This is a genomic window from Pantoea sp. DY-5 (genome assembly GCF_019795955.1).
Taxonomy (GTDB): domain Bacteria; phylum Pseudomonadota; class Gammaproteobacteria; order Enterobacterales; family Enterobacteriaceae; genus Pantoea; species Pantoea leporis.
The window spans coordinates 173,015-288,357 of sequence record NZ_JAIMIE010000003.1 but is presented as its reverse complement, the minus strand read 5'-3'; the positions used below and the strand labels follow the sequence as shown (position 1 = coordinate 288,357).

Sequence of the window (115,343 nt, the reverse complement as noted above, 5' to 3'; positions counted from 1 at the left end):
CCGGGCGATTTACTGTTGGTGACGCTTGATATGCCGGTGCAATCCTGCGTGGTCATGGCAACGCCAGAGAAACCGAATCTTGGTGTGGGCATCACCATTAACGAAACGCGTCTGATGCGTTATCTGGAACACTTTCCGCACCATCAACTCGGCAGCACGGCGGTGAGCGAGCGCGGTATCGCCGTGCATAAAGTCGCGCCACCGTTGGTGGATGCGGTGATGCGTTTAGTCGAGTTGCTGGATCACCCGCAGGACATAGCCGCGCTGGCACCGTTGATTGAGCAGGAGATTTTCTATCGTTTGCTGACTGGACCCGAAGGGCCGCGCATTCTCAACATGGCGTTGACGGAACGGCCAGGCAACAAAGTGGCGCGCGCCGCGCGTTGGCTACGCGAAAACTTTCATCAGCCGTTGAAAATGGATTTTCTGGCGAGCAGCGTAGGGATGAGTATTTCGTCGCTGCATCATCACTTTAAAGCGGTAACGGCGATGACGCCGATGCAGTATCAAAAGCAGCTGCGGCTCAACGAGGCGCGGCGTTTGATGTTGATTGAGAAGCTGGATGCCGGCACGGCGGGTTATCGGGTGGGTTATCAAAGTGCTTCGCAGTTCAGTCGCGAATACAGCCGTTTTCACGGTCAGTCACCGGCGCGAGACGTGCGAACCATTGCGGTGGGCCCAGAGTGGTTAAACCCACCGCAATGAGGTTTACAGCGTGCGCGCTGCTTCCATTGCCAGCGCGAAGGAGCGCAGACGCGCCTGCGAATCGTAAATCTGGCCGTTAACCATAATCTCGTCCGCCTGGGTTTCACGCATCAGCGCGGCGAGGCCGCTGCGGACTTTATCGCTATCGCCGACAATCGACATGCTGAGTGCCTGTTGCACGCCATATTGCTCGGACGGCGACCACAGATTATCCATGTTCTCCACCGGCGCAGGTAGCGGACCCGGTTTGCCGCGACGCAGGTTAATAAACTGCTGCTGCATCGAGGTGAACAGGAAGCGGGCGTCACGTTCGCTATCGGCTGCGACGACGTTGACGCACACCATCGCATACGGCTTCGCCAGACGCGCGGAAGGTTTGAATTTCTCACGATAGAGATGCAGCGCCTGGAACAGCAGATCCGGCGCGAAATGCGAGGCAAATGCAAACGGCAAACCCAGCTGAGCGGCCAGTTGCGCGCTGTACAGGCTGGAACCGAGCAGCCACACCGGAATTTTCAATCCTAAACCTGGAACCGGTTGTACTGGCGGATGTTCTCCCTCTTCGGCGTCAAACCAGCGAATCAGTTCAGAGACATCTTCTGGAAAACTATCTGCCTGGCCGCTGGAAAGATGACGACGCAACGCCAGCATGGTGCGTTGGTCGGAACCCGGCGCGCGGCCCAGTCCCAAATCGATGCGCCCAGGATAGAGTGACTCGAGGGTACCAAACTGTTCGGCGATCACCAGCGGCGCGTGATTGGGCAGCATAATGCCGCCTGAACCGAGGCGCAGCGTTTCGGTATTAGCCGCTAAATAGCCAATCAGCACTGACGTCGCGGCGCTGGCAATCCCCGTCATATTATGGTGTTCCGCCAGCCAGTAGCGGTGAAAGCCCAGTGCTTCGGATTGACGGGCCAGTGCCAGCGAATTATGGAACGCGTCGCGTGCAGTGGAACCTTGTGGAATAGGGGCCAGATCCAACACGGACAGGCGAACAGTTTTTTTCTCAGACATGGGCACTCCAAATAGGGATGGCGCAGGTGTTTAGTCGGACCTGCGCTTGTGAGTATTACTCATCGTTACCTATATTAAAACTGCTAATAACAGCAGGAATATAGCCGGAATGTGCCTTTACCTGCCGCCTTCCAGTGCCATTCCCGCCAGGCGACGCCAATAACCATTACAATCACTGCCGCGCGCCATCATTAGCGGTGCCTGACCGGCTTCGTTGGCGCGGAAGCGATCCACTTCGGCGAGCGTACTTTCGCCCTGGGGCGACAAACGCACAATGTCGATCCAGTTATGCATGCCGCTCAGGTCATTGCCGAGGTTGTAGCAATAGCCGCTCATGGTCTGAATGCCGTTGAGCACAAACACCTGCTGGCCTTCCTGCGAGAGCACGCGGCGGCCGGTTGGGTAATTGATGCAGCAGGTTTGGCAATCATCTTTGCCACGATTCTCGGCGCGTGCGGTAAAGCAGCGTGCTGACAGCGCCAGCGGCAGATGACCATAGCCAAGCACTTCCACCTCAAATTGTTCGCGCACACCCGCCGCATCGCACTGTTGCAGCAACTGAATCAGCCAGTCGCGGGACATCTCCACCGGAATGCACCAGCGCGTCATGCCTTCTTTCAGCAACAGTTGCAGCGTCTGCGCGTTATACACATTCAGCGTTGGGCCGGCGACAAACGGCAATTTGCGCTCCGCCGCCATATTCACGGTGCCGATATCATTGGCCTCCAGCAGGAACTCTCCGTTCTCGACATAGCGGCGCAGCTCTTTGACTTCCGATGGCGACTGCAGCAGTGCCAACGTACTCAGCACCACTTGCTTGCCCTGCTGCGCTAGCATGCGCGCGATGTCCATCCATTGATGGAACGAGGTGGCGCGTCTTTTACTGCAGACGGCTTCGCCGAGATAAATGATCTCCGCGCTGCTCTCGGCGGCGCGTTGATAAAAGGTTTCCAGCGTTGCAGTTGGCCAGTACCACAGCACCGGCCCGATGGCGTATTTCATGCGATCTCCTTATTGCCAGTCACGGTGATAAGCACCGAGCGTGGTTTGGCTGCCTTCTGATAACTCGCCCAGCGCCTGCATCCAAGGTTCCTGCACGGCATACTGTCCCGGCGATGCCATGCAGCGATCAATGGCCTGACGCCACACTTTCGCTACCTGCGCCACATAGGCCGGGCTGCGCTGGCGTCCTTCAATTTTCACCGAGGCAATGTTGACGCGCAGCAGTTCAGGCAGCAGCGACAAGGTGTTCAGGCTGGTGGGCTCCTCCAGTACGTGATAGAGCTGGTTATCCACTTCATAACGGCCTTTGCACAATGTGGGATAGCCAGCGCTCTCGTCGGGCGCGTAACGGTCAATCAGCACCTCATTCAGGCGCGATTCCATGCCTTTTGGCGTCTGCTGCCAGCGGACAAATTTCGCCGGCGAGCAGGCTCCCGCGCTATTAGGCGACTCGCCGGTCAGCCAGGAAGAGAGGTAGCAGCGGCCTTCAGCCATAATGCACAGGCTACCGAAGGCGAACACTTCAAGCGGTACCGGCGTTTCACGCGCCAGCTGTTTGACCTGATGCATCGACAGCACGCGAGGCAGCACCACGCGGCTGAGTTGAAAATGACGATGGTAAAAATGGATGGCCTGCAGATTGGTGGCGGAGGCCTGTACCGAAAGATGACGCTCAACCTGCGGATAATGTTTTGCCGCGTACTCCAGCGTGGCAATATCGGCCAGAATCAACGCATCCGCGCCGTTCTGAGCGGCAACATCAATCGCGCTTTGCCAGCGATTGATGCCATCAGGATGGGCGAAGGTGTTGATTGCCACATGCAGTTTGCGCCGATGCTGATGCAGATAGCGTGCGGCTTCAGCCAGTTTCTTATCGGTAAAATTGAGGCCAGCAAAGTGGCGGGCATTGGTATCGTCTTTCAGGCCGACATACACCGCGTCAGCACCATGCTCCACCGCCGATTTCAGCGCAGGCAAATTCCCCGCCGGACACAGCAGTTCCATACATTTTCCTCCCCGGATTCTGAAGCCGAAGAGTGTAAATAACTGACCCGACAGCAATGTTGATTTAAGGCAGTGAAAGCGGCATTGATGATCGGGAGTGAAGGTTTTTCGTCCAGCCAGGCGGCGATTTCCTTGATCTCAGTGGAGGCGAAGCCGGTCAGATGTGGCAAAATAGATGAAACTTTCTGAAGGGAATGACGATGATGTTTGCGCGCTTACGCGGTCTGATTGTTGAAAAAGGGCCAGAATTCCTTGCTTTACCTGTTTCCATTACCCCTTTCCCGCTAAAAAAAGCTATTCTGCAACAACTCCTAAACTGGCAATTTCGTCATGCTTTGTCTGAAGGTGAGTTAGACTTTCTGGAAGGGCGTTATCTGGGGATTGAGGTTGCCGATGTGAATCTGCGCTGGATCACCACCCTGCAAGCAGGGCGCCTGACCGTTTCGCGCGACACCGAGGCTGATGTCTGGTTTCGCGGTGAAGCCAACGATCTGTTGCTGGTGGCAGCACGCAAAGCGGATCCCGATATGTTGTTCTTTCAACGCCGTCTGGTGATTGAAGGTGACACTGAGCTGGGACTTGAGGTGAAAAACCTGATGGATGCCATTGAACTGGATGCCATGCCCACGCCATTACGCACGGGATTGCAGCAGCTCGCTGCTTTTATTGAGGCAGGAATGAAACAGGACGCGAAGGCCGCTGAGGCGCGCGCGGGGATCTCATGTTGATTCGTACTGAAATTGGCGTTGATGCAGCAGGCATCGATAGCCTGTTAAAGCGCAGTTTTGCTACCGCTGCCGAAGCGGAACTGATACAGCAACTGCGCGAAGATGGCTTGCTGACTCTCGGTGTAGTTGCCACAGATGATGAAGGTCAGGTGCTGGGTTATGCCGCTTTCAGTCCGGTGACCCTGCAGGGAGAAGACCGCAACTGGGTCGCTTTGGCGCCGCTCGCAGTGGATGAATCGGTGCGCAAACAGGGCCTTGCTAAACGGCTGGTGTATGAAGGGTTGGATTCACTGAATGAGTTCAGCTACAGCGCCGTGGTGGTGCTGGGCGATCCTGAGTTCTACAATCCACTCGGCTTTGAACCGGCGGCACGTCATGGTTTGCACTGTCGCTGGTTAGGCAGTGAAGCGGCCTTTCAGGTCTACAAACTGGCCGACGATGCGTTTGTCGGTGCAGAAGGGCTGATCGAATTCGCGCTGCCGTTTAACCGTTTCGACTAAACCAGGCCACTAAACAGGGCGGCTGCTGTGCAACCAGCAGCAGCTTTTGCGCGCGGCTCAGCTGCTTCACCTGATATTCCAGGCGTGACGCCGCCGCCCGATCGCCCGCATCGCAGTGAAACACCAGCGTCAGCGGGCCCTTGCCACGTAGCGAACGCGCGCCGCGTCCCTGCTGATGCTGTTGCAGCCGACGATTAACATCGGTGGTGATGCCGATATATAGCATCCCTGCGGCGGTTTGTAGCAGATAAAGCTGCCAGCCTTGTTCCATCATACTTATCCCGAAAATTAGCTGGCAGGCAGTGTAGCGCGCTTCAGGCTGCATCGCTATTCGCCGCACGGAGTCCAATTTTGTCCGACCATGCTCATCTGATTCGCTACTTAAAAAAACAGCACGTGCTGTCGTTATCTGCCAGCCATGGCGACGATCTGTGGTGTGCCAACTGCTTTTATGTATTTGATGCCGCGAACATGGCGTTCTGGCTGATGACTGAACCGGACACGCGCCATGGCGCATTAATCCAGTCAAATCCGCGCGTGGCGGGCACGGTGAATGGCCAGCCCAAAAGTGTGCTGCTGATTAAAGGCGTGCAGTATCGCGGCGTGATTCAGCTGCTAAGCGGAGACAGGGAAGTTATTGCGCGTCACGCCTATCAGAAGCGTTTTCCAGTGGCAAAGAAGGTCACCGCACCATTGTGGGAAATCGTGCTCGACGAAGTGAAGATGACCGACAATGCGCTGGGCTTTGGCAAAAAGATTATCTGGACCCGGCCTTAGGGCCGCCATTCACGGCGACCCCAATGCAGGAAAAACTATCAGGCCGCGTTCAAAATCCGCAGCGATTCGCGATTAAACGCGGGCAGGTCTTCAGGCGTGCGGCTGGTAACTAACTTGTCATCATCCACCACCACTTCTTTATCGTAAAAATCCGCACCGGCATTACGCAGATCGATGGCGATGGCTTTTACGCTGGTCATTTTGCGGCCGCGCACGCCGTTCGCGCTTATCAGCAGTTGCGGGCCATGGCAAATGGCAAACACCGGCTTGCCGCTGGCGACAAACTCCCTGGTGAAGTTGACGAAGCGATCGTCACCGCGCAGGGCATCGGGAGAGTGTCCGCCGGGCAGCAGCAGCGCATCAAACTCGGCTGCATTCACATCATCAATAGCCTTGTCGATGTTGACCTCAGCTTTACCCTGTTTCCCTTTAACGATGTTGCCGGCCTTAAACTCGATGGTAACCACTTCATGGCCCGCCTGAGTGTAAGCCTCCGCCGGTGAGGTAAACTCTGAGTCTTCAAATTCATCGGTAATCAGTACCGCTATTTTCTTGCTCATCTTTTTTCCTCCTTGTTGATCACGAACCTTATGTTCGTTGCACTTCTAACCCAACAAGCCTGGTAGCCATGTCGCAAAAAGCAAGCCAGCCGGCAATTCTTCCGGGAGGTAAATTTCCGCGCCGGATCAAGTTTAGGCGATTTCCACATGGCGCAATGAAATGACCTGAATGACACTAAGGCCTTTCCGCCGCGTATCCTAATGCGGCATCGTTATTCAGTTGAATACGGAATTCCGTGATGACCCAACTCCCTTCTCATGCCCCGGCGACACGCTTCGCCTGGTGGAAACCGCTGCTGTTCCTCGCCGTGGTAGTAATCGGCCTGTGGTATGTCAAATGGCAGCCTTATTACGGCAAAGCCTTTACTGCTGCCGAAACGCATTCCATCGGTAAATCGATTCTGGCCAATGCGGCGGACTCACCGTGGCGCGCGGCGCTTGATTACGCCATGGTCTATTTCCTCGCCGTGTGGAAAGCGGCCGTGCTCGGGGTGATCCTCGGATCGTTGGTGCAGGTGCTGATTCCGCGCGCCTGGCTGCTGCGTCTGATGGGCAGCTCACGCTTTGGCTCGACGCTGATGGGCACTGGATTAGGTTTGCCGGGCATGATGTGCAGCTGCTGTGCGGCGCCGGTAACCGCTGGCTTACGTCAGTCACAGGTTTCCAGCGGTGCGGCGATGGCGTTCTGGCTGGCGAATCCGCTGCTCAATCCTGCCACGCTGATTTTTATGGGCTTTGTGCTCGGCTGGCATTTTGCGGCGATTCGGCTGGTAGCGGGTTTGCTGATGGTGTTAGGCATCGCGTGGTTGGTGCAGCGCAGCGTGCCGGATCAGGCCGTTACCGCCCCCGTTATCCCGGCCCGCGATGAGCAGCCGTTTCTGTCACGCTGGCTGCGGGTGATGTGGCGACTGTTCTGCAACACCATTCCGCTGTATATCGTCGCGGTATTGTTGCTCGGCGCCGCGCGCGTGTGGCTGTTCCCGCACGCGGATGGCGCGGTGGGTAATACGCTGTTTTGGGTGATGTTGATGGCAATCGCCGGCTGCCTGTTTGTGATTCCTACCGCCGCGGAAATCCCGATTGTGCAGACCATGATGTTGGCGGGCATGGGCATTGCGCCCGCGCTGGCGTTATTAGTCACGCTGCCCGCCGTGAGTGTGCCGTCGTTATTGATGCTGCATCGCGCCTTTCCCGCACGGGCGCTGTGGATCGCGCTGATCGGCGTGGCAGGCAGCGGCATGCTGCTCGGCGTGCTCGCTTTGTGGCTGGCGTAACCACCAAATCTTCTGATTGCGGCTGCCACGCCACAGCAGCCGCGCATCTTTCTCCGCTTCGATAAAGCGTCCATCAATCAGCACATCAATTTCCTCCACCACTTCGCGCTGCGCCGCACTGAGTTCTGCCATTTCATATCCGGTCCACAGCCAGATATCCTTATCCGGACACTCACGCCGCACGCGTTTCACCAGACGACGTATATGCGGCACGTTGTGCGGATGCAGCGGATCGCCGCCGCTCAGCGACAAGCCCTGACGCGCAATGCGCCGATCGTTAAGATCGGCGATCAGCTGCTCTTCCATCTCCAGCGTAAACGGCACGCCGGAATCCAGCCGCCACGTGCTTTTGTTGTAGCAGCCACGACATTGATGTTCGCAGCCCGCGACAAACAGCGTGCAGCGCGTGCCGGGCCCGTTAACGATATCAACCGGATAATAGCCGTGGATGCGCATTATCCCAGTTTTCCTGTCTCCAGATGTTTAACGCGCCGCTGTACTTCTTGCTGCTTACCGGCGTTAAACGGACGCGCATCCGGGCTGCCGAGATAGCCGCACACGCGGCGCGTCACCGACACGCGCGCCGGATCGTGATTACCACAGCATGGGCAGGTAAACCCTTTGCTGGTGCAGCTGAACTCGCCGCTAAAGCCGCATTCGTAGCACTCATCAATCGGCGTATTGGTGCCGTAATAGGGCACGCGGTGATAGCTGTAATCCCAGACATCTTCGAGCGCCTTGAGGTTGTGCTGGATGTTGGGATATTCGCCGTAACAGATGAATCCGCCGTTAGCGATGGCGGGATAGGGCGCTTCAAAGTCGATCTTGTCGTACGGATTGACCTTCTTCTCCACGTCGAGATGGAAGCTATTGGTGTAATACCCTTTGTCGGTAACGCCGGCCACCACGCCAAATTCGGCGGCATCGAGGCGACAGAAGCGGTCGCACAGATTCTCGCTCGGCGTGCTGTACAAGCTGAAGCCGTAGCCGGTTTCCGCTTTCCACGCATCCACCGCGCGGCGCAGGTGCGTGACAATCGCCACGCCTTTTTCCCGCAGGTAATCGGCGTCATACGGATGCACTTGGTTGCCGCTCAGCGCATTCAGCGTTTCATGCAAGCCGATGTAGCCAAGGGAAATTGAGGCGCGGCCGTTGCGGAAAATGGCGCCCACTTCGTCATCCGCTTTCAGGCGCACGCCGCAGGCACCTTCCATATAGAGAATCGGCGCTACGCGCGCTTTGGTTTTTTCCAACCGGGCTATACGCGTCATTAAGGCACGTTTCGCCAGCGCCAGACGTTCATCGAGCAAGCGCCAGAACTGCGCTTCATCGCCTTTGGCTTGCAGCGCGATACGTGGCAGATTGAGGCTAATGACGCCAATATTGTTGCGGCCTTCGTGAATCTGCTCGCCGTTCTCCTCGTAGACGCCAAGGAAGCTACGGCAGCCCATCGGCGTTTTAAACGAGCCGGTCACTTCCACCACTTTTTCGTAGTTGAGGATATCCGGATACATGCGCTTGCTGGCGCACTCTAACGCCAGCTGCTTGATATCGTAATTAACATCGCCAGGCCGACGATTCACGCCTTCGCGGATAGCAAACACCAGTTTCGGGAATACCGCGGTTTTGTGATTTTTGCCCAATCCGGCAATGCGGTTGCGCAGAATGGATTGCTGGATCAGGCGCGCGGCCCAGTCGGTGCCGAGGCCAAAGCCAAAGGTGACAAACGGCGTCTGGCCGTTGGCGGTGTGCAGCGTATTCACTTCATATTCCAGCGACTGAAACGCGTCGTAGCACTCTTTCTCGGTGCGAACGCGCGCATAGGCTTCGGCATCCGGAATCTGCCATTCCAGCGCCACCGCGCGGTGTTTTTCCAGACTGAGCGTAACGAAAGGTGCCAGCACTTCATCAATGCGATTGATGGTGGTGCCGCCGTAAATGTGGCTGGCGACCTGCGCGATGATCTGTGCGGTCACCGCCGTGGCGGTGGCGATTGATTTGGGCGGCTCGATCTCGGCGTTGCCCATCTTAAAACCGTGGGTCAGCATGCCGTGCAGATCGATTAGCATGCAGTTAAACATCGGGAAGAACGGAGAATAGTCGAGATCGTGATAGTGGATGTCACCACGTTCATGCGCCAGCACCACATCGCGTGGCAAGAGTTGCTGCTGAGCGTAATGTTTGGCGACGATGCCGGCCAGCAGATCGCGCTGGGTGGGGATCACTTTGCTGTCTTTATTGGCATTTTCATTGAGCAGCGCGGCGTTGGTTTGCTCCACTAAGCCGCGGATGGCGTGATGCAGCTTACCGCGCTGCTCGCGTGCTAAATCGCGGTCATGGCGATATTCGATGTAGGCGCGCGCCAGCTGCGGCCAGCGTCCGCTCATCAGCGTCTCTTCCACCGCACACTGAATGTCGCGGATATCCACTTCGGTCTTGTCAGCCAGCTGTTGACTGACCTGCGCCGCCACTTGCGCGCACCACGCCGTATCATCGATTTGCGCTGCAGCGGCTGCCGCGTTGACTGCCGCCTCGATCCGCTGCGCATCAAACGGCACTCTGCAGCCGTCACGCTTAATCACCACCGTCGCCATTTCTTCTCCATGAAACTATATGTAGATAATTTTAAGGAGTGTAATCGCTATATATGGTGTTTACGCGCTAATTAATCGCTTCCGCTTTGACCTACAGCAAAGAAGCCACAACCAGGATTGAAAGCCGCGCAATGGTTAATCTGGCTAAAATACAAAAGTATTAACTCGCCTAGATTTCGGTTTGCGGCCACTTGCTTTGCAATGCGAAACAGGTTTAATGGGCCTTTTGCCCATTTTGGTCCGTTGTTTCATTTACAAGGATGCCCAGATGCCATTGCAAAGAACTCTGCTTGCCTGTTGTTTATCCATGACTTTTTCCGCCTTCGCCGCACCGGCTGGAGATTTACCGCTGATGCCGTGGCCACAAAGCGTTGTGCAGCCAAGCGGCGGCGGGGCGTATGCGTTAACACCGCAACTCAGGTTACATATCTCGGGCGATCATCTGGAAGGTGCTGAATCGCGCTGGCGCGCGCGCATTGCGCGGCAAACCGGCTGGCCGCTGCTGCCGGCCAGCGTATCCAGCGATCATCCCAGCATTCAGGTACAAATCGCGCAGGCGGTTGATCCGCTTCCCCAACCAGACAGCGACGAAAGTTATCATCTGCTGGTTAACAGCGATGGCGTCTTGCTGAAAGCCAACACGCGCTTCGGCGCGATGCGCGGCATGGAAACTGTGCTGCAGCTGATTGAAAACACCGAAAACGGCACCGAAATTCCCTACGTCACCATTGACGACAAACCGCGCTTTCCGTGGCGCGGAGTGCTGATCGATTCGGCGCGCCACTTCCTGCCAATTGAAACCGTGAAACGACAAATCGACGGCATCGCCGCCGCGCGTATGAACGTGTTTCACTGGCACTTAACCGACGATCAAGGTTGGCGATTTGCCTCCAGCCACTATCCGCAGCTGCAGGAGAAAGCCAGCGACGGCTTGTACTACACGCAACAGCAGATGCGCGATGTGGTGCGCTACGCCACGCAGCGCGGCGTACGCGTGGTACCGGAAATCGATCTGCCCGGTCATGCGTCGGCGATAGCAGTAGCGATGCCGGAGTTAATGAGCGCGCCGGGACCGTATCAGATGGAGCGCGGCTGGGGCGTGTTTAAGCCGCTGCTCGATCCCAGCAACGAAGCGGTATTCCGCTTTATCGACACCTTAATGGGCGAAGTGACGGCGATCTTCCCCGATCCCTACATCCACATCGGCGGTGATGAGGTTGATCCAACCCAGTGGAATGATTCCACACGCATTCAGCAGTTTATGCGCGACCACGGTTTAAAGGATACGCATGCGCTGCAAGCCTGGTTTAATCAGCGCGTTGAGAAAATCCTCGAAGCGCATCAGCGCCGCATGATCGGCTGGGATGAGGTTTACCATCCTGATCTGCCTAAAAGCATTCTGATTCAATCGTGGCAAGGACAGGATGCGTTGGGCACGGTGGCGAAAAACGACTTCCGCGGCATCCTCTCCACCGGTTTCTATCTCGATCAGCCGCAAACCGCCGCTTACCACTATCGCAATGAACCCTGGCCGCAGGGGCTCAACGGCGCGGATCAGGTGCAGGCTGGTGAGCAGGCGCAGAGCTGGCAATTCACCATGCCGCGTTTGAAAGGCAGCGCGCTGAAAGGCAGCTTTACCCTGATAGAAGGGAAAAACGGCTGGAGCGGCTTTATCGATTTCAGCGGCAAAGCGCGTCGCATGGTCAGTGATATTCGCTGGCTGTCGCCCACACAGCTGACGTTCAGCGTCGATACGTGGATGGGGCCATTCCAGCCGATGGTGACGCTAACGCAAGACAAGCTGACCGGTTATATGCTGGTGGGCAACGTGCGCTATCCCGCAGAAGGCAGCAAGTTGCCGCAGGTGCCAGCCGGCATTGCGCCATCGCTGCCGACGCCGCAACAGATGCAGAACAACCTGATTGGCGGCGAAGCGGCGCTGTGGGCGGAGAATGTTAACAGCCGGGTGATCGACACGCGCCTGTGGCCGCGCGCTTTTGTGGTGGCGGAGCGGTTATGGTCGGCAAAGGATGTCACCGACAGCGATAACATGTATCAGCGCCTGAGCGCGGTGGATCGCTGGGGCACTATTTCTGTCGGCTTGCAGCAGCATCAGCAGGCTGAAGTGCAGATGATGCGACTGGCGAACAGCAGTGACATCACGCCGCTGCGCATATTGGCCGAAGTGCTGGAGCCAGCGCAATACTACACGCGCCAGCATCTGAAATTTCAGGCGGGACATTACGACTATTTTGAACCGCTCAATCGTTTGGCGGATGTGTTGCCGGCCGAGAGCAATGCGGTGCGTGTGCTGGATAAGCAGGTGGATCGCTTGATCGCCAATCGCGCCGATCATGCGGCGGCGCATGCCATCCGTCAGCAATTGCAGCGCTGGCAGAACAATAGCGATGCGGTGATGCCGCTGATTTTGGGCAGCTATCAGCTCAAGCCGCTGCAGCAGCAGGTGCAGCAAGTGGCGGAACTGAGCCGGATGGGGCTGGATTTGGTCAATGCGCTGGAGCGTAATCAGGCGTATGGCGCAGGTGAGGTGGCGCAGATGCATTCACAACTGGATGCGGCAGCGCAGGTGCAGGATGAAACCGTGCTGGCGCTGGTGCGGCCGCTGGAGAAGTTGTTGCGATCGTTTAAATAAATATTGTGCTGGCTGTCCCCCATCCCGGCCTTCCCCCGCAAGCGGGGGAAGGAGATGCTGCCACATGCAGCTTCAATACTGACATGTGGCAGCATCTTCCTCCCCCATTTATGGGGGAGGACCGAGGAGGGGGACAGCCAGCACCAACCAAATCAACGACGTACCGCAATCGCCTCAATTTCAATCTTCACATCTTTCGGCAGACGCGCCACTTCCACGCAAGAACGCGCTGGGAAGCTGGCGTTGTGCTCGGTGAAGAACGCTTCATAGGTTGCGTTCACCGTGGCGAAGTCATTTAAATCCTTCACAAACACGGTAGTTTTCACGATATCGCCCACTTTCAGGCCGGCGGCTTCGACAATCGCCTTCACGTTTTCCAGTGATTGACGTGCCTGCGCGGAGACATCGTCGGCCACGGCGCCGGTGGCGGGATCAACCGGGATCTGGCCTGAAGTGATGATCATGCTGCCGAGATCCACGCCCTGCACGTAAGGGCCAATCGCTGCGGGTGCGTTTGAAGTACTGATTTCGCGAGACATTGTTTCTCCTTGAAAGTGCGCGGCCGACCGATGTCCGCCGCGAAATGAATCGTCCCATTATAGGGACGACGCGGGCGATTACCAGTGACCGAGCACCACGTGGCGCGCGAACTCTTTCTCGCAATATTTGCACTTCAGATGCACATCATCTTCACGCTTTTTCACCGCAAAACTGGTGAACACCGGCTCGTTACGGCTGATACAGTTGCTGTTCGGGCAGGTCAGCACGCGGTCAATACGATCCGGCAAGGTGGGGGCGATCTTCGCCACCACTTCGTATTCGTCAATGCGGTTTACCGTGGCGAGCGGCGCATACACCGCCAACTGATTGATCTGATCGTCGGTCAGGAAGGTATTTTCGATCTTGATCAGATCTTTACGGCCCATCTCGCCCGACGGCAAGTTGAGGCCGATGGTGATGCGCTGATCGGTTTCGGTCAGACGAAACAGCGAAAGTAACTTAAAGCCGACCTGCGCCGGGATATGGTCAATCACCGTGCCGCGTTTGATGGCTTCAACCTGCAATTTATTATCGTGAGTCATCGCTTTCTCCTTACAGTGCCAGTTCGCGATTCAGTACCAGCGCCAGCAGCGCCTGGCGAGCGAAGATGCCATTTCCAGCCTGCTGAAAATACCAGGCGTGCGGCGTGCTATCCACGTCGGTGGTGATCTCGTCGATACGCGGCAGCGGATGCAGCACTTTCATGTTGTCGCGCGCACCGGCTAAATCAGCGGCACGCAGAATGAACTGTGCTTTAACGTTGGCGTATTCCGACGGATCGAGGCGCTCTTTCTGCACGCGCGTCATATACAGAATATCGAGTTGTGGCATCACTTCTTCGATGGTGTCGTGGCGTGACCAGGCAATGTTCTGCTCATCCAGCATATCGGTGATGTACGCAGGCATCGCCAGCGCATCCGGCGCGATAAAGAAGAAGCGGTTGCCATCAAACTTCGCCAGCGCCTGCGTCAGTGAATGCACGGTGCGGCCATATTTCAGGTCGCCGACCATTGCCACATTCAGGTTATCCAGGCGATTTTGCGTTTCGCGGATGGTGAAGAGATCGAGCAGCGTTTGCGTTGGATGCTGGTTAGCGCCATCACCGGCGTTGAGGATTGGAATGCCGCCGGAGAATTCCGTCGCCAGACGCGCGGCGCCTTCCTGCGGATGACGCATCACGATGGCATCAACGTAAGTCCCAATCACCGAAATGGTATCGGCGAGGGTTTCGCCTTTCTTGCCGAGCGAGGTGTTGCTACCGTCGGCGAAGCCCACCACTGACGCGCCGAGACGATGCATCGCGGTTTCAAACGACAAACGCGTGCGCGTTGAAGCCTCAAAGAAGCAGCTGGCGATCACATTGTGTTTCAGCAGCTCCGGCTGGGGATTGGCTTTCAGCTGGGCGGCGGTATGCAGCACCAGCTCCAGCTCGTCGCGGTTGAGATCGTTGATGGAAATAATGTGCTTGCGATATAGCGGGTTGGCCATAGCGTTCTCCTCTGCGCTGCCGGATTGCGGACAAAAAAAAGCCCCTGCTTAAGGGGCTTTTTTTACGATCGATTGATGACGGAAAGAAACAGATGCGCCGCCCGCTGTCAGGCGTCGTTGAGCGTCAAATTGTGCGCTGCGCTGTTGCATGTTTCCTCCGGCAAATTGGGCCGCATTATACGCATTCACTGATTTGCATCAAGCAAATATCGCGCGCGAGGTAAACGTTTGCGGCGCCACCAATCATAGCTTGCCGAGCGTCGCGACCATCACCGCTTTAATGGTGTGCATGCGGTTTTCAGCCTGATCGAACACGATGCTGTGCGCAGATTCAAACACCTCATTACTCACTTCCATGCCATCGTGCAAACCGTGCTGCTCGGCCATTTGACGGCCCAGCGTGGTTTTGTCGTCATGGAAGGCCGGTAAGCAGTGCAGGAACTTCACCTGCGGATTGCCGGTCAGCGCCAGCATCGCGCTATTAACCTGATAAGGACGCAGCAGGGCGATGCGATCTTCCCACACCGATTTGGCTTCGCCCATCGACACCCACACATCCGTGTAGATGAAGTCGGCACCTTGCACCCCTTCAGCGATATCTTCGGTCAGGGTGATTTTGCCACCGGTTTGCTGTGCGGCCACGCGGCATTGCTCCACCAGTTCCGCTTCCGGCCAGCAGCCTTTGGGTGCCACCAGACGCAGATCCAGACCGACCAGCGCAGCGGCTTCCAGCATGCTGTTGCCCATGTTGTTGCGCGCATCGCCGACGTAAACCAGCGTCATTTCATCCAGCGATTTACCCGGTAAATGTTCCTGCATTGTCAGCAGATCGGCCAGCAGTTGCGTGGGATGGAATTCGGTGGTCAGGCCGTTCCACACCGGCACGCCAGCGAATTCCGCTAAGGTTTCCACCAGTTCCTGGCCGTAGCCGCGATACTGAATACCGTCATACATGCGTCCCAGCACGCGCGCGGTGTCCTTCATTGACTCTTTATGGCCAATTTGGCTGCCGCTTGGGCCGAGATAGGTGACGTTAGCGCCCTGATCGTAAGCGGCAACTTCGAAAGAGCATCGGGTACGAGTCGAGTCTTTTTCGAAGATGAGCGCGATGTTTTTGCCTTTCAGGTACTGCGTTTCGCTGGCATTTTTCTTTGCGTGTTTTAATTCACCTGCCAGACTCAGCAGAGAATCGATTTCGGCTGGGGTGAAATCCAGCAATCTCAGGAAATGTCTTTGATGTAGCTGACTCATACAGCGCTCCGGATGCCTACATTAAATGAATTAAAATTCAATTTAACCGTATGAATATGCATTTTCAACCCCGACGTTAAGAAACTTGTTGTTTTGTGTAGTGGCGCGCGAGGCAGTGTGGGAAAATAATTGAATTCAGCCGAATATTTGAGGACACACCCATGGCATATGAAGCATTGCTGGAAGAACAGCGCGAAGAGACGCGACTGATCATTGAAGAGTTGCTGGAAGACGGCAGCGATCCAGATGCGCTTTACACTATTGAGCATCATCTCTCCTGCAACAACTTCGACTCGCTGGAGAAGGTCGCGGTTGATGCCTTCAAGCTGGGCTACGAAGTGAGCGAGCCAGAAGAGCTGGAGCTGGAAGACGGCACCACCGTAATGTGTGTGGATATCCTGAGCGAAGGCGCGTTGAAGCCAGAGCTGATTGATGCGCAGGTTGAGCAGCTGGTGAATCTGGCAGGCAGCTACAACGTCGATTACGACGGGTGGGGCACCTACTTTGAAGATCCTGATGCCGAAGATGAAGATGACGATGGCGAGTTCATCGACGACGAAGAAGACAACGGTGTGCGTCACTAAGCATTAATGGGCGGCACTCGCCGCCCTGAACACGTTTCCCCGTAAGACAAAAGACTGCCCATGAATTACGCTCCGCTATTAGAACCGATCTATCAATTCCTGCATTGCCGCACGCCACAAGCGTGGATTGATGAAGCGCGCAAGCCGGAAAATCTGACGTTGCTGCTCACCGATCACATGGTTTGTGAATTGAAAGCCGCGCAAACCGCGGTGTTCATCATCCGTAAATACGTGGCGGATAAGCCAAGTGGTGATGCCATTCTGGCGTGGCTCAAGCCGTATGAAGATTTTATCTACCGCGACGAGCAGGACGGTAACTTTATCAATGCCCACAAGAATCTGACCAAAAGCATTATCGTGCGCAACGAGCTGCCGTGGGCCGATGATTTGGTGGAGATGATGGTGCTGCTGGTGAAAGAGGAGCTGCACCACTTCTATCAGGTGTGGGAAATCATGCAGTCGCGCGGTTTGCCGTATCGCAAAATCACTGCCAGCCGCTATGCCAAAGGTTTGATTCGCGAGATTCGCACATACGAGCCGGAAGCGCTGGTGGATAAGCTAATTTGCGGGGCGTACATCGAAGCGCGATCCTGCGAACGTTTCGCCAGCCTGGCGCCGTATCTGGATGAGCAACTGGAGAAGTTCTATATTTCGCTGCTGCGCTCGGAAGCGCGTCACTATCAGGATTACCTGAAGCTGGCGCAGCAGATTTCGCCGAAGGAGATTGCGCCGCGCGTGCAGGTGTTTGGCGAGGCAGAAGCGCGCTTAATCAGCGAGCCGGATGGCGAACTGCGGTTTCATAGTGGGGTGCCGGCGGTTTAGGTTTGTGCCCGCTGTCCCCCATCCCGGCCTTCCCCCGCTAGCGGGGGAAGGAGATGCTGCCACATGCAGCTTCAACGCTGACATGTGGCAGCATCTTCCTCCCCCATTTATGGGGGAGGACCGAGGAGGGGGACAGCGAGCACACACAGCGAGCAAATCACAACAGCTTCAGCATCCGCACTTCACAATCCACATGCCCGGTACAACCCATCGCGCTATCAATCAGCTCAAATCCCAACGACTCATACAACTTAATCGCACGCGTCAAACTGCCGGTGGTTTCCAGATAGCAGCGCTGAAAACCCTGCTGACGGGCGAATTCCATGGCGCGCAGCGCCAGATCGCGCGCCAGACCTAAGCCGCGCACCTGCGGCAGGAAATACATTTTCTGCAGCTCGCAGATATCCGGCGCGCTGCAGGCCAGCGGTGCAACGCCGCCGCCGCCCACCACCACACCGTCATGTTCCACAATCCAGTAAGCGCTGTTGACTTCGCTGTAGAGTTCGAACAGGCGATCGAGATGGGGATCGGACACGGTGTAGCCTTTATCCGCCGTCAGGCCAAATTCAGCTGATACGTCACGGATCACCTGCGCGATCAGCGGGTTATCGGCGGCTGAAATGGGGCGCACCTTTAAATTGATGGGAGCGTCGGTGGTCATCATTATCTTCCGGTATAAAAAAGCCGGGCAGTGCCCGGCTTCGATTAAGCAGTTGGACTGAAGCGCTTACAATGCCGCAATCACGCCCTGCTGTTCAAACAGTTTTGCTTTTGATTGCTCAAGCTCAGCCACGCGCTCACGCTCTTTGGCGACAACCGCTTCCGGCGCACGTGAGACAAAGCCTTCATTGGCCAGCTTGGTCTGGATCTTCTCGATTTCGACATCAAGTTTCACCAGCTCTTTCGCCAGACGCTCCAGCTCGGCTTCTTTGTTGATCAGATCCGCCATCGGGATCAGCAACTCAGCGCCTTCAACAATCTTGGTGACCGAAACCGGGCCTTTCTCGCCTGCAGGCAGAATGGTCAGGCTTTCCAGACGCGCCAGACGCGACAGGAAGGTGCGGTTCTCTTCGACGCGACGCTGCGCGGCGGCAGAGCAGTCACGCAGCAGCACGTCGAGCGGCTTGCTTGGTGCGATGTTCATCTCAGCACGGATATTACGTACCGCGACGATCGCCTGCTTCATCCACTCGATATCGGCTTGCGCTTCGGCATCCTCTTTCGCCGCGTCATACTGCGGGAACGGCTGCAGCATGATGGTATCGTGATCGATGTTTTTCAGGCCTTTCACACGCTGCCAGATGGTTTCGGTGATGTAAGGAATGATCGGATGCGCCAGACGCAGCAGCGCTTCCAGCACGGTGACCAGCGTATTACGCGTACCGCGCAGTTCCGCTTCGCTACCGCTGGTCATCACCGGCTTGGTCAACTCCAGATACCAGTCACAGAACTGGTTCCAGGTGAAGTCGTACAGAATGTTGGCCGCGATATCAAAGCGATAGTTATCCAGCGCTTCACGGTAGGCTTTTACGCTGCGGTTGAATTCGCTCAGAATCCAGCGATCCGCCAGCGACAGCTTCATTTCGCCGCCGTTTTGTCCGCAATCCTGCTCTTCGGTATTCATCAGCACGAAGCGGCTGGCGTTCCACAACTTGTTGCAGAAGTTGCGGTAGCCTTCGAGGCGCTTCATATCCCAGTTGATGTCACGACCGGTAGAAGCCAGCGCGGCAAGGGTGAAGCGCAGCGCATCGGTACCTGAAGGCACGATGCCGTCCGGGAACTGCTTTTCGGTACGTTTGCGGATCTTCTCAGCCAGCTGCGGCTGCATCATGTTGCCGGTACGTTTCTCCAGCAGATCTTCCAGCGAAATGCCGTCAATCATATCCAGCGGATCGATGACGTTACCTTTCGACTTGGACATCTTCTGGCCTTCTTCATCGCGGATCAAACCGGTCATATAAACGGTTTTGAACGGCACCTGCGGCTTGCCGTTTTCATCTTTGATAAAGTGCATGGTCAGCATGATCATGCGCGCAATCCAGAAGAAGATGATGTCGAAGCCGCTCACCAGCACGCTGGTTGGATGGAAGGTACGCAGCGCTTCGGTGTTCTCCGGCCAGCCCAGCGTCGAGAAGGTCCACAGACCGGACGAGAACCAGGTATCCAGCACGTCGTCGTCCTGGCGCAGCGCCACATCGGCGGCCAGATTGTTTTCCTGACGCACCTCGTCTTCGGTGCGGCCAACATAGACGTTGCCGTCGTTGTCGTACCACGCCGGAATGCGGTGTCCCCACCACAGCTGACGTGAAATACACCAATCCTGAATGTCACGCATCCATGAGAAGTACATGTTTTCGTACTGCTTCGGTACGAACTGGATGTCGCCGTTTTCTACCGCTTCAACCGCGACTTTCGCCAGCGGTGCGGTGCGCACATACCATTGGTCGGTCAGCATTGGCTCGATCACCACGCCGCCGCGATCGCCGTAAGGCACGGTGAGGTCGTGCGGTTTGATCTCTTCCAGCAGGCCAATCTCATCAATGGCGGCAACCATCGCTTTACGCGCGGCGAAACGCTCCATTTTCTGGAACTGTGCCGGGATGTCGTCTGCGCACGCGTCGCTGACTTCGCCATTGGTGTCGAACACTTCCGCGCGCTCGCGGATGTCGCCATCAAAGGTCAGAATGTTGATCATCGGCAGCTTATGACGACGACCCACTTCGTAGTCGTTGAAGTCATGCGCAGGCGTGATCTTCACGCAGCCGGTGCCTTTTTCCATATCAGCGTGTTCATCGCCAACGATCGGAATACGACGGTTCACCAGCGGCAGGATCAGCTCTTTGCCGATCAGATCTTTATAACGCGGATCTTCCGGGTTAACCGCGACGCCGGTATCGCCCAGCAGGGTTTCCGGACGCGTAGTCGCCACCACCAGATAATCTTTGCCTTCAGCGGTTTTCACGCCGTCAGCCAGCGGATAGCGAATGTGCCACATCGAGCCTTTGCTCTCGCGATTTTCCACTTCCAGATCGGAGATTGCGGTACGTAGTTTTGGATCCCAGTTTACCAGGCGTTTGCCACGGTAAATCAGGTTCTCTTTGTACAGGCGGACAAACACTTCGCGCACTGCGTTGGACAGACCTTCGTCCATGGTGAAGCGCTCGCGATCCCAGTCAACCGAGTTGCCGAGACGACGCATCTGGCGAGTAATGGTGCCGCCGGATTCCGCTTTCCACTGCCAGATTTTGTCGATGAACGCATCGCGGCCATAATCCTGGCGCGTTTTGCCCTCTTCAGCGGCGATTTTGCGTTCTACCACCATCTGCGTGGCGATACCGGCGTGATCGGTACCGGCCTGCCACAAGGTATTTTTACCCTGCATGCGCTGGTAGCGAATCATGGTATCCATGATGGTCTGCTGGAAAGCGTGACCCATATGCAAGCTGCCGGTGACGTTCGGCGGCGGGATCATGATGCAAAAGCTTTCCTGGCTGGTATCGCCATTCGGTTTAAAGTAGCCCTGCTGTTCCCAGTGCTCGTAGAGCGGCTGCTCGATATCTTGCGGGTTATATGTCTTTTCCATTTCTACACTGTCGTTTGCGGCGAGGGTGGCGTCGCCGTATTCAATTGGAAACCAACGCTGCGATAGGCTTTGTAGCGATCGCGCGCCAGTTGTTTTAGAGATTCTTCATAAGGAACGAAGTCTATCACTTCATGGAAACCAGTAGCAAAATCTGCGAACTGTGGCAGAAGGCTGATCAGCAGATCGCGCGGTGAACTACCGCGACGCTGTGGCCAGGCCAGCTCAACCGGAGCGCCGTAGCGCGGGCCTTCTCCAGCCAGATTGTGCGGCACAAAAGCGTTTGCCGGAAGTTGCCAGAGCGCTTCATCCAGCCGATTGGCTTGTTCTTCGTTTTCACAGGCAATCAGGATGCGTTTGCCGTCACGCCAGCGTGTTTCGGCAAGAGAGCACACCAACGCTTCGATGGCGGTTAGGCCGTCGTCGGCGCTCTCAGACTCCATCACATAGAAAGTGGCGTTTTTCATGGGATCCTTTGGATGAGAGGGGGGTGCTTGGTGCTTGCTGTCCCCCACCTCGGTCCTCCCCCACAAGTGGGGGAGGAAGATGCTGCCCTATGTTAGTTGTGAATTCGCATGTAGCAGCGTCTCCTTCCCCCACTTGTGGGGGAAGGCCGGGATGGGGGACAGCCATCACCAAATCAATGATGGGGGACAGCCATCACCAAATCAATCGTCGCCGTTCAACCCTGCGCGATTCAGCAGGAACTGCGACAGCAGCGGTACCGGACGGCCGGTTGCGCCTTTGGCTTTACCGGAACGCCATGCAGTACCGGCGATATCCAGGTGCGCCCAGTTAAACTTACGCGCAAAGCGAGCAAGGAAGCAGGCGGCGGTAATCGCACCGCCAGGACGGCCGCCAATGTTCGCCATATCAGCAAAGTTGGATTCCAGCTGCTCCTGATACTCATCCGCCATAGGCAGACGCCAGGCGCGGTCGCCGGACTGTTCAGACGCGCTGATCAGCTCGTGCGCCAGCGGATTGTGGTTCGACATCAAACCGCTGACATGATGACCCAGCGCGATCACGCAGGCGCCGGTCAGCGTGGCCACGTCAATCACCACTTCTGGCTCGAAGCGTTCAACGTAGGTCAGTGCATCGCACAGCACCAGACGGCCTTCGGCATCGGTATTCAGCACTTCAACGGTTTGACCTGACATAGTGGTCAGCACGTCGCCCGGACGCATCGATTTGCCATCAGGCATGTTTTCACAGCCCACCAGCACGCCAACCACGTTCAGCGGTAAATTCAGTTCCGCCACCATGCGCATCACGCCGTAAACGGACGCCGCACCGCACATGTCGTACTTCATCTCATCCATGGAATCGGCCGGTTTGATCGAGATACCGCCGGAATCAAAGGTTAAGCCTTTGCCAACCAGCACGATGGGGCGCGCTTCTGGATCGTGATTGCCTTTGTACTCAATCACCGACATCAGCGATTCATTGTGCGAACCTGCGCCAACCGCCAGATAGGCGTTCATCCCCAACTCTTTCATCTGCTGTTCGCCGATGACGCGGGTGGTGACATTTTTGCTGTACGCATCCGCCAGCTGACGCGCCTGCGACGCCAGATACGCGGCGTTACAAATATTTGGCGGCATATTGCTAAGATCTTTGGCGGCTTTCACACCGGCAGCTACGGCCAAACCATGCTGAATGGCACGCTCGCCGCTGGTAAGTTCACGGCGGGTCGGCACGTTGAACACCAGTTTACGCAGCGGACGGCGCGGCTCGACTTTGTTGCTTTTCAGCTGATCAAAGTTGTAGAGCGCTTCTTTAGAGGTTTCGACCGCCTGGCGCACTTTCCAGTAAGTATTGCGACCTTTGACGTGCAGTTCAGTCAGGAAGCACACCGCTTCCATTGAGCCGGTGTCGTTCAAAGTATTGATTGTCTTCTGAATGACCTGCTTATACTGGCGCTCATCAAGCTCGCGCTCTTTACCGCAGCCGATCAGCAGGATGCGTTCGGAGAGGATATTCGGCACATGGTGCAGCAGCAGCGTTTGGCCCACTTTTCCTTCCAGTTCACCGCGGCGCAGCAGGGCGCTGATGTAGCCATCGCTGATTTTATCCAGCTGCTCAGCAATGGGTGACAAACGGCGCGGTTCGAAAACGCCAACAACAATGCAGGCGCTACGCTGTTTTTCCGGGCTACCGCTTTTTACACTGAACTCCATGCACTCTCCTGAATCTTAAAGACAACGGCCTTGGCTGTCGTTAGAATGTAGCGCGCTCGTAACTCATTAATTCGTTGCGACGCCATGACAATTTAACGCCGGTAGTCATAATGAGTGGTGGTGACAAGTATGTTGTTTTTTCACCACACTAACGCGTTCGTCATACTATTTTAGCTACGATGACGGCCATTGATGAAGAAAAATGGCTGATAAGCGTTGAAACTAGCGATTTTCCTGCAAAAAGACAAGTTATCACAGGCGTACTAAGCGTGATCATCATTAGATATCTGGTTCGGGAAACGCTCAAAAGCCAGCTGGCTATCCTCTTCATCCTGCTGCTGATCTTCTTTTGTCAGAAGTTAGTGCGGATTTTGGGAGCTGCGGTGGATGGCGAAATCCCAACAAACTTAGTTCTGACATTGTTAGGACTCGGCGTGCCTGAAATGGCACAACTTATCCTGCCCCTAAGCCTGTTTCTGGCGATTTTAATGACCCTTGGGCGGCTGTACACCGAAAGTGAAATCACGGTGATGCATGCCTGCGGCCTGGGCAAAAGTGTGCTGATTAAAGCCGCGATGATCCTGATGCTGTTCACCTCGCTTGTGGCGGCAGTCAACGTCATTTGGTTAGGGCCATGGTCATCACGTTATCAGCAGGAAGTGACGCAAAACGCCAAATCTAACCCAGGCGCGGCGGCGCTGGCGGCTGGGCAGTTCCAGACCTCTAGCGACGGCAATGCGGTGCTGTTTGTTGAAGATGTGAAGGGCAATACCTTCGGCAACGTGTTCCTGGCGCAGCTGCGTCCGAAAGGCAACGCGCGTCCCTCGGTGGTGCTGGCTGATAGCGGCCACATGGAGCAACACAAAGATGGCTCGCAGGTGGTGACGCTGGATAAAGGCACGCGTTTTGAAGGCACCGCCTTGCTGCGTGACTTCCGCATCACGGACTTCGTCAACTATCAGGCGGTGATAGGCTACAAAGAAGCCACGCTCGATCCGAACGATGCCGATCAGGCGGATATTAGCACGCTGCTCAAGACCAAAACCCCGCAGTTCCAGGCGGAGTTGCACTGGCGCTTGACGCTGATCTTTGCCGTCCTGGTTATGGCGTTGATGGTGGTGCCGCTTAGCGTGGTGAACCCGCGTCAGGGCCGCGTGCTGTCGATGCTGCCTGCCATGCTGCTGTATCTGATCTTCTTCTTACTGCAAAGTTCTCTGCGTTCCAACGCCGCGAAAGGCCGCTTCGATCCGGCCATCTGGATGTGGGTGGTGAACTTCTCCTATCTGGCGCTGGCGGTGCTGCTGAACATGTGGGATACCGTGCCGATGCGTCGCATCCGCGCGCGCTTTAGCCGTGGAGGATCGGTCTGATGTTTAAGGTTCTTGACCGCTATATCGGCAAAACCATCTTTAACACCATCATGCTGACGCTGTTCATGCTGGTGTCGCTGTCGGGCATTATTAAGTTCGTCGATCAGCTGCGGAAAACCGGGCAGGGCGCTTATACCGCGCTGGACGCCGGTTATTACACGCTGCTCAGCGTACCGAAAGATATCGAAATCTTCTTCCCGATGGCGGCGCTACTGGGCGCACTGCTCGGTTTGGGCACGCTGGCGCAGCGTAGTGAACTGGTGGTGATGCAGGCATCGGGCTTTACCCGCATGCAGGTGGCGCTGGCAGTAATGAAAACCGCGATTCCGCTGGTGCTATTGACCATGGCGGTGGGCGAATTCGTTGCACCGCAGGGTGAGCAGATGGCGCGTAACTACCGTGCGCAGCAGCTGTACGGTGGCTCGCTGGTTTCAACGCAAAACGGCCTGTGGGCGAAAGACGGCAACGACTTCATCTACATCGAGCGCATCAAAGGTGATAACGAGATTGATGGCGTCAGCATCTACAAGTTCAGCGATCAGCGCCGTTTACTCAGCGTACGCTATGCGGCGAGTGCCGCCTGGGATGCGGATAAAAAGGTCTGGGCGCTGTCGCAGGTCGATGAATCGGATCTGCAAGATGCCAAACAAATTACCGGCTCGCAAAGCCTGAGCGGCGAATGGAAAACCAACCTGACGCCTGACAAGCTCGGCGTAGTGGCGCTGGACCCGGACGCGCTCTCGATCACCGGCCTGTATAACTACAGCAAATACCTCAAGCAGAGCGGCCAGGTTGCAGGGCGCTACCAGCTGAATATGTGGAGCAAAATCTTCCAGCCGCTCTCTGTGGCGGTGATGATGCTGATGGCGCTGTCGTTTATCTTTGGTCCGCTGCGAAGCGTATCGATGGGCGTGCGCGTGGTGACGGGGATTAGCTTTGGCTTCCTGTTCTACGTGTTGGACCAGATTTTTGGCCCGCTAAGCCTGGTATACGGTTTGCCGCCGATTCTGGGTGCGATTCTGCCGAGCGGTGCATTCTTCGCCATCAGCTTGTTCCTGCTGATGAAACGCCGCTAAGCCTTGTAAGGTCGCCATTCATGGCGACCTTTTTACTGAATACGCTCGATCCAACCCGGCACCTGCGACAACACATACAAAATCAGCCCAATCGTCCCGCCAACCAGCGTGCCGTTAATGCGGATAAACTGCAGGTCGCGGCCAATATTCAACTCAATTTGCTGCGACATATCGCGCGCATCCCAGCTTTTCACCGTATCGCTAATATGGCGCGTCAGGAAGGCAGCAAACTCTGGCGCCACGCTGCGTGCGGCATCCTCCAGATGCTGATTCATCGAGGCGCGCAGCGCTTCATCGGCCGCCAGGGTTTCGCCCAGCCACAGCGCAGCCAATCTGACGCGCTCCTGCACCCGTGAATCCTCGCTATTCAGATCATCTTTCAGCCAGCCACGTAAATCCTGCCACAGCTCGCCAATGTAGCGATTGAACGACTCATCTTCCTTGAGCCAGCTCTTGATGCTTTCAGCACGTTTAGCCATTTCGGGATCGCTTTTCAGTCGCTCAATCAGCCGCTGCACCGCGCGGTCAAAGCCGAGACGTAACTCATGTCCCTGATCGAGCGCCACCTGATCGAGTATCGAATCCACCGCATTCGCCACCATATCGGCGCTGTGCTCGCCAAGCCATTCGGTTGGCAGCATTTTGGCTTTGATAGGATGTTCGCGCTTCAGCCAGCGCACAATCTGCGCGGCGATAAACTCGCGCGTTCCGGGTTTGTGCAGCAAACGCAGCAGCTGTTGTACCGCCGCATCCAGCAGCTCCTGATGGCGATTATTTTTCGTCAGACTGTCCAGCAGCAGCGCGCTGGATTGGGTGAGATCGACCTTATCCAGCGCGCGATGCACCGCACGGCGCAGAAAGCGCTGAATGCGTTGATCATCGGTGAGATCGAGAAAACCGCGCATCACCTGCAACAGATGGCGACCAATGCGATCGGCGTTGCCCGGCGTGTTGAGCCACTGCGCCAGCATCTGCGACGGATCGTGGCGGCGAATCAGCGCCAGCAGCGAATCGGTATCGAGGAATTTCTCCTGCACGAAGCGACCCAGATTCTCGCCAATGCGATCTTTGTTGCGCGGAATAATCGCCGTATGACGCGAGATAAACGGCACCGGCACGCGACGGAACAGCGCCACCACCGCGAACCAGTCGGCTAATGCACCGACCATCGCCGCTTCCGCGATTGCCTTCAGTCCGAGCACCCAAAAGTTGGGGGGCAAAAAAAGCGTTACGACAAAAGTCGCTGCCGCAATCAGCAGCAGCGACAGCGCCAGACGTTTGCTGCGTTTGAGTTGTTGATATTTATCCATAAATCCTTTGTAGGGGAGGCATTCATGCCTCCCATTTTAGAGGGTCGCAAAGAGTTTTTAGCGGCGACGTCCGCCTAACAAACTGCCGAGCACACCACGAATGATCTGATTGGTGACCTGGCGCGCGGCACTCTTCGCCACGCTCTGCACCACGCCGTCACGCCTGCCGCCGCGCGGGCCGGTGCTGCCGAACAAGATGTCCTTCAGGCCGCCGAGAATACCGTCATCAACGGCAACATTGTTGCCTTTGGCTTCCGGCGCATTGGCTTGCTGGGGGGTTGCCTGCACGCCTTTTTGCAGCATTTCGAACGCCGATTCGCGATCGACTTCGCTATCGTATTTACCGTACAGCGGCGAATTGTTGATCAGGCCATTGCGTTCATCCTGCGTAACCGGTCCCATGCGCGAGCCGGGCGCAATCACCATCGCTCGCTGCACCATCGATGGACTGCCTTTTTCATCGAGAAAGGAGATCAGCGCTTCGCCGGTGCCGAGCGCCTGAATCGCCTCGACGGTATCAAACGCCGGATTGGCGCGCATGGTTTCGGCGGCACTTTTTACCGCTTTCTGATCTTTCGGGGTAAAGGCGCGCAACGCATGCTGCACGCGGTTGCCGAGCTGGCCCAGCACGTTATCGGGAATATCGGCGGGATTCTGCGTAACGAAATAGACGCCAATGCCTTTCGAACGGATCAGGCGAATCACCTGCTCAACTTTCTCCAGCAGCACCGGCGGCGCGTCGGTAAACAGCAGATGCGCTTCGTCGAAGAAAAACACCATTTTCGGCTTATCGAGATCGCCGGCTTCGGGCAAGTGCTCATACAGCTCGGCCAGCAGCCACAGCAGGCTGGTGGCGTAGAGTTTTGGCATTTGATAAAGCTTTTCTGCCGAGAGGATGTTGATAAAGCCTTTGCCGTTGCTATCGCAGCGCATCCAGTCGCGAATATCCAGCATCGGCTCGCCAAAGAAGTGCTCGGCACCTTGCTGCTCCAGCGCCAGTAATCCGCGCTGAATCGCCCCAACGGACGCGCTGTTGATGTTGCCGTATTGCGTCTGGAAGGCTTTGGCGTTGTCGCCGATGTATTGCGTCATGGCGCGCAGATCTTTGAAATCCAGCAGCAACAAGCCCTGATCGTCGGCGATGCGGAAGATGATTTGCAGCACGCCCGATTGCACGTCGTTAAGGTTGAGCAGCCGCGCCAGCAGCAGCGGGCCGAGATCGGATACCGTGGCGCGCACCGGATGGCCTTGCTGACCAAAAATATCCCACACCATAACCGGATTTTTCTGCGCCTGCCAGTCGCTGACGCCAATCTTCGCCAGACGCGCCAGCAGCTTCTCGGAACCTTCGCCTGCAGCGGAAATGCCGGTGAGATCGCCTTTCACATCGGCCATAAACACCGGCACGCCAATATCGGAGAAGGATTCCGCCAGCTTTTGCAGCGTAACGGTTTTGCCGGTGCCGGTAGCGCCGGTGATCAAACCGTGGCGGTTCGCCATATTGGAGAGAAGATGCAGTTGAACGTCAGGCGTTTGGGCAATCAGTAACGGAGTGGTCATGATTTTTTCGCTCTCAGGCAATAGGTTATGCCAGAAAGAATAGCAAGCGGCGCGCGAGGAGGGATGAAGATTGTGCCGAAAAAGGGGGAATTAGGTGCGTGCTGCCCCCCATCCCGGCCTTCCCCCGTAACGGGGGAAGGAGGTTAGGTGCGTGCTGCCCCCCATCCCGACCTTCCCCCGTAAACGGGGGAAGGAGATGCTGCCACATGCAGCTTTAGCACTGACATGTGGCAGCATCTTCCTCCCCCATTTATGGGGGAGGACCGAGGAGGGGGAAAGCGAGCACAATTTTGGTGGGAGGACCGAGGAGGGGGAAAGCGAGCACAATCCAAAACTATTTCTGCACCGTATCAAAAAACAGCAAACTCACACCAATCCCTTGCTGCACATGATTCACGTTATTCCGCACCGCAACTTGCTGCGCGCCCTGCAGCGTCACCACGAACGGTGAGTTCTGCTGCACTGTTTTCTGCAAATCGGTATAGAGCGCACGGCGCTTAACTGCATCGCTTTCACCGGCCGCTGCGCGGGTTTTCGCACTCAGATCCGGAATATCCCAGCCGACGCGCCACGCCAGGGTTTTGGAACCGCCCGGCACGTTATAGGCAAAGGCGCTGGCGTTGGTGTTTGGATCGACATAGTCTGCGCCCCAGTAAATGAAGATCGACTGGAAATCGCGACCGCGCATTTTGCTCCACAGCTCCGATTCCGCCACCGGCTGTAACTCAATCTGCACATCCGCTTTGGCGAAGCTGGCCTGCAGCGCCTGCGCCACGTCAATATAGGGCGGCTGATTGATCACCGTCAGCGCAAACTTCGTCCCCGGCTTGATGCCGCCTTTGGCTAAAATCTCTTTGGCTTTCGCCACATCGTAGTGGAACGGCTGATCGTCCAGCGCGCCGTCAAAACCCTGCGGCAGGAAGCTCTGATGAATGCGGTACTGACCTTTCAGCAAATCCTTCGAGAGGGTGTTGTAGTCCACCAACCAGCGCGCGGCTTGCCACAGCGCCGGATTGCCCAAGGCCGGTTGCGCTTTATCTTTGGTATTGAAACCGAGGTAGTAAACCAGGCTGGAAGGGAAGGCTTCAATGCGCAGATTCTTGTCGCTCTTCAGCGCATCAATCTGATCCGGGCCAAGCTGATACGCCACATCAACATCGCCTTGCTGAATCAGCAGACGACGCGCACTGGCATCCGCCACGCCTTTAAGCAGAATGCGTTTCAGCTTCGGCTGCGGATTCGCTTGTTGGTTGGCGCTCAGCACCAGCGCCTGCTGTGGCACATATTGCTGAAGGATAAATGCGCCGCTGCCGGCGGAATGGGTATGCAGCCAGCCGTTGCCGAGATCGTTATTGGCGACGTGTTGCTGCACGGTTTTGCTATCCACCACCGAGGCCACCGGCGCGGTCAGCAGGCGCAGCGCCAGGTTCTGACCAATCTGCGCTGGCCACTGAATCTCCAGCTGATGGTCATTCAGCACTTTGAACTGGCTGGCGATGTTTTCATTGGTCCAGCCAAATTCGGCGAGGATGAAAGAGGGCGCTTTGTTCAGCTGCACCGCGCGCGTCAGTGAGAAGATCACATCCTGCGCCGTCACCGGATTGCCGCTGGAGAAGTGTGCGTTGGGTTTGATGTTGAACACTAAGCTGTGCGGCGTGCTGCCTTGTTGCCAGTGGGTGGCCAGCAGCGGTGCCAGCTTCTGCGGATCATGACGATCTGCCTCCACTAATGTTTGGTAGATGTTGCGCTGCACGCTGTTACTGACGGTTTCGAAGCTTTCAGCGGGATCGAAGCTAATAATGCCGTCGAGCGGGACGGCGACGACAAGGGTATCTTTCGGTGTGGCGGCGTGCAGTGCAAAACTGCTGCCCCATAAAGCGACGAGCAAAATCAGTGAGCGCATTATTATTGTCCTGAGTGATAGATAAATTCACTCTATCTCTGCCGTCGCTTTGACGAAATGCCGGTTTGTTCTGAGCTGTGCCGGAATATAACAATTGATTACCTTGGGGAATTATTGCGTTTATTTTGTGCGCGACTTGTCATTTCCGCGAAATAGATCGTTCATCTGCTGGTCAATAAAGTAAATAAGATGTTATAAATGAGAATAGTTCTCTGGTATGGAAGTATGATTTTTTTTCATTGATTCATTTCTGCGATTATTTCTTTGCGCGATAATTCCTGGTCAAATGCCCACTGATTAGTGCCACTTTCCCATCAAATGTACGGTTAAACCCTGTTTTTTCGCCTCGAAAGCCTTTTACCAAGCCTTAACCTAAATTCAACATGATGACTGAATTTCATCAAAACACATCCATAATTGAATTTTTACATTCTGAAATACCTATATCCCTAAGATTGCCAGGTTATTTACCGATTTATAAAGCTATTAACAAAAATAATTATCTTTCTTAGCAAGTGAGAGTCGTCGCGCCATGCTTCTAAATAAACCGACCACCAGACGTAAGTTTTTACTTGGGTCGCTTTTGGCTTTGCCATTAAGTGACCTGGTATTTAAGGGATTGACTGCGGCGCAAGCTGCGGAAATGGCAGCACCCGAGCTCGCCGACTATAAACCGATCTTTTTCAGTGCCGATGAGTGGCAATTTATTCTGGCCGCAACCGATCGCCTGATTCCAGCCGGCGGCAAAGGTAAAGCGCCAGGTGCACTGGAAACCAACGTGCCGATCTTTATCGATCAGCAGCTGCACAGCCCGGAGTTCGGGGCAGAGATCTACATGCAAGGTCCCTTCAACGTGCATGCGCCTGCCACCATGGGTTATCAAATCCCGTTCACGCCACAGCAGATGTACCAAACCGGTATCAAGCTGGTGAATCAGTGGACGCAAAGCAACTTCCAGAAACCGTTCCATGAGCTGTCACTGGAAGAGAAAGATGCGGTGCTGACCAAAGTGAACAAAAACGACGGCATTGACTTCGCCGCCCTGGGCGAAGAGAACCTGAAGGCCTCGCAGTTCTTCGGCCAACTGCTCTCAGATACCAAACATGGCTACCTCGCTGACCCAATGTACGGCGGCAACAAAGGCATGAAAGCCTGGATTGCCATCGGCTTCCCGGGCGCACGCGCCAGCTTTACCGAATGGGTGAAGCAGCACAACGTGCCGTACCCGCTGGGACCGGTCAGCCTCCTGGGTGAAAGCGCGTAAGCACACCCCCGTTTTTGGTATGTGAGACAGGATTAACATGGCACAGATTACAAAGAAAGAAGTCGACGTCGTCGTTTGCGGCCTCGGCTGGGCCGGCTCGTTGATGAGTATTGAACTGGCGATGGCGGGACTCGAAGTGCGCGCATTGGAGCGTGGCGGCGAGCGTGATTACCCGGATTTCGCTTATCCGAAACCGGCTGATGAATACGCCTACAACGTGCGTAACAAAGTGTTCGCTACGCCAAAAGAAGTGGCGGTCACTGTGCGTTACAACAGCAGCCAGACGGCGTTGCCGACCCGTAAATGGGGCGCGTTTGCGCCGGGAACCGGCGTGGGCGGCGCGGGCATGCACTGGACGGCGGTGCTGATTCGTCCAACCCCAACCGACCTGAAGCTGAAAACTTACGTCGATGAGGCCTACAAGCCGGGCATCCTGCAGGAAGATATGCGCGTGATGGACTTCCCGTTCACCTGGGAAGAGATCGAGCCGTATTACTACAAGTTTGAGCTGATCTGCGGTCAATCCGGCACCACCGGCAATCTGCGCGGCCAGATTCTGCCGGGCGGCGATCCGTTTGAAGGTCCGCGTTCTGAACCTTATCCGTTGCCTGCGCTGGAAGATACGCTGAACAACGTGATGTTCAAAGAAGCTGCCACCAAACTCGGCTACCATCCGTTCCCGAACCCATCTGCGTGCGTATCACGCGCGTGGAAAAACCCTTACGGCAACCAGATCGCGCCGTGTAACTACTGCGGCTACTGCTCGAAATATCCGTGCCTCAACTATTCAAAAGCCTCACCACAAACGGCGGTAATGGATGCGTTGAAACGTATGCCGAACTTCTCTTACGAAGTGCATGCGGAAGTGGTGAAAGTGGTACTGCATGACGACCAGAAAACCGCCAAGGGCGTGATTTACTACGATGTGGACGGCAACGAAGTGTTCCAGCCGGCGAAGATCGTGGTGCTCTCCAGCTTCCAGCTCTACAACGTGCGCCTGATGCTGCTCTCCGGTATCGGCAAGCCGTATAACCCAATCACCGAAGAAGGTGTGGTGGGGCGTAACTACGCGTTCCTGTCAAACGGCGGCGCAACCCTGTTCTTCAAAGACAAAAACTTCAACTCTTACGCCACCGCCGGCGCCACCGGCCAGATGTTCAACGACATCTCGCCAGGCAACTTCGACGGTCCGGGCCTCGGCTTCCTTGGCGGCGCCAAGATCCACAGTTCACAGGCCACCGGTACGCCAATGGCGGCGGCGTTGCCGAAAGGCACACCGAGCTGGGGCATGGGTTACAAGGAAGGTCTGGAGGAGTGGTACAACCACTCCATGAAGATCAGCATCACCACTACCTGCCAGTCGTATCGCGATATCTATCTGGATCTGGATCCGAATTACACCGACCATCGCGGTCAGCCGTTGCTGCGCATGACGTTCAACTGGAAAGAGAACGAACTGAAGCTGCAACAGCACCTGAAAGGCATCGTCGGCAACATCGCCAAAGAGCTGAACCCAGACAGCATGAGCATGAGCTTCCTGCCAATGGGCGCGGACTTTGACCTCACCAAATACGTTTCGACCCACAATGTGGGCGGCGCGGTGATGGGCGATAACCCGAAAACTTCTGCACTGAACAAGTACCTGCAGAGCTGGGATGTTCATAACGTGTTTGTGCCGGGCGGCAACGCCTTCCCGCAAAACTTCCAGGCGAACCCGACCGATACCATCGGCGCGATCACCTTGATGGCGGCACAAGCCATTAAAGAACATTATCTGAAAAATCCCGGTCCACTGGTACAGGCATAAGCGCATGAAATTAAAATCATTGTTAATCGCCAACGCCGTGCTGCTGGGCAGCTTTGCACTGCAGGCACACGCGGAAGATGAAGCTCAATTGATCAAGCAGGGTGAATACCTGTCGCGTCTCGGCGACTGTATGGCGTGCCATACCGTTTCCGGTAAAGGGGATTACGCTGGTGGTTTGGCGATTGAGTCGAATCTCGGCACCATTTACTCCACCAACATCACGCCGGACAAAGAGCACGGCATCGGCAACTACAGCGAGCAGCAGTTCTCCGACGCAGTGCGCAAAGGCGTATTGCCGAACGGGTCGCGTCTCTATCCGGCGATGCCGTACCCGGATTACGCCAAAATCTCCGACGCCGATATGCACGCGCTTTACGTCTACTTCATGAAAGGCGTGAAGCCAAGCAGCGAGCAGCCGCCGGAAACCGATCTGAGCTTCCCGTTCAGCCAGCGCTGGGGCATGCGCTTCTGGAACTGGGCGTTCACCTCTGACAAGCCATTCCAGCCAATTGGCGGCGCGTCAGAAGAGGTTAATCGCGGTGCTTACATCGTCGAAAGCCTGGGGCACTGCGGCAGCTGCCATACGCCACGTGGCCTCGGCATGAACGAGAAAGCGCTGGATAGCGACGACGATCAGTTCCTTGCCGGTGGCAGCCTGAACAGCTGGGATGTACCGTCACTGCGCGGTCTGCCGCGCTGGAGCGAGCAGGAGATCGTTGATTACCTGCAAACTGGTCGTAACGATAAAGCGGCGGTGGGCGGTGAGATGAAGTCAGTGATTGAGCACTCGAGCTCGCACATGACCGATGCTGACCTGAAAGCGATTGCCTCCTATCTGAAGTTCCTTGGCGGCAACCCGGCGCTGCAGGCGTATGACGTGAAGAAACAGCAGGCGACGGAAGCGAAACTGACTGCCGCGAAAGGTTTGTCGGAAGGTGAGCGTCTGTATATCGACAACTGCGGCGCTTGCCACTTTGTCACTGGTAAAGGCGCGCCGGGGATCTTCCCGGAGCTGGATCAGGCGACGATCGTTAATGCTAAAGATCCAAGTGGTTTGATCCACACCATTCTGGCCGGTGCGCAGCAGCCATCGACCGAGAAGGCGCCATCAACGCTGGCGATGCCAGGTTTTGCTAAGCGTCTGGATGATGATCAAGTGGCTAAACTGGCGACCTTCATTCGTCAGGGCTGGAGCAACAATGCGCCAGCGGTGACGAAAGATCAGGTAGCAGAAGTGCGTAAAACGTTGAAAGGCGAGTAAATCGCGCCTATACAAATAACGTAGGGTCGCCATTCATGGCGACCTTTTTTTATGGCACGACTGAATGATAATTATGAATCACTTCTAACACGCCATTAATCACGAACTGCACGCCCATACACACCAGCAAAAAGCCCATCAGACGTGAAATCGCTTCGATGCCACCTTTACCAACCAGCTTCATGATGGCGCCCGAACTGCGCAGCGAAATCCACAAAATCACCGACACGGCCAAAAACGTCAGCACCGGCGCGACGGCAACTACCCACGCCGGGAAATCTACGCCCGATTTAACCGTCGACGCGGAACTGATGATCATCGCAATGGTGCCCGGCCCTGCGGTGCTCGGCATCGCCAGCGGTACAAACGCAATGTTTACGGTTTCACGATTGCTGTCGGTCGCGTCCAGTTCATCCTGTTTATGCTCTGCTTCGACCGAATGTCCCACCGGTTTCGCCGGAAACAGCATGCGAAAACCGATAAACGCCACAATCAATCCGCCCGCCATGCGCAGGCCGGGAATGGAGATACCAAAGGTGTGCAGCACCGCGCTGCCGGCGTACCACGCCACCATCATGATCAGGAACACGTAGATCGAGGCCTGCATCGCCTGGCGATTACGTTCCTGGAAATTCATCTCACCGGCCAGGCCGAGAAACAGCGCCACGGTGGTCAGCGGATTGGCGAGCGGCAAAATCACCACCAATCCCAGCCCGATGGCTTTAAACAACTCCAGCATGAAATTTCCTCAGAATTCCAGGTCGCCACAAATGGCGACCGTGTCAGGCACCGCACCTACCCAAACATCAATGCTTCGGCGTATCCAGCGCCTCGATCAGCTCAGGGAAGAAATCCTGCAGCAGCTCAGGCGTCATCAGTTCGGGATAATTGATTAAATGCTCGCGAATGCGCTCATTCACATCCGGCAGCAGGCGTTGGGCGGCGTCTTGCGCACTGATCTTCTTCTGCTTCATCAGGCGCAGCACGTCATCCGGCAGATTGTCTTCATCTTCAACTTCATCCACACCTTCGAGATCGTCCAGCTCATCCAGCAGATCCATCAACGCTTCAATCTGCGGCGTGCGTGACTGGTATTCGGATGGCTGCTCGTTCTCCAGATAACGCAGCAGCGCGCGCACCGGTGAACCATCGGGTTCGGCAGGCGGTTCGTTGGCGAACCAGGTCAAGAGATCGTGCTGCGTCACCTGATGGACGTGATAACCGTTATCCACCAACTCATCGGCAAGGATATCGGCGGTATCGTGCTCAATCAGGCAAATGTGGGTGCGATTAGGCGTGAACTGCTCCAGCCACTGATAGATCTCTTCAATTACGCTGTCGTCGTAAATAAAGTGTTGGCTGAGATAGCTGTCATCCTGCTGGTGAACGCAGATGTGAATCTGGTCGGGATCGAAGTAAATCGCAATGTTGATGCCTTTCATGTGCGCTGTCCTGTGTGGTGCAAAATCTCACTATAGCCTCAGGCAGCGCAGATGAACATGGTGCCGCCAGCAGCATGAGCGACTGGCGGTAAAAATTAACGTAAATCAGCACGATCCAACCCATAAGCGCTGTCCAGTGCGCCCGGCGTCATCTGCGACAGCACCATCAGGCGATTCCAGGTATTGATCACCGCGATACAGAACGTCAGCTCGCTGGTCTCCACTTCGGAGAAGTGCGCGCGCACCTCGCTATACAGCGCTTCGTCGATGCCGTGATCGCCCAGACGCGTCAGCGCTTCGGTCAGCGCCAGCGCCGCTTTCTCTTTGGCGGTGAACAGCGGTGATTCGCGCCAGATCGCCACGTGATGCAGGCGCAGCTCGCGCTCGCCGTGCAGTTTGGCTTCTTTCACATGCATATCGACGCAAAACGCGCATTGGTTGAGCTGCGAGGCGCGCAGATCGACCAGATGCTTCAGTGAGGTTTCTAATGAAACATTACTGACGTTCATGGAGAGATCGGACATGGCTTTGACCAGTGTCGGAACGGTTTTGAAGTGGTTAACGCGTGCAGTCATGTTTTTATCCTCAGGTCAGTCGTTTTTCAATGCGAAGGTGATGCGGGCATCTTAAACTTCCATGTCTGAGTGAAAAGGGTCAAAAAACGTGAAAACAGGTAGGACATGGCGTGGGTTATAAAGAGATTTATGCGCGATATCGCCAGCAGATTCTTGCCGGGCAACTGAAGCCGGGCGACCGCGTACCGGCGATCCGTACGCTGGCGAGTGAGTTGCAGGTGGCGCGAAAAACGGTGGAAGCCGCCTATGAAATCCTGATCGGCGAAGGCTATTTTGTCAGTCAGGGCGCGAAGGGCACGCGGGTTAATCCCGAACTGATTCTGCCGGACACAACCGGGAAAACGGCAGTGCCCGCGCCGCCAGTGAGCGCGTTAACCCAGCGTGAGAGCAAAGGCGAGCTGCGGCTTGGCATCCCGGCGCTGGATGCGTTTCCGCACAAAAAATGGCTGCTGATTTCCGGCAAAGCGGCGCGCAGCCTGCGCGCGGATGAGATGATTTTGCCGCCAGTTATGGGCTTCCAGCCGCTGCGGGAAGCCATCGCCAGCTACCTGAATATTTCGCGTGGACTTAACTGCCAGCCGGAACAGATTTTCATCACCAGCGGCTATCGCGCCAACCTGCGACTGATTCTGGCGGTGCTGGCGCAGCCAAGCGACAAGGTGTTGTTTGAAGATCCCGGCTATTTCTTCGGGCAAAAACTGCTGAAGCGCATCGCGCCGAATCTGCATTACGTGCCGGTCGATCGGCAAGGCATGGATGTGGATTATCTGCTGCGCTATCACGCCGATGCGCGTTTCGCCATCGTCACGCCTACGCATCACAGCCCGCTGGCGGTAACCTTATCGCTGCCGCGCAAACATCAACTGCTGGAGTGGGCACAGCACAATGACAGCTGGATTATTGAAGATGATTACGACGGCGAGTTTCACTACACGCGCAAAGTGATTCCGGCGCTGAAAAGCCTCGATGTGCACGATCGGGTGATTTACACCGGCACCTTTAGCAAAACCATCATGCCGGCGATGCGCGTGGGTTATCTGGTGATGCCGAAAGAGACCATCGCGCGCTTCAGCGAGTTGGGGGAAATCCTTGAAACCGGTATGTCGCTGCTGCCGCAAAAGATTCTGGCGCAGTTCCTCAGCGAAGGGCATTTCTATCGCCACATCAAAAAGATGCGTACGCTTTATCAGCAGCGACGCCGCATGATGCTGGATGCCTTGCAGGCATGTTTCCCGGATGTGTTTGATTTTGAACTGACGGATGGCGGCATGCACATTGTCGCCTTCCTGCCGCATGGCACGCAGGACACAGCGCTGGCGGAGATTTGGCAGCGAAATCAGCTGCGCGTCTTGCCGCTTTCCGGCTGGTATATGCAGACGCAGAAACGCTATGGCCTGGTGATTGGCTATACCAACATTCGGTCGCTGGACCAGGCGCGGGAGTTGTTGCAGAGAACGGTGCTGGAGACGCGAGCGTTACTGGACTAAAGAAAAGGCGCGAGGGACAGCTCGCGCCTTGATATCGGCGCGTCCTTACATGCCGATATATTTTTTGCCTTGCTTCAGAACCACATCGCAGGCTTTGGTTTTCAGCTTCTCACCCATCGGCGAGTTGCTCAGACTTTGCAAATTCAGTTGCTGACCGTTGCCAGTGTTAAGCAAGCCTTGCAAACCCTGCTGGTAATCGGTTTTCTGCTCTTGCGCGGTGGTGCTGTTCAGGCCGAGTTTGCTCAGCACCTGATCTTTTACCGACTTCACGTTGTTATCCACCACGTTGTGCTGCACGCAGTAGGACATCACGCCTGCGGCGTTGGTCATGCTGTTGGAACTCACCGCTTTATCGCCGCCGTTGAGCAGGCCGGTAAGCGATGAGAGCGACATGCCGCCATTCTGCGTGGTGCTGGTGCTGGTGTTGCTGGTGCTGGTGTTTTGCTGTGACAGCTGCGATGCCGCGCTGCTCAGCTGATCCTGCCAGCTTGCTGCCGATGCGCTCCCCGCAACCATGGCTGCCGCGATGCCCCATCCCCAAATCATGCGTTGTACTTTCATCTCAACCTCGTTGTCTTTTATGTTCTGACTGCGTCAGTTTTGGTTAAGAGAGGTTTGAATTCGGAAAGTTCCAGTTAACCGGGCTGATTGGGGAAAATTGGGACCGTTCTGGGTTTTAATTTTTGAACGTCGGTTGGCGGGATCGACGGTATAACAAGCAGTTATCCGCGAAATGCTGTTTTTTTCAACGCTTAGCGCACATCCCTAACGATTCCGGTTGCGCACGCTGTTCGTAACGGTATAATCCCCAACGTTTTCCGCATCCTCTTCAGTGCCGAAGTGGCGAAATCGGTAGACGCAGTTGATTCAAAATCAACCGTAGAGATACGTGCCGGTTCGAGTCCGGCCTTCGGCACCATCGATTGATGCAAAATTAAGTCGCTTACGAGCGGCTTTTTTTGTGTCTGAAATCTGGCTTTTTACCTAATCTCACTCCCTTAGCAACATAAACAAATTATTGCGATCGCGTTCTCATCGTGGACAATGTTCAACCATGGGTTGCGTTAATATCAATTAAATCAATAATTTTATTATGTCAAGGGATGGATAATGGACAGGAATACTCAGGGATTCACATCATACTGGCGTAATTCTTTAGCCGATGCCGAATCAGGGAAAGGGGCATTTGAGCGTAAGGATGCGGATAAATTTACTCGTTGGGTGGACATCAGCACGGGACGGCTGGATGAAGAGACTGTTAATGCGTTTTTTGAGGGTGAAGGTGACACGGTAAAAACCGTTGAGGTAGTGCTACGACCTATAGCCTGGTTACGTTTGCTACAGCACGGCAAAGAGCGAACGGCAGGCGCTCCTGGAATAGTCACACCGCTGGTATCATCTGCGCTACTTAATCGCGAAGGTTTTTTGTTCCCTACTTCATCGGCCACTATCCCCCGTGATCTATTAGAGCCTCTCCCAAAAGGCACCTTCTCAATTGGCGAGATGGCGCAATATGATAGATATAAAACCACGCATAACTCGACCACCTTTGAAGTGGATTACGAACAGCAATACGAAGAGGAAAATGACGAGCAGCGAGCCCAGCGGTATGAGAAGCATCAGCTGCAGTGGCAAAAATTTCAGACTGAAATAAGCAATTTGCTGGAATACGTAATAGGACAATGGGTCGCCACCCACGAGCAATATGAACTCGCCGAATATGGTTACGTTATAAAAGCCAACCAGCCCGGCGGTGCCAGCCGCCATATCCTCCCTCTGTATGATCATCTTCGGGTGTGCAAGAAAGAGGTTCCGCTATTAACACGCTTTGCTTCGACTGCCAGGCCGATCCTGGAACCGTTGCTTGCATCTAATGCGAAATTCAGCGAGCGATTAGGCCATTCAGGAGATGAATTCCCGCTTGCTGTGGCGCAGCGCGACGCTCTTAACCATTATCTCACGCAGCAGTCGGGCGATATCCTTGCCGTCAATGGTCCGCCGGGAACTGGAAAAACTACACTTGTTCTCTCAATCATTGCTACTGAATGGGTTAAAGCGGCATTTAACAAATCTGAACCACCGGTAGTGATTGCCACCTCAACCAACAACCAAGCCGTTACCAATATCATTGAGGCCTTCGGTAAAGACTTTTCCACTGGAACAGGGGCTATGGCCGGGCGCTGGCTACCGGAACTAAAAAGTTATGGTGCTTATTTCCCTTCTCAAATGCGTGAAGCTGAGGCCGCTAAAAAGTACCAGACTGAAGACTTTTTCAACCGTGTGGAATCTACCGAATACGTTGAAGATGCGCTGGTACTTTATCTGGAGAGGGCAAAAGTAGCCTTCCCATCTGCGGAATGCCGTTCTCCAGAACAAGTTGTGAATCTACTACATGAGCGATTAACCACGCAGTTAGCTCAGCTTAAACATATTGAGCAGGCTTGGGGGAATTTGATCCGCATTCGCGAGGAGCGGATCCACCTTAGCGAAGACCTCGACCTTTATATTCACGATAAAAGTAAGCTACTGCTCGATAGCACAAAAGACATTGCGTTGTTAACTCAGGGTAAAAAGCAGTGGCAACAGTATCGTGCCAGCGAGTCGATGCTCTATGCGATCTTCTCCTGGATTCCCGCGGTTCGTACAAAGCGCCACTATCAGATTAACCTCTTACTCGACACTACGTTTGGTACAAGAATGGCCGAGTTTAAGGGCTCAGCGCCGGAAGATGTTGATGCTTATATCGACGGGCTTATTGCTCGCGCCCAAAAAGAGCAGGCCAAGTACCAGCAGCAGATTGATTTTGCTCAGGACGTTTCCAGACGTGAAAGCGAAGCTCTGCGAGTTTGGCATGGTTTCTCGGTTTCCCTGGGACATGCGGGCAAAGATGAGATAACCCTTGCTGTGGCTGATGCGCTCGCCGATACGGCTATCCGATTCCCGGCATTTCTTACTGCATCTCACTACTGGGAGGGGCGATGGCTGATGGACATGGCCGCCATTGGCGATCTTCGAAAGGAAAAAGGTCGTAAGGGGGCGAAAGCTACCCTGGCTCGCTGGCATCGAAGAATGAAGCTCACCCCTTGTGTGGTGATGACCTGTTACATGCTGCCTCGTCATATGGTCATCAGCGAACATGTTGGCGGCGCTAAGAAATTTGAATCCGGATATTTTTATAATTTTGCCGATTTATTAATTGTTGATGAAGCGGGGCAGGTATTGCCGGAGGTAGCCGCAGCCTCCTTCGCATTAGCAAAAAAAGCGTTAGTAATTGGCGATACGGAACAGATCGCACCCATCTGGAACAGTTTGCCGGGCATTGATATCGGCAATATGGTTGAGGAGAACCTCCTCCCTGTCGGTACACAGGAAGCGCTAGCGGAGACTTATGCGCTTATATGTGATTCAGGGAAAAGCTCGGCATCGGGCAGCGTGATGAAAATCGCCCAATTTAGCTCGCGCTACCAGTATGACCCGGATCTGGCCCGCGGCATGTATCTGTATGAGCATCGCCGCTGTTTCGATAACATCATCGGTTACTGTAACGCGCTCTGCTACCACGGCAAGTTACAGCCAAAACGGGGCGGTGAAAAAGAGACACTTTTTCCAGCGATGGGTTATCTGCATATTAATGGGTTGGGTAAACGGGCAAACGGTGGCAGCCGATACAACACTTGTGAAGCCGAGACAATAGCGGCTTGGCTGGCGACCCATAAAGAAGAAATAGAGCATCATTATGACAAACCACTGCATCAAACGGTGGGAATCGTAACGCCATTTTCGGCGCAGGTGAACGCTATTAGAGCCTCATTGAGTAAGCTGGGTATTAACTGTGGTGGAGATGATGATTCACTGACCGTCGGCACTGTTCACTCCCTGCAAGGTGCAGAAAGAGCAATCGTGATCTTCTCCCCAGTTTATTCCAAACATGAGGATGGTGGATTTATCGACAGCGACAGCAGCATGTTGAACGTTGCGGTCTCCCGCGCTAAAGATAGTTTCCTGGTCTTTGGGGACATGGATTTATTTGAGATCCAACCTGCCTCTTCGCCAAGAGGATTATTGGCAAAATACTTGTTTGCACAAGACAGCAACGCATTAGCGTTTGAATTTCAGGTACGTAAAGACTTGAACGCAGCCCAGATGCCCGTTTCTACGCTACATGGGGTAGATCAGCATGATGCATTTCTGAATCAGACATTGGGTACAATCGAGAAGAGCATTACCATTGTCTCTCCTTGGTTGACCTGGCAAATGCTTGAGCAAACTGGCTTTTTAAACTCAATGATTCAGGCACGTGCTCGCGGTGTTGATATTACTGTGGTGACGGACAAGCATTACAATACCGAACATAGTGATTATGAAAAGCGTCAAGAAAAACAGCGGCGGCTTCACAGCGCACTGGAAAAACTGAATGAGTTTGGTGTTACTACTAAGCTGGTCAATCGCGTTCACAGTAAAATCGTAATTGGGGACGAGCGTTTACTGTGTGTTGGTTCGTTTAATTGGTTTAGCGCCACACGAGAAGATAAGTATCAACGGTACGATACGTCGATGGTGTATCGCGGAGATAACTTAAAAGGTGAAATTAAAACGATTCACACGAGTTTGATTCAACGCCAATTGTGAGGCGGAGCCACATCATGTCCGAGGTGAGTTTGGCGTTATGTGTATCAAATTAATAGCGCCAAGCCTTTTTTCACCGTCAAACGGCAGCTTAATGGAAACGGCTTAGTAAGTTGCTTGCACCTTTAAGATCCTCTTAAGAACTCTTCGTATAATAGCGCCCATCAACGTAAACCAAGAGCTCACCATGAAAAACACCCTGATTTCCCTTTCGATTCTTTTCTCTGCTTTGACCGTGACGTCTGTTCAGGCTGCCAACCCAGCCACCGGCTGCGCCGCTAAAAAGCAGGATATTCAGCAAGAGCTGGCGATGGCGCGTGAGCATGGCAATGCTGCGCGCATCGCCGGTCTGGAAAAAGCGTTACGCGAAACCAATGCAAACTGCACCGACAGCGGCTTGCTTAAAGCGCGCCAGCAGAAAGTGGCCGAGAAGCAATTGAAAGTGCAGGAGCGCGAACAAGATCTAAGGGAAGCGCAGGCCAAAGGCCGCAGCGATAAAATTGAGAAGCAGCAGCGTAAACTGGATGAAGCACGTGAAGAGTTGAAAGAAGCGCAGGATGCATTAACGCAATAAACCAGGCATCCCGCCTGGAAAACTGGCTCTTTGTCTCAAAATTCTCCCGCAGAGATTTTTTTCATTCAACTGTTGGGATTGCATGGCAGAATGGCGCTCCGGTGAAATCAGTGGAGGTGCAGAAGCGATGACAGTTGAAATTGAGCAGCGTATCTACGAGTTGGTGCGACGTTACGATGGCGTTTACCTGTTTAAGCAAAAAACGCTGACGCCGCAAATTGATATCGATAGCGATCTTAACTTCGAGCGTGAAGAAGCCGCTGCGCTGATGGATGAGTTCTTCGGCGAGTTCAGCGTCGATCGCGGCGGATTCGTCATTGAAACCTACTATCCCGATGAGCCCTCGCTGGCGCAGATTCTCAATCCATTCAATAAGCGTGAAGTGCCGGTGGTACCCGATTTCACGCTGGGAATGTTGATTGAATCGGCAAAAGCGGGGCGCTGGCTGTACGAGTAACAGCAGGCTCAGCGCCGAGCCTGCCACTTTTCACCGCTTCACATGCACGCCAAAGCCACTCTCTTCCGGGACAAACTCCGCCTTTAACGTCAGCGCAGGAATCTCATAGTCGCCGCCGTTCTGCTGACGATAGGCAATGGGCGCTGTCTGTTCCAACGTATCCAGCCTTGTTGCCAGCGCATCGCACCAGCCAGCAAAACGTTCTGCTGCTGACTTTTGTACCCGATAGAAAACCAGCGGCGGCAGCACGCTAAAGCCGGGATAAAACAGCATGCCGTGCTGAATCGGAAACAGCAGATCGTTGATCGGGCCGTTAATGCCGCGCGGGCTGTAATGCGATTCCCATCCGCCGGTCGTCACCACCAGCATCGCGCGTTTGCCGCTGAGATTGCCTTCGCCGTAACGATCGCCCCAATGCTGTTCGTTGTGCTCGCCCACACCGTAGGCAAAACCGTTAGCGTAAACGCGGTCAAACCAGCCTTTCATGATGGCGGGCATCGAAAACCACCACAGCGGAAACTGGAAAATCACCGTATTGGCCCAGCGCAATTTTTCCTGCTCGGCGGCGATATCGGCGGCCTGCAGCTGATGATCGTAGGCGAAGCGGGAATCCACCGTCGCGTCGAAGTGGTCGCCCACAAACGGGGCGCGCGTGTCGGCAGCGTCGAGCGGCGCTTTCCACTGCATCGCATAGAGATCAGAGACCTGCACCTGATGTCCGGCATGCTGCAGATGCTGCACGGCAAAGTCTTTAAGTGAACCGCTCAGCGAACGCGGTTCCGGATGGGCATACACAATCAGTACATTCATGGGCTTAATCCTGTGAGATGAAAACCACTGCAGATTAAGTCGGCGCTGGCTATAGTGGAAATCAATTGCTGATATCTCAGGTATAGCCATAGTGAATATCGACTCGCTGGATTTGAATCTGCTGCAGACGCTCAACGTGCTGTTAAGCGAACTCAACGTCACGCGCGCGGCGCAGCGTTTGCATCTCTCGCAGCCTTCCGTCAGCGCTCAGTTGGCGCGATTGCGTAGGCATTTTGACGATCCGCTATTGTTACCGGGGCCGCGTGGCATGCTGCCAACGGCGCGCGCAGCAGCTCTGCGTGAGCCGCTGCGTCTGGCGCTGGAAGCGGTTGAGCGTGCGGTCGCGCCGCCCGATGCCTTTAATCCGGCCAATGCCGATAACACCTGGCGCATCGCCGCCACCGATTACACCTCGTCAGCGTTGGTGCTGCCTGCGCTCAACCTGATCCGCGCTGCTGCGCCGCAAAGTCGTATGGCGATATTGGCGCTGAATCCGCCGCTGGTGGCGCAGCAGTTGGAAAAAGGCGAGCTGGATGTGGTGTTTCATACGGGCGATAACGCGCCGCCGACGCTGCATCAACGCAAACTGTTCAGCGAGCGCTACGTGCTGGCGGGACGGTGCGATCACCCGCAGTTGCAACGTCTGCCGACGCTGGATCAATTCTGTCAGCTGGAATTTGTCATGGTATCGCCTGATGGCGGTGGCTTTAGCGCCGCCACCGATAATGCGCTCTCGAAGCTCGGGCGTTCACGCCGCGTGGTGTTGTCGGTGCCGCACTTCTTGTTTATGCAGGAAACGCTGGCGAGCAGTGATTTAGTGGCGGTACTGCCCGAGCGGTTAGTGCGTCACGCTTCGCACCTCGCGGTTATAGATCTGCCGCTGGAAGTGCCGGGCTTTGATATTTTGCTGCTGTGGCATGAACGTCTACACCGCGATCCGGCCCAGCAGTGGCTGCGGCAGCAGATTGTGGCGGCGCTTTAGATAATGGAATGAATGGCTCTTTAGCTATTGCTCCAAAATGAAGCGTGCATTCAGCTTTCTTAAAAATTCGAATGTCGTCATACATGGCACATCAAACTGGTGACAGATATTGGGGACTTTGACTTTGCGAGCATTTGCTGGCAGCGGAAGTTCATGTGTAATCACGGTCGCGCCGATGCTCTTACTCTTAGCAATAATCCAGGGATCGGCTTTTGCCAGAAAAGTATCACGGGAACCGGCATTGAAATCAGCCATCATTACGCACTCAACAATCTGCTGAAAAATTATCTGCGTATCCTGGTCGTCATTAGCAATGAAATGTGTGGGCCGCGCTTTGACCCACTCGGATAGTTCATCATTTCCTGCACGCAACTCTCGCGCAATCATGTCGACGCTGCCGACAACATTTGATGCGAATTGAACATCCAGCCATTGCCAATAACCGGGACAGATATCCATCCCATAATAGAAATTTTTCGCCATGATATAAGTGTTTGCATCCAGCAAATATTTCAAAGCCCCAACTCCTCTGCAAATTTCGACAACTTTGATGGCTGTATTCCATCCAATAAATCACTGGCTTCACGTAATAGCATTTGGCCGCTGAGAGCCTGGCTCAATACGGCACGAGAGAAAGAAACGCTGATTTGCGCTTTCCTGGTCCTGAAATAGCTTGGTCCACCGCTCTCTTTTTTAGCGCGTTGCTGATGAGCGAGTTTCTGCTCATGGATAAAATGCTGATAATCTTCTCTGCCGATCAAACTCATCGTTAAAGCGCGACGTGCCAGTACCCAACTACTGACGTGAAAATGGCTTTCCAGCGGGGCAAGATTTTCCTGCCAGTTCTCAACATCACGATCCCACAAAGGTAAAAATTCATCTGCGGGTACCAGAAACTCAGCGGCAACCGCATTACACAGTACTTCTTCATGGCGATGTGTACTTGCACCGCCGTCAGAGACGCCTGACTGTCCAATCCAGATATGACAAAGCTCGTGAATTAAGGTGAACAATCGTGCACCGGGTGCATCTGCATGGTTTACAAAGATGATTGGCGCGAGGTCATCCGCAATGGCAAAACCTCTAAATTCATTGACGTTGAGAGGACGAGTGTGGTGATGGAGATAAGGAGAGCGCATCACCAGAATACCCATGTCTTCAATGCGTTTTACCAAATCGCTGTAGTAATTTTCCCAGCTTCCGCGTATCGGATGTATAGGCACATGTAGCTTGTGGCGCATGTCATTCACAATCGCGTCAATTGAGCTCCGCGAGGTGAAACGGCCACTCATTTCCAGTGGCGTCACCATCTGCTGCTGTAAATAATCGCGATACCATTCCTGGCGCATGAGCATGATCTTTAATAAATCGATCAATTCTGCGCTCGGACGCTGAGGTGCTTTTCCATCCAATGTGCGTAAGTCAGGAATGGGCAACAGTTCTTGCGGCGGCGTCGTCAAAAAAAGATAACCAAAAGGGACATGTGCTTTTTCAGCAAAGGCCATCGCCTGGTTAAATGTCAGAGGATGTTGCCCATTTTTCCATTCCTGCAGACGCTCGAATGTGACGTTACACTTCTGCGCAAATTTTTCCACAGCGATGCCGGCCCGTTCACGGGACCATCTGAGCATCGCTGGATTGATATTGGCAGTTGTCATGGATTACCTAATTTTATTGGGTCTGGCCGAAGTATGTGCTTAAGCCCTGAACCGTTCAATAGCTGACCAGTTAACGTGAAATCTGAAGAGGTTTCTTCATGATTGATGTTTCGACAAAGCGCGATAATGAAATCAGCATCGCCGCAAAAAATTCACTTCTCCCGCGTCACAAAAATCATCACACTAGCCACCTTTACCATTATGGAGAGATGGCATGATTACCCGATTGCTGCTGGCGATGTCGCTACTTGCCAGCCTGAGTGCGCCGCTGTTGGCAGATCAAGACGGCGTCTCCTTTAGCCACAAAGACTGGGAACTGGCTTGCGATAACACGCTGACCTGTCGTGCCGCCGGTTACAGCGCCGAAGAGGGCGCGGGCGGCTCGGTGTTGCTGGTGCGCGCGGGCGGAGCGAATGCGGTGACGCACGGTCGCGTGGTGCTGGCCGATACCGGCGATGACGATTCTAAAGTGGTGAACAACTTAGCGTTGTGGATTGATGACCGTGCGCTGGGCGACGTGGCGAAAGCCGATAACGACGAATGGACGCTGACGGATGAACAAACCCAGGCGCTAATTAACGGCATTAAAGGCAGCGGCAAAGTGGAGTTTCGCGGTGGTGAAGAGCCTTTCGATCTCTCCAGCAATGGCGCATTTGCGGTGCTGCTGAAGATGGATGATGCGCAAGGTCGTCTTAGTACGCCGGGCGCGTTGGTGCGCAAAGGCAACAAGCCGGAAAGCAGCGTACCGGCAGCGGTGGCGATGCCGGTGATTCAGCAGGTGAAAGTGGTGAAGGCCGATGCGCGTCCGTTGACGGCCGATGAGCTGGCGCTGTTGAAGCCAAAGCTGATTGCCTCACTCACCGACGACGACAGCTGCGACAATCTGGCTCCGTCCGACGATCAGCCGGAAGAGGGCGCGGAGCCGCTGACCTTAACGCCGGTTGATGATGCGCATGTGCTGATCGCCGCGCTGTGCTGGCGCGGAGCGTATAACGAAGGTTATGGCTATTGGCTGATCGATAAAGCATTGCAGGGCACGCCGCAGCTGGTGACGGATTCCGGCTCTGATTACAGTGAAGGTGTGATCTCAGAAGCGCAGAAAGGGCGCGGCATCGGCGATTGCTGGAGTACAGCGGCGTGGGTGTGGGATGGCAAAGCGTTTGAGCAGAGCAGCGATGCCACCACCGGCATGTGCCGCGCGATTCGCGCGGGCGGCGCATGGGAGTTGCCAACCTGGGTGACCGAGGTGAAACCGGCATCGCTGCCGTAGGGTGCGCATTTATGCGCACCTGGTCAGTAGGTCGCCATAAATGGCGACCCTACAAATGGTGCTCCTATTTACCGCAGCACTGCTTATATTTTTTACCGCTGCCGCACGGGCAAGGATCGTTACGGCCGGTTTTCTCGCCGGCAAAGTGCGGCAGTTGAGGTTCAGGATCGGGCTGCGCCATGCGCTGTTCCTGCCAGTATTCATGCAGCTCCAGCGCTGCGGGGCGAATCGCCTCGATGCTGGCTTCAAACTCTTCCGGCGTGAAGGCTTCGCGCTTCGCCAGATGATCTTCGCTGCCGTGCAAGGCAATCGCCTCCATCATCGGTTGCAGTGATTCTGGCAGCAGCGACCAGTCCGCATCCAGCGCCACGCCGCGCAAATAGCCATAGCACCAATCTTCCACCACGGTGAATTCCTGGCCTTCCATCTCTTGGGTGCCAAACAGCGGATCAAACTGCTCCGGGAACTCGGCCAGACGCTCGGCGATGTCGTTCAGATGCTGGAAAGTCAGCGTCATAAAGCGATCCATTTCGCGCTCATTCGACCATTTTGGAATGTGCTTTTTGCCGCCCCACATCGCTACCAGCCACTCGCTCGGTTCGATGTCGTTCGGGCCTGAGAGCAACGCCGTCAGCATGCCGTCCAGCTCAGCGGTATCCACCACCGAGTGCTCGTTGCCGTATTTCTCCAGCATATCTTCAAGCCAGTTCAGCTCTTTTTCGGTTAACGGACCCTGGTTCATACGGCGTCTCCTGCTGTTCATTGATGGGCCATGCCCAAAGTTAATTGGCGGCGATTATAGCGGGAAGCGGGCACGATTTATCGCTTTTTGCATATCGATTGCTGAACCTCTCCTAAAAATGATTCGCCATAACTTATCGCGCAACAGTATTGGCTGCATTTGTCAGCAGATGGCAGCGTAAAGGCAGAATTTTTCTGCATGAAGGATGCAAAAGTATGGCCAGCACATTGCCGGTACTGGATTTAGCCCTGCTGGAACTGCCGGATGCGGAACAGGCGCAATACCTCGCCGAGCTGCGCGAAACCGCGCGTGACGTCGGCTTCTTTTATCTGGTGAATCATGGCATCAATCCGCAGCTGTTACAGAACGTGCAAAGCATCACGCGCGCGTTCTTTGCCTTGCCGGATGAAGAGAAGCAGCGCGTATCGATGATCCATTCGCCGCATTTTCGCGGCTACAACCGCGCGGGCGTGGAATACACCCGTGAACAGCGCGATCAGCGTGAGCAGTTTGATATCGGTGCAGAACGTGCCGCGCTGACGTTGCAGCCAGACGATCCGGCATGGAAGCAGCTGCAAGGGCCCAATTTGTGGCCGCAGGCGTTGCCGCAGCTGCGTCCGGTGATCCACGCGTGGCAGCAGGCGATGACTGACGTGGCGCTGCGTTTACTGCGCGCCTTCGCCAAATCCCTGTCGCTGCCGCCGGACGCGTTTGATGCGCTGTACGGCACGCACCCCAACGAACATGTGAAGCTGATTCGCTATCCGGGTCAGGATGCCGCTGCCAGCCAGCAAGGTGTCGGCGCGCATAAGGATTCCGGCTTTTTGACCTTTCTGTTGCAGGACGATCAGCCTGGATTGCAGGTTGAAGTCGCGCCAGAGCAGTGGATTGATGCGCTGCCGAAACCGGGTGCTTTTGTGGTGAACATCGGCGAACTGCTGGAGATCGCCACCAACGGTTATCTGCGCGCCACCGTGCATCGCGTGGTGTCGCCGCCGGCAAAACAGCAGCGCATCTCCATCGCTTTCTTCCTCGGCGCGCAGCTTGACGCCGAAGTGCCGCTGTATCAATTACCGCCGCAGCTGGCGGCAGAAGCGCGCGGACCGACCAGCGATCCCAGCAATCCGCTGCTGCGTGAAGTGGGCTGGAACTATCTCAAAGGGCGTTTGCGATCGCATCGCGACGTGGCGCAGCGTTATTACGCTGACACTCTCAATAGCGTTAAATCATAAGAAACTAAGGGAAGCAGATGAATAAAAAGGTGATAGCCGCGTTGGCGATGGTTTCGGTGTTCAGCACTTACGCCTCGGCGGCCGCACTGCGCGTGGCGGCCGATGCGGTACCGCACAGCGAAATCCTCAACCACATCAAACAGACCGACAAGAAGCTCGATCTCAAAGTGATTGAACTCAACGGCAACCTGAACGCCAACGAACTGCTGGCGCGCGGTGACGTGGATGCCAACTACTTCCAGCATGTGCCTTATCTGCGCGATCAGGAAAAAGCGCTGGGCGAGAAATTTTCTGTGGTCGCCACCGTGCATATTGAGCCACTTGGCATCTACTCGCACAAAGTGAAATCACTGAAAGATCTGCCTGATGGCGCGCAGGTGGCGGTACCGAATAATGTCACCAATCTGAGCCGCGCACTTTATCTGTTGCAGGCCAATGGTTTGATCAAACTGAAAAGCAGCAGCGCCAATACGCTGGTGACTTCCGCAGACATTACTGACAACCCGCACCATCTGAAGATTATCGAAGTGGAAGCGCCGCAGCTGCCGCGCGCGCTGGATGATGCGCAATTGGCGATCATCAATGGCAACTACGCGTTGCAGGCCGGTTTAGTGCCGTCGAAGGATGCGCTGGCGCTGGAACAGGCGAAGGATAATCCGTATGCCAACGTGCTGGTCACCACGCCGAAACTGGCGCACGATCCGCGTATTCTGGAACTAGCGAAAGATCTGGAGTCAAAGCAAACCGCTGAATTTATTAACCAGCACTACAAAGGATCGGTTATTCCCGTTAATCAATAATCTCCGCCGCCACCTGTTTTTGGCAGGTGGCGCTGACTTTCTTCTGTGCTATATTTCGCCACCAACACCCGTCGCACCCTTTATAAAACATAAAAATTCGCCTAATCCATTGCCATGATTACCTTTGCCAGGAATAAACGGGTGCTGTGCCATCGTTTAACAACATGCATCATTCTGCTGGGTATAAGCGTATTGCTCAGCGCCTGCGGCACCTTGTCGCAAACCTCCGCGCCCGTCAACGATAAAGTCTATCTTTCGCACGCGACCTTTAATGAAAACGTCGATGACATCGTGCACCATTACATGCAGCAAAAGCAGGTTTCCGGCATCAGCATCGCCATCATCCATCAACGCAGCCAGCCTAAATTTTACAGTTTTGGCGTCACCGATGCACTGCACCATTATCCCATCACGCCAGACACCTTATTTGCGCTCGGCTCGCTGAGTAAAGGCATCACCGCTGAGGTGATTATTGAGCTGGTGGATCGCGGTGAACTGCACTGGAACGACACGTTAGCGACGCTTTTGCCGCCCAACGTGCCGCTGAGCGCCGATGCCAAACGCATCACGCTGTTGCAGCTGGTGACGCACACGTCGGGCTTGCCGCGTCAGGATATGGACTTGCCGATGTTCATGAAATTTATGGGCTATTTGCGTAGCGGCGAGAACTTTTACGGCAACCTTGACAGCGACGCCGTGCTGGATTATCTGGCCGACTTTGACGCGCCCGCGCATCCCACCGCGCGCTATTCCAATCTCGGCTATGCGCTGTTGGGCTACATCCTCAAACATCGCTTCCATCAGGACATCGAAACGCTGGCGCAGCGCAATATGTTCCAGCCGCTTGGCATGACCAGCAGCAGCTTCACGCCACAGCGTCTGCGCGGCTATCCGTGGCGTGCGCTCGGCCATGCCGGCGATCAGCCTAAGCTGATTCCTCGCGGGCAAATCACGCCGGACTGGGCGTTTAATAACAATATGGTGGCGGCCGCCAGCCTCTACAGCAACGCGCGCGATTTGATTCGCTATCTGGATGCGCATCTGCATGATGGGGCGGGCGCTTCGCTCAACGCGGCGTTTGCGCAGGTCAATCACGGCTACGAACAGCACGGCAATCAGTCACAAAATATCGCCTGGGTAACCGATACCTACGGCGATCAGCAGATCACCTATCAGGTTGGCTATATCGGCGGCTACTCCAGCTTTATTGGCTTTGATAAACAGAACGGCAATGCGATTGTGGTGCTGCAGAACGCGTTTAACTGGAGTAACTATCTGGGCATCGCGTTATTGATGGATCTGGCAAATAAAGCGCACGACAAAAACTAACATGGTTGCTTGCAATTTTACTGCGCCAAAAAGCGCCTGAGCTGAGGTATGCTGAGCAGCGAAATTTGACGCGCTAAGCGCGCCGGGGGAACCTTCTGCGTGCTTAACGTGTCAGTTAAATGGACAGTTAATAATTAACCAGAGTGGAAATCACCCATGCGCAGGACACACGTCAATCTTCTTTCTGCAGGAATTTTTCTGGGCGCTTTAAGCCTTGCTCCGGCCGCGCTGGCGGAAGGCGAGCAAACAGACGCCGTACCCATGCCGCCACAGGTGCAGCAAACCGCACCCGACGCGCAAACCCAGGCACCCGCCGCTGATGCACCCGCTCAGGCGCCGGCCGCCGATGCGCCTGTCAGCAATGAACCGGCTGAATCCAGCGGCGATGTCGCGCCGATTCGTCCACCGCAAAGCGGCAATGCGGCTGCGCCAAACAACTACGATCTGAACACCATCATCATCGACTACAAAGAGTATAAAGTGGGCGATGTGGTGCCAGATGAGTACCGTAAAAAGCAGTACACCATTGTTGAGTGGAAGCCACGCCATCTGCCAGCGCCGCAGCCAGGCACGCACTGGGCGTACATCAATGCCAACTACATCCTGATCACCGATGACACCGGTAAGATCGTGATGGGCAAATCAGGCGAAATCTTCTTCCGCGGTTAATTCCTGCGCAGCAGACGCGCTAACTGCGCGACGCCCGCCGTAATCTGGCTGGTGCTGGTGTTACCGTAACCCAGCACCAGCCCTTGTTGCTTCTGCTCACCGAGATAAAATCCCGACAGCGCGCCCGGCGCGTAGCCACTCTTGATCAGCCGATCCACCAACGCCATATCGTTTTGATCCGCAGCCAGTGATAACACCAGATGCATGCCGCATTCGCCGCCCAGCAACGGAACCTGTGCGCCAAACGTTTGCTGCAATGCCTGTCGCAGCGTCGCCTGCCGTTGGCGATACAGACGGCGCATTTTGCTCAGATGACGGCTAAAATCACCGCTGCGTAAAAACAGCGCCAGCGCCTGCTGCTCAGGGCGATTACCACCGCGCAGCAGTTCATGCAGCGCAGGGCGCAGCGGCGCGACCAGTTGCGGCGGCAACACCATAAACCCGAGGCGCAGCGCCGGAAACAGCGTTTTGCTGAACGAGCCGACGTAGATCACCGGCGTTGGCTGCGTCATGCCTTGCATGGCGGCGATTGGCTCGCCGCTGTAACGAAAATCGCTGTCGTAATCATCTTCGATAATCCACGTTTGCTGTTGCCGCGCGGCCGCCAGCAGCGCCAGACGACGCGGTGCGCTCATGATTGCGCCGGTGGGATATTGGTGCGTTGGCGTGGTGTAAATCAGGCGCGGCGGACGCTGCTGCCAGTCCTGCGGCTGCGGCGCCAGACCTTGTGCATCGACCGCTATCGGTTCAATACGCATATCTCCCAGCCGCATCGCCGCTTTGGCACCGCGATATCCCGGCTCCTCCACCCAACCGATGTCGCCAGGGCTGCTGAGCAGCGCCACGCACAGCGTTAATGCCTGCTGCGCGCCTTCGGTAATTACGATTTGTTCGGGCGTACAGCGCACGCCGCGCGCTAATGCCAAATGCTGCGCCAGCGCGGCGCGTAGCGTGCGTTCGCCGAGCGGATCGCCATAGCCCAGCAGTTGCTGCGGCTGATGCAGCATCACGCGGTTCAGCGCCCGTCGCCACTGAGCCAGCGGGAAATGTGCCAACGAAGGAACGCCGGGCCGCAGCGCCATCTCCTGACTCAATGTGCGATGGCTGGATCGCAACTGAGCGATGCGCGGTGACAAGACAATTTCGCTGCTGGCGGGCGGCTGAGTTTCCTGCGGTAGCTGCGCCATATTGCTGATGCGACTGCCCTGGCGATCGCTCAGCAAAAATCCTTCAGCCTGCAGTTGCGCCCAGACGGCGATCACCGTATTGCGTGAAACCGCGAGATCCAGCGCCAGCTGGCGTGTTGCGGGCAAACGCGTACCGGCAGCGAGTTTGCCGGTCAGAATCGCCTGCTTGATACGCTGGAACAGCTGCTGTTGCAGCGTCAGCTCGCCGTTGGTCTCTAGCGGGGCCAACAATAATCGGTGCAGTGCAATATCACTCATTTACGCGGTTCCGTGGATCCATCAATTTCAACCATTGTGGCGCTTTTTAACACACCAGCAAAGTGGCACTCTGCGATTTTGGCCCTGACTGATAAAGGAATTAAGCTATGTCGCAACACACGAATGATTACGGACAACCGGTAGGATTTCCGCTGCCAGATTGGCAACCCCGCGCCTGGCCGAGCTATGAAACCTTCACCGGTGACTATTGCCGCCTTGAACCGCTGAGTGCTGAGCGTCATGGCCGCGAACTCTATGCTGCCTATGCGCTGGCTGAAGATGGCCGTGACTGGACCTATATGTTCGCCGAACCTTTTGCCGATGAAGCGGCCTATATTGCCTATGCGCGTCAGCTGGAAAACGGGCGTGATCCGATGCATTTCGCGGTGATCGATCCCGTTAGCAACCGCGCGGTCGGTAGCCTGGCGTTAATGCGCATCGATGCGACAAACGGATCTGTGGAGATCGGCCACGTCGCCTTCTCGCCGTTGCTCAAACAAACGCGCATGGCCACCGAAGCGCACTATCTGCTGATGCGCTACGCCTTTGAGCAACTGGGCTACCGGCGCTACGAGTGGAAGTGCGACAGCTGCAACCAGCCATCACGAAACGCGGCACAGCGTTTAGGGTTTCAGTTCGAAGGGACTTTCCGTCAGGCGATTGTCTACAAAGGCCGTAGCCGTGATACCTGCTGGTTCTCGATTATCGACAGCGACTGGCCGCAGGTGAAACAGGGCTTCGAACGCTGGCTGGCGGCAGAAAACTTTACGGCAGAAGGGGCGCAACGCGAAAGGCTGGAGGCGCTGCGCGCGTAGGGTGCGGATGGCGCCGGTGATGACAGTGTCCGGACTGGTTTTTCGTAGGGTGCGCATTTATGCGCACCAGGTCGCCATAAATGGCGACCCTACGCTAAGTTTGCGGAATTATTTTTATATCCACCATGCCGATCCCCAATTTGCGCGGATCCTGGCCGATAATATTGCCGACATTCGACTCCTGCGGCTCCGGTGGCGCAATGATCAAATTGCGGCTGCCGGTTGGATTGGTGAAATGCAGCGTGGTGGTGGTGAAATCCTCACCTAAATTCAGTTGCTGCTCTTCATCGCCAACGCGCACGGGAATCGGACGGTGCGCATTCGGACCGAAAGCCCGCGCGGTAATCACCACATCAAAGCGTTCAGGCAGCGGATCGGTGTACTCAATATTCACTTCCGGTGCCAGATTGGCATTCGACCAGCGTCCCCACTCTTCCGGACGTGATATCCCTTTAAAACTCTTCACGCTGGTTGGCGCGCCAGGCACCGATAACAGGAAGCTGTCCGCGTTGTAGCGAATCGCATTGTCTTCAATCCGAATCTGCTGCTCGTTGAGCTGGAAGGTTGCTGCACTCACTTCCGCTTTGGGGAAGCTGACTTTCGCTTTCCACTGCGGTTTATCAATGCGGGTAACGCTGGGTTTGGCGCCCATTTGTCCCATCGAAACACACAAATCGTTCGACAGGGCTAAATCTGGCTGCCACAGGCGCGCCATTTTGAAGCAGCGATCGACCCAAACAAATTTGTCGTCAGCAGCAAATTTAGCCAGCTGATAACGCAATGGCTCCGCGTATTCGCCCTCGGGCAGCGGTTCAACATGCTTATCGGAGACGCGGAACAGAATCGGCAATTTGAAGGTCGCGCCGGAGAAGCTGAAGGTGTTTTTCGGTTGATCGACGGTGAAGCTGTCCATCTTGCTGGGGAAATTCCACAGCTGAATGATATCCGCTTTCCACGCCGTGACGCGCTTCGCCATGTCTTCAAACTCGGTTGACAGCGAGGTGGAAGAGAGGCCGCTGCGACCAAGTCCAATCGCGTTATCCCCGCCGAGAATATCCAGCACCGTGGCGCCGTTATCCAGCGTGCTGCGTTTGGCGTCAAGCACTTCCGCCTGTGGCTGATCGCCACGAATCACCATAAACAGGTCACGGCGCGGCTGCTTGATCAGGTATTGATGCGCGGTGTTATTCATCGCCAGATGATCGGAGGTCACCACGATGATGGTGTTTTTAAACCACGGCGACGCTTTGATGCGTTCAATCAGACGCGCCACATGCTCCTGCGAACAGGCGACCGCGCTAAAGGATTGGTTTGGTTTGCCATCATAGCTGTAGCTTTTGCGCTGGCAGCTGCGCGAGATAAAACCATCCGGGTGATGGGTGTCGACGGTCAGCGTGAACAATGCGAAGCGTTTTTGCGCGCGCGATAGCTCTTCGTATTTCTCAAACACCTCGTCCATCACCGTGTCATCGTAGTAGCCCCAGTTATTACGATAGCCGGGATCGGCGACGCGACTTTTCAGCTCCTGCGAGCCATACATGTTGGCCGCATCAAAGCCATGCGACAGTAGGAAAGTGTCTTTACCAGCAAAGCGTAAATCGGCGCCCTGAATAAACCAGTTCTCATAGCCAGAGTTTTTCAGGATGTCGCCCAGACAAATGTTCTGCGGATAGAAGCTGGAGAGCGAGGCCGAGGCATTGCCATCGAAAGGCGCAAACAGCGGGATGCCGCACTGTGAAGCCACCATGCCCGCAATGGTGTAATCAGTGCCAGGCAGCTGTTCGGTTTGGCTGAAATCAATGCTGTTGTCTTTTTCGCGGCTGAGTTCCGGGGCCAGACCGGGAAATGCCTGCTGATCGAAGTAGGTGCGTTCAAGACTTTCGCCATAAATGTAGACCAGGTTGAGCTTTGGCTCGGCGATCACCTTATTAGGCGTTTTGTAATAGGTTTCGAAGTCCGAATCGGCGAGGCGCGAATGTGAGGCGATCAGCTCTTTCACCTGGCGGAACGCAGGCGTGGTTTGAACCGAACCCGCAGCACAGGCAATCGCCAGCAAACTCCAGCCGAGGTGATGCGGCCGCTTACGGCGGCGCAATAACCATGAAAGCAGGCAAAATAGCGAGAACAGCGCGATGATCAGTCCGATGGCTGGCACCACATATTTGCTCACGCCCGCGCCGGTCAGGCTGTTGGTCAGGGTATACAGCACCGCGTCATTAATGCCATCGCCGGTAAAATAGTTGCTGGCGACCAGCGTGACGTTAAGCACGATAAACAGCGTGAGCAGCAGCAGGATCAGACTAAACCAAAATTTATTTCGCCCGGCTTTGAAGGAGTAGACTGCAATCGCAGCCAAAAAGAGTACTACCGAAACCAATTCGGACAACGTCAGATCCTCATTTTGAATGAATACGCAATCCTTGCGCCAACGACCCTCTGCGGGGATTTTGCGACAATCTATATTGGGTGTCACATGGCTGCAACACATCCAACCAGATTTGTGCGATGCATTCCGATTCGTTTAAGGCGGGTTCAGGCTGACTGTGGTTTAGCCTGGCAGCAACGGACGGATTGCTGCCAGTGAGGGCAGAGAAGGGAATCAGAGTTTTCCAGTGAGGTATTGCGCTTCGCCGTCGGCAAAGCTCCAGTCGCCTTTACTGTTGGTGATAAAACTAATCATCAAATCCGTGCCCTGTACGCCACAATTTTCCAGCAGCTCGCGTGCTAACTCTGCCATAAACAGGCTCTTCTGTTCTTCACTTCTTGGGCTGGTATACACGCGCACCATGACCAGATTGTCGGTTCGCGCAAAGCCCAAGCCGGTATCCTGAAAGACCATCTGATAACCTTTGTTTTCGTGAACAATCTGATAACGATCACGCGCCGGGACTTTGAAGGCGGTTAAGACCGCACGGTGTGCGGCATCCAGCAATGTGCGGATTTCTGATTCTGAACGGCCCTGAATAACGTCGAATGTCAGTAACGGCATAAATAAAACCTCGTTTTTGCTCACATGAAAAGAGTAGGATGTGGCTCTATGCTGCCGCTTGCTGCCGGAAAGAAAAAGCGCGCTGGTTGAAATGATTATTTATTATTTTGAACAATCGATATGAAAGAAATTAAAACCGATAGCCTTTGGGTCCATTTGCACTGGTTAACCGTGCTGGCTGAGCTCGGCAGTTTTACGCGCGCGGCGGAACGATTAGACGTCAGCAAAGCGGCGATGAGTCAGAAGATTAAAGAGCTGGAAAAGATGGCGGGCGTGGCGTTGGTGCAGCGTACCACGCGCAGCGTGCGGCTGACTTCCGCCGGTGAAAAGCTGGTGGATGAGCTGCGCGATCCCTTCGCGCGTATCGCGCAGAGCTTTTTCAGCGTGCGCGATGAAGCCGGTCCGGTGCGTGGCATGGTGCGCGTCACAGCGCCGGTGGCGTTTGCGCGTCAGCAGCTGGTGCCGATCATTGGCGATTTCCTGCGCGACTATCCGCAGGTGCGCTTGCAGCTGGATGTCACCGATCGTCTGGTGTCGCTCGGCAGTGAAGGCTTTGATCTGGCGATTCGCCACAGTGATAGCCTGCCGGAAACCCATGTTGCGCTGCCGCTGTGTGAAACCCGCGCGCTGCTGGTGGCGTCGCCGGCATATCTGGCGCAAAACGGCCTGCCGGATTCACCGCAGGCGTTGCAGCAGCACAATTGTCTTTATTATCCGCGCGGACTTGAGTCGCCGCAGTGGCGCTTTCGATTAGCGGACGGCGGCAGCGAAACCGTGCAGGTGAAGATTCAGGGCAACTTTGCCACCAACAACAGCGAGTCGATCCGCGATGCCGCATTGCAGGGTTTGGGCATTGCGATGCTGCCGGATTTCAGTGCCAGCGCGGCACTCGCCAGCGGCACGCTGCAGCAGGTGCTGCCGCAGTGGCAAGCGGTGGATGCGTTCGCCGACCGGTTGTGGGTGGTGCGCCCGTATGCCGCACAGGTACCACGGGCGGTGACCACCTTAATTCACTGGTTACGCGCGCGCTTTGTTGATGGGTGATGCCAGCGCGATCGGCGCAGGCGTTTGCATCATCTGACCCAACAAACTGCCGCGGTTGTAGTTGCCGAGCCGCAGGTTGAAGTCGAGATGCAACTGCTCATTGCCGCTGAGTTTAATCACCGGTGGCGGCGTGAGTGGACGCTGGTGAAACAGCACCGCGTGGGCAAACGCCTCGCTTTTCCAGCCGCTTAAACGCTGATAGTAATAAGCGTTCGCCTCGCATTTACGCAGATAGAGATTCACCCGGCGATGTTCGCGCATGGCGATCTGCTGCGCCAGAGAACCTAATTGCTGCTGCGGCTGCGCAATTTTCTGCGTCAGCAGGGAATAATCATCGCGCTTGGTCAATTCACTGAAGTAATTCTGTTCGCCGAGATGTTTGATCGGCGCGTAATGTTTTTGCCACTCGCGGATAAAGGGATTATTGGCGGTTGCCGCCAGGAACCAGCTCTCAATCACCGGCGCGAGATAGTTGACGGTCGCGTTTTCGTGATAATAACCAATCACATCCATGCGACGTTCCTGATGCGCGCGATGTACCCAGGAGAGATCTTCAAATAATAAAGTGCTGCAATCAATCGCAATGCCGCCATAACGCAACAGTAATTCCAGACGAATCACTTCGCTGCGTTGTTGGGCGGTTAATTGGGTCGAGGTAAAGATAAAATCCGGTAAAACTTCTTTTATCGTTAAACGATTTAATAAATGAATTTCATGATCGGGATTATCCTGACGAATCTTTCTAATATTTAACGCCATTGATTTCGGTAAATATTCATTATCCCAATACATCCAGACTTTCTTTGGAATCTCTGGCAGATCTTTTTCGCCAGAAAGTAACACGATATTGTCCTCCTGGCTGGGATCGTATTCCGGCGCACAGAGCGCATTATGCTGTTTTTTCTGCAGGAAAGTCTGGCTGGTAAAAGCGAGTCTTTTCCAGTTATGCCAGAGGGTTAACGCTGGCTGAAGGCGTTTTTTATTCATGATGCACCTGATTATTGTGATTATGCTGGCAAGGCGTCCCTGATCGCGGCGCTGAGCGCTCTTGATTGTCCTTTAGGCTGTGTGTAAAAAAGTACTCTCCTATGCTTAATAAAACATTCTGTGCGGCGCGGCTATCACTTTTTGATCCTTTCAGATAAACCGGAAAATCAAGGATCCGTTAAGCTTTAAATTAACGATAAATAACCGCGTGGATTGTTGATTATTCTATTTTATCTCATTGAGACTATTCCTAATAAAATAACAATAGCGTGGCGTAAGTCGCGGGGCGGATTAAAAATTGCGTGTGAGATCACGTGTTAACCTCGCTGCATTTTTCGCTGGCCTGCCGCGAAAATCCCCTCCTGATTGCGGGTTGGCTACGCTTAAAGGAGGTGACGAACAAAAGGAGACACTATGCAGCGACACCACCGTGGATTACTGGCGGTCGACAAGCAGGGCAATCGCGTGCTGTTTCTCAATCCCGAAACCTTTGCCGTTGAACAAGAGTTAAATGCCTTTCCGCCGCGTCCACACGAGCTTCTGATGCTGCCGCAGCTGGAGAAAGCTTACGTGCCGATCTACGGCGACGGCATTCACGGCGACAATCCGCATCCCGGGCACAAAGTGGCGATCATCGATCTGCGCCTACGGCAGATCAGCGGTTTTATCGATCTGTCGCCGTTAAAAGCACCGCACAGCGGCCAGTTGGGACGAGACGGTAAAGTTTATCTCTGCTGTGAAAACAGCGCGGTGGTGGCGGTGATTGATCCCGTTAGCGATCGCGTGGAGAAAACCATTCAGCTGCCTTCGCACAATGCGCACCGACTCACTTTGTCGCCCAGCGGTCGCAAGTTGTTCACCGAGAATGAAGAGGACGCCAGCATTACCGTGGTGGATCTGTGTGAGGCGGAAGGGCGGATCATTGACAATATTCTGATGCCCGGCCCGATTTCCGGCATCGCCGCCTCGCCGAAACATCCTTATCTGGTGGCGAGCGCCGCCGATGCGCCGCTGCTGTATGTGGTGGATCGGCAAAGCCATCGTATCCGCCAGCGCCTGACGTTGCCGGGCCACCAGCAACCGTGTCAGGTGGTGCGCTTCAGTGCCAACGGCGAGCGGCTGGTGGCGATTGGCGATCAGGAGCCGGTGGTGACGCTGTTTGACGAGCTGCTCAATCCGCTCGGCGATATTCATGTTGGCAACAAGCCGATGGATGGCTGCTTCAGTGAGGATAATCACAGCTTGCTGATTGCTAATGAGGGCGACGGTTCGCTCAGCCTGATTGATCTGCAGCAGATGAAAGTGATTGCCACGCCGCAGGCCGGTACCGGTTGCGAAGTGCTGAGTTACTTTCAGCTCAAATCTTAAATAAACGGGCGATGATAAATCGCACTGCTCCAGTGGCGGCTGCTGGCATGTTTTTCGGCTTGCCAGCCGCGCTTGCGTAACTCGCGCGCAATTAGCTTGTTCATGATGCCGTGACCAACTAACAACACCGTGCCTTGCTGCGACAGCGCCACCAGTTTATCTGCCGCCAGACGGGCGCGTTGACGCGCATGCTGCACCGATTCGACATGGCCGGCATAGCCGCACAGCCACAACAAACGCAATAGCGCCAGCCAGACGTTGAGCGGCAGATGTAAACGCTCAAACGGCAATGTCGGTATCGCCACTTCGCTAAAAACCTCATCCACCGCGTGCGGCTGCAAACCCAGACGCGTTAATGACGATCGGGCGCGCGGCAGCGGGCTGGTGGCGATCACACTCGCCAGGCGCGCAATGGTTTGACTGCGCGGCGGCGGGGAGTCGCAAATATCAGCCTGATCGTAACCTTCACACCAGTCGGCCAGTGCCCGCGCTGAGAAGCGGCCATTGACCGGATGATCGGGTTTACCGTGTCGCATAAGAATAATGGTCATAGCGCTCCTGAGTAATCTTTCTCCAGTGTAATGCAGACGCTGAGTCAGTCGCGCACCGGTAACGGCATTTAAGAATATTGCGGGTGTGTCATTAAACCTTAACTGAACTGTGCGAAAAACAGCGCGATGAAGATGCAGTCTGCGCCGTTAAATGGTAAGCAATAATCGTTAATTACGTTGTAATCAGACATTTCTTGCATACGCGCATTAGATGTAATGTCATGAATTAACTCCTCTTTTATCTTGTGCTCATGAGTTATAGTGAAGTTTATCTAATAAATACCACTATTTTTGCTTGATTTATCTACGCGCGTAGATAGACTATGCCCATAGTGATAACTCACGGTGCCAGAGACGAAGTTGGCCTTGAGATGACCCAGTTACATTTGCCTTACTAATGCGATCGATGAAAATTACATCGGCGGGAACAGGCGAAGAAGCGGATTCCAACACCAGGGAATTCATTACTGATTTTTCATCCAGGTTTGCCTACTGAACGTCGCCACCGGGGAGTTCCGCTTGTTGCAAGGGAACTGACCCACGGAAGGGCGTTTGCTGTTTTTACCTCATTCAGGGATTGGGTTATGACGGTTTCGCAACAAAGCTCACTGACATCCTCCTCAGCTGCCGACGCGCGGCTTGAAACATCATCCGGCCGCAAAGATTTCTGGCGTGCCACCTTCTCGTGCTGGCTCGGCACCGCGATGGAATATGCGGATTTTGCGCTGTATGGCCTCGCTGCCGGCATTATCTTTGGTGATGTCTTCTTCCCCGAAGCCACGCCGACTATCGCCTTGCTCTCGAGTTTTGCCACCTGGTCGGTTGGCTTTATTGCCCGCCCGATTGGTGCCTTGCTTTTCGGCTGGATCGGCGATCGTAAAGGCCGCAAAACGGTGATGATCTCGACCATCATTCTGATGGGCGCCTCCACAACATTAATCGGTTTGATTCCCTCCTATGCCAGCATTGGCGTTTGGGCACCGGCGTGTCTGGTGCTGCTGCGCTTTACCCAGGGTTTGGGGGCGGGCGCAGAGTTGTCCGGCGGCACAGTGATGCTGGGCGAATACGCACCGGTTGAACGTCGCGGTTTGGTCTCGTCGGTGATTGCGCTGGGCTCAAACAGCGGCACGCTGATCGCCTCGCTGGTATGGCTGGCGGTGATCCAGATGGACAAAGAGAGTTTGCTGGCGTGGGGCTGGCGTATTCCGTTCCTCAGCAGCGTGCTGATTGCGGTGGTGGCGTTGTGGATTCGTCGTCACCTGCGTGAAACGCCGGTATTCGAGCGCCAGCAGGCAGAACTGCAGGCCGAGCGCAGCGCGACGCTGGCTAAAGCGGAAGAAGAGGTGGATACCCGCAGTTTCTGGCGTCGCACTCGCGCCTTCTGGACCATGGTCGGTTTACGCATCGGCGAAAATGGCCCTTCTTATCTGGCGCAGGGCTTTATCGTCGGTTACGTCGCCAAAGTGCTGATGATCGACAAGTCGGTGCCCACCACCGCGGTGTTCATCGCCTCGTTACTTGGCTTCGTGATTATTCCGTTTGCCGGTTGGCTGTCGGATCGCTTCGGTCGCCGTATAACCTATCGTTGCTTCTGCTTATTGCTGATGTTCTACGCCTGGCCCGCCTTTAGCCTGATGGACAGCCGCGACCCGACGATTGTCATCGCGGTGATTGTGGTCGGCATGGCGCTGGCATCGCTGGGTATTTTCGGCGTGCAGGCAGCGTGGGGCGTAGAGATGTTTGGCGTGAAGCGTCGTTACACCAAGATGGCGGTAGCGAAAGAGCTAGGGTCTATCCTTTCAGGAGGCACCGCACCATTAGTGGCGGCGGCGCTGCTGTCGTTTACCGGACACTGGTGGCCGATCGCGGTTTACTTCACTGCGATGGCCAGCATCGGTTTTCTCACCACTTTCGTGGCGCCGGAAACGCGCGGACGCGATCTCAATCTGCCGGAAGATGCCATCTGACCAGCAGGATCGCGTAAATCACAACCCCCATTGGCCGGAGATTCCGGCCAATGGCATTTACGCAGGGGCAAAGGAATGGCGAAATCTCCAACCGGAAACGTAACGCGCACGGACGTGGCAAAAATTGCCGGCACTTCAGTGGCGGTGGTCAGTTACGTAATCAATAACGGCCCGCGTCCGGTGGCAGAAGCCACGCGTCAGCGCGTGCTGGAGGCGATCAAACAGACCGGCTATCGCCCCAATGCGGTGGCGCGCGCGCTGGCTTCGGGTAGCACCAAAACCTTTGGTTTAGTGGTGCCAAACATCGGCAATCCCTTTGTTGCCTCGATGGCGCACATGCTGTTGCAGGAGTCGATGAATCACGGCCACGTCATGCTGTTGGGGGATGCCGGCGACGATCGCAAACGCGAGCTGGAGATTATTCAGGGCCTGTTAAATCGTCAGGTTGATGGCCTGTTTTACAACAGCGTCGATCGCCATCCCTACATCGATGTGATTCAGGCCAGCGGTACGCCGCTGGTGATGCTGGATCGCATTGAGCCGCGTCCAGGCGTTGGCATGCTGCGCGTCAATGAGCGCGAAGCGGCGTGCCAGGTGACCGCGCATCTGCTCAGCCATGGTTATCAGCAGGTGGGCATGATCAGCGGTCCACTGGACATGCTCAACGCGCAGGACCGTATTCACGGCTGGCGCGATGCGCTGGCGCAGAAAGGGTTGCTGGCAGATGAGGCGATGATTTTCCCTGCCAGCTACTCGCGGCAGGGCGGTTACGACGCCGCGCAGCGCATGGTGGCCAGCGGTCGTGTGCCGCGCGCGCTGTTTACCAGTAATGAAGGCCAGGCGATTGGCTGCATTCGTGCGCTGTCGGAGCATGGATTGCGCGTGCCGCAGGATGTCGCGCTGGTGTGTTTTAACGGTACCGATCAGTCGGCGTTTCATGTGCCGACGCTCACCACCGTACGTCAGCCGCTGCGCGATATGGCGCGCAGTGCGATTGCCATGCTCAAAAATTGGGATGGTGATGCGAAGCTGGCGGAATTTCCTCACCATTTAGAAATCGGTGAGTCCTGTGGCTGCCAGCTTACTCAACAAGAATAAAACTATAACATTATGAAAAGATTGATTATTGATTGTGATCCGGGAAACGGTATAGCGGGCGCCAATACTGACGACGGCCTCGCGCTGGCGTTAGCCTTGGCCTCAAAGTCTCTGTCGCTGGAACTGATTACTACCGTGACCGGCAACACGCCGAGCGCGGTGGGTGCGCAGGTCGCGAAAGATCTGCTGCAGCGATTGGGACGTAACATTCCGGTGGTGCAGGGCGCGCTGCAGGCGCTGCGCGAAGATCCTGCGCCGTGGCGTGCGCGTCTTGACCACGTTGCCGATGAAAAGCTCGGTGAACTGTGGCGCGGTGTTCGTCAACCGCAGCGTATTCCGGCGGATGGACATGATGCGGCTGGCGTAATGGGCCAACTGATTTGTGACAATCCCGGCGAGTTTACGCTGGTAGCCATCGGCCCGTTGACCAACGTGGCGCTGGCACTGCAGCGTTATCCAGAGATGGCTGAATCGGTGGCAGAGATTGTGATTATGGGCGGCGTGTTCGCGCTGGATGATTACATCAAAGACACCAATTTTGGCCTCGATCCGGAAGCCGCGCATCAGGTGCTGCACAGCGGCGCTGCCATTACACTGGTACCGATGGACGCCACCACGCAAACCTTGATGACGCAGCAGGATCTCACGCGAATTACCGCTAACGATCATCCGTTGCCACAGTTTGTGCGCGAGACGTTACGTCCGTGGATCGATTATTCGATTCGCACCCGCCATCTGCCAGGTTGCTGGATACACGATGCGCTGGTGGTGGCCTGGTTGCTGAATCAGCGCGTTGCCGACGGCGTGGATTATCATGTGGATATTGAGCTGCGACCTGGCGCCACGCGCGGCAAAAGCTGGCGTTATCGCACGCCGCTGCGCCTGGATATTGGCGTGCCACCGCAGACCGGCGCCTTGGTGCATGTGATTCAAACCGTTAATAATGCGCTGCTGCTTGAGATGATCGAAAAAGCATTTAATCAGTTATAAAACCGTTGACTGCACCTGCCGTAACGGCGCGATAAAACGCGCCGCTACAGGATATTGCCTCCATCAATGACACGCTTTTTTACACCGCGAATCACTCGCTGACAATTCCCGCTACAGCCCGCCTTTCTGACATGCTATATACAAATAGTTAACAAATTAGTAACCCGTGAAATTATTCGCGCGGTAACTTCTACTATAAATCCGGCCAACGAACCGGAAGCTCATCAGACAGGATACCAACATGTTCAACTGGACTGCGACCCAGCGCAACGTGGCTTTTGCCAGTTTCGCGAGCTGGACGCTGGATGCGTTCGACTTCTTCATCTTAGTGTTTGTCCTCAGCGATCTTGCCCAATATTTTCATACCAGCGTCTCCGATGTTTCTCTTGCCATCATGCTCACGCTCGCCGTGCGTCCGATCGGCGCGCTATTGTTTGGTCGGCTGGCGGAGAAGTATGGCCGCCGACCGATTTTGATGCTCAATATCGTGATGTTCTCGGCGTTTGAGCTGCTGTCGGCGTGGTCGCCCACCTTCACGGCGTTCCTCGGTTTCCGCGTGATTTACGGCGTGGCGATGGGGGGGATTTGGGGCGTGGCGTCGTCGCTGGCGCTGGAAACCATTCCGGATCGCTCGCGCGGCTTGATGTCCGGCATCTTCCAGGCTGGTTATCCGTGCGGCTATCTGCTGGCGTCGGTGATTTTTGGTTTGTTCTTCGAAACCGTCGGTTGGCGCGGCATGTTCCTGATTGGCGCGTTACCGATTCTGCTGCTGCCGTTTATCTACTTCAAAGTGCCGGAATCGCCGGTGTGGCTGGCGGCGCGCGAGCGGAAAGAGAGCAATGCGCTGCTGCCGATTATCCGTCAGCACTGGAAAATCTGTATCTATATGGTGCTGCTGATGGCCTGCTTTAACTTCTTCAGCCACGGTACGCAGGATCTCTATCCCACCTTCCTGAAAGTGCAGCATCAGTTTGATCCGCACACAGTCAGCATTATTGCTATCAGCTACAACATCGCGGCGATGCTGGGCGGCATTACCTTTGGTGCATTGTCCGAGCGCATTGGCCGCAAGCGCGCGATTATTCTGGCGTCATTCCTCGCGCTGCCGGTGCTGCCGCTGTGGGCCTTCTCCAGCGGTTCATGGATGATCGGAATTGGCGCGTTTCTGATGCAGTTTATGGTGCAGGGCGCGTGGGGCGTGGTGCCGACCTATCTCACCGAACTGGTGCCCGCCAATGCGCGCGCGGTGCTGCCGGGCTTTGTTTATCAGCTGGGGAATTTGATCGCCTCAGTGAATGCGACGCTGCAGTCGCGTATCGCCGAGGCGCACGGCGGCAATTATGGTTTGGGCATGGCGATTGTCGCCGGAACGGTGGCGGTGCTGATTTGCGTGTTAGTGGCCTTTGGTCGGGAGACGCGCGGCATCGAAATCTCCGGTGCTGCCGCGCGCGAGTCGTCTTAAAGCGCCTCGCAGACGTCAACCCATTTCGCCGCGGTAAGTTCTGCCATGCGCTGCGGCGAAATGCGCACCGCGCTATGAATCGATCCGGCTGCGGGCAGCACTTCGTCAAAGCTGCGCAGCGACACATCGCAATAGACGGTAAGCGGATTTTCCAGTCCGAACGGGCAAACGCCGCCGACCGGATGCCCGGTCCAGTTCACCACTTCATCCACGCTTAACATGCGCGCTTTGGCGCCGAGCGCGGCTTTCAGCTTGCGATTGTCGAGACGCGCATCGCCGCGCGTAACGATCAGCACGATGGCATCTTTCACTTTCAGCGACAGGGTTTTGGCGATTTGCCCAGGCTGAACGCCATGAACGCGTGCGGCCAGCTCAACGGTGGCGGTGCTTTCCGGCATCTCGATGATGTCGATATCCGGTGCATGTTCGGCAAAGAAGTGCCGTACCGACTCCAGGCTCATTGTTATCTCCGGTAAAAACAGAGCCAAAAAAATGCCATAAGCCTGGAAAAGTGTAAACGGGAGAAAAGGAGAATCTGTAACAGAATGCGCAGGTGCTACACCGCTTTTAACGTGCAGTTACCGCAACGTTCTACATCGGGGATGCGATAGCGCTGGCAGCAGCTGCGGCGCTCCATTTCGCCATTGCGCGGGATCATGGTGCGATATAGCGGATTATCGCTGCCATCGAGCAGGGATTTGCTGAAAAATAGCGCCTGTTCCAGCTGCAAAATCGTTTGTTCCGGCAACTGGTTTTTCAGCTCACCGAGGAACCAGTAAAACGAAAAACCCATGTTGTTCCAGATGAGCTTCGCATTGATATCGCCGTGCTGCGTCATGCCGTTAACCGCCGGAATCAGGCATTGCTGAATCAGGCGATCGATACGCTGCTGGGCATTGAGGTAGCGCGCATCCTCGTCTTCCTGCACATCCAGCCAGAAAGCGCACGGATGGCCATTTTCGTGGAACTCAACGTGAATCAGATGCGGCGAGCAGTTCAGCGCGCGCGGTTCCTGCAATAACGCCATCATCAGCGGTGGCAGCAGCAGACCAAAATACCATTGCGCCCACAGTGACTGTAGCGGCTTGGCTTCCTGCTGCACATCGGGATGATCGCGATAAAGATAATCGCTGTAGCGCTGGGTCAGGCGGCGATAGTGAAGCGGATTGGACCATTCAGCCAGGGTTAACGTCCCGGCGGGTGCCGGCTGGCCAAGCTTGAGGTTATCCAGCATGTAGCTGCGTTGATCGCGCATCAGATCTTCCAGCGCGCTCGCTAAACTGCGATCGCTCTGCATAAAGATCAGTGGATGCTCGCTGAAGCGATGATCCTGACGCGTGATGATGGCCATGCCGGTCCTGAGTGATAACGGGAATCGAGAGACAAATGATAATCGTTCCCAGCATTTTGAACAACATTTCTGCACATGCAACTGTTAACGCACATTTCGTCGCGGCGCGTTTTATCGCGCAATAAATTGCGCCGCGACGAGGTGTGCGTTGGGTAATGACAAGGCTTTATATCAGTTCATTACTCGCCTGCGTCAATTTCGGCAAATCATCCCACGCCAGAATGGTGTTACGTCCCTGATTTTTCGCCACATACAGCGCGCGGTCGGCATTGGCCACCGCCTGGTCAAAATCGTCAGCAAAGATGGGAGCGATGCCAGCGCTGATGGTGACGTGCGTCGAGACTTTCTCATTAAAGCGATGCGGAATTTCCAAATCCACCACGTACTGGCGAATGCGTTCAGCCAGTTTCATCGCTATTGAGGCGTTCACGTTGGTCATCAGCACCAGAAACTCTTCGCCGCCGTAGCGTGTGACCACATCGCGCGAGCGTACCGCGTCGCGGATCGCCACGGACACGCGCGCCAACGCCTGATCGCCCATCGCATGGCCGTAATTGTCGTTGTAGGCTTTGAAGTGGTCGATATCCAGCAGCAGCACAAAGTGGCTGCCGGCGTGGTTTTCCAGAATGGTATCAAGGCGATTCTTCAATCCACGGCGGTTGTACAAGCCGGTAAGCGGATCGAGCATGCTCAAATCGCTGAAGCTCTCTTTTTCCTCATACAGCTGGCTCACCAGCCGACGGGTGAAGGTATCAAAGCGACGACGCATTAAATGGTGCAGTGAAAAGCCGATTAATGGCAGCGTAATGGTGAATAAGATCATCATTAAATGCTGACCATCATCCAATAACAGCACGGTTAATACCGGCGGCGTGATGTGTAAACAGAATGCAATCAAATAATCACTCAGCGCAATGGCACTGATAAAGAACACGCTTAACAGGCTGATAATTAAAAAGCTGCCATCAAAATAGTAAACCAGATGATATCTGTGGTTAATATGCCACGCCCATAGCGCACCCAAAATAAAAGCCACAGGATTTAATAGCGGTAATTTTTGTTTTGACGCCATTAAGCAAATAACCAGCAGCGTGGAGCTGAAGCCCGCTACAACGTCCACCGGCAGCGAGCGTATTGGGCTATCGCTGCCTAAAATCGGCAGCAGGCAAAAAAGCGAAACGGCGACATTAAGAAACAGAAATAGCATCAGCGACAGCCGATATTTACTCTGTTTCAACTCATCATAAGATTGTAATTTCATTATTATTCTCGTGACAGCCCTGATATATCAAAGCGCTACCCGCAAGTAATAGTTTACCTACCCGGATAGAGAGCACGTTATTGTTGTGTTAGCGATATTGTTATCGGCGGCAATTTAGCATTTTCCAGTAATTCTGTCATCCGGCATGGCTTGCGACAAAAATTCGCTGCAAGATGAGAAATATTGTCATATGATAATGCGAATATTTATCATTTGAGGGTTGCGCGATGATCATGGCGATAATAGCCGCCTGCGGACTATGGGGCGTGAGCTGGGTAATGGGTAAACGTCTGGATAGCGGTTGGGGCGTGTTATTACCCTGCGCGGCGATGCCGATTTTTGCGTTATGGGAACCGAGTTTCAGTCAATGGCGAGTGGTGATGATTGTGGCACTGCTGCTGACCGTGGTGATGCTGTTTCACCATCGCCTGCGTCACTATCTGTTGCTGCCGTCTTGCCTGGCATTGGCGGGCGGCTTAGCGGCGGTGTCGGTCAATTTCCACGTTATCTGATCAAATCGCAGAAACGACAACATCACGCTGAGAGCGTGAAGTTCGTTGAAAAATCTTTCGGGGGATTTACTGCTCGAAAGGAGTGACAACTGTTGGTGCGAAGGGAGGGACTTGAACCCTCACGTCCGTAAGAACACTAACACCTGAAGCTAGCGCGTCTACCAATTCCGCCACCATCGCATCTTAGTTGTCTGTTTATATCGTCGCATTGGTGCGAAGGGAGGGACTTGAACCCTCACGTCCGTAAGAACACTAACACCTGAAGCTAGCGCGTCTACCAATTCCGCCACCATCGCTCAGTGCGCAGATATAAACTGTGTGATTTTAGTTTGGTGCGAAGGGAGGGACTTGAACCCTCACGTCCGTAAGGACACTAACACCTGAAGCTAGCGCGTCTACCAATTCCGCCACCATCGCAAACTAACAACACCCTAAAGTATTGCTAACCACGGAGGCGCATTTTAGAGATTTTACTCATTGCGTCAACACATATTTCGCGACGGCAAAACGATCGCTGTAAAAAGCAACGTTTCTGCCGCCGCGCTGCTGTTAACGCGTTTTGGCACCGCGACCGTATACGGCGCGATAGACTTTGAAGCGTCCGGTTTGCGCCAGCACTTCGTGATTGCCGAAGGTTTCATCCAGAATCTGTGGATACGGCAGGAAGGCGTTAGCCACGATACGCAGTTCGCCGCCGCTGTTCAGATGCTTAAGCGCACCGCGAATCAGCGTGTTAGCCGCTTCAAGGCTGGTTTGCAGGCCATCGTGGAACGGCGGGTTGGAGATGATCATATCGAAACGGCCGGTAACGTCAGAGAAAACGTTACTGGCAAACACTTCACCCTCCAGTTCATTGGCGGCCAGCGTGGCTTTACTCGCTTCAATCGCAGCAGCATGCACATCGCACAGCCACAAACGCACGCGCGGCGACACTTTCGCCATCACAGTTGCCAGCACACCGCTGCCACAACCGATATCCAGCACTTTGCCACGGAAATGCGGCGTCAGCGTGGAGAGCAGCAGATCGCTGCCGATATCCAGACCATCACGGCTGAACACGCCCGGCAAGGTATGGATGGTGAGATCCTCGAGCTGATAAGTATGGCCGTAGCTGCTGGCATCAAAGGTTGGCTGCTTATCGAGACGACCGTGATACAGGCCACAACGACGCGCGCTATCAACTTTCTCCAGCGTCGCCCACGCTTCCAGCATGCCTTCGGCGCTGCGCACGCCGCTGCGGTTTTCACCCACCACGAAGATATCGCAGCCTACCGGCAGCAAAGAGAGCAGGTTTTGCAGCTGGTACTGCGCTTCGGGTTTGTTCTTCGACCAGTAATAAACCAGCGTATCGCAGCCTTCAACATCGGCAGCGGTTGCAACCATGCTGTAAACCGCACGTTCACCAAGGCGATGGCTAAGGTTCTGCCAGTGATGATATTGCTGGGTATGCACGCGGCTCGACGCGGTTTCTAGCTGGGCGGGCAGGTCATCCTGCAGGTCGCCAGCAAACAGAACGTTGCGGGCGGTAAATTCATCACTGTGGCGCAGAATCACTTCGCTGGCCGGGGTAAAAGCAGACATGGAACGCTCCTGTTAAATCAGAGCCGCGATTATAGTGCTTTGTTGGCGCATGTTCGATGGGTTTGCTAGCATAGCGTCGCATTCTGGCAGCATAACGGGTAATAGCATGAGCACAAGGCGCGACTGGCTTCTACAGCAAATGGGGATTACGCAGTATCAGCTGCGGCGTCCGCGCGTGCTGCAAGGGGAAATTGCCGTCACGCTTTTGCCCGACACACGTTTGGTTTTGGTGGCCGAACAGGCGCCAACGCTACAAGAACCGCTGATTCGCGACGTGCTGCGCGCACTGAACATTCAACCCGCGCAGGTCATGGCGTTAACGCCAGACCAGCTGCAAATGCTGCCGGAGCAGGTCGATTGCGCCGGCTGGCTGCTGGGCGTCGAGAGCGAACATCCCTTTAACGGCATTACCTTCAACACCGCCGTTTTCAATGAACTGATCAGCAGCGGCGCAGCAAAACGCGCCCTGTGGCAACAGATGTGTAACCATGACAGCCATCTCTTTAGTCACCCCTGAAGACCAGCCGCAGCTGCTGGCGATTGAGCGCCGCGCGCATGCCTTTCCGTGGAGCGAGCAGACGTTTAGCAGCAATCAAGGCGAACGTTTTGTTAATTTCCGCATTGAAGTTGAAGGTAAGCTGGCCGGATTCGCCATCACCCAAGTGGTGCTGGATGAAGCGTCTCTGTTCAACATTGCGGTGGATCCCGACTTACAGCGCCGCGGCCTGGCGCGCCAGCTGTTACAGCATCTGATTGCTGAGCTCGAACAGCGCGACGTCATGACGCTATGGCTGGAAGTGCGCGCCTCAAATATGCCGGCGATTGCGTTGTATGAGCAGCTGGATTTCCATCAGGTGAGCGTACGCCCCAACTATTATCCCACTGCCAGCGGACGAGAAGATGCCATCATTATGGCGCTAACGCTTTAAGGAGCACCATGCTAAACGATTGGGACTGCATCCTGTTTGATGCAGACGAAACGCTTTTCCATTTCGATGCTTACGCTGGTTTGCAGCGCATGTTTGCCCGCTATGACGTGCAATTTTCTGCGCAGGATTACACCGATTATCAGGCGATCAACAAGCCGCTGTGGGTCGATTACCAGAACGGCACCATTTCCGCACTGCAGCTGCAAACGCGCCGCTTCACCTTGTGGGGTGAAAAGCTGAGCGTCGCACCCGAAGTACTCAACAGTGATTTCCTCAGCGCAATGGCCGATATCTGCCTGCCGCTGGAAGGCGCAGCCCACCTGTTATCAACGCTGAAAGGCAAAGTGAAAATCGCTATCATCACCAACGGTTTCACTGCGTTACAGCAGGCGCGACTTGAGCGTACCGGATTCCTCGATGTGTTTGATGCGCTGGTGATTTCTGAAGAAGTTGGCGTACCGAAACCTGACGTGGCGATTTTTGATCACACGCTGGCCTTGCTGGGCAACCCGGATCGCAGCCGCGTGCTGATGGTCGGCGATACGCCAGAATCAGATATTCTCGGCGGCATGAATGCCGGCCTGAAGACCTGCTGGATCGATCACGGTACGCGTCCGTTACCCGATCACATCACGCCAACCTGGCAGGTGAAAACGCTGGCCGAGCTGGAAACGATTCTGACGGAAGGTTAAAAGTATCTATTCATCGTTACCATCGTGATGATGCTGAGAAGCCCGCTGTGCGGGCTTTTTTTTATGTTATTATCTATGCATGAATCTATTCATCAATCTATTCATCTGGTAAGGTGGCGGCAATGGCTGAGCTACAAAGTTTGCTGCTGGAAGGACCGCTTAGCGCGGCGGATCTGCTGGCTCGATTGCATATCAGCCAGGCCACGCTTTCACGCCAACTGCGTCAGCAGCCGCAGATTATCAAATGGGGCAAAGCGCGCGCGACGCGTTATGCGTTGCTGCGGCCCATCCGGGGTGAAAGCCGCTTCCCGCTGTATCGTATTTCTGCTGAAGGTCAGGCATCGCCCGCTGGCATCCTTTTGCCAACCTGGCCGCAGGGCAGTTGTCTGCATCTGGACCAGCACGATCAAGGCCGCTTTTATGACGGCTTACCGTGGTTCCTGCAGGAGATGCGTCCGCAAGGTTTTCTGGGCCGACAATGGGGCCGTGAATACGCGCCACAGCTCGGGCTGACGGATGATATTCGTCTCTGGAGTGATGAGCAGTGCCTGATGGCGCTGGCAAGCGGCGGCATCGATATGCCGGGCGCTTTTATTGTTGGCGACATGACATACCAGCGTTGGCTGCAACAGCCCGCACCGCAAGCCATCAGCGAGGCGCAAAAAATCGCGCGTTATCCGCTGATGGCACAACAGGCGCTGAGCGGCGATGAACCGGGCTCATCGGCTGGCGGCGAACAACCGAAATTCCTGTGCTATGCCGCAACGGCGAATGGCGATCGTCATTGTCTGGTGAAATTTACCGTCGCCCGTCAAAGTGATAATGCTGAGCGCTGGCGTGATTTGTTACGCGCGGAGCATCTGGCGTTGCAACATTTACTGGCGGCGGGATTGCCTGCCGCACATAGCCAGCTGATTGATAGCGAAGGACAATTGTTCCTCGAAGTGCAGCGTTTTGATCGCATTCATCAACGGGGTCGACGCTGCATGAGTTCATTAGAAGCGGTAAGCGCAGAGTTTATCGGCCATCAACAACACTGGCCGGATGCGCTGCATGAGTTGCAGCGTCAGCAACGTGTTGATGCGGTAGCGGTTGAACGCGGGACTTTGCAGTGGGCGTTTGGACGACTGATTGCCAATAGCGACATGCACGCGGGCAATCTGTCTTTCTTTACTGATGAAGAACGTTTCAGCCTGACACCGGCTTACGACATGCTGCCGATGGCGCTGGCGCCCAATTCTCAGGGGCACATGCGCGATGAAGTCAAACTGACGCTGGATTTCGCGCTGCCAGGCACCGTGTGGCGCGCTGCCAGCGCTATGGCGAAAATCTACTGGCAAGCGATTGCAGAGGATGCTGCGTTTAGCGCGAACTTCCGCAGCATTGCCGGGCAGGCATTACAGCAACTGGAAGCGATGGAAGTAACAATGCATAAAATGGCTTAACGCTCTTTTTCAGTCTCTGTGGTTGCTGCCGCCGCCTCTTCTTGCTCTTTCTCTTTATCCTCTTTCACCGTGCGGCTCGCCGTTAGCAGGAACGGCGATTGCTGCCAGCGGGTGCGACGGTCGCGCAGCAGGGTGCGCGTCAGGATAATGCCGATGGCCAGCGCCAGTAACATCATCAGGCGCAGGATGTTGGTGGTGTTATCCACCTGACGTGATTCCGTCACCAGCACGTGAGTATCCAGCGTGACGCGCAGGAAACCTTGCGGGCCATCTTTGCCTTCCAGCGGCTGCACAATTTGATGGTTGAAGTAGCTGCCGGCGCGTTTGCCATCCAGCGACAGTCGATCGCGCACATTAATGCTTTCGCCGCTGTGCGCCACCAGGCTGCCATCATCGGCGTAGACGGAGGCATCCAGAATGCGGCTGTTGTCGGTCATCTGATTGAGGATCGCGGCAATCTGCGTGCGGTTATCATCGCTGTTATCCATCAGCGGTTTAAGGCTAAACGCCACCTGTTTGGTCAGCGTGCGCGCCAGTTCTTCCACTTGTTCAGAGCGAGCCATTTGATGGCCGAGGCTAAACCAGGATGCGCCTTGCATCAGAACCACTAACAGAGCCAGCGAGATAAGAACAATCACCGTGCGATGCAGGCGAAATTTCAGTGCGGTTTTAACCATCAGAAACCCGTGTGATGTAACAACAGAAAGGCTGGCAATTATGTTGCCAGAACCCGCGCAGACAAGGTAGCCTCTTGCGTGGTTTTGTTGTCCCTACAGGAGCTGTAATGCCAAATCGTCTTACCTGGTGCGATCTGCCCGCCGATGTTTCACTTTGGCCGGGTTTACCCCTTTCCCTCAGCGGTGATGAAGTGATGCCGCTGGATTACCGTGCTGGTCGGACTGGCTGGTTGCTGTATGGGCGCGGGCTCGATAAACAAAAACTCACCGATTATCAGCATAAGCTGGGGGCGGCGATGGTGATCGTCAGCGCCTGGAATGTCGATGAGTATCAGGTGATACGTCTGGCAGGCTCGCTGACGCCGCGCGCCAGCAAACTGGCGCATGAAGCCGGTTTTGATGTGGCGCCGCTTGGCAAAATCCCGCATCTGAAAACGCCAGGCTTGCTGGTGATGGACATGGATTCCACCGCGATCCAGATTGAGTGCATCGATGAGATCGCCAAACTGGCGGGCTGCGGCGAGCAGGTGGCGGAAGTCACCGAGCGCGCGATGCGCGGTGAGCTGGATTTCAAAGCCAGCCTGCGCGAGCGCGTCGGCACCCTGGCGGGCGCCGATGCCAATATCCTGATGCAAGTGCGCGATGCGCTGCCGCTGATGCCAGGCTTAACCACGCTGGTGCAGAAGCTGCAGGCGCTGGGCTGGCAGGTGGCGATCGCCTCGGGCGGCTTTACCTTCTACGCCGACTATTTGCGCCAGACGCTGCATTTAGCCGCGGCGGTGGCCAACGAGCTGGAAATTCGCGACGGCAAGCTAACCGGCCAGGTGCTGGGACAAATTGTCGACGCCCAATTTAAAGCCGATACCCTGAACGATCTGGCACAGCGCTTTGAAATTGCGCCGGAACAAACCGTGGCGATTGGTGATGGTGCCAACGATCTGCCGATGATTAAAACCGCGGCGCTGGGTATCGCCTATCATGCTAAACCTAAAGTGAATGAGCAGACGGAAATCATCATCCGTCATGCTGACCTGATGGGTGTGTTCTGCATCCTGACCGGCAGCCTGATTCACGAAGAGCGTTAACTGAGGATTTGATTTGGCCAAAGCGGCAAAACGCGCCTTCGTTTGTAACGAATGCGGCGCTGATTATCCGCGCTGGCAGGGGCAATGCAGCGCCTGTCATGCGTGGAACACCATTACCGAGGTGCGCATTGCCGCCTCGCCTGCGGCGGCGCGTAATGAGCGCCTGAGCGGTTATGCCGGCGGCAACGCGGGCGTTAGCCGCGTGCAGAAGCTGTCGGAGATCAGCCTCGAAGCCCTGCCGCGTTTCTCAACCAGTTTCAAAGAGTTCGATCGCGTATTGGGCGGCGGCGTGGTGCCGGGCAGCGCCATCTTAATTGGTGGTAATCCGGGTGCCGGTAAATCGACGCTGCTGCTGCAGGTGATGTGCAAGCTGGCAGAAGGGATGAAAACCCTGTATGTCACCGGCGAAGAGTCACTGCAACAGGTGGCGATGCGCGCCCATCGTCTGGGATTACCGACCGAAAACCTCAATATGTTGTCGGAAACCAGCATCGAGCAGATCTGCCTGATCGCCGAGCAGGAGCAGCCGAAATTGATGGTGATCGACTCGATTCAGGTAATGCACATGGCGGAGATCCAATCCTCGCCGGGCAGCGTAGCGCAGGTGCGTGAAACGGCCGCCTACCTGACACGCTTCGCCAAAACGCGCGGCGTGGCGATCATCATGGTCGGTCACGTCACCAAAGACGGTTCGCTGGCCGGCCCGAAAGTGCTGGAACACTGTATCGACTGTTCGGTGATGCTGGATGGCGACGCTGATTCCCGTTTCCGCACCTTACGCAGCCATAAAAACCGCTTTGGCGCGGTGAATGAGCTGGGCGTGTTCGCCATGACCGAACAAGGCATGCGCGAAGTCAGCAATCCATCGGCCATCTTCCTGTCACGCGGTGATGAGATCACCTCGGGCAGTTCGGTGATGGTGCTATGGGAAGGTACGCGTCCACTGCTGGTTGAGATTCAGGCGCTGGTGGACCATTCGATGATGGGCAATCCACGCCGCGTCGCGGTGGGTCTGGAGCAGAATCGCCTGGCAATCCTGTTAGCGGTACTGCATCGCCACGGCGGCTTGCAGATGGCGGATCAGGATGTGTTCGTTAACGTGGTCGGCGGCGTAAAAGTCACCGAAACCAGCGTCGATTTGGCGCTGCTGATGGCGATGGTATCGAGCTTCCGCGATCGTCCGCTGCCGCAGGATCTGGTGATCTTTGGTGAAGTGGGCCTTGCCGGCGAAATTCGCCCGGTGCCGAGCGGCCAGGAGCGCATTTCCGAAGCGGCGAAACACGGCTTTAAGCGCGCCATCGTCCCGGCCGGTAATGCACCTAAGAAACCGGTCGAAGGGATGAAGGTGTACAGCGCGAAGAAGCTGGCGGATGCGTTAGCGATTCTGGATGAGTTGTAAGTTTTACCGGTCGGCATGAATGCCGACCCTACGTTTGTAGGGTGCGCATTTATGCGCACCGTCTTAAAGGCCGCACCGCCCTTTATTCCACGCAGGAGGCACTAAATGTCATCGTTTGACTACCTGAAAACAGCCATTCGCCAGCAAGGCCACACGCTGCAGCAGGTTGCCGACGCCAGCGGAATGACCAAAGGCTACTTAAGCCAGCTGCTCAACGCCAAAATTAAAAGCCCGAGTGCGCAGAAGCTGGAAGCGCTGCACCGTTTTCTTGGCCTGGAATTTCCGCGCCGCGATAAAACCGTTGGCGTGGTGTTCGGGAAATTTTATCCGCTGCATACCGGCCACATCTATTTAATCCAGCGCGCCTGCAGTCAGGTGGATGAGCTGCATATCATCATGGGCCACGACGAGCCGCGCGATCGTGAACTGTTTGAAAACAGCGCCATGTCGCAGCAGCCGACCATCAGCGATCGACTACGCTGGTTGCTGCAAACCTTCAAATACCAGAAAAATATCCGCATCCATTCGTTTGACGAAGAGGGCATTGAACCTTATCCGCACGGCTGGGATGTGTGGAGCGGCGGCGTCAAAACCTTTCTGGCTGAGCAGGGCATTGAGCCGAATTGTATCTACACCAGTGAAGAACCGGATGCCGCGATGTATGAGCAGCACCTCGGCATTCCGGCGGTGGTGATCGATCCCAATCGATCCTTTATGAACATTAGCGGCGGCCAGATTCGTCAGGATCCATTCCGCTACTGGGAATATATTCCGACCGAAGTGAAGCCGTTCTTCGTGCGCACCGTGGCGGTGCTGGGCGGCGAGTCGAGCGGCAAATCAACGCTGGTGAACAAGCTGGCGAACATCTTCAACACCACCAGCGCATGGGAATATGGCCGTGATTATGTCTTCTCACACCTCGGTGGCGACGAAATGGCGCTGCAATATTCCGACTACGACAAAATCGCGCTCGGTCAGGCCCAGTACATCGACTTCGCAGTGAAGTACGCCAGTAAAGTCGCCTTTATCGATACCGATTTCATCACTACGCAGGCGTTTTGCCTCAAGTACGAAGGTCGCGAGCATCCGTTTGTGCAGGCGTTGATTGATGAGTACCGTTTCGACCTGGTGATTTTGCTGGAAAACAACGTGCCCTGGGTGGCGGATGGATTGCGCAGCCTCGGCAGCTCAATGGATCGTCGCGAGTTCCAGACCATGCTGATCACCATGCTGCGTGAAAACAATATCGAGTTTGTGCACGTTAAAGAAGATGACTATGACACGCGCTTCCTGCGTTGTGTCGAGTTAGTAAAGCAGATGCTGGGCAGCTGATTCAGCCATAAAAAAGGCGCCTAATGGCGCCTTTTTCACAGCAACAGACTTACTTCGTCATACGCTTGTACTTGATACGCTTCGGCTCGAGCGCGTCGGCGCCGAGGGTGCGTTTCTTGTACTCTTCGTACTCGGTAAAGTTACCTTCGAAGAACTCCACCTTGCCTTCATCCTGATAATCGATGATGTGGGTGGCGATACGGTCCAGGAACCAACGGTCATGCGAGATCACCATGGCACAGCCTGGGAATTCCAGCAGGGCGTTTTCCAGCGCGCGCAGAGTTTCGATGTCGAGGTCGTTGGTTGGTTCATCAAGCAGCAGCAGGTTGCCGCCGACTTGCAGCAGCTTGGCGAGGTGCAGACGACCGCGCTCACCACCTGACAACTCGCCCACGCGTTTGCCCTGATCGGTGCCTTTGAAGTTGAAGCGACCAACGTAAGCACGGCTTGGCATCTCGGTGTTGCCAACGCGCATAATGTCCTGACCGCCAGACACTTCTTCAAACACGGTTTTGGAATTGTCCATCGCGTCACGGAACTGATCAACTGACGCCAGCTTGACGGTTTCGCCCAGCTCGATGGTGCCGGAATCCGGTTGCTCCTGACCTGACATCATGCGGAACAGCGTAGATTTACCCGCGCCGTTCGGACCGATGATGCCAACAATTGCACCTTTCGGTACAGAGAAGGTCAGATCGTCGATCAGCACGCGATCGCCATACGATTTCTTCAGGTTGGTCACTTCCAGCACTTTGTCGCCGAGGCGAGCGCCAGGTGGAATGAAGAGTTCGTTGGTTTCGTTACGCTTCTGGTAATCGGTGTTGTTCAGCTCTTCAAAGCGTGCCAGACGGGCTTTGCCCTTCGACTGACGGCCTTTCGCGCCTTGACGCACCCACTCCAGCTCTTTCTCGATAGATTTGCGACGCGCCGCTTCAGAAGAAGCTTCCTGCGCCAGACGCTGATCTTTTTGCTCCAGCCAGGAAGAGTAGTTACCTTCCCACGGAATACCTTCACCGCGGTCCAGTTCCAGAATCCAGCCAGCCACGTTATCCAGGAAGTAACGGTCATGCGTGATCGCCACAACGGTGCCTTCGAAGTCGTGCAGGAAGCGCTCGAGCCACGCCACGGATTCGGCATCCAGGTGGTTGGTCGGTTCATCGAGCAGCAGCATGTCTGGCTTTTCCAGCAGCAGACGGCACAGCGCAACGCGGCGGCGCTCACCACCGGAAAGGGTAGCGATTTTGGCGTCCCAGTCTGGCAGACGCATCGCGTCGGCGGCACGGTTCAGCTGGGTATCGAGGCTGTGACCATCGTGCGCCTGGATCACTTCTTCCAGACGGCCCTGTTCAGCGGCCAGCTTGTCGAAATCCGCATCGGGATCGGCATACAGCGCATACACTTCGTCGAGGCGCTTCAGCGCGCCCACCACTTCTGAAACCGCTTCTTCAACGGATTCACGCACGGTGTGCTCCGGGTTCAACTGCGGTTCCTGCGGCAGATAACCCACATTGATGCCCGGCTGTGGGCGTGCTTCCCCTTCGATATCGGTATCGATACCGGCCATGATGCGCAGCAGCGTCGATTTACCCGAGCCGTTCAGGCCGAGTACACCGATTTTTGCTCCAGGGAAGAAGCTAAGAGAAATATTCTTCAGGATGTGACGCTTCGGCGGAACGACCTTGCCGACGCGATGCATGCTATAGACGAATTGAGCCACGTTGTATTGAGCCTTTTGGTCTGTGAGTTATGAACTTTAGGTACAGAAGTTTAGCTGTTTTCACCCTTTATTCATACCCGTCATACTTCGCGCTGCAGGTGCGTTGGCTGCGTGTGTCCACCCCAGTCACATACTAATGTATGCTCCTGGGGATGAACCCACTTGCCGCCTTCCTGCAACACGAAGTATTTAGGGTCTGGTTTTGTTTCCCGGTAATAGAAACAGAGGAATTCTAAGCTTTAGGCAATCGCAGCGGAATATTCTGTTGTGCCAGCCAGCTCTTCAGCGCCGGTTCCGGTGCGCTATCGCTGACCAGCAAATCAAAACGGCGCAATTCACCGATACGCGCGGGCAGCACTTTGCCAAATTTACTGCTGTCCGCCACCAGCACGCGCTGACGTGCGCGCAGCATCGCGTGGTGCTTCATCGCCAGCTCGTTAATGTTGTAGCAGGTGGCGCCCTGTTCCTGATCGATACCTGCCGCTGAAATAAACGCCAGCGTCGGGCAGAGATCGTCGAGGATCGAATGCGCGCCAATCGGCGTGAACAGCGCGTTATCGGCGTGGAACTCACCGCCGCTCAGGATCACGTTGCAGGCCGGTTTCTCTTTCAACGCCAGGAAAGTGTTCATCGCGCAGCAGATGGCGGTGAACGGCAAGGTGTCAGGAATCGCATCTACGATGTACGGCAGCGTGGTGCCGCAATCAAAAAATACCGTGTCATTTTCACTGATCAGATCCGCAGCAGCCTGCGCCAGGCGCTGTTTGCGTGCGGCGTTCTGACCGTGCTGATCGGAGATGAAATAGTGTCCGGCGTGGCTTTTCGGATCGCTGACGATATAGCCGCCCAGCAGCACCACGGTTGAAGCCGGTTCGGTGAGATCGCGGCGAATGGTCATTTCCGACACACCCAGCAGCTGCGCCGCGTCTTTCAGGTGCAGTTTATCGGTGCGTTTCAGCGCCTGAGCCAACTTGTGAATACGTTCGTCGCGCCGGGTTTCCATGATCATCTCTGCGTAATTAATCCTGAAGTCGAAGTGGCCTGGTCAAAAATCACGATAAATCTCACATATTTTAATGATTTGCGACGTATCCAGCAGGCCAGTTTTCAATCTTACCTGTAATGAGATCGGCCCGCAAACCTCATGCAATGCCGCCAACGTGTTGCTCTCAAGCCGCTTCGCTCTGATTCTCAATGTTGTTCCATTGTTAGAATAATAACATTCATTTCTACCAATTAATGGCTGTTTATCGGCTTTTTATCAGGATGTCGAGGTGTGAAATTTATCACACAATTAACTTTATTAACCTGATATTGTTATTTTAATAACATTATAAAGTTAAAAATTCACCGGGAGAAAACAATGGATATTGCGGTTATTGGGTCAAATATGGTGGACCTCATTACCTATACCAATCAGCTGCCTAAAGCGGGCGAAACGCTGGAAGCACCCGATTTTGCCATCGGCTGCGGGGGTAAAGGTGCCAATCAGGCTGTGGCAGCAGCGAAGATGGGCGGCAGCGTGATGATGGTGAGTAAAGTCGGCGACGATCTGTTCGCGCCGAATACCGTGGCCAATCTGCAGCAGCAAGGCGTTGATACCCGCTTCGTCACCACCGCGCCAGGCACCTCCAGCGGCGTGGCACCTATCTTCGTCGACGATCAGTCGCAGAACCGCATTCTGATTATCAAAGGTGCCAACCAACAGTTGAAGCCAGCCGATATCGATGCCGCCGCTGACGCGTTGAAAAGCTGCCAGTTGATCATCCTGCAGCTGGAGATCCCGCTGGAGACCGTTTATTACGCCATTGATTTTGCCCGTCAGCATGACATCAAAGTGATCCTCAATCCGGCACCGGCGGTGGCGGATCTCAATATCGACTACGCCTGCAAATGCGACTTTTTCATGCCGAATGAAACCGAGCTGGAGATCCTCACCGGCATGCCGGTCACCACGGATGAAGAGGTGAAGCTGGCGGGGCAATCGCTGCTCAAACGCGGGCTGAAAAACCTGATCATCACGCTGGGCGGGCGCGGTTCGCTGTGGATGTCTGGCGACAGCGTGCATCAGGTTGCCCCCACCGCGGTAAAAGCGGTGGATACCAGCGGCGCGGGCGATGCCTTTATCGGCTGCTTCGCCCACGAGTTGGTGAAAAGCGGCGATATCCCGGCCGCGATGGCGCAAGCCTCGGCTTATGCCGCCTGCAGCGTGACCGGTCGCGGCACGCAGCGCTCCTATCCCGACGCGGAAACCTTCCAGCGTTTTCTCAACGTTCACTGAGGTCGAGTTATGCAACCGAACATTGTTCAGCAATCTGATGGCTATCTGAATAAAACGCCGCTGTTCCAGTTCATTTTGCTCTCGTGCCTGTTCCCGTTGTGGGGCTGTGCGGCGAGTCTAAACGACATCCTGATCACCCAGTTCAAAAGCGTGTTCGCGTTAAGCGATTTCGCCAGCGCGCTGGTGCAGAGCGCGTTCTACGGCGGCTACTTCCTGATTGCTATTCCGGCCTCGCTGGTGATCCGTAAAGCCACCTATAAACTGGCGATTTTATTGGGCCTGGCGCTGTATATCGTGGGCTGCGTGCTGTTCTATCCCGCGTCGCACATGGCAACCTACACCATGTTCCTGGCAGCGATTTTCGCCATCGCTATCGGTTTGAGCTTCCTCGAAACCGCCGCCAACACCTACAGCTCGATGATTGGTCATCGCGATCACGCCACGCTGCGCCTGAATATCAGCCAGACCTTCTATCCGGTGGGCGCACTGATGGGCATCGTGCTGGGCAAATATCTGGTGTTTCAGGAGGGCGACAGTCTGGAAAGTCAGCTGGCCGGCATGAATGCGGAACAGGCGCATGCGTTCCGTCTCACCATGCTGGAGCATACGCTGGAACCCTACAAATATCTGGTGATGGTGCTGGTGGTAGTGATGCTGCTGTTTCTGTTCACCCGCTATCCGCGCTGCAAACCGGAAAGCAGTGAAAAATCGTTGCCGTCGCTCGGCGAGACTTTCCGCTACCTGGCGGCGAATCGTCACTTCAAACGCGGCATTGTGGCGCAGTTCTTGTATGTCGGCATGCAGGTGGCGGTATGGTCGTTCACCATTCGTCTGGCGCTGACGCTCGGCGCGGTCAATGAGCGCCATGCCTCTAACTTTATGATTTACAGCTTCATCGGCTTCTTTATCGGTAAATTTATCGCCAACGTCCTGATGACGCGCTTCCGTGCGGAAAAAGTGTTGATTGCCTACTCGCTGCTGGGTGTTCTGGCGCTGGCGTATGTGATGTTTGTGCCGAACTTTACCGCTGTCTATGCCGCCATCCTGGTCAGTGCGCTGTTTGGTCCGTGCTGGGCGACGATCTACGCTGGAACGCTGGCGACCGTCGATAACAAATACACCGAAGTGGCGGGCGCGTTTATCGTGATGTCGATTGTCGGTGCTGCCTTTATTCCTGCGATTCAGGGCTTCGTCTCCGATCATCTGGGATCGATGCAGCTGGCGTTCGGCGTTTCGCTGCTGTGCTTCGCCTGGGTGGGTTACTTCTTCTGGGGCGAGCTGCGTCATAAAAAACAGGCAGAAGCAGCCGGTCGTTTAGTTGAGGAGATGCCATGAAAACCCGTTTACCGTTACGTCGTGAGCAGTTTCATGAAACGCCAGCCACGCTGCTGCGCAACGAGACGTTCCACGTCGAGCTGTTTCGCTATCCCGCAGGCGTGGAAGCGGTACGCATCAGCAATCCACGCGGCACGGTGATCGTACTGCCGTTTTACGGTCAGATGGTGTGGGACGCTAACTTTGACGGCCATTCGCTGACCATGAGCCACAGCTTTAAGCAGCCGCTGCCCGGCAGTTCGATCATTGATACCTACGGCTGTTTCGCTTTCCACTCCGGGCTGCTGGCCAACGGCTGTCCGGCAGAGGATGACGATCATCCGCTGCATGGCGAAATGGCCTGCGCGCGCATGGACAGCGCATGGATGGTGCTGGAGGACGATCGCCTGTCGCTGGAGGGCGAAACCGAATATGTGAAGGGCTTTGGCCATCACTATCTTGCCGCACCGGCGGTGCGCCTTGAGGCCAATGCTGCGCGCCTGCACATTGAGATGAACGTCACTAACCTGGCAGGCGCGCCGATGCCGCTGCAGTATATGTGTCATTTGAACAGCGCCTGGCTGGATCGAGGGCGTTTCCAGCAGTCAATTCCGACCGATGCGTTCCAGCTGCGCAGTTCGATCCCGGCGCACGTCAAACCTACCCCGCAGTGGCGCGCATATACCGATCAACTGGCGCGCGATCCGCAGGCGTTTCAACAGTTGGATCAGCCGCAGATGTGCGATCCGGAGATCGTGTTTTTCGCCGACGATCTCCAGCAGTACGGTGATGAGATGCAGTTCGAGCTGCACTCACCGCAAGGGTTTGCCCTGATGACGCGCTTCTCCAGCCAGCAATTCCCGCACGCCACGCGCTGGATGCTGCATAACCGCGATCAGCAGGTCGCCGCCTATGTGCTGCCGTCAACCTGCCGCCCGGAGGGTTTCAAAGCCGCACAGCGCGCCGGCACGCTGATTGAGCTGGCTCCCGGCGAGCAGCGTCACTTCAGCGTTGAGACCGGGATTTTATAGGGTCGTCATTTATGGCGACCTGGTTTCCAGCTGCGCATAACTGCACACCCTACGAAGAAATGGTGCAACTAAATCGCCACTAATCCGCGTACGCCCTCGGCTTCCATGGCGGATCCGGCGCCGCGCTGCACGATCTCGCCGCGTGACATCACCAAATAGCTGTCGGCCAGTTCGGCGGCGAAATCATAAAACTGCTCGACGAGCAGGATCGCCATATCACCGCGCTGCGCCAGCTGGCGGATCACCGCCCCGATCTCCTTGATCACCGACGGCTGGATCCCTTCGGTTGGCTCATCGAGGATCAACAGCTTTGGTGAACAGGCGAGGGCGCGGCCAATCGCTAATTGCTGCTGTTGTCCGCCCGACAGGTCGCCGCCGCGGCGCGCTTTCATCTCACGCAGCACCGGAAACAGTTGATAGATCTCCTCCGGCACCGCTTTGGCCTGTGCGCCAGAAAACCGTGCCAGCCCCATCAGCAGATTCTCTTCCACCGTCAGACGCGGGAAAATCTCGCGCCCCTGCGGCACATAAGCGATACCGGCCTGCACGCGCTGATGCGGCTTGCGGTTGTTGATCACTTTATCCTGCCAGCGGATTTCGCCGGATTTGGCCGGAATCAGCCCCATCAAACATTTCAGCAACGTGGTTTTACCCACGCCGTTGCGTCCCAGCAGGCAGGTAATTTCACCCGGTTTAGCCTCAAACGACAAGCCACGCAGAATGTGGCTGCCGCCGTAATATTGATTCAGTTCCGCGACTTGCAGCATGTTAACGCCCCAGATAAACGTCGATAACCCGATCGTCCGCCTGCACTTCGCGTAACGATCCCTCGGCCAGCACCTGGCCCTGATGCAGCACGGTGACGTGATCGGCAATGGTTTCAACAAAGCCCATGTCGTGCTCGACCACCATCAGCGAATGCTTACCGGCGAGGCTGCGAAACAGCTCGGCGGTGTACTCGGTTTCAGCATCGGTCATGCCCGCTGCCGGTTCATCCAGCAGCAGCAGATGCGGGTCCTGCACCAGCAGCATGCCGATTTCCAGAAACTGCTTCTGACCGTGCGACAGCAAACCGGCTTTGCGCTGACGTTCGCCGCCCAGCCGCAGCAGTTTTAGCACCTCATCAATGCGATCCTGCTGCTCGCTGTTCAACCGCGCGCGCAGGCTGGCCCACACCGATTTGTCGTTTTTCAGCGCGATTTCCAGATTCTCAAATACCGTCAGCGCTTCGAATACCGTGGGTTTCTGGAACTTGCGCCCAATACCGGCGCGCGCGATCTCCACCGGCGACATTTTGCTGAGATCGGTATCCTGGTCGTAGATCACCTGGCCATTATCCGGCCGGGTTTTACCGGTGATCACATCCATCAGCGTGGTTTTTCCCGCGCCGTTGGGGCCGATCACACAGCGTAGTTCGCCCACGCCGATCTTCAGTGAGAGATCGGTGAGCGCGCGAAAGCCGTCGAACGACACGTTGATCTTCTCCAGCTGCAATACCGGATCGCTTTGTTCACGATAGCGATCCGAGGGATGAGGTTGGGTAAACAGTTGTTCAGTCATCACGCCTCCGGCGCAGCAGGCCAATCACGCCACGCGGCAGGAACAGCGTGACCAGGATAAACATCAGGCCAAGGAAAAACAGCCAATATTCCGGGAAGGCGACGGTGAACCAGCTTTTGGCTCCGTTAACGATGGCGGCACCAAGCAGCGGACCAATCAGCGTGCCGCGTCCGCCCAGCGCCACCCATATCGCCGCTTCAATCGAGTTGGTTGGCGACATTTCGCTGGGGTTGATAATGCCAACCTGCGGCACGTAGAGCGCGCCCGCCAGCCCGCACAGCACCGCCGACAGCGTCCAGACAAACAGCTTGAAGCCTTTGGGATCGTATCCGATGAACATCAGGCGGTTCTCCGCATCGCGCACCGCGGTCAACACGCGGCCAAACTTGCTGCGTGCCAGCGCGAAGCCAATGCCGAGGCTGACCAGCAGCAGCAGCACCGTGGCGACAAACAGCCCAATACGCGTGCCGGTAGCGGTGACGTTAAAGCCGAGCAATGTGGTGAAGCCGGTAAAGCCGTTGTTGCCGCCGAAGCCGGTTTCGTTGCGAAAAAACAGCAGCATGCCAGCGTAGGTCAACGCCTGCGTCATGATTGAGAAGTAAACGCCTTTGATTTTCGAGCGGAAGGCGAAGAAGCCAAACACCAGCGCCAGTAAACCCGGCACCAGCATGATCAGGCACAGCGCCCAGGCAAAATGTTGCGTGCCCGCCCAAAACCACGGCAGCTCACTCCATGAAAGAAAAGACATGAAGGCGGGCAGGCCGTCGCCGGAGGCCTGACGCATCAAATACATGCCCATCGCATAGCCGCCAAGCGCGAAGAACAGGCCGTGACCGAGCGACAGCAGCCCGGCGTAACCCCACACCAAATCGAGCGCCACCGCGACCACGGCGTAACAGAGAATCTTGCCGACCAGCGTTAGCGTGTAGGTGGAGATCGCCAGCGGATGGGGGGCGGGCAGCAGGGCGCAGAACGGCAGCGCCAGCAGCAGCGCAGCGATCACCACGCCGAGGCTGAGCGTCAGGCGTGGCGCTTTGCGCGCAATAGTTAACGTCATTGGCTGGCTCATCAGTCAATCACCCTCCCTTTGAAGGCAAACAGGCCCTGCGGGCGTTTCTGGATAAACAGCACGATCAGCACGAGAATGAGGATTTTTCCCAGCACCGCGCCAATCTGCGGCTCCAGCACTTTGTTAAGAATGCCAAGACCAAAGGCCGCGACCACGGTGCCCGCCAGTTGGCCGACGCCACCCAGCACCACCACGAGGAAGGAGTCGATGATGTAGCCCTGACCGAGCTCCGGCCCGACGTTGCCGAGCTGCGACAGCGCCACGCCGCCGAGTCCGGCGATGCCAGAACCGAGGCCAAACGCCAGCATATCGATACGTCCGGTCGGCACGCCGCAGCAGTCGGCCATTGCGCGGTTTTGCGTCACGGCGCGCACGCTCAGGCCGAGACGGGTTTTATTCAGCAGTAGCCAGGTGAGGGCCAGCACGGCAAACACGAACAGGATCACCGCGATACGGTTGTACGGCAGCACCAGATTCGGTAATAGCTGCAGCCCGCCGGAGAGCCAGCCTGGGTTAGCCACTTCCAGGTTCTGCGCGCCAAACAGCATGCGCACCAGTTGAATCATCATCAGGCTGATACCCCAGGTGGCGAGCAGCGTTTCCAGCGGACGTCCGTACAGATGGCGGATGATGGTGCGCTCCAGCAGCATGCCCATGCAGGCGGTGACCAGAAAGGCCACCGGCAGCGCCAGCAGCGGATACCAGGCCAGCCACTGCGGTGCGAACTGCTGGAACAGGCTTTGCACAAACCAGGTGGCGTAGGCACCCAGCATCAGCATTTCGCCGTGCGCCATGTTGATTACGCCCAGCAGGCCGTAGGTGATCGCCAGACCAAGCGCGGCCAGCAGCAGAATCGAACCGAGCGACAGGCCGGTAAACGCCTGACCGAGCAGATCGCCCCACATCAGGCGCTGTTTAATCTGCTTCAGGCTGGCGGCGGCGGCATCACGCACGCTGGCATCGGGTTCATTGCTGGACTGGGTTAAGCGCGTGAGGCTGGCCTGCATGTTGGGATCGCTGGATTCGCCGAGCAGTTTGACAGCCTTAAGGCGCAGCGCCGCATCCGGGCTGGCGAGTTGCAGGTTGGCCGCTGCCATCAGCAGTACGTCGTGCACTTTCGTGTCTTTTTCCAGCGCGAGACGCTGCTCAATCAGAGGCAGCATATCGGCGACGCCATCGTTTTGTAGTTGTTGTGCGGCATGTAAACGGATCGCGGCATCATCGCTCACCAGCTGATGGGCGGCGAGGGCGCTGGCAATCAATACGCGCAGGCGGTTGTTCATGAACAGCTTTTTGGTGTCGCCGTCGGGCTGTTGCGCGCTGTCGAGCGGCTGCAACGCTTCACCTTTTTTGCTGAACGGCTGCTGTTTTTGGTCGATGACCACGGTTTCATTGCGCAGCGCCTGCAGCAGCGGCAAGCGACTGGCCTGCGGTGCGGCGGCCCACTGCTGGAGCAGCGTGGCTTGTTGCGCGCGGCTGGCGGCCGCGAAGTCTGCGCCATCGCCCGCCTGGGCGAGCCAGGGCAGCAGTAACAGCAGACAGCAGAGATAACGGCGGATTGTCATGGTTCTGGCCCTGATGGTGAGAAGTTGTTTTGATTTGGATTGGTGTGGCTGTCCCCCATCCCGGCCTTCCCCCATAAATGGGGGAAGGAGACGCTGCCACATGCATGTTCATTGCTGGCATTGGGCAACGTCGTCCTCCCCCATTCATGGGGGAGGACCGAGGAGGGGGACAGCCAGCACAACCCCTACTGCGTTGATTTCACCGGATGGTCCGGCTTCTTATCATTACCCGCAATGTACGGGCTCCACGGCTGGGCGCGTACCGGTTGCTCGGTCTGCCACACCACGTTGAACTGACCGTTCTCTTCCACTTCACCAATCATCACTGGCTTATGCAGGTGATGGTTGGTTTTATCCATGGTCAGGGTGAAACCGTCCGGGGCTTTAAAGGTCTGTCCCGCCATCGCCGCGCGCACTTTATCCACATCGGTGGTGCCCGCTTTCTCTACCGCCTGCGCCCACATGTGCAGGCCAACGTAGGTCGCTTCCATCGGGTCATTCGTCACCACGGTGTTGGCGTTCGGCAGGTTGTGCGCCTTAGCGTAGGCGCGGTAATCCGCGACGAACTTCTGGTTAGTTGGGTTATCCACCGACTCGAAGTAGTTCCACGCCGCTAGCTGACCGACCAGCGGTTTGGTATCAATGCCGCGCAACTCTTCCTCGCCGACGGAGAAGGCGATCACCGGGATATCCGTGGCTTTGATGCCCTGATTGGCCAGCTCTTTGTAGAACGGCACGTTGGAGTCGCCGTTGATGGTGGAGATCACCGCGGTTTTGCCACCGGCAGAGAACTTCTTAATGTTGGAGACGATGGTCTGATAATCGCTGTAACCAAATGGCGTATAGACCTCTTCGATGTCTTTATCCTGTACCCCTTTGGTATGCAGGAAGGCGCGCAGAATCTTGTTGGTGGTGCGCGGATAGACGTAGTCGGTGCCCAGCAGGAAGAAGCGTTTCGCGCTGCCGCCATCTTCACTCATCAGGTATTCCACCGCCGGAATCGCCTGCTGGTTCGGCGCGGCACCGGTGTAGAACACGTTCGGTGACATCTCTTCGCCTTCATACTGCACCGGATAGAACAGCAGGCCGTTCAGCTCCTCAAACACCGGCAGCACCGATTTGCGCGATACCGAGGTCCAGCAACCAAATACCGCCGCCACTTTGTCCTGCGTCAGCAGCTGACGCGCTTTCTCAGCGAACAGCGGCCAGTTGGAGGCCGGATCGACTACCACCGGTTCCAGCTTTTTGCCCAGCACGCCGCCTTTGGCGTTGATCTCATCGATAGTCATCAGCGCCACATCCTTCAGCGGCGTTTCGGAGATCGCCATGGTGCCGGAGAGCGAGGACATAATGCCGACCTTGATGGTGTCAGCAGCCTGCGCCGCAAAGGCAAAGCCCATGCTGGCCACAGAGGCAGAGAGCGCGAAAGCCTTGAGCAACGAACGTCTTTTCATCAGTAAACCCCTCACGATGTTTGTATTGTTATTCAATGGGTTGAAGTCGAGCCTGCTGTAACATATGCAATGTGATCTTTCTGACCTCTGCCTTACTGACGGCGATGTGGTCGGTTAAAATGCGCTGCGCCTCCTCGGTTTGTTGCTGGAAAATCGCCCGTAAAATCTGAGCGTGCTCGCGGTATGTCGCCTCCATTCGGTCGTCTCGGGTAAAATCGAGACGGCGAATGATGCGGATTTTTTCGGTCAGTTCGGCGTGGATGCGCGCCATCTCCTGATTGCCAGCGGCGGCCACCAGCGCCATGTGAAAGGCTTCATCCTGCGCCGAAACCGCTTTGCCATCGGCCAGCGGCGGTGCATCCATCCAGAAGCTTTTCAGCGCGGTGAGCATGTCGATGCACTGCGGTGCGGGCAGTGCGCACAAGCGGCGCACCGCTTCGCACTCCAGCACGGTGCGAAAGTCGTACAGCTCTTCGAAATATTCAAAGTCAAACGGCTTCACCTGCCAGCCGCTGCGGAACCACACTTCGACGTAGCCCTCGCGCTCCAGCCAGAACAGCGCCTGACGCACCGGCGTGCGGCTCACTTCCAGCCGATCGGCGATTTCGTTTTCGCTGAAGCGATCGCCCGGCATCAGTCGGAACTCAAAAATGTCCTGTTTCAGCGCCTGATAAACCTTTTCGGCCAGCGCTTCCGGACGACCTTTGCTACGAGGGCTCGTGTTCATGCCGACTCCTTATTCCAGCCACAGCAGGGCATCGCCCGGACTCACCGGACGTCCTGCCTGGCAGGCAATGCGTTTCACGGTGCCGGCCTGCGGCGCGACAATCGCCAGTTCCATTTTCATCGCTTCCACGATGATCAGCGTTTGACCGGCTTCCACCGCGTCGCCTGGCTGAACCAGCACTTTCCAGATGTTGCCGTTCATATCGGCGCACACCGCCAGCGCATCGTCGTCGGCTTCGGCCACAGCCAGCGTCTCCTCGGTGGTGAGCGGCGCGTTCTGCTCTTCCTGCGCCCACAGCGTCACTTCCTGTTCGAAGGCGGCGGACTGACGCTGGCGGAAATCGCTGATCGACGCGGCATTTTCCGCCAGGAATTGATGATGGGCGGCGAAGTCGAAGACCGTTTCTTCGATGCGCACCGTGGCGCGGCCTTCGCGGAAGTCATCGCGCAGCTGCGTCAGTTCGTCTTCCGTTACCGGATAAAAGCGCACCTGATCGAAGAAGTGCAGCAGCCACGGCTCGTCGGCCGCGAACTGCTCGTTTTTCAGGAATTTGTTCCAGATTGGCAGCGTGCGGCCTACCAGCTGATAGCCGCCGGGTGAATCCATGCCGTAGATGCACATGTACATGCCGCCAATGCCAACCGTGCCTTCAGCGGTAAAGGTGCGCGCCGGGCTGTATTTGGAGCTCAGCAGGCGATGGCGTGGATCGATCGGTACCGCGCACGGCGCGCCGAGATAGACATCGCCGAGGCCGAGAATCAGGTAGCTGGCATCAAAAAGGGTGTCGCGCACCGCTTCGCGGCTCGCTAAACCATTAATACGCTGGATAAAATCGACGTTGTTCGGCAGCCACGGCGCGCTGGCACGTACAGTTTCTTTGTAACGTTCGACCGCGCCGAGCGTGGCGCTGTCTTCGAAGGCCATCGGCATCCAGACAATGCGCGACGGCACTTTCAGCTGACTGACATCGCCGAGCCCGGCTTCCAGTTCCAGCAGCAGTTGCATCAGCTGTTTCTGGCTGAGAATCAGGCTGTCGTAGCGTACCTGCAGAGAGCGCACGCCCGGCGACAGCTCTTCTACGCCCGGCACCGCGCGCTCACGCAGCGCATTCATCAGCAGATGCACGCGCAGACGCAGCGCCAGATCCAGCACGTTATCGCCGTACTCAATCAGCACATATTTGTCGCCCGCCTGGCGATAAACCGCTGCTGGCGTGGTTGTCGTGGCGGGGAGCGCCGCCAGCAAGGTCGCGGAACCGATAGCGCTGGCCGCTAAAGAGGGCACCGCAAAGGCCGGCGCGTGGCTGCTGCGCAGCGTGGCCACGCTGTGCGCCTGGGCTTTTTCCAGCGCCACCGCTTCGTCGGCGCTGATCGGGTGAAAACGGATTTTATCGCCCGGTTTCACCTGGCCGACTTTCCACAGTTCGGCTTTGGCGATGGTCACCGGGCAGACGAAGCCGCCGAGGCTGGGGCCGTCGTGCGTCAGGATCACCGGGAAGTCGCCGGTGAAGTTCACCGCGCCGATAGCGTATTCGCAGTCATGCACGTTGGACGGATGCAGACCGGCTTCGCCGCCGTTGGCGCGCGTCCAGGTGGGTTTAGGGCCAACCAAACGCACGCCGAGGCGGTTGGAGTTGTAGTGCACCTGCCAGTCGCTGGCAAAGAACTCATCAATCGCCGCCTGAGTGAAGAAATCCGGTGCGCCGTGCGGTCCATACAGCACGCCGATGCGCCATTCAGTGCCGTAGTGCGGCACCAGCGCCTGATCGAGCGCCTGCGGTGCGCTGACCGGCGCGGGCGTGGTGCAGGCGGCGAGCTGCGGCTGGGAGATCGGCAGCATGTCGGCGACGCGCAGGGTGCGACCGGCGTGGCCGCCAAACTGGCCGAGCGAGAAGGTGGAGCGGCTGCCGAGATATTCCGGCACGTCGAAACCGTTGCGCACCGCTAAGTAGGTGCGACAGCCGCTCTGCGCACGGCCCAGCGTCAGGGTTTGTCCCGCTTTGACGCTGACGGGCTGCCAGTACGCGATGCTTTCACCATCGACATCCGCCGCGCAATCAGCGCCTGTCAGGGCGATGACGGCATCGCTGTGGAAGCGCAGCGTCGGGCCTTGCAGAGTGAATTCGAGTCCCGCGGCGCTGTCGTGGTTGCCGACAATGCGGTTGGCCAGGCGGAAAGCGAAATCGTCCATTGGGCCGGACGGCGGCACGCCGATATCCCAATAGCCGAGGCGGCCAGGGAAATCCTGAATGCTGCTGAAGGTGCCGGGTTGCAGCACTTCAATCACGCTGGCGGCTGGCGTGAAGCTATCGAGAAAACGCGTCCACACCTTGCCGCTACGGAAGGCGTCGGTGGCAACGATCTGACGCAGATAATCGAGATTGCTGGCGATGCCGTGCAGTTGCGTGGCGTCGAGCGCCTGCTGCATCTTCGTCAGCGCCGCTGCGCGCGTGTCGGCATGCACGATCAGTTTGGCGACCATCGGATCGTAAAACGCCGAGACTTCGGTGCCGGTATCGATCCAGCCATCGACGCGCACATCGTCCGGGAAACTGACGTGGGTCAGCACGCCGGGGCTTGGCTGGAAGTTTTTCAGCGGATCTTCGGCGTAGATACGCACTTCAATCGATGCGCCAGCGGGCGCTTGCTGCAGGCGCGCCCAGTCGAGGGCGTCGCCAGACGCCACTTTCAGCATGCACTCAACCAGATCGAGGCCGGTGACGCATTCGGTGACCGGATGTTCAACCTGCAGGCGAGTGTTCACTTCGAGGAAGTAGAAGGCATCTTGTTCGGCGTCGTAGATGTATTCCACCGTACCTGCGCTGCGATAATTCACCAGCTCGCCGAGGCGCACCGCAGAAGAGAGTAGCGCTTCACGCGTTGCCTGCGGCAGATTCGGGGCCGGCGTCTCTTCCACCACTTTCTGGTTGCGGCGCTGCAGCGAACAGTCGCGTTCGCCAAGCGCGATCACTTTGCCGCTGCCGTCGCCAAAAATCTGTACTTCAACGTGGCGCGCGCGGTCAATGCAGCGTTCTAAAAACACGCCCGCATCGCTGAAGAACTGCTCGCCAAGACGGCGCACGCTCTCCCACGCATTGCGCAGCGCATCGGCATCGGCGCAGCGCGTCAGGCCAATACCGCCGCCGCCTGCAGTGCTCTTCAGCATCACCGGATAACCGATGGTGTCGGCGGCGCTTAAGGCTTCGTCCAGTGAACTCAGCAGCGGCGTGCCCGGCGTCATCGGCACGCCCGCGCTGGCGGCTAACTCACGCGCGCGGTGTTTCAGGCCAAACTCGCCAATCTGCTGCGCGGTGGGGCCGACAAAGGCGATGCCGGCTTTTTCACAGGCGTCGGCAAACGGCAGGCTTTCTGACAAGAAACCGTAGCCCGGCCAGATGGCTTCTGCGCCGGTTTCCTGTGCAGCGGCGAGGATTTTATCGATGCGTAAATAGCTGTCGCTGGCTTTGTCACCGCCAAGGGCGATGGCGACGTCAGCTTCTTTGACGTGGCGCGCGTTGCGATCGGCATCGGAATAGACGGCGACGCTTTTCACGCCGAGGCGTTTTAAGGTGCGAATGGCGCGGCAGGCGATTTCGCCACGGTTAGCAATCAGAACGGTGCTGAACATGCTTATTTACTCCCCAGAGAGGCCAGCCAGTTGCGCCAGCCGCCAAATTCGGTAATTTCCAGCGCCTGCGACAGCACCGCCGGTTCACAGATAAAGCCTTTGACGACGCGTCCGTCGGCCAGCGTCAGCGAGCCAATGCCGAGCGGGGCCGGGATTTCCGCCACGAACTCGCCAAAGCGCGCCAGCGGGATATCCCACAGTTCCACGGTGATCGCCGCACCGCTCTCGCCACGCAGCAGGCCCGGCTTCTTAATCGGGCCATCGAGCAGGGCGAACAGACGGTAATTGCTGGCGGTTTGCGTCTCCTCCACCAGCACCGCCTGACGCGTGGTGAGCTGGAAGTTAAGCGGCATGCCGGTGAGATGCGCGCCCACCACCGCCACGCGGACGTGATCGGGTGAAACAGCGAATGCACATTGTTGAGCAGGCTGCGCTTTGCCGGTGGCACCAAGCGGCAGCGCCATCTGCTGCTGCCAGCGCAGGCCAAAACCAGCCAGCGCGCGATCGTGCCAGGCAGGCGCGATCAGCGTGATGCCGGCAGGCAATCCATCGGCACGGAACGGCGCAGGCAGCGCCAGCGCGCTGAGATCGGCGAGGTTGGTGAAGTTGGTGTAGGTGCCGAACTGCGAGTTGTAATGCACCGGCTCCTGCTGCATTTCGTCCAGCGTATGGATGGTTGGCGAGGTGGGCACCACCAGCGCATCGAACTGCGCCAGCGTTTGCTGAATCTGGCGCGTCAGTTCGGCGCGCAGGTATTCCGCCTGATAGGCTTCGACTGCGGTGTATTTCAGGCCGCTGCTGACGATGCCGTACACCACCGGATCCATCTCTTCCGGGCGGTTGATCATCTCGCCCACCGCCACGGTGCGCTCGGCGACCCACGGGCCGTAATAGAGCTGTTCGGCGAGTTGATGGAACAGGGAAAAATCGATCGGATGCAGCGTTGCGCCGCCGGCTTCTAATTTCTCCAGCGCCGCCAGCCATGCTGCTTCGGCTTGCTTGTCGCCGAAGAATTCAGGCGTGGCGGGAATGGCGAAATCGGGCTGCGCTTTAAAGCTGGCTGGCGCGGTGTGCGGATTGCTGCGCGAATAGGCATCGCCCGCGTCATAGCCGCCCGCTGCGGTAGCCACCGCGAAGGCATCTTCAACGGTTAACGCGAACACGGAAATGGTGTCATTGAGGCGGCAAGCCGGTACCACGCCGCTGGCAGAGAACCAACCTTTGGTCGGCTTGAGGCCAACGATGTTGTTGAAACCGGCGGGCACGCGGCCCGAACCGGCGGTGTCGGTGCCGAGCGAGAAGCACACCAGACCGCGCGCCAGCACCGACGCAGAACCGGAGCTGGAGCCGCCGCTGACGTAATCAGGATTGAAGGTGTTGCTCACCGCACCAAACGGCGAACGCGTGCCGACTAAGCCGGTGGCGTATTGGTCGAGGTTGGTTTTGCCAATCACCACCGCGCCTGCTGCTTTGAGCTGCGCGACAACAAAGGCATCGACTTCGGCGGTGTAGGTGAAGGCCGGGCAGGCGGCGCTGGTCGGCCAGCCGGCGACATCAATATTATCTTTTACCGCAAACGGCACGCCAAACAGCGGCAGCGCCGCCGGATTGCGCTGATAGCTCGCCAGCAGCGGTTCAATTTGTGCCTGCAGCTGCGCAGGCGTGGCGAGATAGAGCCACGCGTTATCCTGCGCGTCGATGGCGTCGAGATGAGCCGCCAGCAGAGCAGTAATCTGTTGTGGATCCTGTTGGTAACTGCGTTGCCAATCCTGGAGCGTAAAGCCAAAGGTCGATGCCATGAGTGAATTCCAACTGGTATACAAGATGGAATTCAACAGAGCAAAGCGCGTGCCATTTTTGTAAGCCGATGAAACCGCGTAGTTAATTGATGTGTAATACGTTTTTCTGATGATAAATTGCACAACGGCGGCGCAAACGCTGCGCAATGGCGGTGCGCGAGCGTAAATTTTGTGAAGAACATGGCAAGAGACGGTTGGCCTGGTTAGCATGAAAGAAGTCTGGCATGAGCTGGATCGCAGCACTGAGAGGAGAGCGTAATGGAGAAGTGGCGTTACTGGATGCTAGGGATCTGTCTGGCCAGCACGGCCAGCAGCGTATGGGCCGATTCGCTGGATCAGCAGCGACAGCGCTATGCGCAAATCAAGCAAGCCTGGGATAACAAACAGATGGACCAGGTGACGCAGCTGATGCCGACGCTGCAGGATTATCCGCTTTATCCTTATCTGCAATATCGCCTGCTGGCGCAGGATCTCGATCAAGAGACGCCGCTGGCGGTGAAGAACTTTATTCAACAGTATCCTACGCTGCCACCGGCGCGCTCGCTCTCAACGCGCTTTGTGAATGTGCTGGCGAACCGTCAGGATTGGCAGGGCGTACTCAGCTTCAGCCCGGATGAACCGAAACCGGTGCAGGCGCGCTGTAACTGGTACTACGCTAAGTGGGCGACCGGCCAGCAGCAGGCGGCGTTTGCCGGTGCGAAAGAGATTTGGCTGCGCGGCACCGCGTTACCGAACGACTGCGACAAGCTGTTTTCGGTATGGCAAGCCAGCGGGCAACTCTCGCCGATCACCATTCTCGAGCGTATTCGTCTGGCGATGAAAGCCGGTAACGACAGCCTGGTGAATTACCTGGCGAAAATGCTGCCGGCGGATTATCAAACCACCGCCAGCGGGCTGATTGCGCTGCAGCAGAATCCGCAAACCGTCACCACCTTTGCCAGCAGCATGGGACCCACCGATTTCACCCGCATGGCGACCAGCTATGCCTTCGCCCGCGTGGCGCGTGAGGATATGGATAACGCGCGCATGATGATCCCCCAGCTGGTGCAGGCGCAGAAGATGAGCCAGGCCGATGAGCAGGATCTGAAAGAGACCGTGGTGTGGCGCATGATGGGCGCGGATCTCACCAGCGAGCAGGCGCGCTGGCGTGATGCGGTGGTGATGAACAGCGAATCTACCGCGCTGGTGGAGCGCCGCGTACGTTTGGCGCTGAGCCAGAACGATCGTCGTGGTCTCAATACCTGGATTGCGCGTTTGCCGGTGGAAGCCAAAGAGAAAGATGAGTGGCAATACTGGCAGGCGGATTTGCTGATTTCGCAGGGCCGCAAAGAGGAAGCCAACGATATTCTGCGGAAGCTGATGCAGGCGCGCGGCTTCTATCCGATGGTCGCGGCGCAGCGCTTGGGCGTGGAGTATCCGTTGCAGGTCGACAAGGCTCCGGCCGCCGACAGCAGCGTGACGCAAGGTGCGGAAATGGCACGCGTGCGCGAGCTGATGTATTGGGGGCTGGATAACCTGGCGCGCAGTGAATGGGCCAATCTGATCTCCAGCAAAACCCGTTCGCAGCAGCAGATGCTGGCGCGTTACGCTAACGAGCAGGATTGGTGGGATCTCAGCGTGCAGGCCACCATCACCGCGAAAATGTGGGATAGCCTGAAAGAGCGCTTCCCGCTGGCGTGGCAAAACCTCTATCAGCAATACACCAGTGACAAAGGCATTCCGCAGAGTTATGCGATGGCGATTTCGCGTCAGGAGAGCGCGTGGAACCCGAAAGCGCGTTCACCGGTGGGCGCCAGCGGATTGATGCAGGTGATGCCCGCTACGGCGACGCATACCGTGAAGATGTATAACATTCCCGGCTATGTGAACAGCAGCCAGCTGCTGGATCCGCAGACCAATATTCAGATCGGTACGCAGTATCTGGAGTATGTCTATCAGCAGTTTGGTCAGAACCGAATCTTCTCTTCGGCGGCCTATAATGCCGGTCCGGGACGCGTGCGCAGCTGGCAGAAAACCAGCGGCGGTAATTTGGATGCGGTGGCGTTTATCGAAACCATCCCGTTCTCCGAAACGCGTGGCTACGTGAAAAACGTGCTGGCCTACGATGCCTATTACCGTTACTTCATGGGCAAACCGGACAAGATTCTCGCTGACAGTGAGTGGAATCGCCAGTATTGACTGTGCTATGCTTCCGTACTCGTTAATGAGTACGGAAGCCCTTCATGAGCCAACCCCTTTCTTCCCAGCCGGAATCGGCTCAGCCTGTTGAAGATAACTGGCTGCGATTTATCGAACTGATGCAAAATGCCTTTGCCGATGGCGTGGCGCTGCCGTTATTACAACTGATGATGACGCCGGATGAACGTGAATCCTACGGGACGCGTTTGCGCATTATTGAAGAGCTGATGAACGGCGATATGAGCCAGCGTGAACTGAAGAATGAGTTGGGCGTCGGCATCGCCACCATTACGCGCGGGTCTAATAGTCTGAAAGAGGCGCCGCCAGAGCTAAAACGCTGGCTGGAAGCGCGTCTCGGCCGCGGTTAACGCTGGCTGTAGAGCGGATGGGTGAACGGACACAGCGCCAGAATCAACGCCTGATGGTAGACGCTGGAGCGGCTAAGCAGGCCGTGGGTGAGGGCACCAATCGCGCCACCTTTGTGTTTGATATTCTCCACGCCGGTTAAGCGTGCCATCTCATCACCCAGTTCATGCCCGGCAGCCAAGCCTGCCACGACAATCGGCGGCAGCGTAAAGCTGGCCGAACGTGATTCTCCGCGCTGCTGCGCGTTTTCAACCACCATCCACGCAAAGGCGCAATCGCCTTCAATGCCCGCTTCGATCGCCACCCAGTAATCGGCCCGTGGACGCGTTTGACGCGCGTTCTCAACCCGCTGACGTGCGCCAGTTCGCGTTTCAACATCACTAAGTGGCTGGGCTGCGACGCCGCTCTCGACCTCAACCCCTTCGATGTGGCAGGATCCTTCGCCGAAAACGTCGTTGAACGCCTGAGCAATCGCGCGAATTTTTGCCGGGTTGATGGTGGCTGCGACAACATGGTACATAATTGTTTGAACCCTCGAGGCAAATTTGTCGCAGTATAACGGAAATTAAGCATGCTACAGGTCTATCTTGTTCGTCACGGTGAAACGGTATGGAATGCGGCTCGGCGCATTCAGGGGCAGTCTGACAGCCCGTTAACGGAAAAAGGTGAGCTGCAAGCTCAGCAAGTGGGCGAGCGGGTGAAATCGCTGGGCATTACCCACGTGATTGCTAGCGATTTGGGACGGACGCGGCGTACGGCAGAGATTATCGCCGATGCGTGTGGCTGCACCGTTACGCTCGATGCGCGTCTGCGCGAGCTCAACATGGGCTGCCTGGAACAACGTCCGCTCGATGGCTTAACCGAAGAAGAGGAAAACTGGCGGAAAACGCTGGTGGATGGCACCACCGCCGGCCGTATTCCGGGTGGCGAATCGATGGCGGAGATGGCGGCACGGATGCACGAAGCGCTGAATGCGCTGCTGGAGCTGCCTGCTGGTAGCCGTCCGCTGATTGTCAGCCACGGGATGGCGTTGGGCGTGCTGGTTAGCACCATTCTCGGTTTGCCTGCGCATGCGGAGCGTCGTTTGCGTCTGCGGAATTGCTCGATCTCGCGCGTGGATCATCAGCAGAGCGCGTGGCTGGCGGCCGGTTGGGTGGTTGAGACGGCGGGCGATGTGTCGCATCTGGATGCGCCTGCGTTAGACGAGCTTCAACGCTAAGCAGAAAAAAATGCCGTCGCGATGACGGCATTTTTTATTAGTTATTCTGTTGGCGAATCGGAATCAGGTATTCGCAGCGGATTTCCGTTGGCGGCTCGCTACGTTTTTTACCCCCGTGCGTGTAGAAACGCTCGATGTCCTGTCCCTGACGACGCACTAATCCCAGCGTTGGCATACAAGTGCCGTACAGCAGCAGGATAAATTCACCCAGCGCGCTGCGCGCACCGTTGTAGGTGAACTGTACGTAATCACCGGCTTCCACAATCACGCTCTGATTCGACTGCATGCTTTTTGCCAGCTGATCGGCAGGCACCGCAGTGGTGTAGAGAATCTCCTGCTCATCATCTTTTTCATGGCTGGCGCGCACCTGATGCAAGCCATACAGCACCGGCGGCACCGTGTCGGTTTCCAGCAGGAACTGCTTCCAGAAATGCAGGCGCATCTCATCGCGATAGCTGGAAATCTGCTCCAGCGTACAGGAGTAACTCTGCGTCTGGCCGACCAGCACCGTTTCTGGCAGCGTGACAAACTGCGCTTCCGGCATGCTGTTATTGTCGAGACGAATTGGCGGGCGAATGCCAAACGAGTTCCACTCCGATGAGCGACGATACCAGGCAGGCGTTTGGTTGAATTGCTTTTTAAACGCACGGGTAAAGGTCTGCTGCGAATCGAAGCGATATTGTAACGCTATGTCGAGGATGGGGCGGCTGGTCAGGCGAAGCGCCACCGCGGCTTTCGACAGCCGACGCGCGCGAATGTACGCACCAATCGCGTGGCTGGTTACTTCCTTGAACATCCGCTGTAGATGCCACTTGGAGTAGCCTGCTTTCTGCGCAACGTTATCTAATGAAAGCGGTTGATCCAGATGGCTCTCCAGCCAGACAAGCAAATCGCGAATGATACCGGCTTGGTCCATAAAACATCCTCATAACTCTCTGGTGGCGCAACTATGAAGTCGTCGAATAATAGCACGAAATGCACAAAAGCGTGGGGGCGGTTTGCTAATCGAGTGTGCTAAGTCAAAGCGGGTTAAAACCCTTTTAGGTTTGGTTCTCTGTTCGATTGACAGTACATTACATTCTCATCTATTCGATTGGCAATGGTAACTCAATGACAATAGCTCGTATTCTTATAATCACGTTGGCAACATATGTATTCAGTGCTGGCGTTCAGGCCGAAGAGATCGGCTCAGTTGACACGGTATTCAAGATATTTGGCCCCGATCATAAGATCGTGGTAGAAGCCTTCGATGACCCCGACGTAAAAAATGTAACCTGTTATATCAGCCGGGCAAAAACCGGCGGTATTAAAGGGGGATTAGGTTTGGCGGAAGACACGTCCGACGCGGCCATCTCCTGTCAACAGGTGGGACCGGTAGAGCTTAGCGAGAAAATCGCACAAGGCAAGGCGCAAGGTGAAGTGGTGTTCAAAAAACGCACATCACTGGTGTTTAAGAAGCTGCAGGTGGTGCGCTTCTTTGACCAGAAACGTCATGCGCTGGTGTACCTAAGCTATTCCGACAAGGTGGTGGATGGATCGCCGAAGAATGCGCTGAGCGCCGTGCCGATTATGCCGTGGCATTAATGCAGGCATAAAAAAACGCCCTCACGGGCGTTTTTTCTTTCAACGCTTAATCCTGCAGTTCGCCGCAGAAGCGGTAACCTTCGCCGTGAATGGTGGCGATGATTTCTGGCGTGTCTGGCGTGGATTCGAAATGCTTACGGATGCGGCGGATGGTGACATCCACGGTACGGTCATGCGGCTTCAGCTCGCGGCCGGTCATCTTCTTCAGCAAGTCACCACGCGTCTGGATTTTGCCAGGGTTTTCACAGAAGTGCAGCATGGCGCGGAATTCACTGCGCGGCAGCTTGTACTGGTCGCCGTTCGGACTGATCAGTGAGCGGCTGTTGATATCCAGCTCCCAACCGTTGAAGCGATAGCTTTCAACGGTACGGCGTTCTTCACTTGGCATCGCCAGATTCATGGTGCGCGACAGCAAATTGCGTGCACGAATCGTCAACTCACGCGGGTTGAACGGTTTGGTGATGTAATCATCGGCACCGATTTCCAGACCGAGGATTTTATCCACTTCATTATCACGGCCGGTAAGGAACATCAGCGCGACGTTTGCTTGCTCACGCAATTCGCGCGCCAACAGCAAACCGTTTTTACCTGGCAGGTTGATATCCATAATCACCAGATTGACGTCATTGTCCGTCAAAACCTGATGCATCTCGGCGCCGTCGGTGGCTTCATAGACCACGTAACCTTCTGCCTCAAAGATACTTTTGAGGGTGTTACGCGTGACCAGTTCGTCTTCAACGATAAGAATGTGCGGGGTCTGCATGTTTCGCTACCTAAAATTTGCCAACAAATCGAAAACAGGGCGTACGTCGGTTACGCTAATGTGCTGCAACCGGTATACGAAATAATCTTCGGAATACACCATCCATCTACGTCAACTTCAGTGTTAGCTCAGCCAGTCAGGATGGATATTCGCACGCCCCGAGGATCTCGGACAGGCGCTCATCCTAACCGTATTAACAGCAACCTAACAGCACCAACAACAACCGATAAGCATAAAAACAACGCTTCGTTGACTTATATCAAATGCAAGTGTAGCACGTTAACACTTTTATGAAAAACTTCTCCAGGATTGCTAGTTTAGCTCACAAAATGCAGCATTTTTGCTACATTTCGTCCTTATATAACCAAAACTAAAACACGCAGGAAATTATATTTCAATGATATGAAAGAAAAGGGTTTTATATTCAATAGGTCCGATAATTTTGCTTATGCCCGCTAATTTCCACTACAGCTGGATTTATCCCTCTTTTAACATCGTTAACATCTTATTTTCTCCTCTAACCGCAGTTGGTATTTTCTCTCCTGCATGCCAACATAATGCGAGTTGTTAACAGTTCGATGGAAAAATCATGCATTTCCCCTTAATCCTTGTCTCTCCCGCTCGTCCGGAAAATATCGGTGCGGCTGCTCGCGCTATGAAAACCATGGGATTTAGCGAGCTGCGCATTGTCGCCAGCGATGCCTGGCAAGATCCCGCAGCACGTCGAGTGGCGCACGGCGCCGGTGAGATCCTCGATAACGTCAAAACCTACGCCACGCTGAGCGAGGCGCTAAAGGATGTCGATTTTTCCGTAGCGACCACCGCACGTAGCCGCGCGAAATTCCGCTATTACGCTACGCCTACTCAGGTAGAAAACATCCTGCAGGAGAAGCGCCAATGGCTGAGCCGCATCGCGTTGGTGTTTGGCCGTGAAGACAGCGGCTTAACTAATGAAGAGCTGGAGCAGGTCGATCTGTTAACCGGCATTCCGATGGCCAATGATTATCCGTCGCTGAATCTCGGTCAGGCAGTGATGGTGTATTGCTATCAGCTGTCGGCGCTCAATCAGATTGCGGCTGAGACCGCAGAAGTGGCGAATGAGCAGCAGTTGCAGGCATTGCGCCAGCGCTTTCATCAGTTGCTGGTCAAGCTGGATGTGAGTGATGACGTCAAAATGGCGGACTGGATCGATCAGCGCATCGGCCTGCTGGAACAGCGTGACAGCGCCATGCTGCATCGTTTGTTACACGACGTAGAAAAAAAACTTATAGATAATTGCTCGGATAAATCCTGAGATGCTAGTGACTGATGCGGCAATCCGCCGCATCTCCTGAACGATCGCGATAATTTTTGCCTCAGCAAGCGCAGCACTGCGCAACGCCAGGGACGGCGCGGCTAAGACAAATTCGTTGACTTAACGTGCGCTTTGCTTTACTTCTGGAAGGCAGACGGACAAGACAAAGACAGACAGAAAAAAATCTAAATGCGTAAACTCAGCCTGAACACCACAATTATTATTACCACCACCATTACCACAGGTAACGGTGCGGGCTGACGCATACAGGAAAAACAAAGAAAAAAGCCCGCACCTAAACAGTGCGGGCTTTTTTTTCGGCAAAAATTCAGGAGAGCTTCAAATATGCGAGTGCTGAAATTCGGCGGAACCTCAGTAGCCAATGCGGAACGTTTTCTCCGTGTGGCGGATATTCTGGAAAGCAATGCACAACAGGGACAGGTTGCGACCGTACTCTCTGCACCAGCAAAAATTACCAATCATCTGGTGGCGATGATTGAGAAAACCATCAGCGGCCTGGACACGTTGCCGAATATCAGCGATGCCGAACGTATTTTTGCCGATCTGTTGCAAGGCTTGCGTGATGCGCAGCCGGGCTTTGATTATGACGGACTGAAAACCCGCGTTGAACTGGAATTTGCACAGCTGAAACAAGTGCTGCACGGCATCAGCTTGCTGGGCCAATGTCCGGACGCTGTGAATGCCGCCATCATCTGCCGTGGCGAAAAGCTGTCGATTGCTATTATGGAAGCGCTGCTGCAGGCGCGCGGCCACAAAGTTACCGTTATCGATCCGGTGGAGAAGTTGCTGGCGATTGGTCATTACCTTGAATCCACCGTGGATATCGCCGAATCCACGCGTCGCATCGCCGCCAGCCAGATCCCAGCCGATCACTTTATCCTGATGGCCGGTTTCACCGCCGGTAACGAGAAAGGTGAACTGGTGGTGCTGGGCCGCAACGGTTCTGACTACTCCGCTGCGGTGTTGGCTGCGTGTTTGCGCGCTGATTGTTGTGAAATCTGGACCGATGTTGACGGCGTGTATACCTGCGACCCGCGCCAGGTACCTGATGCGCGCTTACTAAAATCGATGTCGTATCAGGAAGCAATGGAGCTTTCCTACTTCGGCGCCAAAGTCTTACATCCGCGTACCATCGCGCCCATCGCCCAGTTCCAGATTCCTTGCCTGATCAAAAATACCGCTAATCCGCAAGCGCCGGGCACCTTAATTGGTGGCGAAGGCGAGCTGGATGAAAATCCGGTGAAAGGTATCACCAACCTGAATAACATGGCGATGTTCAACGTGTCAGGTCCGGGTATGAAAGGCATGGTCGGCATGGCGGCGCGCGTTTTCGCCGCGATGTCACGCACCGGCATCTCCGTGGTGCTGATCACCCAATCCTCTTCGGAATACAGCATCAGCTTCTGCGTACCGCAAAGCGAGCAGGCGCGTGCGCGTCGCGTGCTGGAGGAGGAGTTCTATCTGGAGTTGAAAGATGGCTTACTCGATCCGCTGGACGTGCTGGAACAGCTGGCGGTGATCTCGGTGGTCGGTGATGGCATGCGTACGCTGCGCGGCATCTCGGCTAAATTCTTCTCGGCGCTGGCGCGAGCCAACATCAATATCGTGGCGATTGCGCAGGGCTCGTCTGAGCGTTCCATCTCGGTGGTAGTGAGCAACGATGAAGTCACCACCGGCGTGCGTGTGGTGCATCAGATGCTGTTCGCTACCGATCAGGTCATTGAAGTGTTCGTGGTCGGCGTTGGCGGTGTGGGCGCAGCGTTGCTGGATCAGCTGCATCGCCAGCAGACGTGGCTGAAACAGAAGCACATCGATCTGCGCGTGTGCGGCATCGCTAACTCGCGGGCGCTGTTGACCAACGTACACGGTATCGATCTCAGCAACTGGAAGGCAGAACTGAACGAAGCCAAAGAGCCGTTCAATCTCGGTCGCCTGATGCGTTTGGTGAAAGAGTATCATCTGCTAAACCCGGTGATCGTCGATTGTACCTCCAGCCAGGCGGTTGCCGATCAATATGCCGATTTCCTCGCCGAAGGTTTCCATGTCGTCACGCCGAACAAAAAGGCCAACACGTCGTCGTGGAATTATTACCAGCAGATGCGTGCAGCGGCAGCAAAATCGCGCCGAAAGTTCCTGTACGACACCAACGTCGGTGCCGGTTTGCCGGTGATCGAAAACCTGCAAAACCTGATGAATGCCGGGGATGAACTGATCAAGTTCTCCGGTATTCTCTCTGGCTCGCTCTCCTTTATCTTCGGCAAGCTTGATGAGGGCGTTTCGCTGTCGGAAGCGACCAAAATGGCACGTGAGATGGGCTTTACCGAGCCGGATCCACGTGACGATCTTTCTGGCACCGATGTGGCGCGTAAGCTGCTGATTCTGGCGCGTGAAGCGGGGCATCAGCTGGAGCTTAGCGATATCGATATCGAACCGCTGCTGCCCGCCAGCCTGACGGAGATCGCCGACGTTGAGCAGTTTATGCAACGTCTGCCGGAGCTGGATAACGCCTTTGCCGCGCGCGTTGCCAAAGCGCGTGACGAAGGTAAAGTATTACGCTTCGTCGGCGCGATTGAAGAGGGTGGCGTCTGCAAAGTGAAGATTGACGCGGTGGACGGCAACGATCCGCTGTACAAGGTAAAGAACGGTGAGAATGCGCTGGCATTCTACAGCCGCTACTATCAGCCAATCCCGCTGGTTCTGCGTGGATATGGTGCAGGGAATGATGTCACAGCAGCGGGCGTGTTTGCTGACCTGCTGCGTACGCTGTCGTGGAAGTTGGGAGTTTGATGATGGTAAAAATTTATGCACCGGCCTCGATAGGTAACGTCAGCGTCGGCTTTGATGTGCTTGGCGCGGCGGTTTCACCGGTGGATGGCACCTTGCTGGGTGACTGCGTTTCCGTGGAAGCCGCCGACAGCTTTAGCCTGGTGAACTCCGGGCGTTTTGTCAGCAAACTGCCGACCAATCCGCAGGAGAACATCGTTTATCAGTGCTGGGAGCGTTTTTGCCAGGCGATTGGTAAACAAGTTCCGGTGGCGATGACGCTGGAAAAGAATATGCCGATTGGTTCCGGACTCGGCTCAAGCGCCTGTTCGGTGGTTGCCGGTTTGATGGCGATGAACGAATTCTGCGGCAAACCGCTCAATGACACCGAACTGCTGGCGCTGATGGGCGAGCTGGAAGGGCGTATTTCCGGCAGCGTACACTTTGATAACGTTGCGCCGTGCTTCCTTGGCGGCGTGCAACTGATGATTGAAGAGAACGGCATCATCAGTCAGGACGTGCCGTGCTTTGACGAATGGCTGTGGGTGATGGCGTATCCGGGGATTAAAGTCTCCACCGCCGAAGCGCGCGCCATTCTGCCGGCACAGTACCGCAAAGAGGATGCCATCAAGCATGGTCGCCTGCTGGCAGGCTTTATTCACGCTTGTCATACGCGGCAGCCTGGGCTGGCGGCTAAACTTATGCAGGATGTTATCGCCGAGCCGTATCGCACCAAACTGCTGCCAGGCTTCGCCGATGCGCGTAAAGCGGCGCAGGATATTGGCGCGCTGGCGTGCGGCATTTCGGGTTCCGGCCCGACACTTTTCGCCGTTTGCAACGAGATGGCAACGGCACAGCGGATGGCGGACTGGCTGAGCCAGCACTATCTGCAGAATGAAGAAGGTTTCGTCCACATCTGCCGTCTTGATACGGCTGGCGCACGTAAATTGGGATAACGCATGAAACTCTACAACCTTAAGGATCATAACGAGCAGGTTAGTTTTGCTCAGGCCGTTAAACAGGGCCTCGGCTCGCAGCAAGGGCTGTTTTTCCCGCTCGAACTGCCGGAATTCGAACTGACCGATATCGATGCCATGCTGGAGATGGATTTCGTCAGCCGCAGCAGCAAAATTCTCTCTGCCTACATTGGCGATGAAATTGCGGCGCATCAGCTGGCCGAGCGCGTGAAAAACGCCTTTGCTTTCCCGGCGCCGGTGGCGAAGGTCAGCGATGATGTGGCTTGCCTCGAGCTGTTCCACGGTCCAACGCTGGCGTTCAAAGACTTTGGCGGCCGCTTTATGGCGCAAATGCTTTCCTATGTGAGCGGTGCGGATGAGCAGATCACCATTCTGACCGCCACGTCCGGCGATACCGGTGCCGCCGTGGCGCATGCCTTCTACGGCATGGAAAACGTGCGCGTAGTGATTCTCTATCCGCAGGGTAAAATCAGCCCGCTGCAGGAGAAACTGTTCTGTACGCTGGGCGGCAACATCGAAACCATCGCGGTTGAAGGCGATTTCGATGCGTGTCAGGCGTTGGTGAAACAGGCGTTTGATGATGAAGAGCTGAAAAAGGCGATTGGCCTGAACTCGGCGAACTCCATCAACATCAGCCGTCTGCTGGCGCAGATTTGCTACTACTTCGAAGCGGTAGCGCAGCTGCCACAAGAGAAGCGTAATCAGCTGGTGGTGTCGGTGCCGAGCGGTAACTTCGGTGACTTAACGGCTGGCCTGCTGGCGAAATCATTGGGTCTGCCGATCAAGCGCTTTATCGCTGCGACCAATGCGAACGATACCGTGCCGCGTTTCCTCGGCAACGGCGCATGGCAGCCAAACGCCACGGTAGCAACGCTGTCGAACGCCATGGATGTCAGCCAGCCGAACAACTGGCCGCGCGTGGAAGAGCTGTTCCGCCGCAAAACCTGGCGTTTGACCGATCTGGCGTACGGCGCGGTAACCGATGAAACCACCAAATCCACCATGCGCGAGCTGGCGGAGATTGGCTACATCTCTGAACCGCATGCGGCGATTGCTTACCGTTTGCTGCGCGACAACCTGCAGGAGGGCGAATATGGCCTGTTCCTCGGGACTGCGCATCCGGCGAAGTTCAAAGAGAGCGTGGATGAGATTCTGGGTCAGGATCTGCCGCTGCCAAAAGAGCTGGCCGAGCGCGCCGATTTGCCGCTGCTGTCGCACAACCTGAAAGGCGATTTCGCGGAGCTGCGGGCGTTTTTGCTGAAGTAAGTGCTGACTGGGGTAAGTGCTCGCTGTCCCCCATCCCGGCCTTCCCCCGCTAGCGGGGGAAGGAGACGCTGCCACATGCAGCCTCCAAACTCACATATTGCAGCATCTTCCTCCCCCATTTTTGGGGGAGGACCGAGGAGAGGGGCAGCGAGCACAATCCATTGCAGCGCTTGCTGAACTATTTCTGCTCGCGGCGCTTAAACACCAGTTCGTTCTCGCTGCTTTCTGCACCGTCCAGAAAATATCCATCCACATCGAACTTCTTCAGCTGCGCAGGGTTGGTCAGGCGGTTCTGAATCACATAGCGGCTCATCAAACCGCGCGCTTTCTTGGCGTAAAAGCTGATGACTTTAAATTTGCCATTCTTCTCATCGAGGAACACCGGCTTGATCAACTCGGCGTTGAGTTTCTTCGGCTTGATGGCTTTGAAATACTCATCGGATGCCAGATTGATCAGCACGTCATCGCCTTGCTCAGCAATCGCCTCGTTTAACTTCTCAGTCAGCAAATCGCCCCAGAAGCCGTAAAGATCTTTCCCGGCCGGATTCGCCAGCTTGATGCCCATCTCCAGGCGATAAGGCTGCATCAAATCGAGTGGGCGCAGCAGGCCGTAAAGACCCGACAACATGCGCAGGTGCTGCTGGGCAAAGTCAAAATCGTCGTCGCTAAAGGTTTCGGCCTGCAAACCGGTATACACATCACCTTTGAACGCCAGAATCGCCTGACGTGCATTCTCCAGCGAGAAGGGCGGCTGCCATTGGTTAAAACGATCGGCATTCAGGTGCGCCAGCTTGTCGCTAATGCCCATCAGTGAGCTGATTTGCGCCGGTGAAAGATCGCGCGCAACGTCAATTAATTGGTGTGATTTTTCTAACAGCGCCGGTTGGGTAAAGCGTTGTGTCGCCAGCGGGCTTTCATAGTCCAGTGTCTTCGCTGGTGAGATAACCATCAGCATCGTGTACGTCCTCTTTGACCCGCAGGTTTATCAGGGAATTGAAGGGAAAATGTCGCAAGGAGTGTAGCAAAAAAGCGGCATGGATCGGCAAATCGCTCCCATTTGTTAGCGCTATCGTAAAGGGCACTTCGTGGTGTTGCGCCGTCACTTGTGCGTGATATTATCGCAACAGCCTTTTACACCCTGACAGTCAACCTAAGAGAAAGAGAACCATGACGGACAAACTTACTTCCTTGCGTCAGCTGACTACTGTGGTCGCCGACACCGGTGATATCGCGGCGATGAAACTTTACCAGCCGCAGGACGCGACCACGAACCCTTCTTTGATTCTCAACGCCGCTCAAATCCCTGAATACCGCAAACTGATTGACGAAGCCATTACCTGGGCACGTCAGCAGAGCAGCAACAAAGAAGATCAGCTGGCGCTGGTTTCTGACAAGCTGGCCGTCAACATTGGTCTGGAAATTCTCAAACTGATCCCTGGTCGCATCTCGACTGAAGTCGATGCGCGCCTCTCTTACGACACTGAAGCGAGCATCGCTAAAGCGCGTAGCCTGATCAAACTGTACAACGATGCGGGCATCAGCAATGACCGTATCCTGATCAAACTGGCGTCAACCTGGCAGGGCATTCGTGCTGCTGAGCAGCTGGAAAAAGAAGGTATCAACTGTAACCTGACGCTGCTGTTCTCCTTCGCGCAGGCGCGTGCCTGTGCCGAAGCGGGCGTGTTCCTGATCTCTCCATTCGTTGGCCGTATCCTCGACTGGTACAAGCAGAACACCGATAAGAAAGAGTATGCCGCCCACGAAGATCCAGGCGTGGTGTCTGTGGCTGAAATCTACAGCTACTACAAGCAGCACGGTTATGAAACCGTGGTAATGGGCGCAAGCTTCCGTAACGTTGGTGAAATCATTGAGCTGGCTGGCTGCGACCGTCTGACCATCTCTCCGGGCCTGCTGAAAGAGCTGGCTGAGAGCGAAGGCACCGTTGAGCGTAAACTGAGCTACACCGGCGAAGTGAAAGCGCGTCCAGCGAAGATGACCGAAGCGGAGTTCTTCTGGCAGCACAACCAGGATCCAATGGCCGTTACCAAACTGGCTGAAGGTATCCGCAACTTTGCCATCGATCAGGGCAAACTTGAGAAGATGATCGCCGAGCTGCTGTAAGGTGATTGACCGTGGCGGCAACCGCTGCCACGGTTTTACGTTTTTCCCCCGCTTCTTGTATTATCCTTCTAACTACTCACGTCATTTGCTGCCATGCAGCTAACCACAGCGATAACTCTATGGATACTTTACGAATTGGATTAATTTCCGTTTCCGATCGTGCTGCTAACGGCATCTATCAAGATCAGGGCATTCCGGCGTTAGAGAGCTGGCTCACCGCCGCGCTGGCTACGCCGTTTGAAATTGAAACGCGTCTGGTGCCGGATGAGCAGCCAATGATTGAGCAGGCGATTTGCGAGCTGGTCGATGAGCTGTTCTGCAATTTGGTCCTCACCACCGGCGGCACCGGACCGGCGCGGCGTGATGTGACGCCAGATGCCACATTGGCGGTTGCCGACCGTGAAATGCCGGGCTTCGGCGAGCAGATGCGCCAAATTAGCCTGCAATTTGTGCCGACCGCTATTTTGTCTCGCCAGGTTGGCGTGATCCGCAAGCAGTCGCTGATCCTCAATCTGCCGGGCCAGCCAAAATCCATTAAAGAGACGCTGGAAGGGCTGAAAGCGGAAGATGGAACGATAAAGGTGCCGGGGATTTTTGCCGCTGTACCTTATTGTTTACAGCTACTGGAAGGGCCGTATGTGGAAACTCATGCCGATGTGGTAGCAGCTTTTCGCCCCAAAAGCGCCCGACGTGAGACAAATGACTAAAAATCGGCATTTTCAGGCATAAAATCCAGCGGCACTGGTGTGGCAAAATATTGACGGTATAGTAATTCAATCTTTACATAAGTTGTTTTGCCTCTGGATACCGCTGGATTATGGATACGCACGCAACGCGCCGACTCAACGGGCAGGATTACAAAACCCTGTCGCTGGCCGCCCTTGGTGGGGCGCTGGAATTCTACGACTTCATTATCTTCGTCTTCTTTGCCGCCGTGATTGGCGAACTGTTCTTCCCGCCTGACATTCCTGAATGGTTGCGTCAGGTGCAGACTTTCGCCATCTTTGCTGCGGGTTATCTGGCGCGTCCGTTAGGCGGCATTATCATGGCGCACTTTGGTGACAAAGTGGGGCGTAAGAAGATGTTCAGCCTCAGTATTCTGCTGATGGCGCTGCCGACGTTGGCGATGGGCGCATTGCCCACTTATGCCAGCATTGGCATCGCTGCGCCGTTATTGATGCTGCTAATGCGCGTGCTGCAAGGCGCGGCTATCGGCGGTGAAGTGCCTGGCGCGTGGGTGTTTGTCGCCGAACATGTGCCTGAAAAACGCATTGGTTTTGCCTGCGGCACGCTGACCGCAGGCTTAACCGCAGGGATTCTGCTCGGTTCGCTGGTGGCAACGGTGCTGAACACCACGCTGTCACCGGCTGCGATGCGCGATCATGGCTGGCGCATTCCTTTCTTCCTCGGCGGTGTGTTTGGCTTGCTGGCGATGTATCTGCGTCGCTGGCTGCATGAAACCCCGGTGTTCCAGCAGATGCAGCAGCGTAAAGCGCTGGCAGAAAAAATGCCGCTGCAAACCATTTTCGCCAGCCATAAGCGCGGCATCGTAATTTCGATGCTGCTCACCTGGCTTCTGTCGGCCTGCATTGTGGTGGTGATTTTGATGGCGCCGACGCTGATGCAAAAACAGCATGGCATTCCCGCCGCGCTCAGTCTGCAGGCCAACAGCTTCGCCACCATTATGCTGCTGCTGGGTTGTGTTATCGCCGGATGGCTGGTGGATCGCTTCGGCGCGGCGCGTTCGCTGATGGTCGGTTCAATACTGCTGGCGATCGGCAGCTGGAACTTCTTCCATCAGTTAAGTAGCACGCCGGAAATGCTGTTTGTTTGGTACGGTTTAGCGGGCCTGAGCGTGGGGGTCGTCGGTGTAGTGCCGTTTGTGATGGTGCGCGCATTCCCGGCGGCGGTGCGCTTTACCGGCATCTCATTCTCGTACAATGTTGCTTACGCGATTTTCGGTGGTCTGACGCCGATTAGCGTAACGCTGATGATGAGCCTGACGCCAATGGCGCCTGCCTGGTATGTGCTGGCGCTGGCGATAATTGGCTTTATGGTGGGAATCTGGCTGTGGCGCGATAGCCGTCAGCAGTATGCGCAGTTAGATATGTCGCTGCACTCATCATAATGCAAAAAGCGGAGCCAAACAGCTCCGCTTTTCATTTGTCACTCGCCAATCGGCAATACCGTACGACCAAACTTCTCG

General features: G+C 55.8%; 103 protein-coding genes, 4 tRNA genes, 1 pseudogene and 1 other annotated feature (2 of these 109 running past the window's edge). Of the genes and pseudogenes, 54 read left to right on the top strand and 54 right to left on the bottom strand.

The window, feature by feature from the left end; translation table 11 throughout:
• On the top strand, positions 1-705 hold the 3' portion of the coding sequence (locus K5Y30_RS12380) for an AraC family transcriptional regulator (RefSeq protein WP_137385065.1). It extends 213 nt beyond the left edge of the window; 705 of the gene's 918 nt are visible here — the last part of the coding sequence; the start codon falls outside the window, past its left edge; its stop codon occupies positions 703-705.
• Positions 706-708: 3 nt separating this feature from the next.
• Here the strand turns inward: K5Y30_RS12380 and K5Y30_RS12375 are convergent, their stop codons facing one another.
• From K5Y30_RS12375 to K5Y30_RS12365, 3 genes are all read right to left on the bottom strand, one after another.
• Positions 709-1,719, bottom strand: a complete 1,011-nt coding sequence (locus K5Y30_RS12375) for a luciferase-like monooxygenase (protein WP_137385066.1) — start codon at positions 1,717-1,719, stop codon at positions 709-711.
• 117 nt (positions 1,720-1,836) lie between these two features.
• On the bottom strand, positions 1,837-2,721 hold the full coding sequence (locus K5Y30_RS12370; RefSeq protein WP_222211605.1) for a U32 family peptidase: 885 nt from the start codon (positions 2,719-2,721) through the stop codon (positions 1,837-1,839).
• 9 nt (positions 2,722-2,730) lie between these two features.
• Complete coding sequence (locus K5Y30_RS12365) at positions 2,731-3,726, bottom strand: peptidase U32 family protein (RefSeq protein ID WP_222211603.1); 996 nt, start codon at positions 3,724-3,726, stop codon at positions 2,731-2,733.
• A gap of 203 nt (positions 3,727-3,929) precedes the next feature.
• Here K5Y30_RS12365 and K5Y30_RS12360 point away from each other — a divergent pair, with 203 nt between their 5' ends.
• On the top strand, positions 3,930-4,454 hold the full coding sequence (locus tag K5Y30_RS12360) for an SCP2 domain-containing protein (protein WP_036648365.1): 525 nt from the start codon (positions 3,930-3,932) through the stop codon (positions 4,452-4,454).
• On the top strand, positions 4,448-4,954 hold the full coding sequence (locus K5Y30_RS12355; RefSeq protein WP_101762241.1) for a GNAT family N-acetyltransferase: 507 nt from the start codon (positions 4,448-4,450) through the stop codon (positions 4,952-4,954). Before K5Y30_RS12360 ends, K5Y30_RS12355 begins: the two co-directional genes overlap by 7 nt.
• Here the strand turns inward: K5Y30_RS12355 and K5Y30_RS12350 are convergent.
• Complete coding sequence (locus tag K5Y30_RS12350; protein WP_222211776.1) at positions 4,938-5,225, bottom strand: GIY-YIG nuclease family protein; 288 nt, start codon at positions 5,223-5,225, stop codon at positions 4,938-4,940. The genes K5Y30_RS12355 and K5Y30_RS12350 overlap by 17 nt on opposite strands.
• Positions 5,226-5,305: 80 nt before the next feature.
• On the opposite strand from K5Y30_RS12350, the gene K5Y30_RS12345 reads away from it, so the two are divergent.
• Positions 5,306-5,731: a YhbP family protein gene (locus K5Y30_RS12345; RefSeq protein ID WP_192235854.1), complete on the top strand. Its 426-nt coding sequence runs from the start codon at positions 5,306-5,308 to the stop codon at positions 5,729-5,731.
• A gap of 38 nt (positions 5,732-5,769) precedes the next feature.
• On the opposite strand, the gene K5Y30_RS12340 is transcribed toward K5Y30_RS12345, so the two are convergent.
• On the bottom strand, positions 5,770-6,291 hold the full coding sequence (locus K5Y30_RS12340; RefSeq protein WP_101762238.1) for a type 1 glutamine amidotransferase domain-containing protein: 522 nt from the start codon (positions 6,289-6,291) through the stop codon (positions 5,770-5,772).
• Positions 6,292-6,530: 239 nt separating this feature from the next.
• Here K5Y30_RS12340 and K5Y30_RS12335 point away from each other — a divergent pair, with 239 nt between their 5' ends.
• Positions 6,531-7,565: a permease gene (locus K5Y30_RS12335; protein WP_222211601.1), complete on the top strand. Its 1,035-nt coding sequence runs from the start codon at positions 6,531-6,533 to the stop codon at positions 7,563-7,565.
• Here the strand turns inward: K5Y30_RS12335 and nrdG are convergent.
• A pseudogene (gene nrdG / locus K5Y30_RS12330) lies at positions 7,560-8,021 on the bottom strand (anaerobic ribonucleoside-triphosphate reductase-activating protein); the annotation flags it as partial. The gene K5Y30_RS12335 and the pseudogene nrdG overlap by 6 nt on opposite strands.
• Entirely contained in the window at positions 8,021-10,159 is a 2,139-nt protein-coding gene (gene nrdD, locus K5Y30_RS12325) for an anaerobic ribonucleoside-triphosphate reductase (protein WP_222211599.1), read from the bottom strand. The gene nrdD and the pseudogene nrdG, both read right to left, overlap by 1 nt.
• A gap of 268 nt (positions 10,160-10,427) precedes the next feature.
• On the opposite strand from nrdD, the gene K5Y30_RS12320 reads away from it, so the two are divergent.
• Positions 10,428-12,812: a beta-N-acetylhexosaminidase gene (locus K5Y30_RS12320; RefSeq protein WP_222211597.1), complete on the top strand. Its 2,385-nt coding sequence runs from the start codon at positions 10,428-10,430 to the stop codon at positions 12,810-12,812.
• Between the two features lie 152 nt (positions 12,813-12,964).
• Here K5Y30_RS12320 and ridA read toward each other — a convergent pair whose 3' ends face one another.
• From ridA to argF, 4 genes are all read right to left on the bottom strand, one after another.
• Positions 12,965-13,351, bottom strand: coding sequence for a 2-iminobutanoate/2-iminopropanoate deaminase (gene ridA, locus K5Y30_RS12315; RefSeq protein ID WP_061718232.1), 387 nt, complete (start codon positions 13,349-13,351; stop codon positions 12,965-12,967).
• Between the two features lie 78 nt (positions 13,352-13,429).
• Positions 13,430-13,894 (bottom strand): aspartate carbamoyltransferase regulatory subunit, encoded by a 465-nt coding sequence (pyrI, locus tag K5Y30_RS12310; RefSeq protein WP_007886734.1) that lies wholly within the window; start codon positions 13,892-13,894, stop codon positions 13,430-13,432.
• Positions 13,895-13,904: 10 nt separating this feature from the next.
• A complete protein-coding gene (gene pyrB / locus K5Y30_RS12305; RefSeq protein WP_101762233.1) occupies positions 13,905-14,840 on the bottom strand; it encodes an aspartate carbamoyltransferase in 936 nt (311 codons plus the stop codon).
• A gap of 243 nt (positions 14,841-15,083) precedes the next feature.
• Positions 15,084-16,091 carry an ornithine carbamoyltransferase gene (gene argF / locus K5Y30_RS12300; protein ID WP_222211595.1) on the bottom strand — a complete coding sequence of 336 codons (1,008 nt, stop codon included), beginning with the start codon at positions 16,089-16,091 and terminating at the stop codon, positions 15,084-15,086.
• Positions 16,092-16,252: 161 nt separating this feature from the next.
• On the opposite strand from argF, the gene rraB reads away from it, so the two are divergent.
• Both rraB and K5Y30_RS12290 read left to right on the top strand, forming a co-directional pair.
• Positions 16,253-16,675 carry a ribonuclease E inhibitor RraB gene (gene rraB / locus K5Y30_RS12295; protein WP_008104254.1) on the top strand — a complete coding sequence of 141 codons (423 nt, stop codon included), beginning with the start codon at positions 16,253-16,255 and terminating at the stop codon, positions 16,673-16,675.
• 60 nt (positions 16,676-16,735) lie between these two features.
• Complete coding sequence (locus K5Y30_RS12290) at positions 16,736-17,497, top strand: tRNA-(ms[2]io[6]A)-hydroxylase (protein ID WP_101762230.1); 762 nt, start codon at positions 16,736-16,738, stop codon at positions 17,495-17,497.
• 157 nt (positions 17,498-17,654) lie between these two features.
• Here K5Y30_RS12290 and K5Y30_RS12285 read toward each other — a convergent pair whose 3' ends face one another.
• The 4 genes from K5Y30_RS12285 to pepA form a co-directional block, all read right to left on the bottom strand.
• Positions 17,655-18,158: a GNAT family N-acetyltransferase gene (locus K5Y30_RS12285; protein ID WP_222211772.1), complete on the bottom strand. Its 504-nt coding sequence runs from the start codon at positions 18,156-18,158 to the stop codon at positions 17,655-17,657.
• 66 nt (positions 18,159-18,224) lie between these two features.
• Positions 18,225-21,080 (bottom strand): valine--tRNA ligase, encoded by a 2,856-nt coding sequence (locus K5Y30_RS12280; protein ID WP_222211593.1) that lies wholly within the window; start codon positions 21,078-21,080, stop codon positions 18,225-18,227.
• A 2-nt stretch (positions 21,081-21,082) separates the two neighbouring features.
• A complete protein-coding gene (locus K5Y30_RS12275) occupies positions 21,083-21,544 on the bottom strand; it encodes a DNA polymerase III subunit chi (RefSeq protein ID WP_061718226.1) in 462 nt (153 codons plus the stop codon).
• A 201-nt stretch (positions 21,545-21,745) separates the two neighbouring features.
• Complete coding sequence (gene pepA / locus K5Y30_RS12270) at positions 21,746-23,257, bottom strand: leucyl aminopeptidase (protein ID WP_101762227.1); 1,512 nt, start codon at positions 23,255-23,257, stop codon at positions 21,746-21,748.
• Positions 23,258-23,526: 269 nt separating this feature from the next.
• On the opposite strand from pepA, the gene lptF reads away from it, so the two are divergent.
• Both lptF and lptG read left to right on the top strand, forming a co-directional pair.
• A complete protein-coding gene (gene lptF, locus K5Y30_RS12265; RefSeq protein WP_110868051.1) occupies positions 23,527-24,627 on the top strand; it encodes an LPS export ABC transporter permease LptF in 1,101 nt (366 codons plus the stop codon).
• Complete coding sequence (lptG, locus tag K5Y30_RS12260; protein WP_101762225.1) at positions 24,627-25,703, top strand: LPS export ABC transporter permease LptG; 1,077 nt, start codon at positions 24,627-24,629, stop codon at positions 25,701-25,703. Before lptF ends, lptG begins: the two co-directional genes overlap by 1 nt.
• A gap of 32 nt (positions 25,704-25,735) precedes the next feature.
• Here the strand turns inward: lptG and K5Y30_RS12255 are convergent, their stop codons facing one another.
• From K5Y30_RS12255 to K5Y30_RS12245, 3 genes are all read right to left on the bottom strand, one after another.
• Positions 25,736-27,013 carry a DUF445 domain-containing protein gene (locus K5Y30_RS12255; protein WP_222211583.1) on the bottom strand — a complete coding sequence of 426 codons (1,278 nt, stop codon included), beginning with the start codon at positions 27,011-27,013 and terminating at the stop codon, positions 25,736-25,738.
• Between the two features lie 57 nt (positions 27,014-27,070).
• Positions 27,071-28,573: a helicase HerA-like C-terminal domain-containing protein gene (locus K5Y30_RS12250; protein ID WP_222211581.1), complete on the bottom strand. Its 1,503-nt coding sequence runs from the start codon at positions 28,571-28,573 to the stop codon at positions 27,071-27,073.
• 334 nt (positions 28,574-28,907) lie between these two features.
• Positions 28,908-30,476, bottom strand: a complete 1,569-nt coding sequence (locus tag K5Y30_RS12245; protein WP_101762221.1) for an ABC transporter substrate-binding protein — start codon at positions 30,474-30,476, stop codon at positions 28,908-28,910.
• A gap of 532 nt (positions 30,477-31,008) precedes the next feature.
• On the opposite strand from K5Y30_RS12245, the gene K5Y30_RS12240 reads away from it, so the two are divergent.
• From K5Y30_RS12240 to K5Y30_RS12230, 3 genes are read left to right on the top strand one after another with little or no spacing between them, the layout of a single operon-like run.
• Positions 31,009-31,740, top strand: a complete 732-nt coding sequence (locus K5Y30_RS12240) for a gluconate 2-dehydrogenase subunit 3 family protein (protein WP_110868049.1) — start codon at positions 31,009-31,011, stop codon at positions 31,738-31,740.
• A gap of 37 nt (positions 31,741-31,777) precedes the next feature.
• Positions 31,778-33,547, top strand: coding sequence for a GMC family oxidoreductase (locus K5Y30_RS12235; protein WP_192235833.1), 1,770 nt, complete (start codon positions 31,778-31,780; stop codon positions 33,545-33,547).
• 4 nt (positions 33,548-33,551) lie between these two features.
• Positions 33,552-34,808 carry a cytochrome c gene (locus K5Y30_RS12230; RefSeq protein ID WP_222211579.1) on the top strand — a complete coding sequence of 419 codons (1,257 nt, stop codon included), beginning with the start codon at positions 33,552-33,554 and terminating at the stop codon, positions 34,806-34,808.
• A gap of 49 nt (positions 34,809-34,857) precedes the next feature.
• On the opposite strand, the gene K5Y30_RS12225 is transcribed toward K5Y30_RS12230, so the two are convergent.
• The 3 genes from K5Y30_RS12225 to K5Y30_RS12215 all read right to left on the bottom strand — a co-directional run bounded on the left by K5Y30_RS12225 (position 34,858) and on the right by K5Y30_RS12215 (position 36,825).
• Positions 34,858-35,547, bottom strand: a complete 690-nt coding sequence (locus tag K5Y30_RS12225) for a MarC family NAAT transporter (RefSeq protein ID WP_222211577.1) — start codon at positions 35,545-35,547, stop codon at positions 34,858-34,860.
• Between the two features lie 67 nt (positions 35,548-35,614).
• Entirely contained in the window at positions 35,615-36,250 is a 636-nt protein-coding gene (locus K5Y30_RS12220; protein WP_101762216.1) for a hypothetical protein, read from the bottom strand.
• A gap of 95 nt (positions 36,251-36,345) precedes the next feature.
• Positions 36,346-36,825, bottom strand: coding sequence for a carboxymuconolactone decarboxylase family protein (locus tag K5Y30_RS12215; RefSeq protein ID WP_137385086.1), 480 nt, complete (start codon positions 36,823-36,825; stop codon positions 36,346-36,348).
• A 110-nt stretch (positions 36,826-36,935) separates the two neighbouring features.
• On the opposite strand from K5Y30_RS12215, the gene K5Y30_RS12210 reads away from it, so the two are divergent.
• Positions 36,936-38,312, top strand: a complete 1,377-nt coding sequence (locus tag K5Y30_RS12210) for a PLP-dependent aminotransferase family protein (RefSeq protein ID WP_222211575.1) — start codon at positions 36,936-36,938, stop codon at positions 38,310-38,312.
• 45 nt (positions 38,313-38,357) lie between these two features.
• Here K5Y30_RS12210 and K5Y30_RS12205 read toward each other — a convergent pair whose 3' ends face one another.
• A complete protein-coding gene (locus K5Y30_RS12205; protein ID WP_222211573.1) occupies positions 38,358-38,873 on the bottom strand; it encodes a DUF2501 domain-containing protein in 516 nt (171 codons plus the stop codon).
• 273 nt (positions 38,874-39,146) lie between these two features.
• On the opposite strand from K5Y30_RS12205, the gene K5Y30_RS12200 reads away from it, so the two are divergent.
• The 4 genes from K5Y30_RS12200 to K5Y30_RS12185 all read left to right on the top strand — a co-directional run bounded on the left by K5Y30_RS12200 (position 39,147) and on the right by K5Y30_RS12185 (position 43,969).
• Positions 39,147-39,231, top strand: a tRNA-Leu gene (locus K5Y30_RS12200).
• Positions 39,232-39,422: 191 nt separating this feature from the next.
• On the top strand, positions 39,423-42,941 hold the full coding sequence (locus K5Y30_RS12195; RefSeq protein ID WP_222211570.1) for an AAA domain-containing protein: 3,519 nt from the start codon (positions 39,423-39,425) through the stop codon (positions 42,939-42,941).
• A 184-nt stretch (positions 42,942-43,125) separates the two neighbouring features.
• Positions 43,126-43,512: a DUF1090 domain-containing protein gene (locus K5Y30_RS12190; protein WP_222185188.1), complete on the top strand. Its 387-nt coding sequence runs from the start codon at positions 43,126-43,128 to the stop codon at positions 43,510-43,512.
• A gap of 127 nt (positions 43,513-43,639) precedes the next feature.
• Positions 43,640-43,969 carry a DUF1493 family protein gene (locus K5Y30_RS12185; protein ID WP_008107769.1) on the top strand — a complete coding sequence of 110 codons (330 nt, stop codon included), beginning with the start codon at positions 43,640-43,642 and terminating at the stop codon, positions 43,967-43,969.
• A gap of 30 nt (positions 43,970-43,999) precedes the next feature.
• On the opposite strand, the gene K5Y30_RS12180 is transcribed toward K5Y30_RS12185, so the two are convergent.
• Positions 44,000-44,779 (bottom strand): NAD(P)H-dependent oxidoreductase, encoded by a 780-nt coding sequence (locus K5Y30_RS12180; protein ID WP_222185190.1) that lies wholly within the window; start codon positions 44,777-44,779, stop codon positions 44,000-44,002.
• An 88-nt stretch (positions 44,780-44,867) separates the two neighbouring features.
• Here K5Y30_RS12180 and K5Y30_RS12175 point away from each other — a divergent pair, with 88 nt between their 5' ends.
• Positions 44,868-45,761 (top strand): LysR family transcriptional regulator, encoded by an 894-nt coding sequence (locus K5Y30_RS12175; protein WP_222185313.1) that lies wholly within the window; start codon positions 44,868-44,870, stop codon positions 45,759-45,761.
• 24 nt (positions 45,762-45,785) lie between these two features.
• Here K5Y30_RS12175 and K5Y30_RS12170 read toward each other — a convergent pair whose 3' ends face one another.
• Together K5Y30_RS12170 and K5Y30_RS12165 are read right to left on the bottom strand one after the other, a co-directional pair.
• Complete coding sequence (locus K5Y30_RS12170) at positions 45,786-46,277, bottom strand: DUF4411 family protein (RefSeq protein WP_137385095.1); 492 nt, start codon at positions 46,275-46,277, stop codon at positions 45,786-45,788.
• On the bottom strand, positions 46,274-47,419 hold the full coding sequence (locus tag K5Y30_RS12165; RefSeq protein ID WP_222185192.1) for an XRE family transcriptional regulator: 1,146 nt from the start codon (positions 47,417-47,419) through the stop codon (positions 46,274-46,276). The genes K5Y30_RS12170 and K5Y30_RS12165 overlap by 4 nt, the downstream gene beginning before the upstream one ends.
• A gap of 214 nt (positions 47,420-47,633) precedes the next feature.
• Here K5Y30_RS12165 and K5Y30_RS12160 point away from each other — a divergent pair, with 214 nt between their 5' ends.
• Positions 47,634-48,689, top strand: coding sequence for a DUF1176 domain-containing protein (locus K5Y30_RS12160; protein WP_222211568.1), 1,056 nt, complete (start codon positions 47,634-47,636; stop codon positions 48,687-48,689).
• A 64-nt stretch (positions 48,690-48,753) separates the two neighbouring features.
• Here K5Y30_RS12160 and K5Y30_RS12155 read toward each other — a convergent pair whose 3' ends face one another.
• The gene (locus K5Y30_RS12155; protein ID WP_176970789.1) at positions 48,754-49,431 is read right to left on the bottom strand and encodes a YecA family protein; all 678 of its coding nucleotides are present in this window, start codon (positions 49,429-49,431) and stop codon (positions 48,754-48,756) included.
• A gap of 215 nt (positions 49,432-49,646) precedes the next feature.
• On the opposite strand from K5Y30_RS12155, the gene K5Y30_RS12150 reads away from it, so the two are divergent.
• The 4 genes from K5Y30_RS12150 to K5Y30_RS12135 all read left to right on the top strand — a co-directional run bounded on the left by K5Y30_RS12150 (position 49,647) and on the right by K5Y30_RS12135 (position 53,461).
• The gene (locus K5Y30_RS12150; RefSeq protein ID WP_222211566.1) at positions 49,647-50,663 is read left to right on the top strand and encodes an isopenicillin N synthase family oxygenase; all 1,017 of its coding nucleotides are present in this window, start codon (positions 49,647-49,649) and stop codon (positions 50,661-50,663) included.
• Positions 50,664-50,680: 17 nt separating this feature from the next.
• Entirely contained in the window at positions 50,681-51,463 is a 783-nt protein-coding gene (locus K5Y30_RS12145) for a MetQ/NlpA family ABC transporter substrate-binding protein (protein WP_176970787.1), read from the top strand.
• Positions 51,464-51,604: 141 nt separating this feature from the next.
• Entirely contained in the window at positions 51,605-52,792 is a 1,188-nt protein-coding gene (locus K5Y30_RS12140; protein ID WP_222211565.1) for a serine hydrolase domain-containing protein, read from the top strand.
• 156 nt (positions 52,793-52,948) lie between these two features.
• Positions 52,949-53,461, top strand: a complete 513-nt coding sequence (locus tag K5Y30_RS12135) for an RcnB family protein (RefSeq protein WP_101762204.1) — start codon at positions 52,949-52,951, stop codon at positions 53,459-53,461.
• Here K5Y30_RS12135 and K5Y30_RS12130 read toward each other — a convergent pair.
• Positions 53,458-54,906 (bottom strand): PLP-dependent aminotransferase family protein, encoded by a 1,449-nt coding sequence (locus K5Y30_RS12130; RefSeq protein ID WP_222211563.1) that lies wholly within the window; start codon positions 54,904-54,906, stop codon positions 53,458-53,460. The genes K5Y30_RS12135 and K5Y30_RS12130 overlap by 4 nt on opposite strands.
• A 107-nt stretch (positions 54,907-55,013) precedes the next feature.
• On the opposite strand from K5Y30_RS12130, the gene K5Y30_RS12125 reads away from it, so the two are divergent.
• Positions 55,014-55,721 carry a GNAT family N-acetyltransferase gene (locus K5Y30_RS12125; RefSeq protein WP_222211561.1) on the top strand — a complete coding sequence of 236 codons (708 nt, stop codon included), beginning with the start codon at positions 55,014-55,016 and terminating at the stop codon, positions 55,719-55,721.
• Between the two features lie 94 nt (positions 55,722-55,815).
• Here the strand turns inward: K5Y30_RS12125 and opgB are convergent, their stop codons facing one another.
• Positions 55,816-58,107 (bottom strand): phosphatidylglycerol--membrane-oligosaccharide glycerophosphotransferase, encoded by a 2,292-nt coding sequence (gene opgB / locus K5Y30_RS12120; RefSeq protein ID WP_222211559.1) that lies wholly within the window; start codon positions 58,105-58,107, stop codon positions 55,816-55,818.
• A 213-nt stretch (positions 58,108-58,320) separates the two neighbouring features.
• Positions 58,321-58,710, bottom strand: a complete 390-nt coding sequence (locus tag K5Y30_RS12115; protein ID WP_222211557.1) for a tautomerase family protein — start codon at positions 58,708-58,710, stop codon at positions 58,321-58,323.
• Between the two features lie 120 nt (positions 58,711-58,830).
• Here K5Y30_RS12115 and K5Y30_RS12110 point away from each other — a divergent pair, with 120 nt between their 5' ends.
• Positions 58,831-59,754 (top strand): LysR family transcriptional regulator, encoded by a 924-nt coding sequence (locus K5Y30_RS12110; protein WP_101762199.1) that lies wholly within the window; start codon positions 58,831-58,833, stop codon positions 59,752-59,754.
• On the opposite strand, the gene K5Y30_RS12105 is transcribed toward K5Y30_RS12110, so the two are convergent.
• Entirely contained in the window at positions 59,728-60,741 is a 1,014-nt protein-coding gene (locus K5Y30_RS12105) for a glycosyltransferase family 32 protein (protein WP_222211555.1), read from the bottom strand. The two genes, K5Y30_RS12110 and K5Y30_RS12105, sit on opposite strands and share 27 nt — an antisense overlap.
• 414 nt (positions 60,742-61,155) lie before the next feature.
• Between K5Y30_RS12105 and K5Y30_RS12100 the strand changes: the two genes are divergently transcribed.
• Positions 61,156-62,109: a YncE family protein gene (locus tag K5Y30_RS12100; protein WP_222211553.1), complete on the top strand. Its 954-nt coding sequence runs from the start codon at positions 61,156-61,158 to the stop codon at positions 62,107-62,109.
• Here the strand turns inward: K5Y30_RS12100 and K5Y30_RS12095 are convergent.
• Entirely contained in the window at positions 62,106-62,660 is a 555-nt protein-coding gene (locus tag K5Y30_RS12095; protein ID WP_222211551.1) for a histidine phosphatase family protein, read from the bottom strand. The genes K5Y30_RS12100 and K5Y30_RS12095 overlap by 4 nt on opposite strands.
• 584 nt (positions 62,661-63,244) lie before the next feature.
• On the opposite strand from K5Y30_RS12095, the gene K5Y30_RS12090 reads away from it, so the two are divergent.
• The 4 genes from K5Y30_RS12090 (at position 63,245) to K5Y30_RS12075 (ending at position 68,177) form a co-directional block, all read left to right on the top strand.
• Complete coding sequence (locus K5Y30_RS12090; RefSeq protein WP_222185213.1) at positions 63,245-64,627, top strand: MFS transporter; 1,383 nt, start codon at positions 63,245-63,247, stop codon at positions 64,625-64,627.
• Positions 64,628-64,702: 75 nt separating this feature from the next.
• Positions 64,703-65,725, top strand: coding sequence for a LacI family DNA-binding transcriptional regulator (locus tag K5Y30_RS12085; RefSeq protein WP_222211549.1), 1,023 nt, complete (start codon positions 64,703-64,705; stop codon positions 65,723-65,725).
• A gap of 12 nt (positions 65,726-65,737) precedes the next feature.
• Positions 65,738-66,715 carry a nucleoside hydrolase gene (locus K5Y30_RS12080; protein WP_222211547.1) on the top strand — a complete coding sequence of 326 codons (978 nt, stop codon included), beginning with the start codon at positions 65,738-65,740 and terminating at the stop codon, positions 66,713-66,715.
• Positions 66,716-66,956: 241 nt separating this feature from the next.
• Positions 66,957-68,177, top strand: a complete 1,221-nt coding sequence (locus tag K5Y30_RS12075; protein WP_101762192.1) for an MFS transporter — start codon at positions 66,957-66,959, stop codon at positions 68,175-68,177.
• On the opposite strand, the gene K5Y30_RS12070 is transcribed toward K5Y30_RS12075, so the two are convergent.
• The 3 genes from K5Y30_RS12070 to K5Y30_RS12060 all read right to left on the bottom strand — a co-directional run bounded on the left by K5Y30_RS12070 (position 68,174) and on the right by K5Y30_RS12060 (position 70,789).
• A complete protein-coding gene (locus tag K5Y30_RS12070) occupies positions 68,174-68,638 on the bottom strand; it encodes a YbaK/EbsC family protein (RefSeq protein WP_008107722.1) in 465 nt (154 codons plus the stop codon). The two genes, K5Y30_RS12075 and K5Y30_RS12070, sit on opposite strands and share 4 nt — an antisense overlap.
• 95 nt (positions 68,639-68,733) lie before the next feature.
• Positions 68,734-69,528, bottom strand: a complete 795-nt coding sequence (gene fhuF / locus K5Y30_RS12065; RefSeq protein ID WP_222185221.1) for a siderophore-iron reductase FhuF — start codon at positions 69,526-69,528, stop codon at positions 68,734-68,736.
• A gap of 166 nt (positions 69,529-69,694) precedes the next feature.
• Positions 69,695-70,789: a diguanylate cyclase gene (locus K5Y30_RS12060; protein WP_222185223.1), complete on the bottom strand. Its 1,095-nt coding sequence runs from the start codon at positions 70,787-70,789 to the stop codon at positions 69,695-69,697.
• A gap of 227 nt (positions 70,790-71,016) precedes the next feature.
• Between K5Y30_RS12060 and K5Y30_RS12055 the strand changes: the two genes are divergently transcribed.
• Positions 71,017-71,301 carry a DUF1435 domain-containing protein gene (locus K5Y30_RS12055; RefSeq protein ID WP_110867479.1) on the top strand — a complete coding sequence of 95 codons (285 nt, stop codon included), beginning with the start codon at positions 71,017-71,019 and terminating at the stop codon, positions 71,299-71,301.
• 93 nt (positions 71,302-71,394) lie between these two features.
• On the opposite strand, the gene K5Y30_RS12050 is transcribed toward K5Y30_RS12055, so the two are convergent.
• The 4 genes from K5Y30_RS12050 to rsmC form a co-directional block, all read right to left on the bottom strand.
• A tRNA-Leu gene (locus K5Y30_RS12050) sits at positions 71,395-71,481 on the bottom strand.
• A 29-nt stretch (positions 71,482-71,510) separates the two neighbouring features.
• Positions 71,511-71,597, bottom strand: a tRNA-Leu gene (locus tag K5Y30_RS12045).
• Positions 71,598-71,631: 34 nt separating this feature from the next.
• Positions 71,632-71,718, bottom strand: a tRNA-Leu gene (locus K5Y30_RS12040).
• 132 nt (positions 71,719-71,850) lie between these two features.
• A complete protein-coding gene (rsmC, locus tag K5Y30_RS12035) occupies positions 71,851-72,882 on the bottom strand; it encodes a 16S rRNA (guanine(1207)-N(2))-methyltransferase RsmC (RefSeq protein ID WP_101762187.1) in 1,032 nt (343 codons plus the stop codon).
• A gap of 106 nt (positions 72,883-72,988) precedes the next feature.
• On the opposite strand from rsmC, the gene K5Y30_RS12030 reads away from it, so the two are divergent.
• From K5Y30_RS12030 to yjjJ, 4 genes are all read left to right on the top strand, one after another.
• On the top strand, positions 72,989-73,399 hold the full coding sequence (locus K5Y30_RS12030) for a DNA polymerase III subunit psi (RefSeq protein ID WP_101762186.1): 411 nt from the start codon (positions 72,989-72,991) through the stop codon (positions 73,397-73,399).
• Positions 73,371-73,811 carry a ribosomal protein S18-alanine N-acetyltransferase gene (gene rimI / locus K5Y30_RS12025; protein WP_222211545.1) on the top strand — a complete coding sequence of 147 codons (441 nt, stop codon included), beginning with the start codon at positions 73,371-73,373 and terminating at the stop codon, positions 73,809-73,811. Before K5Y30_RS12030 ends, rimI begins: the two co-directional genes overlap by 29 nt.
• 8 nt (positions 73,812-73,819) lie before the next feature.
• On the top strand, positions 73,820-74,503 hold the full coding sequence (gene yjjG / locus K5Y30_RS12020; protein WP_101762184.1) for a pyrimidine 5'-nucleotidase: 684 nt from the start codon (positions 73,820-73,822) through the stop codon (positions 74,501-74,503).
• Between the two features lie 122 nt (positions 74,504-74,625).
• Positions 74,626-75,948, top strand: a complete 1,323-nt coding sequence (yjjJ, locus tag K5Y30_RS12015) for a type II toxin-antitoxin system HipA family toxin YjjJ (RefSeq protein ID WP_222211543.1) — start codon at positions 74,626-74,628, stop codon at positions 75,946-75,948.
• Here the strand turns inward: yjjJ and K5Y30_RS12010 are convergent.
• Positions 75,945-76,625 carry a YtjB family periplasmic protein gene (locus tag K5Y30_RS12010; protein WP_101762182.1) on the bottom strand — a complete coding sequence of 227 codons (681 nt, stop codon included), beginning with the start codon at positions 76,623-76,625 and terminating at the stop codon, positions 75,945-75,947. The genes yjjJ and K5Y30_RS12010 overlap by 4 nt on opposite strands.
• 107 nt (positions 76,626-76,732) lie before the next feature.
• Here K5Y30_RS12010 and serB point away from each other — a divergent pair, with 107 nt between their 5' ends.
• The 3 genes from serB (at position 76,733) to nadR (ending at position 80,441) form a co-directional block, all read left to right on the top strand.
• Entirely contained in the window at positions 76,733-77,710 is a 978-nt protein-coding gene (serB, locus tag K5Y30_RS12005; RefSeq protein WP_101762181.1) for a phosphoserine phosphatase, read from the top strand.
• Positions 77,711-77,723: 13 nt separating this feature from the next.
• Positions 77,724-79,109, top strand: a complete 1,386-nt coding sequence (gene radA / locus K5Y30_RS12000) for a DNA repair protein RadA (RefSeq protein WP_007886867.1) — start codon at positions 77,724-77,726, stop codon at positions 79,107-79,109.
• 105 nt (positions 79,110-79,214) lie between these two features.
• Positions 79,215-80,441: a multifunctional transcriptional regulator/nicotinamide-nucleotide adenylyltransferase/ribosylnicotinamide kinase NadR gene (gene nadR / locus K5Y30_RS11995; RefSeq protein WP_110867484.1), complete on the top strand. Its 1,227-nt coding sequence runs from the start codon at positions 79,215-79,217 to the stop codon at positions 80,439-80,441.
• A gap of 49 nt (positions 80,442-80,490) precedes the next feature.
• Here the strand turns inward: nadR and ettA are convergent, their stop codons facing one another.
• Positions 80,491-82,158, bottom strand: coding sequence for an energy-dependent translational throttle protein EttA (ettA, locus tag K5Y30_RS11990; RefSeq protein WP_222211541.1), 1,668 nt, complete (start codon positions 82,156-82,158; stop codon positions 80,491-80,493).
• A gap of 232 nt (positions 82,159-82,390) precedes the next feature.
• Positions 82,391-83,161: a DNA-binding transcriptional repressor DeoR gene (gene deoR / locus K5Y30_RS11985; protein WP_101762370.1), complete on the bottom strand. Its 771-nt coding sequence runs from the start codon at positions 83,159-83,161 to the stop codon at positions 82,391-82,393.
• A 360-nt stretch (positions 83,162-83,521) separates the two neighbouring features.
• Between deoR and rbsK the strand changes: the two genes are divergently transcribed.
• The 3 genes from rbsK to K5Y30_RS11970 are packed head-to-tail and all read left to right on the top strand — an operon-like array spanning position 83,522 to position 86,784.
• A complete protein-coding gene (gene rbsK, locus K5Y30_RS11980; RefSeq protein WP_222185227.1) occupies positions 83,522-84,439 on the top strand; it encodes a ribokinase in 918 nt (305 codons plus the stop codon).
• A 9-nt stretch (positions 84,440-84,448) separates the two neighbouring features.
• On the top strand, positions 84,449-85,774 hold the full coding sequence (gene fucP / locus K5Y30_RS11975; RefSeq protein WP_222211539.1) for an L-fucose:H+ symporter permease: 1,326 nt from the start codon (positions 84,449-84,451) through the stop codon (positions 85,772-85,774).
• On the top strand, positions 85,771-86,784 hold the full coding sequence (locus K5Y30_RS11970) for an aldose 1-epimerase family protein (RefSeq protein ID WP_222211537.1): 1,014 nt from the start codon (positions 85,771-85,773) through the stop codon (positions 86,782-86,784). The genes fucP and K5Y30_RS11970 overlap by 4 nt, the downstream gene beginning before the upstream one ends.
• Positions 86,785-86,852: 68 nt before the next feature.
• Here the strand turns inward: K5Y30_RS11970 and urtE are convergent, their stop codons facing one another.
• The 8 genes from urtE to atzF all read right to left on the bottom strand — a co-directional run bounded on the left by urtE (position 86,853) and on the right by atzF (position 98,585).
• Entirely contained in the window at positions 86,853-87,551 is a 699-nt protein-coding gene (gene urtE / locus K5Y30_RS11965) for an urea ABC transporter ATP-binding subunit UrtE (protein ID WP_222211535.1), read from the bottom strand.
• Position 87,552: 1 nt separating this feature from the next.
• Complete coding sequence (gene urtD / locus K5Y30_RS11960; RefSeq protein ID WP_101762173.1) at positions 87,553-88,344, bottom strand: urea ABC transporter ATP-binding protein UrtD; 792 nt, start codon at positions 88,342-88,344, stop codon at positions 87,553-87,555.
• Positions 88,337-89,413: an urea ABC transporter permease subunit UrtC gene (gene urtC, locus K5Y30_RS11955; RefSeq protein WP_210080896.1), complete on the bottom strand. Its 1,077-nt coding sequence runs from the start codon at positions 89,411-89,413 to the stop codon at positions 88,337-88,339. Before urtC ends, urtD begins: the two co-directional genes overlap by 8 nt.
• On the bottom strand, positions 89,413-90,978 hold the full coding sequence (gene urtB, locus K5Y30_RS11950; RefSeq protein WP_222211533.1) for an urea ABC transporter permease subunit UrtB: 1,566 nt from the start codon (positions 90,976-90,978) through the stop codon (positions 89,413-89,415). Before urtB ends, urtC begins: the two co-directional genes overlap by 1 nt.
• Before the next feature lie 185 nt (positions 90,979-91,163).
• Positions 91,164-92,432 carry an urea ABC transporter substrate-binding protein gene (gene urtA / locus K5Y30_RS11945; RefSeq protein WP_110867492.1) on the bottom strand — a complete coding sequence of 423 codons (1,269 nt, stop codon included), beginning with the start codon at positions 92,430-92,432 and terminating at the stop codon, positions 91,164-91,166.
• 28 nt (positions 92,433-92,460) lie between these two features.
• Positions 92,461-93,159, bottom strand: a complete 699-nt coding sequence (locus K5Y30_RS11940; RefSeq protein ID WP_192412422.1) for a GntR family transcriptional regulator — start codon at positions 93,157-93,159, stop codon at positions 92,461-92,463.
• 9 nt (positions 93,160-93,168) lie between these two features.
• Entirely contained in the window at positions 93,169-96,786 is a 3,618-nt protein-coding gene (gene uca / locus K5Y30_RS11935) for an urea carboxylase (RefSeq protein WP_222211532.1), read from the bottom strand.
• Between the two features lie 2 nt (positions 96,787-96,788).
• Positions 96,789-98,585 (bottom strand): allophanate hydrolase, encoded by a 1,797-nt coding sequence (gene atzF / locus K5Y30_RS11930; protein ID WP_222211530.1) that lies wholly within the window; start codon positions 98,583-98,585, stop codon positions 96,789-96,791.
• A 258-nt stretch (positions 98,586-98,843) separates the two neighbouring features.
• Between atzF and sltY the strand changes: the two genes are divergently transcribed.
• Together sltY and trpR are read left to right on the top strand one after the other, a co-directional pair.
• Positions 98,844-100,763, top strand: coding sequence for a murein transglycosylase (gene sltY / locus K5Y30_RS11925; RefSeq protein WP_222211528.1), 1,920 nt, complete (start codon positions 98,844-98,846; stop codon positions 100,761-100,763).
• A gap of 44 nt (positions 100,764-100,807) precedes the next feature.
• Positions 100,808-101,131, top strand: a complete 324-nt coding sequence (gene trpR, locus K5Y30_RS11920) for a trp operon repressor (RefSeq protein WP_101762165.1) — start codon at positions 100,808-100,810, stop codon at positions 101,129-101,131.
• On the opposite strand, the gene yjjX is transcribed toward trpR, so the two are convergent.
• Positions 101,128-101,649: an inosine/xanthosine triphosphatase gene (gene yjjX / locus K5Y30_RS11915; protein ID WP_217549141.1), complete on the bottom strand. Its 522-nt coding sequence runs from the start codon at positions 101,647-101,649 to the stop codon at positions 101,128-101,130. The genes trpR and yjjX overlap by 4 nt on opposite strands.
• 51 nt (positions 101,650-101,700) lie before the next feature.
• On the opposite strand from yjjX, the gene gpmB reads away from it, so the two are divergent.
• On the top strand, positions 101,701-102,348 hold the full coding sequence (gpmB, locus tag K5Y30_RS11910) for a 2,3-diphosphoglycerate-dependent phosphoglycerate mutase GpmB (protein ID WP_222185240.1): 648 nt from the start codon (positions 101,701-101,703) through the stop codon (positions 102,346-102,348).
• A gap of 37 nt (positions 102,349-102,385) precedes the next feature.
• On the opposite strand, the gene robA is transcribed toward gpmB, so the two are convergent.
• Positions 102,386-103,264 (bottom strand): MDR efflux pump AcrAB transcriptional activator RobA, encoded by an 879-nt coding sequence (gene robA / locus K5Y30_RS11905; RefSeq protein ID WP_110867499.1) that lies wholly within the window; start codon positions 103,262-103,264, stop codon positions 102,386-102,388.
• A gap of 194 nt (positions 103,265-103,458) precedes the next feature.
• Here robA and creA point away from each other — a divergent pair, with 194 nt between their 5' ends.
• Positions 103,459-103,932, top strand: coding sequence for a protein CreA (gene creA, locus K5Y30_RS11900; protein ID WP_101762161.1), 474 nt, complete (start codon positions 103,459-103,461; stop codon positions 103,930-103,932).
• Positions 103,933-103,978: 46 nt separating this feature from the next.
• Here the strand turns inward: creA and arcA are convergent, their stop codons facing one another.
• Complete coding sequence (gene arcA / locus K5Y30_RS11895) at positions 103,979-104,695, bottom strand: two-component system response regulator ArcA (protein WP_137385127.1); 717 nt, start codon at positions 104,693-104,695, stop codon at positions 103,979-103,981.
• A gap of 589 nt (positions 104,696-105,284) precedes the next feature.
• On the opposite strand from arcA, the gene K5Y30_RS11890 reads away from it, so the two are divergent.
• From K5Y30_RS11890 to thrC, 5 genes are all read left to right on the top strand, one after another.
• Complete coding sequence (locus tag K5Y30_RS11890; RefSeq protein WP_222211526.1) at positions 105,285-105,989, top strand: tRNA/rRNA methyltransferase; 705 nt, start codon at positions 105,285-105,287, stop codon at positions 105,987-105,989.
• 189 nt (positions 105,990-106,178) lie between these two features.
• Entirely contained in the window at positions 106,179-106,250 is a 72-nt protein-coding gene (gene thrL / locus K5Y30_RS24945; protein WP_071531027.1) for a thr operon leader peptide, read from the top strand.
• Positions 106,186-106,308, top strand: a sequence feature (Thr leader region). (Overlaps the previous gene by 65 nt.)
• Before the next feature lie 26 nt (positions 106,309-106,334).
• Entirely contained in the window at positions 106,335-108,797 is a 2,463-nt protein-coding gene (gene thrA / locus K5Y30_RS11880) for a bifunctional aspartate kinase/homoserine dehydrogenase I (RefSeq protein ID WP_110867500.1), read from the top strand.
• A gap of 2 nt (positions 108,798-108,799) precedes the next feature.
• On the top strand, positions 108,800-109,729 hold the full coding sequence (gene thrB, locus K5Y30_RS11875) for a homoserine kinase (RefSeq protein WP_008108677.1): 930 nt from the start codon (positions 108,800-108,802) through the stop codon (positions 109,727-109,729).
• A 3-nt stretch (positions 109,730-109,732) separates the two neighbouring features.
• Positions 109,733-111,016, top strand: coding sequence for a threonine synthase (gene thrC, locus K5Y30_RS11870; protein ID WP_008108676.1), 1,284 nt, complete (start codon positions 109,733-109,735; stop codon positions 111,014-111,016).
• A gap of 178 nt (positions 111,017-111,194) precedes the next feature.
• Here the strand turns inward: thrC and yaaA are convergent, their stop codons facing one another.
• A complete protein-coding gene (gene yaaA / locus K5Y30_RS11865; protein WP_137385128.1) occupies positions 111,195-111,971 on the bottom strand; it encodes a peroxide stress protein YaaA in 777 nt (258 codons plus the stop codon).
• 212 nt (positions 111,972-112,183) lie between these two features.
• Here yaaA and tal point away from each other — a divergent pair, with 212 nt between their 5' ends.
• The 3 genes from tal to K5Y30_RS11850 all read left to right on the top strand — a co-directional run bounded on the left by tal (position 112,184) and on the right by K5Y30_RS11850 (position 115,265).
• Positions 112,184-113,137 (top strand): transaldolase, encoded by a 954-nt coding sequence (tal, locus tag K5Y30_RS11860; RefSeq protein ID WP_137385129.1) that lies wholly within the window; start codon positions 112,184-112,186, stop codon positions 113,135-113,137.
• Between the two features lie 119 nt (positions 113,138-113,256).
• Positions 113,257-113,844, top strand: coding sequence for a molybdopterin adenylyltransferase (gene mog, locus K5Y30_RS11855; RefSeq protein WP_222211524.1), 588 nt, complete (start codon positions 113,257-113,259; stop codon positions 113,842-113,844).
• Between the two features lie 110 nt (positions 113,845-113,954).
• Entirely contained in the window at positions 113,955-115,265 is a 1,311-nt protein-coding gene (locus tag K5Y30_RS11850; RefSeq protein ID WP_137385130.1) for an MFS transporter, read from the top strand.
• Between the two features lie 38 nt (positions 115,266-115,303).
• Here the strand turns inward: K5Y30_RS11850 and satP are convergent, their stop codons facing one another.
• On the bottom strand, positions 115,304-115,343 hold the 3' portion of the coding sequence (gene satP / locus K5Y30_RS11845; protein WP_101762154.1) for an acetate uptake transporter. It continues 521 nt past the right edge of the window; the window shows 40 of its 561 coding nt (coding positions 522-561); its start codon lies off the right edge, out of view; it ends in the stop codon at positions 115,304-115,306.

Bases quoted from the DNA above. Each gene is read 5' to 3' on its own strand.
- K5Y30_RS12225 (WP_222211577.1), bottom strand. From the start codon at position 35,547: ATGCTGGAGTTGTTTAAAGCCATCGGGCTGGGATTGGTGGTGATTTTG.
- thrA (WP_110867500.1), top strand. From the start codon at position 106,335: ATGCGAGTGCTGAAATTCGGCGGAACCTCAGTAGCCAATGCGGAACGT.
- argF (WP_222211595.1), bottom strand. From the start codon at position 16,091: ATGAGTCAGCTACATCAAAGACATTTCCTGAGATTGCTGGATTTCACC.
- pepA (WP_101762227.1), bottom strand. From the start codon at position 23,257: ATGGAGTTCAGTGTAAAAAGCGGTAGCCCGGAAAAACAGCGTAGCGCC.
- yaaA (WP_137385128.1), bottom strand. From the start codon at position 111,971: ATGCTGATGGTTATCTCACCAGCGAAGACACTGGACTATGAAAGCCCG.
- K5Y30_RS12075 (WP_101762192.1), top strand. From the start codon at position 66,957: ATGTTCAACTGGACTGCGACCCAGCGCAACGTGGCTTTTGCCAGTTTC.
- K5Y30_RS12230 (WP_222211579.1), top strand. From the start codon at position 33,552: ATGAAATTAAAATCATTGTTAATCGCCAACGCCGTGCTGCTGGGCAGC.
- arcA (WP_137385127.1), bottom strand. From the start codon at position 104,695: ATGCAGACCCCGCACATTCTTATCGTTGAAGACGAACTGGTCACGCGT.
- urtA (WP_110867492.1), bottom strand. From the start codon at position 92,432: ATGAAAAGACGTTCGTTGCTCAAGGCTTTCGCGCTCTCTGCCTCTGTG.
- K5Y30_RS12350 (WP_222211776.1), bottom strand. From the start codon at position 5,225: ATGGAACAAGGCTGGCAGCTTTATCTGCTACAAACCGCCGCAGGGATG.
- K5Y30_RS12125 (WP_222211561.1), top strand. From the start codon at position 55,014: ATGTCGCAACACACGAATGATTACGGACAACCGGTAGGATTTCCGCTG.
- K5Y30_RS12155 (WP_176970789.1), bottom strand. From the start codon at position 49,431: ATGAACCAGGGTCCGTTAACCGAAAAAGAGCTGAACTGGCTTGAAGAT.
- K5Y30_RS12055 (WP_110867479.1), top strand. From the start codon at position 71,017: ATGATCATGGCGATAATAGCCGCCTGCGGACTATGGGGCGTGAGCTGG.
- sltY (WP_222211528.1), top strand. From the start codon at position 98,844: ATGGAGAAGTGGCGTTACTGGATGCTAGGGATCTGTCTGGCCAGCACG.
- urtB (WP_222211533.1), bottom strand. From the start codon at position 90,978: ATGACAATCCGCCGTTATCTCTGCTGTCTGCTGTTACTGCTGCCCTGG.
- K5Y30_RS12280 (WP_222211593.1), bottom strand. From the start codon at position 21,080: ATGGAAAAGACATATAACCCGCAAGATATCGAGCAGCCGCTCTACGAG.
- urtC (WP_210080896.1), bottom strand. From the start codon at position 89,413: ATGAGCCAGCCAATGACGTTAACTATTGCGCGCAAAGCGCCACGCCTG.
- K5Y30_RS12180 (WP_222185190.1), bottom strand. From the start codon at position 44,779: ATGAATGTACTGATTGTGTATGCCCATCCGGAACCGCGTTCGCTGAGC.
- pyrB (WP_101762233.1), bottom strand. From the start codon at position 14,840: ATGGCCAACCCGCTATATCGCAAGCACATTATTTCCATCAACGATCTC.
- urtD (WP_101762173.1), bottom strand. From the start codon at position 88,344: ATGACTGAACAACTGTTTACCCAACCTCATCCCTCGGATCGCTATCGT.
- trpR (WP_101762165.1), top strand. From the start codon at position 100,808: ATGAGCCAACCCCTTTCTTCCCAGCCGGAATCGGCTCAGCCTGTTGAA.
- K5Y30_RS12110 (WP_101762199.1), top strand. From the start codon at position 58,831: ATGAAAGAAATTAAAACCGATAGCCTTTGGGTCCATTTGCACTGGTTA.
- K5Y30_RS12235 (WP_192235833.1), top strand. From the start codon at position 31,778: ATGGCACAGATTACAAAGAAAGAAGTCGACGTCGTCGTTTGCGGCCTC.
- K5Y30_RS12115 (WP_222211557.1), bottom strand. From the start codon at position 58,710: ATGCCGTTACTGACATTCGACGTTATTCAGGGCCGTTCAGAATCAGAA.
- K5Y30_RS12340 (WP_101762238.1), bottom strand. From the start codon at position 6,291: ATGAGCAAGAAAATAGCGGTACTGATTACCGATGAATTTGAAGACTCA.
- K5Y30_RS12130 (WP_222211563.1), bottom strand. From the start codon at position 54,906: ATGAGTGATATTGCACTGCACCGATTATTGTTGGCCCCGCTAGAGACC.
- K5Y30_RS12375 (WP_137385066.1), bottom strand. From the start codon at position 1,719: ATGTCTGAGAAAAAAACTGTTCGCCTGTCCGTGTTGGATCTGGCCCCT.
- K5Y30_RS12370 (WP_222211605.1), bottom strand. From the start codon at position 2,721: ATGAAATACGCCATCGGGCCGGTGCTGTGGTACTGGCCAACTGCAACG.
- fucP (WP_222211539.1), top strand. From the start codon at position 84,449: ATGCAACCGAACATTGTTCAGCAATCTGATGGCTATCTGAATAAAACG.
- serB (WP_101762181.1), top strand. From the start codon at position 76,733: ATGCCAAATCGTCTTACCTGGTGCGATCTGCCCGCCGATGTTTCACTT.
- atzF (WP_222211530.1), bottom strand. From the start codon at position 98,585: ATGGCATCGACCTTTGGCTTTACGCTCCAGGATTGGCAACGCAGTTAC.
- gpmB (WP_222185240.1), top strand. From the start codon at position 101,701: ATGCTACAGGTCTATCTTGTTCGTCACGGTGAAACGGTATGGAATGCG.
- fhuF (WP_222185221.1), bottom strand. From the start codon at position 69,528: ATGGCCATCATCACGCGTCAGGATCATCGCTTCAGCGAGCATCCACTG.
- yjjG (WP_101762184.1), top strand. From the start codon at position 73,820: ATGCTAAACGATTGGGACTGCATCCTGTTTGATGCAGACGAAACGCTT.
- creA (WP_101762161.1), top strand. From the start codon at position 103,459: ATGACAATAGCTCGTATTCTTATAATCACGTTGGCAACATATGTATTC.
- yjjJ (WP_222211543.1), top strand. From the start codon at position 74,626: ATGGCTGAGCTACAAAGTTTGCTGCTGGAAGGACCGCTTAGCGCGGCG.
- rimI (WP_222211545.1), top strand. From the start codon at position 73,371: ATGACAGCCATCTCTTTAGTCACCCCTGAAGACCAGCCGCAGCTGCTG.
- K5Y30_RS12205 (WP_222211573.1), bottom strand. From the start codon at position 38,873: ATGAAAGTACAACGCATGATTTGGGGATGGGGCATCGCGGCAGCCATG.
- K5Y30_RS12070 (WP_008107722.1), bottom strand. From the start codon at position 68,638: ATGAGCCTGGAGTCGGTACGGCACTTCTTTGCCGAACATGCACCGGAT.
- deoR (WP_101762370.1), bottom strand. From the start codon at position 83,161: ATGGAAACCCGGCGCGACGAACGTATTCACAAGTTGGCTCAGGCGCTG.
- rraB (WP_008104254.1), top strand. From the start codon at position 16,253: ATGGCATATGAAGCATTGCTGGAAGAACAGCGCGAAGAGACGCGACTG.
- K5Y30_RS11850 (WP_137385130.1), top strand. From the start codon at position 113,955: ATGGATACGCACGCAACGCGCCGACTCAACGGGCAGGATTACAAAACC.
- K5Y30_RS12100 (WP_222211553.1), top strand. From the start codon at position 61,156: ATGCAGCGACACCACCGTGGATTACTGGCGGTCGACAAGCAGGGCAAT.
- K5Y30_RS12135 (WP_101762204.1), top strand. From the start codon at position 52,949: ATGCGCAGGACACACGTCAATCTTCTTTCTGCAGGAATTTTTCTGGGC.
- K5Y30_RS12030 (WP_101762186.1), top strand. From the start codon at position 72,989: ATGAGCACAAGGCGCGACTGGCTTCTACAGCAAATGGGGATTACGCAG.
- K5Y30_RS12105 (WP_222211555.1), bottom strand. From the start codon at position 60,741: ATGAATAAAAAACGCCTTCAGCCAGCGTTAACCCTCTGGCATAACTGG.
- K5Y30_RS12275 (WP_061718226.1), bottom strand. From the start codon at position 21,544: ATGAAAAACGCCACTTTCTATGTGATGGAGTCTGAGAGCGCCGACGAC.
- rbsK (WP_222185227.1), top strand. From the start codon at position 83,522: ATGGATATTGCGGTTATTGGGTCAAATATGGTGGACCTCATTACCTAT.
- K5Y30_RS12250 (WP_222211581.1), bottom strand. From the start codon at position 28,573: ATGACCACTCCGTTACTGATTGCCCAAACGCCTGACGTTCAACTGCAT.
- K5Y30_RS12245 (WP_101762221.1), bottom strand. From the start codon at position 30,476: ATGCGCTCACTGATTTTGCTCGTCGCTTTATGGGGCAGCAGTTTTGCA.
- K5Y30_RS12355 (WP_101762241.1), top strand. From the start codon at position 4,448: ATGTTGATTCGTACTGAAATTGGCGTTGATGCAGCAGGCATCGATAGC.
- tal (WP_137385129.1), top strand. From the start codon at position 112,184: ATGACGGACAAACTTACTTCCTTGCGTCAGCTGACTACTGTGGTCGCC.
- mog (WP_222211524.1), top strand. From the start codon at position 113,257: ATGGATACTTTACGAATTGGATTAATTTCCGTTTCCGATCGTGCTGCT.
- K5Y30_RS11890 (WP_222211526.1), top strand. From the start codon at position 105,285: ATGCATTTCCCCTTAATCCTTGTCTCTCCCGCTCGTCCGGAAAATATC.
- K5Y30_RS12255 (WP_222211583.1), bottom strand. From the start codon at position 27,013: ATGGATAAATATCAACAACTCAAACGCAGCAAACGTCTGGCGCTGTCG.
- K5Y30_RS12220 (WP_101762216.1), bottom strand. From the start codon at position 36,250: ATGAAAGGCATCAACATTGCGATTTACTTCGATCCCGACCAGATTCAC.
- K5Y30_RS12290 (WP_101762230.1), top strand. From the start codon at position 16,736: ATGAATTACGCTCCGCTATTAGAACCGATCTATCAATTCCTGCATTGC.
- K5Y30_RS12285 (WP_222211772.1), bottom strand. From the start codon at position 18,158: ATGACCACCGACGCTCCCATCAATTTAAAGGTGCGCCCCATTTCAGCC.
- nadR (WP_110867484.1), top strand. From the start codon at position 79,215: ATGTCATCGTTTGACTACCTGAAAACAGCCATTCGCCAGCAAGGCCAC.
- K5Y30_RS11940 (WP_192412422.1), bottom strand. From the start codon at position 93,159: ATGAACACGAGCCCTCGTAGCAAAGGTCGTCCGGAAGCGCTGGCCGAA.
- K5Y30_RS12145 (WP_176970787.1), top strand. From the start codon at position 50,681: ATGAATAAAAAGGTGATAGCCGCGTTGGCGATGGTTTCGGTGTTCAGC.
- K5Y30_RS12060 (WP_222185223.1), bottom strand. From the start codon at position 70,789: ATGAAATTACAATCTTATGATGAGTTGAAACAGAGTAAATATCGGCTG.
- pyrI (WP_007886734.1), bottom strand. From the start codon at position 13,894: ATGACTCACGATAATAAATTGCAGGTTGAAGCCATCAAACGCGGCACG.
- K5Y30_RS12160 (WP_222211568.1), top strand. From the start codon at position 47,634: ATGATTACCCGATTGCTGCTGGCGATGTCGCTACTTGCCAGCCTGAGT.
- K5Y30_RS12215 (WP_137385086.1), bottom strand. From the start codon at position 36,825: ATGACTGCACGCGTTAACCACTTCAAAACCGTTCCGACACTGGTCAAA.
- nrdD (WP_222211599.1), bottom strand. From the start codon at position 10,159: ATGGCGACGGTGGTGATTAAGCGTGACGGCTGCAGAGTGCCGTTTGAT.
- K5Y30_RS12165 (WP_222185192.1), bottom strand. From the start codon at position 47,419: ATGACAACTGCCAATATCAATCCAGCGATGCTCAGATGGTCCCGTGAA.
- K5Y30_RS12090 (WP_222185213.1), top strand. From the start codon at position 63,245: ATGACGGTTTCGCAACAAAGCTCACTGACATCCTCCTCAGCTGCCGAC.
- K5Y30_RS12365 (WP_222211603.1), bottom strand. From the start codon at position 3,726: ATGGAACTGCTGTGTCCGGCGGGGAATTTGCCTGCGCTGAAATCGGCG.
- K5Y30_RS12360 (WP_036648365.1), top strand. From the start codon at position 3,930: ATGTTTGCGCGCTTACGCGGTCTGATTGTTGAAAAAGGGCCAGAATTC.
- rsmC (WP_101762187.1), bottom strand. From the start codon at position 72,882: ATGTCTGCTTTTACCCCGGCCAGCGAAGTGATTCTGCGCCACAGTGAT.
- K5Y30_RS11970 (WP_222211537.1), top strand. From the start codon at position 85,771: ATGAAAACCCGTTTACCGTTACGTCGTGAGCAGTTTCATGAAACGCCA.
- urtE (WP_222211535.1), bottom strand. From the start codon at position 87,551: ATGCTGCAAGTCGCGGAACTGAATCAATATTACGGCGGCAGCCACATT.
- lptG (WP_101762225.1), top strand. From the start codon at position 24,627: ATGTTTAAGGTTCTTGACCGCTATATCGGCAAAACCATCTTTAACACC.
- K5Y30_RS12320 (WP_222211597.1), top strand. From the start codon at position 10,428: ATGCCATTGCAAAGAACTCTGCTTGCCTGTTGTTTATCCATGACTTTT.
- K5Y30_RS12150 (WP_222211566.1), top strand. From the start codon at position 49,647: ATGGCCAGCACATTGCCGGTACTGGATTTAGCCCTGCTGGAACTGCCG.
- K5Y30_RS12080 (WP_222211547.1), top strand. From the start codon at position 65,738: ATGAAAAGATTGATTATTGATTGTGATCCGGGAAACGGTATAGCGGGC.
- K5Y30_RS12335 (WP_222211601.1), top strand. From the start codon at position 6,531: ATGACCCAACTCCCTTCTCATGCCCCGGCGACACGCTTCGCCTGGTGG.
- uca (WP_222211532.1), bottom strand. From the start codon at position 96,786: ATGTTCAGCACCGTTCTGATTGCTAACCGTGGCGAAATCGCCTGCCGC.
- yjjX (WP_217549141.1), bottom strand. From the start codon at position 101,649: ATGTACCATGTTGTCGCAGCCACCATCAACCCGGCAAAAATTCGCGCG.
- K5Y30_RS12095 (WP_222211551.1), bottom strand. From the start codon at position 62,660: ATGACCATTATTCTTATGCGACACGGTAAACCCGATCATCCGGTCAAT.
- K5Y30_RS12190 (WP_222185188.1), top strand. From the start codon at position 43,126: ATGAAAAACACCCTGATTTCCCTTTCGATTCTTTTCTCTGCTTTGACC.
- robA (WP_110867499.1), bottom strand. From the start codon at position 103,264: ATGGACCAAGCCGGTATCATTCGCGATTTGCTTGTCTGGCTGGAGAGC.
- K5Y30_RS12085 (WP_222211549.1), top strand. From the start codon at position 64,703: ATGGCGAAATCTCCAACCGGAAACGTAACGCGCACGGACGTGGCAAAA.
- thrC (WP_008108676.1), top strand. From the start codon at position 109,733: ATGAAACTCTACAACCTTAAGGATCATAACGAGCAGGTTAGTTTTGCT.
- thrB (WP_008108677.1), top strand. From the start codon at position 108,800: ATGGTAAAAATTTATGCACCGGCCTCGATAGGTAACGTCAGCGTCGGC.
- K5Y30_RS12185 (WP_008107769.1), top strand. From the start codon at position 43,640: ATGACAGTTGAAATTGAGCAGCGTATCTACGAGTTGGTGCGACGTTAC.
- K5Y30_RS12195 (WP_222211570.1), top strand. From the start codon at position 39,423: ATGGACAGGAATACTCAGGGATTCACATCATACTGGCGTAATTCTTTA.
- K5Y30_RS12010 (WP_101762182.1), bottom strand. From the start codon at position 76,625: ATGGTTAAAACCGCACTGAAATTTCGCCTGCATCGCACGGTGATTGTT.
- K5Y30_RS12240 (WP_110868049.1), top strand. From the start codon at position 31,009: ATGCTTCTAAATAAACCGACCACCAGACGTAAGTTTTTACTTGGGTCG.
- ridA (WP_061718232.1), bottom strand. From the start codon at position 13,351: ATGTCTCGCGAAATCAGTACTTCAAACGCACCCGCAGCGATTGGCCCT.